This window comes from Streptomyces sp. KL116D (assembly GCF_030766975.1).
In the GTDB taxonomy this organism is placed as follows: domain Bacteria; phylum Actinomycetota; class Actinomycetes; order Streptomycetales; family Streptomycetaceae; genus Streptomyces; species Streptomyces longispororuber_A.
The window spans coordinates 1-95910 of record NZ_JASERH010000023.1; the positions used below are offsets into that span (position 1 = coordinate 1).

The 95910-nt window shown below is 70.8% G+C and carries 66 protein-coding genes, 1 tRNA gene and 3 pseudogenes; 40 read left to right on the top strand and 30 right to left on the bottom strand.

Annotated features, from left to right (window positions below):
• The 5 genes and pseudogenes from RBJ77_RS07020 to RBJ77_RS07040 all read left to right on the top strand — a co-directional run.
• A pseudogene (locus RBJ77_RS07020) lies at positions 1 to 257 on the top strand (ATP-binding protein); the annotation flags it as partial.
• A 120-nt stretch (positions 258 to 377) separates the two neighbouring features.
• Entirely contained in the window at positions 378 to 812 is a 435-nt protein-coding gene (locus RBJ77_RS07025; RefSeq protein ID WP_255967378.1) for a roadblock/LC7 domain-containing protein, read from the top strand.
• Between the two features lie 2 nt (positions 813 to 814).
• Positions 815 to 1186 (top strand): DUF742 domain-containing protein, encoded by a 372-nt coding sequence (locus tag RBJ77_RS07030; protein ID WP_372344143.1) that lies wholly within the window; start codon positions 815 to 817, stop codon positions 1184 to 1186.
• Positions 1164 to 1763, top strand: a complete 600-nt coding sequence (locus tag RBJ77_RS07035) for an ATP/GTP-binding protein (RefSeq protein ID WP_255967374.1) — start codon at positions 1164 to 1166, stop codon at positions 1761 to 1763. The genes RBJ77_RS07030 and RBJ77_RS07035 overlap by 23 nt, the downstream gene beginning before the upstream one ends.
• Positions 1760 to 2341, top strand: coding sequence for a GAF domain-containing protein (locus RBJ77_RS07040; protein WP_372344144.1), 582 nt, complete (start codon positions 1760 to 1762; stop codon positions 2339 to 2341). Before RBJ77_RS07035 ends, RBJ77_RS07040 begins: the two co-directional genes overlap by 4 nt.
• A 13-nt stretch (positions 2342 to 2354) precedes the next feature.
• Here the strand turns inward: RBJ77_RS07040 and RBJ77_RS07045 are convergent, their stop codons facing one another.
• The 5 genes from RBJ77_RS07045 to RBJ77_RS07065 form a co-directional block, all read right to left on the bottom strand.
• Positions 2355 to 4268, bottom strand: coding sequence for a DUF2264 domain-containing protein (locus RBJ77_RS07045; protein WP_372344145.1), 1914 nt, complete (start codon positions 4266 to 4268; stop codon positions 2355 to 2357).
• A 32-nt stretch (positions 4269 to 4300) separates the two neighbouring features.
• Positions 4301 to 6739 carry a polysaccharide lyase 8 family protein gene (locus tag RBJ77_RS07050; RefSeq protein WP_372344146.1) on the bottom strand — a complete coding sequence of 813 codons (2439 nt, stop codon included), beginning with the start codon at positions 6737 to 6739 and terminating at the stop codon, positions 4301 to 4303.
• A gap of 21 nt (positions 6740 to 6760) precedes the next feature.
• Complete coding sequence (locus tag RBJ77_RS07055) at positions 6761 to 8209, bottom strand: M60 family metallopeptidase (RefSeq protein WP_372344147.1); 1449 nt, start codon at positions 8207 to 8209, stop codon at positions 6761 to 6763.
• Between the two features lie 111 nt (positions 8210 to 8320).
• Positions 8321 to 9445, bottom strand: a complete 1125-nt coding sequence (locus RBJ77_RS07060) for a LacI family DNA-binding transcriptional regulator (protein WP_372344148.1) — start codon at positions 9443 to 9445, stop codon at positions 8321 to 8323.
• A gap of 95 nt (positions 9446 to 9540) precedes the next feature.
• Positions 9541 to 10611 carry a hydroxyacid dehydrogenase gene (locus RBJ77_RS07065; protein ID WP_372344149.1) on the bottom strand — a complete coding sequence of 357 codons (1071 nt, stop codon included), beginning with the start codon at positions 10609 to 10611 and terminating at the stop codon, positions 9541 to 9543.
• 326 nt (positions 10612 to 10937) lie between these two features.
• Here RBJ77_RS07065 and RBJ77_RS07070 point away from each other — a divergent pair, with 326 nt between their 5' ends.
• The 9 genes from RBJ77_RS07070 (at position 10938) to RBJ77_RS07110 (ending at position 22892) form a co-directional block, all read left to right on the top strand.
• Complete coding sequence (locus RBJ77_RS07070) at positions 10938 to 11816, top strand: ABC transporter permease (protein WP_372344203.1); 879 nt, start codon at positions 10938 to 10940, stop codon at positions 11814 to 11816.
• An 85-nt stretch (positions 11817 to 11901) separates the two neighbouring features.
• Positions 11902 to 12762, top strand: a complete 861-nt coding sequence (locus RBJ77_RS07075; protein ID WP_372344204.1) for a carbohydrate ABC transporter permease — start codon at positions 11902 to 11904, stop codon at positions 12760 to 12762.
• Positions 12763 to 12816: 54 nt separating this feature from the next.
• Positions 12817 to 14505 (top strand): hypothetical protein, encoded by a 1689-nt coding sequence (locus tag RBJ77_RS07080; protein ID WP_372344150.1) that lies wholly within the window; start codon positions 12817 to 12819, stop codon positions 14503 to 14505.
• Positions 14502 to 15953 carry a M1 family metallopeptidase gene (locus tag RBJ77_RS07085; RefSeq protein WP_372344151.1) on the top strand — a complete coding sequence of 484 codons (1452 nt, stop codon included), beginning with the start codon at positions 14502 to 14504 and terminating at the stop codon, positions 15951 to 15953. The genes RBJ77_RS07080 and RBJ77_RS07085 overlap by 4 nt, the downstream gene beginning before the upstream one ends.
• The gene (locus RBJ77_RS07090) at positions 15953 to 18178 is read left to right on the top strand and encodes a discoidin domain-containing protein (RefSeq protein ID WP_372344152.1); all 2226 of its coding nucleotides are present in this window, start codon (positions 15953 to 15955) and stop codon (positions 18176 to 18178) included. Before RBJ77_RS07085 ends, RBJ77_RS07090 begins: the two co-directional genes overlap by 1 nt.
• A 112-nt stretch (positions 18179 to 18290) precedes the next feature.
• Positions 18291 to 19538, top strand: a complete 1248-nt coding sequence (locus RBJ77_RS07095; RefSeq protein WP_372344153.1) for a Gfo/Idh/MocA family protein — start codon at positions 18291 to 18293, stop codon at positions 19536 to 19538.
• Between the two features lie 166 nt (positions 19539 to 19704).
• Positions 19705 to 20733: an L-threonine 3-dehydrogenase gene (tdh, locus tag RBJ77_RS07100; RefSeq protein WP_372344154.1), complete on the top strand. Its 1029-nt coding sequence runs from the start codon at positions 19705 to 19707 to the stop codon at positions 20731 to 20733.
• Positions 20734 to 20770: 37 nt separating this feature from the next.
• The gene (locus RBJ77_RS07105) at positions 20771 to 21967 is read left to right on the top strand and encodes a glycine C-acetyltransferase (protein WP_372344155.1); all 1197 of its coding nucleotides are present in this window, start codon (positions 20771 to 20773) and stop codon (positions 21965 to 21967) included.
• A gap of 22 nt (positions 21968 to 21989) precedes the next feature.
• Entirely contained in the window at positions 21990 to 22892 is a 903-nt protein-coding gene (locus tag RBJ77_RS07110; protein WP_372344156.1) for a LysR family transcriptional regulator, read from the top strand.
• A gap of 76 nt (positions 22893 to 22968) precedes the next feature.
• Here RBJ77_RS07110 and RBJ77_RS07115 read toward each other — a convergent pair whose 3' ends face one another.
• Complete coding sequence (locus RBJ77_RS07115) at positions 22969 to 23985, bottom strand: LacI family DNA-binding transcriptional regulator (protein WP_372344205.1); 1017 nt, start codon at positions 23983 to 23985, stop codon at positions 22969 to 22971.
• A 279-nt stretch (positions 23986 to 24264) separates the two neighbouring features.
• On the opposite strand from RBJ77_RS07115, the gene RBJ77_RS07120 reads away from it, so the two are divergent.
• The 5 genes from RBJ77_RS07120 to RBJ77_RS07140 all read left to right on the top strand — a co-directional run bounded on the left by RBJ77_RS07120 (position 24265) and on the right by RBJ77_RS07140 (position 28296).
• The gene (locus RBJ77_RS07120; RefSeq protein ID WP_372344157.1) at positions 24265 to 25128 is read left to right on the top strand and encodes an ABC transporter permease; all 864 of its coding nucleotides are present in this window, start codon (positions 24265 to 24267) and stop codon (positions 25126 to 25128) included.
• Between the two features lie 62 nt (positions 25129 to 25190).
• The gene (locus tag RBJ77_RS07125) at positions 25191 to 26219 is read left to right on the top strand and encodes an ABC transporter substrate-binding protein (RefSeq protein WP_372344158.1); all 1029 of its coding nucleotides are present in this window, start codon (positions 25191 to 25193) and stop codon (positions 26217 to 26219) included.
• A 14-nt stretch (positions 26220 to 26233) separates the two neighbouring features.
• On the top strand, positions 26234 to 27058 hold the full coding sequence (locus RBJ77_RS07130; protein WP_372344159.1) for an ABC transporter ATP-binding protein: 825 nt from the start codon (positions 26234 to 26236) through the stop codon (positions 27056 to 27058).
• An 81-nt stretch (positions 27059 to 27139) separates the two neighbouring features.
• The gene (locus RBJ77_RS07135; RefSeq protein WP_372344160.1) at positions 27140 to 27757 is read left to right on the top strand and encodes a helix-turn-helix domain-containing protein; all 618 of its coding nucleotides are present in this window, start codon (positions 27140 to 27142) and stop codon (positions 27755 to 27757) included.
• Positions 27754 to 28296, top strand: a complete 543-nt coding sequence (locus tag RBJ77_RS07140; RefSeq protein ID WP_372344161.1) for an N-acetyltransferase family protein — start codon at positions 27754 to 27756, stop codon at positions 28294 to 28296. Before RBJ77_RS07135 ends, RBJ77_RS07140 begins: the two co-directional genes overlap by 4 nt.
• Before the next feature lie 7 nt (positions 28297 to 28303).
• Here the strand turns inward: RBJ77_RS07140 and RBJ77_RS07145 are convergent, their stop codons facing one another.
• Entirely contained in the window at positions 28304 to 29158 is an 855-nt protein-coding gene (locus tag RBJ77_RS07145) for a sugar phosphate isomerase/epimerase family protein (protein WP_372344162.1), read from the bottom strand.
• A 23-nt stretch (positions 29159 to 29181) separates the two neighbouring features.
• Positions 29182 to 32634, bottom strand: a complete 3453-nt coding sequence (locus tag RBJ77_RS07150) for a ThuA domain-containing protein (protein WP_372344163.1) — start codon at positions 32632 to 32634, stop codon at positions 29182 to 29184.
• Positions 32635 to 33040: 406 nt separating this feature from the next.
• Between RBJ77_RS07150 and RBJ77_RS07155 the strand changes: the two genes are divergently transcribed.
• The 4 genes from RBJ77_RS07155 (at position 33041) to RBJ77_RS07170 (ending at position 36237) form a co-directional block, all read left to right on the top strand.
• Positions 33041 to 33991, top strand: a complete 951-nt coding sequence (locus tag RBJ77_RS07155; protein ID WP_372344164.1) for an alpha/beta fold hydrolase — start codon at positions 33041 to 33043, stop codon at positions 33989 to 33991.
• A gap of 50 nt (positions 33992 to 34041) precedes the next feature.
• Positions 34042 to 34401: an MmcQ/YjbR family DNA-binding protein gene (locus RBJ77_RS07160; RefSeq protein ID WP_372344165.1), complete on the top strand. Its 360-nt coding sequence runs from the start codon at positions 34042 to 34044 to the stop codon at positions 34399 to 34401.
• 228 nt (positions 34402 to 34629) lie between these two features.
• A complete protein-coding gene (locus RBJ77_RS07165) occupies positions 34630 to 36021 on the top strand; it encodes an MFS transporter (protein WP_372344166.1) in 1392 nt (463 codons plus the stop codon).
• A gap of 142 nt (positions 36022 to 36163) precedes the next feature.
• Positions 36164 to 36237, top strand: a tRNA-Pro gene (locus RBJ77_RS07170).
• A 598-nt stretch (positions 36238 to 36835) separates the two neighbouring features.
• Here the strand turns inward: RBJ77_RS07170 and RBJ77_RS07175 are convergent.
• Positions 36836 to 36934 (bottom strand): annotated as a pseudogene (locus RBJ77_RS07175) (dCTP deaminase); the annotation flags it as partial.
• Positions 36935 to 37089: 155 nt separating this feature from the next.
• Positions 37090 to 38760 carry a TIGR04141 family sporadically distributed protein gene (locus RBJ77_RS07180; RefSeq protein WP_372344167.1) on the bottom strand — a complete coding sequence of 557 codons (1671 nt, stop codon included), beginning with the start codon at positions 38758 to 38760 and terminating at the stop codon, positions 37090 to 37092.
• A 214-nt stretch (positions 38761 to 38974) separates the two neighbouring features.
• Here RBJ77_RS07180 and RBJ77_RS07185 point away from each other — a divergent pair, with 214 nt between their 5' ends.
• On the top strand, positions 38975 to 40636 hold the full coding sequence (locus RBJ77_RS07185) for an N-6 DNA methylase (protein WP_372344168.1): 1662 nt from the start codon (positions 38975 to 38977) through the stop codon (positions 40634 to 40636).
• 12 nt (positions 40637 to 40648) lie between these two features.
• Here RBJ77_RS07185 and RBJ77_RS07190 read toward each other — a convergent pair whose 3' ends face one another.
• From RBJ77_RS07190 to RBJ77_RS07225, 8 genes are all read right to left on the bottom strand, one after another.
• Positions 40649 to 42784 carry a UvrD-helicase domain-containing protein gene (locus RBJ77_RS07190; RefSeq protein ID WP_372344169.1) on the bottom strand — a complete coding sequence of 712 codons (2136 nt, stop codon included), beginning with the start codon at positions 42782 to 42784 and terminating at the stop codon, positions 40649 to 40651.
• A 27-nt stretch (positions 42785 to 42811) separates the two neighbouring features.
• Entirely contained in the window at positions 42812 to 44026 is a 1215-nt protein-coding gene (locus RBJ77_RS07195; protein ID WP_372344170.1) for an McrC family protein, read from the bottom strand.
• Positions 44023 to 45819, bottom strand: coding sequence for a DUF4357 domain-containing protein (locus RBJ77_RS07200; protein ID WP_372344171.1), 1797 nt, complete (start codon positions 45817 to 45819; stop codon positions 44023 to 44025). Before RBJ77_RS07200 ends, RBJ77_RS07195 begins: the two co-directional genes overlap by 4 nt.
• 125 nt (positions 45820 to 45944) lie before the next feature.
• A complete protein-coding gene (locus tag RBJ77_RS07205; protein ID WP_372344172.1) occupies positions 45945 to 48476 on the bottom strand; it encodes an Hsp70 family protein in 2532 nt (843 codons plus the stop codon).
• Between the two features lie 34 nt (positions 48477 to 48510).
• Entirely contained in the window at positions 48511 to 49116 is a 606-nt protein-coding gene (gene grpE, locus RBJ77_RS07210; RefSeq protein ID WP_372344173.1) for a nucleotide exchange factor GrpE, read from the bottom strand.
• A complete protein-coding gene (locus RBJ77_RS07215; RefSeq protein WP_372344174.1) occupies positions 49113 to 49373 on the bottom strand; it encodes a hypothetical protein in 261 nt (86 codons plus the stop codon). The genes grpE and RBJ77_RS07215 overlap by 4 nt, the downstream gene beginning before the upstream one ends.
• Positions 49370 to 51397: a hypothetical protein gene (locus RBJ77_RS07220; RefSeq protein WP_372344175.1), complete on the bottom strand. Its 2028-nt coding sequence runs from the start codon at positions 51395 to 51397 to the stop codon at positions 49370 to 49372. The genes RBJ77_RS07215 and RBJ77_RS07220 overlap by 4 nt, the downstream gene beginning before the upstream one ends.
• 87 nt (positions 51398 to 51484) lie before the next feature.
• A complete protein-coding gene (locus RBJ77_RS07225) occupies positions 51485 to 51946 on the bottom strand; it encodes an ATP-binding protein (protein ID WP_372344176.1) in 462 nt (153 codons plus the stop codon).
• A 160-nt stretch (positions 51947 to 52106) separates the two neighbouring features.
• Here RBJ77_RS07225 and RBJ77_RS07230 point away from each other — a divergent pair, with 160 nt between their 5' ends.
• Together RBJ77_RS07230 and RBJ77_RS07235 are read left to right on the top strand one after the other, a co-directional pair.
• On the top strand, positions 52107 to 52964 hold the full coding sequence (locus RBJ77_RS07230) for a Scr1 family TA system antitoxin-like transcriptional regulator (RefSeq protein ID WP_372344177.1): 858 nt from the start codon (positions 52107 to 52109) through the stop codon (positions 52962 to 52964).
• On the top strand, positions 52961 to 53143 hold the full coding sequence (locus RBJ77_RS07235) for a DUF397 domain-containing protein (protein WP_372344178.1): 183 nt from the start codon (positions 52961 to 52963) through the stop codon (positions 53141 to 53143). Before RBJ77_RS07230 ends, RBJ77_RS07235 begins: the two co-directional genes overlap by 4 nt.
• Before the next feature lie 58 nt (positions 53144 to 53201).
• Here the strand turns inward: RBJ77_RS07235 and RBJ77_RS07240 are convergent, their stop codons facing one another.
• Genes RBJ77_RS07240 through RBJ77_RS07250 form a run of 3 tightly spaced genes read right to left on the bottom strand, consistent with a single transcriptional unit; the run spans position 53202 to position 66506 of the window.
• A complete protein-coding gene (locus RBJ77_RS07240) occupies positions 53202 to 57146 on the bottom strand; it encodes an Eco57I restriction-modification methylase domain-containing protein (RefSeq protein ID WP_372344179.1) in 3945 nt (1314 codons plus the stop codon).
• Complete coding sequence (locus RBJ77_RS07245; protein ID WP_372344180.1) at positions 57146 to 60109, bottom strand: DEAD/DEAH box helicase; 2964 nt, start codon at positions 60107 to 60109, stop codon at positions 57146 to 57148. Before RBJ77_RS07245 ends, RBJ77_RS07240 begins: the two co-directional genes overlap by 1 nt.
• A gap of 49 nt (positions 60110 to 60158) precedes the next feature.
• Positions 60159 to 66506, bottom strand: coding sequence for a protein kinase (locus RBJ77_RS07250; RefSeq protein WP_372344181.1), 6348 nt, complete (start codon positions 66504 to 66506; stop codon positions 60159 to 60161).
• A gap of 213 nt (positions 66507 to 66719) precedes the next feature.
• Here RBJ77_RS07250 and RBJ77_RS07255 point away from each other — a divergent pair, with 213 nt between their 5' ends.
• Genes RBJ77_RS07255 through RBJ77_RS07270 form a run of 4 tightly spaced genes read left to right on the top strand, consistent with a single transcriptional unit; the run spans position 66720 to position 76100 of the window.
• Positions 66720 to 69995: a sigma-70 family RNA polymerase sigma factor gene (locus RBJ77_RS07255; RefSeq protein ID WP_372344182.1), complete on the top strand. Its 3276-nt coding sequence runs from the start codon at positions 66720 to 66722 to the stop codon at positions 69993 to 69995.
• Positions 69996 to 70036: 41 nt separating this feature from the next.
• Positions 70037 to 73168, top strand: coding sequence for a helicase-related protein (locus tag RBJ77_RS07260; protein WP_372344183.1), 3132 nt, complete (start codon positions 70037 to 70039; stop codon positions 73166 to 73168).
• Positions 73165 to 75018 carry a DrmB family protein gene (gene drmB, locus RBJ77_RS07265; protein ID WP_372344184.1) on the top strand — a complete coding sequence of 618 codons (1854 nt, stop codon included), beginning with the start codon at positions 73165 to 73167 and terminating at the stop codon, positions 75016 to 75018. The genes RBJ77_RS07260 and drmB overlap by 4 nt, the downstream gene beginning before the upstream one ends.
• Positions 75015 to 76100, top strand: a complete 1086-nt coding sequence (locus RBJ77_RS07270; protein WP_372344185.1) for a DNA helicase — start codon at positions 75015 to 75017, stop codon at positions 76098 to 76100. The genes drmB and RBJ77_RS07270 overlap by 4 nt, the downstream gene beginning before the upstream one ends.
• Before the next feature lie 271 nt (positions 76101 to 76371).
• Here RBJ77_RS07270 and RBJ77_RS07275 read toward each other — a convergent pair.
• Positions 76372 to 76572 (bottom strand): annotated as a pseudogene (locus RBJ77_RS07275) (contact-dependent growth inhibition system immunity protein); the annotation flags it as partial.
• 424 nt (positions 76573 to 76996) lie between these two features.
• Here RBJ77_RS07275 and RBJ77_RS07280 point away from each other — a divergent pair.
• The 5 genes from RBJ77_RS07280 (at position 76997) to RBJ77_RS07300 (ending at position 82683) form a co-directional block, all read left to right on the top strand.
• Entirely contained in the window at positions 76997 to 77221 is a 225-nt protein-coding gene (locus tag RBJ77_RS07280; protein WP_372344186.1) for a hypothetical protein, read from the top strand.
• A gap of 82 nt (positions 77222 to 77303) precedes the next feature.
• Positions 77304 to 77807 carry a DUF4365 domain-containing protein gene (locus RBJ77_RS07285; RefSeq protein WP_372344187.1) on the top strand — a complete coding sequence of 168 codons (504 nt, stop codon included), beginning with the start codon at positions 77304 to 77306 and terminating at the stop codon, positions 77805 to 77807.
• A gap of 8 nt (positions 77808 to 77815) precedes the next feature.
• On the top strand, positions 77816 to 78904 hold the full coding sequence (locus RBJ77_RS07290; protein ID WP_372344188.1) for a hypothetical protein: 1089 nt from the start codon (positions 77816 to 77818) through the stop codon (positions 78902 to 78904).
• A 30-nt stretch (positions 78905 to 78934) separates the two neighbouring features.
• Positions 78935 to 79546: a hypothetical protein gene (locus RBJ77_RS07295; RefSeq protein WP_372344189.1), complete on the top strand. Its 612-nt coding sequence runs from the start codon at positions 78935 to 78937 to the stop codon at positions 79544 to 79546.
• Entirely contained in the window at positions 79543 to 82683 is a 3141-nt protein-coding gene (locus RBJ77_RS07300; RefSeq protein WP_372344190.1) for a helicase HerA domain-containing protein, read from the top strand. The genes RBJ77_RS07295 and RBJ77_RS07300 overlap by 4 nt, the downstream gene beginning before the upstream one ends.
• A gap of 56 nt (positions 82684 to 82739) precedes the next feature.
• On the opposite strand, the gene RBJ77_RS07305 is transcribed toward RBJ77_RS07300, so the two are convergent.
• The 8 genes from RBJ77_RS07305 to RBJ77_RS07340 all read right to left on the bottom strand — a co-directional run bounded on the left by RBJ77_RS07305 (position 82740) and on the right by RBJ77_RS07340 (position 90687).
• Positions 82740 to 82988 carry a hypothetical protein gene (locus RBJ77_RS07305; protein ID WP_372344191.1) on the bottom strand — a complete coding sequence of 83 codons (249 nt, stop codon included), beginning with the start codon at positions 82986 to 82988 and terminating at the stop codon, positions 82740 to 82742.
• A 398-nt stretch (positions 82989 to 83386) separates the two neighbouring features.
• Positions 83387 to 83794 (bottom strand): FKBP-type peptidyl-prolyl cis-trans isomerase, encoded by a 408-nt coding sequence (locus tag RBJ77_RS07310; RefSeq protein ID WP_372344192.1) that lies wholly within the window; start codon positions 83792 to 83794, stop codon positions 83387 to 83389.
• 139 nt (positions 83795 to 83933) lie between these two features.
• Complete coding sequence (locus RBJ77_RS07315) at positions 83934 to 84671, bottom strand: YoaK family protein (RefSeq protein ID WP_372344193.1); 738 nt, start codon at positions 84669 to 84671, stop codon at positions 83934 to 83936.
• Positions 84652 to 85215: a DoxX family protein gene (locus tag RBJ77_RS07320; RefSeq protein WP_372344194.1), complete on the bottom strand. Its 564-nt coding sequence runs from the start codon at positions 85213 to 85215 to the stop codon at positions 84652 to 84654. The genes RBJ77_RS07315 and RBJ77_RS07320 overlap by 20 nt, the downstream gene beginning before the upstream one ends.
• Before the next feature lie 50 nt (positions 85216 to 85265).
• On the bottom strand, positions 85266 to 85928 hold the full coding sequence (locus RBJ77_RS07325) for a hydrolase (RefSeq protein WP_372344195.1): 663 nt from the start codon (positions 85926 to 85928) through the stop codon (positions 85266 to 85268).
• A gap of 68 nt (positions 85929 to 85996) precedes the next feature.
• Complete coding sequence (locus tag RBJ77_RS07330) at positions 85997 to 87877, bottom strand: amidohydrolase (RefSeq protein WP_372344206.1); 1881 nt, start codon at positions 87875 to 87877, stop codon at positions 85997 to 85999.
• 249 nt (positions 87878 to 88126) lie between these two features.
• Positions 88127 to 89269, bottom strand: a complete 1143-nt coding sequence (locus RBJ77_RS07335; protein WP_372344196.1) for a low temperature requirement protein A — start codon at positions 89267 to 89269, stop codon at positions 88127 to 88129.
• 50 nt (positions 89270 to 89319) lie between these two features.
• On the bottom strand, positions 89320 to 90687 hold the full coding sequence (locus RBJ77_RS07340) for an NAD(P)/FAD-dependent oxidoreductase (protein WP_372344197.1): 1368 nt from the start codon (positions 90685 to 90687) through the stop codon (positions 89320 to 89322).
• A 227-nt stretch (positions 90688 to 90914) separates the two neighbouring features.
• On the opposite strand from RBJ77_RS07340, the gene RBJ77_RS07345 reads away from it, so the two are divergent.
• From RBJ77_RS07345 to RBJ77_RS07365, 5 genes are all read left to right on the top strand, one after another.
• Positions 90915 to 91493 (top strand): Dps family protein, encoded by a 579-nt coding sequence (locus RBJ77_RS07345; protein ID WP_372344198.1) that lies wholly within the window; start codon positions 90915 to 90917, stop codon positions 91491 to 91493.
• A gap of 144 nt (positions 91494 to 91637) precedes the next feature.
• Positions 91638 to 92873, top strand: coding sequence for a PucR family transcriptional regulator (locus RBJ77_RS07350; protein WP_372344199.1), 1236 nt, complete (start codon positions 91638 to 91640; stop codon positions 92871 to 92873).
• Between the two features lie 229 nt (positions 92874 to 93102).
• A complete protein-coding gene (locus RBJ77_RS07355) occupies positions 93103 to 93933 on the top strand; it encodes an alpha/beta fold hydrolase (protein WP_372344200.1) in 831 nt (276 codons plus the stop codon).
• A gap of 156 nt (positions 93934 to 94089) precedes the next feature.
• A complete protein-coding gene (locus RBJ77_RS07360; protein WP_372344201.1) occupies positions 94090 to 94848 on the top strand; it encodes a helix-turn-helix domain-containing protein in 759 nt (252 codons plus the stop codon).
• A gap of 102 nt (positions 94849 to 94950) precedes the next feature.
• Positions 94951 to 95670 carry an alpha/beta fold hydrolase gene (locus RBJ77_RS07365; RefSeq protein WP_372344202.1) on the top strand — a complete coding sequence of 240 codons (720 nt, stop codon included), beginning with the start codon at positions 94951 to 94953 and terminating at the stop codon, positions 95668 to 95670.
• Positions 95671 to 95910: the final 240 nt, after the last annotated feature.

Genomic DNA, 95910 nt, shown 5'->3' on the forward strand with positions numbered 1-95910 from the left:
CCGCCACCCCGCCGACCCCGCTCAACGGCGCGGTGCGCGGCACCATGGGCCGCCCCCAACTGCCCCGGCGCAGGGCGCAGGAACACCTCGCACCGCAACTGCGCGGCGGCCCCACCCAGCGCCAGGACGACGAGCCGCCGGTCGGCCACGACCCCGGCCTGATGGCCGCCTTCCAGCGCGGCATCACGCTCGCCGAGGCGGCCGACCCGCGCGAACCCCCCACCCGGCCCCGGGACACGGGCGGGAGCGCCGAGTGACCCCCGAGGGCGCGGGCGCGGCTCCGCCGTGCGAGGAGATACCCGGCGGGCCGCGCCCCGCCTCCGTCCTTCCCCCCGACCAGCACCACACCGAGCAGTCCACCAAGGAGTCGATCCCCCATGGCGAGCGATGTGCCGACGGGTCATGTGTCCGATCTCGACTGGCTGATGAGCGGCCTCGTCCAGCGCGTTCCCCACACCAACAGCGCCGTGCTCCTCTCCTCCGACGGCCTCGTCAAGTCCGTGCACGGACTCGACGCCGACAGCGCCGACCACATGGCGGCCCTCGCCTCCGGCCTCTACTCGCTCGGCCGCAGCGCCGGGGTCCGGTTCGGTGACGGCGGTGACGTCCGGCAGGTGGTGGTGGAACTCGACTCGACCCTGCTGTTCGTGTCGACCGCGGGCTCCGGGACCTGCCTGGCGGTGCTGGCCGGGCGGGAGGCCGACGCCGCCGTCCTCGGCTACGAGATGGCCATGCTCGTCAAGAGCGTGCGGCCGTACCTGGTGACCGCGCCCCGGCAGCCCTCGGCCGAACCCACGGCGATGAGGAATTGAGGGTGGCGGCCCCGCAGGACGGGCCGTGGCTCGACGGCGCCGCAGGCCGGCTCGTGCGCCCGTACACGATCAGCAACGGACGCACCCGGCCCAGCACGTCGATGGACCTGCTGTCCCTGGTCATGGCCACCGGGGCGACCCCCCTCGGCTACCTGGGACCCGAGCACGGCCAGGCGCTCGAACTCTGTGCGCACCCCACGTCGGTCGCGGAGATCGCCGGCCACCTCAGACTCCCCGCGGCCGTCACCAAGGTCCTGCTGTCCGACCTCGTCGACTGCGGGGCGATCACCACCAAGCCCCCCACGTTCCACGACAACCCCACTGACCGGTCCCTACTGGAGGCAGTGCTCGATGGACTACGACGACAGCTCTGATCCCTTCCCCACCGCACTGAAGATCTTGGTCGCGGGTGGGTTCGGGGTCGGCAAGACGACCTTCGTCGGGGCGGTCAGCGAGATCGCTCCGCTCAGCACGGAAGAGCTGCTCACCACGGTCAGCGCCGACACGGACGACCTCGACGGCATCGAGAACAAGGTCGAGACGACCGTCGCGATGGACTTCGGGCGGATCACCCTCGACCCCGCGCACGTGCTCTACCTGTTCGGCACCCCAGGACAGGAGCGCTTCTGGTTCATGTGGGACGAACTCTCCGAGGGCGCCCTCGGAGCGGTGATCCTCGCCGACACCCGCCGTCTGGAGGACTGCTTCGCCGCCGTCGACTTCTTCGAGGAGCGCGGCATGGGCTTCATCGTCGCGGTCAACGAGTTCGACGGTGCGTACCGCTACGAACCCGAGGAGGTGCGCGCCGCCATCGACCTCGACCCCGAGGTGCCCGTGGTGCGCTGCGACGCGCGCATCTCCAGCTCCGGCATCCAGACGCTGCTCACCCTGGTCCGGCACCTGCTGGCGCACTCCGCGCCGGCGGCCACCGGCTTCGGAGCCCACACATGACGTACGACGCGGCCGGGCGTCTGCTGCTCACCCCGGTCGACAGGGAGGGCCCCGACCGGGCGCGGCGGCTGCGCCGGCTCGACCTCGGACAGCGTCCCGAACCGGTCTTCGACCTGTTCGCCGACCGGCTCGCGGACGTCACCGGAGCTCCGTACGCCATGGTCAACTTCATCGACGACAACCGGCAGTTCTTCGCCGGGCTGCACACTCCGGACGGCGACCACCGCGGCGGTGAACTGAGCGCGGTGGCCGCCGAGGCGGCCGGCGGCTCGGCGAGCCGCTACATGGCACGCGACCACGGGTACTGCCCCCATGTGATCGTGCGGCGCAAGGCGCTCGTCCTCGAAGACGTCTGCGACTACCCGCGCTTCGCGGGCAACCCCGTGGTCGACGAGATCGGCATCCGCTCCTACCTGGGCGCACCCCTGATCGACGACCGTACGGGGCTCGCGCTCGGCACCGTGTGCGTCGTGGCCACCGAACCCCGCCCGTGGGGGCGTGCCGGGCTCGCGGTCATCAAGGCGATGGCCGCGGAGCTGATGGACACGGTCCGGGGGCGGGGCGACCTGCTGGGATGAGGCCGCGGCCGGGCTACACGGTGACGGTCTCCCCGTCGGGGAACGTGATCCGCACCTGCCCGTCGTCGTCCACCGTGCAGGCGATCGACTCGCGGAGCGCCTCGGGATGCACCACGTCGCGGGTCAGCGCCACGAGCGCGACGTGGACGCTCGCACCGCCGGGGTGGTGCTGCGCACGCAGGTAGGGGGTCGCGGAGTGCGGCCCGTGGGCGTTGGCCTCGACCTCGCGGGCGACGCCCGTGTCCGCGTCCCAGCCGTACAGGGCGACCACCGCGCTCGTCAGCCCCGACTCCGTGCGGGTCAGCGCCCACCCGGGCCCCTGCGCGGCGTGCGGTCGGGTGCTGTCGGCGACGGGGTGCCCGCCCTCGCGCACGGTGACGCCCGCCGGCGCCTGCACCCGGTGCACGCGCAGCTCCCAGGGGCCGTGCAGCACGCTCGTCGACTCGATCGGGAACTCTTCGTCGCCGCCCGGCAGCCGGGCGTCGTGGCGGGACGAGGCGCGCCGTCCCTCGCAGGTGAGCGGATGGATGCGGCGGCGCCGCGACGGGGTGCCGTCGGCGGCGAGCAGGGCGATGTGGTTGTCGACGGTCCTGGCCCAGGCGTGCGGCGCGGACTCCGGTGCGGTCGCCGTGGAGTAGGCGAGCTTGGCGTAGTGCGGATCGTCGGCGGCCGGGCCCTCCAGGGCGTTGTGGTCGCTGCCGTGGTTGATCAGCCGGACGATGCCGTCGTGCGGGGTGCCGTGCAGCAGCCAGCCGGGCGCGGGCAGCGCCGTGTACTGGCCGGCCTGGTCCGACTCCTCGACGGGCAGCGGGAGTTCACGCGCGGTCCACACCGGGTGGTCGGCGGGCAGCAGCAGCCCGAGGAAGCCCTTGCTCGCCCAGTACGGTGAGGCGGGCCCCGAGTACGGCTGGGTCGCGGGCAGGAACGTGTCGTACCAGCCCAGCGGCAGCAGCCCCCGCTCGTCCGGCACGCCCCGCTCCACGAAGTGCCGGGCCGCGCCGGACGCCAGCCGCCGGGTCAGTCCGGGGTCGAGCGGCGTGCAGTCGGCCAGCGCGCCCATCCACACCGGCGCGGTCGCGGCGAACCGGTAGGTGAGCGACCGGCCCTGGTGCACGGGCGCGCCGTCGCCGCCGAAGAACCGCGGGTACGTCTCCAGGAACCGGCCCAGCCGCTCGCGGTAGACCTTCGCGCGCCCGCCGTCGCCGTCCGGACCGGTCATGCGGGCCCACAGGAGCGGGTACAGGTGCAGGGCCCAGCCGATGTAGTAGTCGAAGTTGCGGCCGTCGCCGTCGGTGTACCAGCCGTCGCCGACGTACCAGTCGTCGATCCGGTCGAGGCCGCCGTCGATGTCGCTCTGGCTGTACGGCGCGCCGACCGAGGCCAGGAACTGCTCGGAGACGACCTGGAAGAGGCGCCAGTTGTTGTCCCAGGTCCGGCCCCCGACGAAGCCGGAGAACCAGTCGACGACCCGCTCCTGGACCCGGGCGTCCAGCCGGTCCCAGATCCAGGGACGGGTCTCGTGCAGACCGATCGCGACGGAGGCCGCCTCCACCATCTGCTGGGAGCAGTCGGTGAGTTCGGGCCAGGCCTCGCCGCTGTCACGGTCCGTGCCCGTTGTCAGACCCTGCGTATACCTTTCGATCAGGTGGGAGATCGCGGACGAGCCCGGCTCGTCCCGGCCGCCCGCGCCCGCGATCCGGAAGGAGGCCAGCAGAAATGTCCGAGCGAACCCTTCGAGCCCGTCCGAGACGACCCCGGACCAGCTGGCCCGCCCCGGCAGCCGGTACTGGGCGAATCCCGGTGTCGCGTACGGCAGCAGCGCGTCCAGCTGCCGGTCGGCCAGGGCCTCCCAGTGCGCCCGGGTCCAGCCCGTCAGCGGGGAGCGGACACGGTCGGTGGGCGGCTGGGGGAAGTACGGGGCGGGCATGGTGGTTCGCTGGCTCCTCGGTCGGGGCGGGATCAGATCAGGTCGGCGGTGTGGGTGTGGCCGCGCGAGCCGCCCACGTGGACGGTGAGCACGGGGCGTCGGCCCGGGGTGACCGTGACCGTGTCGTCGGCCCTGACCACCCGCCGTACGGGGAAGGGCAGTTCGACGGTGAGGGTGGTGGCGGTGCGGCCGGGGTCCGCGACGGCGACGGAGACGCCGTCGTCGCGGCGGCGCACCAGCACGGTGCCCGGGCCGTCGCAGCCCAGGCCCTCGACCGTGCCCGCCGCCCAGAAGTGCGCGGCGAGCAGTCCGAGCCGGGGCGAGGCGACGGCCTGGACGCCGGCGTCGTTGCCGAGCACCCGTACCGGCCGGGACCGGGACCAGGCGGCGGTGGCCGCGGCCGTCGCCCCCGGCAGGAGGACGTAGGCGTAGGAGGCGTCCGCGGGGGAGGTGCCGTGGTCGAACCAGAGGGTGGCGTAGCGGCGGGTGAGCGGTGTGGTGCTGCCGCCCGTGTCCGCGCCGGTGTTGAGGTCGCGCCAGGCGCCCGTGCGTTCCTCGCGCAGCGCGCGCAGGGGACCGCCGGACGGGAAGACGTATCCGCCGGTGCCTTCCAGGTGGGCCCAGCGCGCGTCGGTGAGCCGCGCCGACCAGCCTTGGGCGCCGGGCTGCCGGTGTCCGTCGACGGTGAGCCGCTGCGTTCCGCCGGCGTGCAGGTTGCGGTTCTCCACGACCGTCTCGATCGTGCGGCCGTCGCTCGCCGTGATGCCGCTGCCCAGGGCGACGACCGCGTTGTCCACGAAGAACCACGCCTTCCTGGCGCGCAGGGTCGACCCGTCGGCGATCAGTTCCATCGCGGCGGCGCCGTACCGGCCGTCGAGGACGGCGCCGCCCGCGACCGCGTTCTTCGGCCGGAAGGTGCCGGTACCGCCGCCGGTGCCGAGGTCCGTGCGGGGGCGGGTGTCCACGGTCGTGCCCGGCAGCCGGTGGGGATCGACGGTCGGCCAGAAGCCGTCGCCGAACGCGTCGAGGTCGTCGCCGTCGTACAGATAGGTCATGCCGTCGCCGGTGTACCAGCCGTGCAGGTTCTCGCCGTTGCCCGCCTCGTAGGCGGCGATCCGCTTCGACGACAGCGACAGGGCGCACGCCCAGCCGGGCCGCCGGTGCACCACCCGGTCCATGTCGGCGAAGACGAAGTGACCGGTGAGCCGCTGCGCGGGGGGCACCGCCGGGTCGTCGAGCAGGGCCTTGGCGCGGGCCAGGGCGGGGATGCCGACCAGCGTGGCGTACGGCGTCTCCGTGTTCCGCAGGATCCAGCCCTTCGCGGCCGCCCGCCAGCGGTCCGCGTACGACTGAGGTGCGCCGTCGGCGAGTTGGAGGACGTAGGAGACGGCGACGGCGCCGTCGGTGTGGTCGCGGGCCCGCTCCCGGGAGATCGCGCGTCCGCGCACCGCGTCCATCATCAGGCCGTCGAAGAGGACCGGTGCGAAGGTCCGGTCCACCGCGTCGTGCAGGACGCCGACGGCCGGATCGGTCACGGCCCACGCGGACCCGGCGAGCAGCGCGATCAGCTGGCCCGCGCCACCGAGCAGCACGCTGCCGTACGTGCCGGTGTACGCGACGGAGTCGTGCTGGACGAAGGAGCCGTCGGGGTAGAAGCCGTCACCCGAAGTGACGTACCGGAAGAGGCTGTTCCTGCCGCTGTCGCGGACGTCCGACAGTCCGTCGCGGGCCAGTGCGAGCGCCGCCGGATCCTGGCCGAGCAGCCCGCGCAGGGCGACGATGACGGCCTTGTCGGCCCGGTTGGCGCCGGTCTCGGCGAGGGAGGGGGAGTTGGTCCGCCGGTCGGGGTTCGGCACGAACCGGGCGACGGTCTTCAGGTAGGCGTCCAGGTCGGCCGCCGGCAGCCGGTCGCGCAGCAGCACGCACGTGTCCATGAGGGCGCGCGGCGAGCCGATCTCCCAGAACCACCAGTTGCCCGTCTCGGACCGGGCCGGGGCGTAGCCGACGGCGTTCAGGTAGCGGAGCGCGTCGAGCAGTCCGGCGAGCACCTCGGCGTCGCCCGTGAGGGAGGTGCCGGGCGTGGCCCAGGCCGTGGCGACGGTCCGCAGCCGCTGATAGCTCTGGCCGAACATGCCGGGGTCGGAGGCCGGCGAGAGGTCGGCCCACAGCGCCGTGCGTCCCGCCGACGCGTCGAGCCGGCCCCACCAGTCGGCGGCCTGGGTGTCGAGGGCGTCGAGCGCGCCTGCGAAGTCGGGGTCGGCCGGGTCGAAGGCGCCGCCGGTGAGCTGCTGTTCGGCGCGCGCCAGCAGCGTCTCGTACGGATCGTCGGCCGCGGCCGTGCTCGTTGTGGTGCTCGTCGCGGCGGCCGTGGCAGCGGCGGCGCCCGGTGCGAGCGGAAGGGCGAGGGGGACGGTCAGCGCGGTGGCGGCGGCCCCGGCGAGCGTCAGGGTCCTGCGTCTGCTCAGGTCCATGATCGGTGGTCTCCCTCCGGGTCAGTCGGCGAGCGTGGCCGGGTCGACGGACGGCTGCGGCAGGTTCAGGGCGGCCAGTTCGGCGCGGCCTTGCGCGTCGATGGGGAAGGCCCACGTGGTGAGGAAGAACTCCGTCAGGTCGCGGCCCGCGGTGCGGCTCGCGTAGGTGGCGAGGGCCCGGTAGCGCTTCGCGGTCTCCGTGTAGTCGGACTGCGGGTTCTCCTCGCGTACCAGCTTGTGCAGCCGGGGCCAGAAGTCGTCGCCGAACGCGAGCTCCAGCTGCCGCAGCGGGACGAGTTTCTCGTACGCGGAGAAGGACTTCTCGTAGGCGAGTCCGGCCGTGCCGAACTTGGCGCGGGCCGACTGGAAGTAGGTCAGGCCGGTCTTCGGGTCGACGGTCAGCAGGTTCGACGGCTGGCCGAGGGCGCGCTGCACGGCCAGCGAGTAGATGTTCACGGTGACCTCGGTCAGACCGCCCGGCTTGTAGGCCATCTGCTGATGGAGGTGGCCGAGTTCGTGGTAGAGCCCCCAGCCGCGGGTGGTGAGGCCCTGCACCGTGGTGGCGCGGTCCAGATAGGCGCGCGGGAAGCCGTTGTAGCCGTGCGTGGCGTAGGCGCCGACGCCGGACGGCACCACCGACACCTCGGTGAAGTGATAGCCGCCCGCCTTGGGCCGGTGCACAGGACGGGACGAGTCGAGGCCGCTGATGTCCGACTCCGCGTCGATGATCCGCTCCAGCAGCCGGAGCAGCGCCGCGTGGTCCTCGTCCCGGTACAGCAGTGCGCCGTCGCGGGTGAGGGTCACGATGGAGCGCGGACCGTGCAGCTCGACGACCGGGACATCGGTGTAGGTGTCCAACTGCCTCTGGTAGTCGGCCTCTTCGGTGCGGCCGAGCGTGAAGACGGGCATCGGCACGGAGCCGCCCTTGAGCTTCACCGCGGCCCGCTCGCCCGCTCCTTCGAGGGAGAAGTACACGGGGCCGCCGTGCGGGTCGGTCACCGTGTTGGCGCCCGGCTTGAGGGGGTAACTGCGCGGCTCGGTGACCGTGCCGTAGTAGTCCCACCGGCCGATCCACAGGGTGGGCAGCACGTCGTCGTACGGCAGGACGTCGAGGCGGAGAGGGGTGCCCGCCGCCACGTGGTGGCCCGTCGGCTGGAACTCGGAGCCGCGCAGCGCCTGTCCGAGCCGGAGACGCTCGGACTCGCCGGACGGGCGGGCCGTCAGCTGGACGGTCCCGGTGGCCCGGGCGTCGGCGCTCCGGACGTCGGCGTCGGCGGCGCGGGCCGCGGGGGCGCCGAGGGCGGCGACGGCGCCGGCTCCCGCGAGCCCTGCGAGCAGCGAACGACGGCCGGGGCCGGGGGAGTTGGTGGTACCGGGGCGAGGCGTGTGAGCAGGGCGCATCCAGGACTCCCAGGGGACGAAGAACGTCGGAGTGAGGGGCGGGGTGAGCGTGAGGCTGCGCGCCAGCATGTAAGCGTTTGCTATCCGCCCGCAAGGGGGTCCGGCGAGTTTCTGTCCGTTACTACTCGGACAAGCCTCGAAACGAGCAGAATCGAGCACGCAGGGCCTGGGTGCGGCTGCTCAGGACCGGTCCTGGAGCCCCCGCCCGCCGCGCGGCGGCGCCACCGAGTCGCGGACGACGATGTGCGTGCCGAGCCGCAGCGTGCCCGTCGTCGGGGCCCGCCAGTCGTCCTCGTCGCCGCCGTTGAGCGCCACCCGCACCGCCTGTCGGCCCATCTCCTCCAGCGGGATGCGGACGGTCGTCAGGCGCGGCCGCAGCTCCTGCGCCACCGGGATGTCGTCGTAGCCGACCAGCGACATGTCCTGCGGGACGCGCACACCCGCCTCCTCCAGCGCCTGCGCCGCGCCCGCCGCCACGATGTCGTTGGCCGCGAAGACGGCGGTGAACTCCGGCCCGTCCCGCAGCAGTTCGGCCATCCGCCGATAGCCGAAGGCCCGGCCGAACGCGCCGGGCTGCTCCAGCGCGGGATCGCGCTCGATGCCCCGCAGCTCCAGGGCCCGCCGGTGCCCGGCCAGCCGGTCCCGCGCCGTCGACAGCGCGGGCGGCCCGCCCAGGTACAGGATCCGCCGGTGGCCCTGCGTGATCAGGTGGTCGGTGATCGCGAAGGCGCCGCCCTCGTTGTCGTACTCGACGCCGACCGTGGGCACGCCGTCGCCGAGCGAGGGGCGCCCGCACAGCACCAGCTTGGAGCCGCCCGCGGCCAACTCATGGGCACGCCGCGCCAGTTCGGCCTTGTAGGCACGGTCCTCGACGCTGCCGCCGACGAGCACCACGGCGTCCGCGCGCCGCTCGTGCATCAGCTCGATGAAGGCCAGCTCGCGCTGCGGGTCGCCCTGGGTGCAGCAGACCAGGCAGAGCCGGTCGCCGTCGGTCGCCTCGCGCTCGACGCCGCGCGCGATGTACGCGTAGAACGGGTCGATCAGCTCGCTGACGATGATGCCGACGGTGCGGCCGGAGACGCCGGCGAGGGCGCGGGCGTGGGCGTTGACCACGTACCCGAGGGCGCGCATCGCCTCCTCGACGCGTTCGCGCGTGGCGGCGGCGACCGGGTAGTTGCGGTTCATCACGCGGGACACGGTCGCCGTGGAGACTCCGGCGCGCCGGGCCACGTCCACGACGGTCGCGCGGCGCTGTCCGCCGCCCGGCGCGTTCGTGCCGGGTCCCGTGGAACTCTGCCGGGACATCCGGTCCACCCCCTGATCGTCGTCCTGATGGTCGTGTCGTGCGGCCGGTGGTCGTCCGCCGTGCCCAGAGCCTATGGCGTGCGGCGCGGGCCCGGTCACGCGATCCGCTCCAGGTCCGCCAGGAGCACCGGGTGGTTGAGCGGCACCCCGCGCGCGTACCGGGCCAGCTCGTCGACGGCGAGGGCGCCGAGCCGGCCCACCTCGTTGCCCTGGGCGCCCGCCATGTGCGGCGTGATGAACACGTTGGGCAGGTCCCACAGCGGGTGCCCGGCGGGCAGCGGCTCCGGGTCGGTCACGTCGAGCACGGCGTCGAGCCGCCCGCTGACCAGGTGCTCCGTGAGCGCGGCCGTGTCGACGAGCGGGCCGCGCGCGGTGTTCACCAGGAGCGCGCCCGGCCGCATCAGACCGAGGCGCCGCGCGTCCAGCTGGTGCCGGGTCTCGGCGGTGTCGGGGGCGTGCAGGGTCACCACGTCGCTGGTGGCGACCAGGGTGTCGAGGTCGGTGCGGACGACGCCGAGCAGTTCCCCCTCGGCGTCGCCGACGTAGGGGTCGTAGAGCAGCACCTCGGCGTCGATCGAGCGCAGCAGCTGGATCACGCGCCGCCCGGTCCGGGAGGCGCCGACGACGCCGACGGTGAGGCCGCGGGTGCCGAGCCAGTGCTGGCGGTCCAGGTCGGCGTCGGTGCGGTGGGTGCGGCGGGTGCGGAAGAGGTGGGCGAGCGGGAAGGCCCGCTTGGCGCCCAGGATGATCGCGGCGAGGGTGAACTCGGCGACCGGGACCGCGTTGGCCGCCGCGGCCGAGGAGACGCTGATGCCGCGCGCGTACGCCTCCCTGCTCAGGAACGTCTTCACGGTGCCGGCCGCATGGATCACCGCGCGCAGCCGCGGCGCCCGGTCGAGGACCGCGGTGTCCAGGGGCGGGCACCCCCAGCCGGTGAGCAGCACCTCGGCCTCGGCGAGTGCGGCGCGCGCCGCGGGGGAGCCGAACTCCCGCACCACGCCGGGCGGCCGGATGTCCGCGGTCTCCTCCAGGCGGGCCCGTACCGCCGGCGGGAAGACGTCGTCGACGACCGCGGAGTCCATCGCGAGAACCGTACGGGGCCGCCGCGGGGGCGGTGTGGCGTCGGCGGCCATGGCCTCGACCGGCGCCTCGTCAGTGGTACGCACCCTGCCTCCGGACAGTAAACGTGTTCTATGGCGTTACCGAAAACTAGGGAGCCCGATGCATGACCGTCAAGGTCACCCAGTCCATCGAGTGGGAGAACTGTCGGGAATCGCCGTGAATGACCCGCTGAATGTGCCCACGTGAGAGCGGTAGTTAACGCAGGTGTTGCCCCGATCTATTGACGACAGGGTTAAACGCTTACTAACTTGCCGCCGCAGCAGCGCAGTTATTGCGTCACCCGGCCGAACAGGACCGCTCCATGACTGCTCCCGCTCCACCCCTCGTCACCCGCAAGACCCTCCGGCAGCGCCTCCAACGCGACAAGGTGATGCTGCTGCTCTGCCTGCCAGGCTTCCTGTACTTCGTGGTCTTCCACTACGTACCGCTGCTCGGCTACATGGTCGCCTTCCAGGACTACCAGCCCTACCTGGGCTATCTGCACAGTGCCTGGAACGGCTTCACCAACTTCAGCAACGCCTTCGCCGACCCCGACTTCTGGTCGGCGACCGGCAACACGCTCACCATCGCCCTCGTCCAGCTGGTGCTGTTCTTCCCGGTCCCGATCGGGCTCGCGCTGCTGCTCAACAGCATCGTCAGCGACAAGGTGCGCCGCTTCGTGCAGAGCGTCGTCTATCTCCCGCACTTCATCGGCTGGGTCATCATCGTCTCGATCTTCCAGCAGATCCTGGGCGGCGCCGGCGTCGTCCCCGACCTGCTCGAATCGCTCGGCCTGCCGCGCTACGACATGATGACCGACCCCGACGCGTTCCCACTGCTGCTCGCGCTGCAGGTGATGTGGAAGGACGCCGGCTGGGGCACCATCATCGTCCTCGCCGCGCTGCTCTCCATCGACCGCGGCCTGTACGAGGCGGCGGCCATGGACGGCGCGGCCCGCTGGCGCCGCTTCTGGCACGTCACCCTGCCCGGCCTGTCACCGGTCCTGGTGCTGCTGCTCATCCTGAACCTCGGCAACATCCTCACCGTCGGCTTCGAGCAGATCCTGCTCCAGCGCGACGCGGTCGGCCCCGGCAGCGGCGAGGTCCTGGACACCTACGTCTACTTCCACGGCATCCGGGACAACCAGTGGGGCACCGCGGCCGCCGTCGGCCTGGTCAAGGCCGTCATCGGCACCGTCCTCGTCATCGGCGCCAACAAGTTCGCCCACCGGCTCGGTCATGAAGGGGTGTACCGCGGTGCTGACCGTTGAGACGACCGCTGTGAAGACGCGCCGCCGCACACCCGCGGCCCCCGCGGCCGGGGAACTGCGCCCGTCCGGCGCCCGGCCCCCGTGGATGGAGAAACCCACCCGGCTCGGCCTCTTCCTGAAGGGCCTCGCCCTCGTCCTGGTCGTCGGCCTGGTCGCGTACCCGCTGCTCGGCGTGATCGGCACGAGCTTCGCGTCGCAGAGCGACATCATCAGGTCCAACGGCCTCGTCCTGTGGCCCGACCACCCGAACCTCGACGCCTACCGCACCGCGTTCACCGGCGGCCGCGTCACCCGCGCCCTGTTCGTGAGCGTCGGCGTCACCGTCGCCGGCACCGCGTGCAGCCTGCTCGCCACCATCGGCATGGCGTACGGGCTGTCCCGGCGCGGCGTCGTCGGCGGCCGCTTCATCCTCATGACGGCCCTGTTCACGATGCTGTTCAACGCGGGCGTCATCCCCAACTTCCTGCTGGTGAAGGAGCTCGGGCTCTACAACACCTTCGCCGCGCTCGTCCTGCCCACCATGGTCAGCGCCTTCAACCTCGTCGTCATGCGGGCCTTCTTCATGAACCTGCCCGAGGAGCTGTACGACGCCGCGAAGGTGGACGGCGCGGGCGACTTCCGCACCCTGATCCAGGTGGTGCTGCCGCTGTCGAAGGCGGTCGTCGCCGTCGTCGGACTCTTCTACGCCGTCGCGTACTGGAACGCCTACTTCAACGCGCTGCTGTACCTCGGCGACAACGACAAGTGGCCGCTGCCGATGGTGCTGCGCACGTTCATCCTCCAGGGGCAGGCCCTCGACTCCGGCGCCGCCGGGGAGGCGGTCGCTCCGCAGCAGGCCGTGCAGATGGCGGTCCTGGTGATCGCGGTGGTCCCGATCCTGCTCGTCTACCCCTTCCTCCAGCGGTACTTCACCAAGGGCGTGCTCACCGGCGCCGTCAAGGGCTGATCCCACCCCACCCCCCAACTTCCTGTCTGTTCCACCGTGTTGAGGAGCTCCGCTATGTCCGGCACCACGTACATCAACCGCCGCACCCTGCTCCGCCGGGGTGCGGGCGCCGGCCTCGGCGTCGTCGCGGCACCCCTGCTCGCGTCGTGCGGCGACGGGGGCACCGCCGCGAAGGCCGAGGCGAAGAGCGCCAAGCTGCTGCCGACCACGACCGTGCGCAACATCGGCATCAAGGCCGATCTGCCCGGTACGGCGGCCGGTGTCCCCAGCGCGTTCCTGAAGTACCCGGCGAACCCGGTCCGCGCCACCAAGGGCACCCCGCTCAAGGGCGCGAAGAAGATCACCGCCGTCACCGAGACCTTCGCGCCGCTGCCGCCCGAGCGCGGCAGGAACGCGGCGTTGCGGGAGATCGAGAAGCTGCTCGGCACCCAGGTCGACTTCACGGCGGTGCCCGCCGACGACTACCCGGCGAAGTTCTCCACGATGGTCGCGGGCGACCAGCTGCCCGACGTCTTCATGTACCCGGAGACCGGTGGCGTCGACAACAAGGCGGGCTTCCTGCAGGCCACCTGCGTGGACCTCGGCCCGTACCTGTCCGGAAGCAAGGTCAAGGACTACCCGAACCTGGCGGCCATCCCGCAGTACGCCTGGCAGGGCGCCATCTACGGCGGGAAGCTGTACGGGATTCCGCTGGCCCGCAACGGCAGCGCGGGGGCCGGCTTCTACCGGGCCGACCTCTTCGAGCAGGCGGGCGTGTCCAGCCTCGACCAGATCGACAGCACCGACCGCCTCGTCGAGCTCGCGAAGGAACTGACGAACCCGAAGAAGAAGCAGTACTTCTTCATCAGCGGGGCCACCACGCTCCTCGCCCAGTCGGCGGGCGCACAGTCCTCCTGGAAGCACGACGCCAGGACCGGCACGTGGACCTACCAGCTGGAGGACGACAAGTACCGGCACGCGGTCGAGATCGCGGCGAAGCTCTACGAGGCGGGCTGCTACTACCCGGGCACGGTCCAGATGTCCGGCGCCCAGAAGGCCCAGTACACCGACCTGTTCAAGAACGGCAAGGGCGCCTACGTCTACGACGGCATGCCCGCCTACCTGGCCCCCGCCACCGGATACGTCGACGCGATGGCCGCCATCGACAAGTCCTTCGACGTGCGCCCCATGGTGCCGGTCGGCAAGGACGCGGTCGCCTGGACCAACAACACGGCGCTCTCCAACTGCTTCGTCAAGAAGGCGAGCGACGACCGGGTGAAGGAGATCCTGCGGCTCGCAGACTTCGCCGCGTCGCCCTTCGGATCGGTGGAGTACACCCTCATCAAGTACGGCGTCGAGGGTGTCGACCACGAGCGCGACAAGGACGGCACGCCCGTCCTCACCAAGCAGGGCACGCAGGACACCACGGTGCCGTGGTCGTTCCTGGGTTCAGCGACCCCGGCCTTCTTCAGCGCCACCAGCGCTGACGCGACGCGCTACGTGCACGAGGCCTACACCACGCTCATCCCCCTGCTGATCGACGAGCCCACGCTGACGTACTCCTCACCGACCTGGGACTCCAAGGGGGCCGGCAGCCTCAACACCATCCACAGCGACGGAATCAAGGACATCGTCACCGGCCGCAAGCCGATGTCCTCCTACGACGCCCTGGTCAAGAAGTGGCGCAACGCCGGCGGCGACAAGTGCCGGTCCGAGTTCGAGCAGGCCTCCCAGCAGCAGGCCGCCGAGAAGGGGAAGAAGTGACCACCAGCAGACGCACGATCCTGCGGGGCGCGGGAGTCGCCGCGCTCACCGTCCCGACGCTCGCCATCCCGGCGTACGCCCACGGCTTCGACCCGGAACCCGGCTCCGACGGCGTCGGCGACCCGCTCTTCCCGACCCTCGGCAACGGCGGCTACCAGGTCGTCCACTACGACCTCACCTTCGACTTCACGCCCGTCACCTACGACTTCACGGCCCGGGTCGTCCTCTCCGCCAAGGCCACCCAGGACCTGTCGTCGTTCAACCTGGACACCGACGGCCATACCATCGACACCGTCACCGTGAACGGCCGCGCCGCGGCCTTCGCGCTGTCCGTCGGCAAGTCGGGCCAGGAACTGACCGTCACCCCGGCGACGCCCCTGCACAAGGGCGCCCCGTTCCAGGTCGCCGTCGCCTACCGCGGCAACGGCAAGGCGCCCCGCGTCGGCCTGACCGGCTGGAAGTTCGGCAGCGACGGCGGTTTCGCGTCGGCCGTGCAGTCCTCGCGCGCCGACACCTTCCTGCCCTGCAACGACACCCCGTCCGACAAGGCCACCTGGACCTTCCACATCTCCGCGCCCGAGGGCTACGTCGCCGCCGCCAACGGCGAGTTGACCGGCAAGGACAAGCGCGCCGACGGCTCGGCCGTCTGGCACTTCGCGCTGCGCGAGCGGATGCCCACCGAACTGCTCGGCATCGCCGTCGTCAAGGGCACCTACCTGTACGGCACTTCGCACAAGGGCCTGCCGCTGCGGCACGTCGTCCCGCAGGGCCAGGAGGACACGTACGGGCCGATCGTCGCCCGCACCCCGGACCATCTCGCCTGGCTGGAGGCGAAGTTCGGCGCGTACCCGTTCTCCGTGTACGGCCTGCACATCTACGACGGGTACACCGACGCCCTGGAGAACTCGACACTCACCCTGATGGGCACCAACTGGTTCAAGCCCAACGCCGACGGCAACCCCACGTACGAGAACACGATGGTGCACGAGCTCACCCACCAGTGGTTCGGCGACTCCGTCACCCCGCACGACTGGCAGCAGGCGTGGCTGAACGAGGGGCCCGCCGTGTACTACGCCGCCCTCTACAGCGAGGAACGCGGCTGGTCGAAGATGGTCGACAAGATGCGGACGGCGTACGGGAAGCTGGACGCGGTCCGCGCCGCCGACGGACCGCCAGGACTCCCCAAGGCGCTCGGCGGCACCAACATCTACGACGGTGGCGCGCTCGTCCTGTACGCGCTGCGACTCCAGGTCGGGCAGCAGAAGTTCGACCATCTCATGCGGCAGTGGACCCGCCGGTTCAAGGACCGCACCGTCACCAGCGAGGACTTCATCCGGCACGCCGTGGACATGACGGGCGACCGGTCGGTCGACGCGTTCCTGCGGGACTGGCTCTTCGGGGCCACGAACCCCCCGATGCCCGGACACCCCGACTGGACGGTGGCGTGATGAAGAAGCCCCTGCGCGTCGTCACGACCGGCATCGCGGCCGTGGCCGCCGCCGCGGCGGTCGCCCTCGCCCCGCTGCCCGCCGCCCAGGCGGCGCCCGCCCCCAAGGTGCTGCGCGCGGCACCCCACGGCTCGGGAACCGACTGCACCGTGGGGCACCCGTGCTCCGTGGAGGGCGCCCGCGACGCCTCCCGCCGGGTCGCCGGTGACCGGGCCGTCCGCGTCGAACTCGCCGACGGCACCTATGAGTTGACCCGACCGCTGAAGCTCGGGCCGGACGACTCCGGCGTCACCTGGGCCGCCGCGCCCGGCGCCGAACCCGTCCTGTCAGGCGGCCGCGCCGTCACCGGCTGGACCGCGAACACCGACGGCACCTGGACGGCGAAGGCACCCGAGGGCGTCACCCCGCGCCAGCTGTTCGTCGACGGCAGGCGCGCGGTCCGGGCCCGCGGCGCGTCCTGCGCCGCCGCCGTCTGCGACGCCACCAAGACCGGCATGACCGGCGCCGAGAAGACCGGCATCGCCCGGTGGGCCCGGCCCACCGACGCCGAAGCCGTCATCAGCGTCCGCTGGCGCAACTACCACTGCCGGATCGCCTCCGTCACCGGCGACGTCATGACGTTCGCCCAGCCCTGCTGGACCAACTCCGCGTCCGGCACGGACCGCACCGGGCCCGCCTGGGACTCGACCACCGTCGACTCGGCCCGCTACGCCAAGGTCGCCTTCTTCGAGAACGCGCCCGAACTGCTCGATCAGCCGGGCGAGTTCGTCTGGAACTCCACCGCGCGCACCGTCACCTACCTGCCGCGCAAGGGCGAGGACCCGCGCCGCTTCCGCGCCGTCACGCCCGTCACCGAGAACCTCCTCGTCGTCGACGGCGCCCACGACGTCCGCGTCACCGGCCTCCGCTTCGCCTATGCCGCCTACCGCCAGCCGTCCACCGACGAGGGCTACGCCGGCATGCAGGCCGGTCTCACCCTGACCGGAGCCACCGGTCCGGTGGACCACGCGGGCCGCTACTACACCAAGCCCGCCGCCGCCCTCACCGTCCGCGGCGGCCGCCACGTGGTCGTCGACCACGTCGCGTTCACCCACCTCGGCGGCGCGGGCGCCGTGTTCGAGCAGGGCACCCAGGACTCCACCCTGACCCGTTCCCGGTTCACCGACCTGTCGTCCGGCGCCGCGTACATCGGCGACACCGAACCCCAGCCGGCCGCCGACCTCGTGGGAGCCCGCAACACGGTGTCGTACAACACCGTCCGCGCCACCGGAGTGGAGTACACGGACGCCGTCGGCATCTGGGCCGGCTACGAGGCCGGGACCGTCATCGACCACAACACGCTCCAGGACCTGCCCTACTCCGCGATCTCCGTCGGCTGGGGCTGGAACCAGCCCGAGGCCCAGAAGTCCGTGCTGCGCGACAATCGCATCACGAACAACCGGATCACCGACGTCATGCGCGTCGAGCACGAGCAGCACGACGGCGGCGCCATCTACACCCAGGGCGCCCAGCCCGGCACCGTCGTCTCCGGCAACTACATCAACCGCAGCGCGTACGGCAACACCGAGCGCGACGGCAACGGCATCTACCTCGACGAACAGTCCAGCCACATCGCCGTCACCGGGAACGTGATCACCCGCATCGGCTACAAGTGGGTCTCCAACTGGGCGGACTACGGCATCGACAACCACGCCACCGGCAACTGGGTCGACACCGACGCCCCCGCCCTCGCGGGCACCGGCTCCACCATGAGCGACAACCACACCGGGCTCGACCGGCTGCCCGCCGAGGCGATCGCGGTCGCCGAGCGGGCCGGCGCGCAGGGCCGCGGCCGGGTCGAACAGCTCCGCCCCGACCTGGCCCGCACCGGCACCGCCGCCCAGTCGTCGACCGACGGCGCCGCGACCGCGGCCCGCGTCGTCGACGGCGACACCTCCACCGACAGCCGCACCCTCGCCGAGGCCGGCGCCTGGTGGCAGGTCGACCTCGGCTCCGCGCGGCACGTCGGCCAGGTCGAGATCTGGAACGACGCCAGTATGACGACCGGCGCCTTCGACGTGCAGTTCGCCGAGGACGCCGCCTTCACCGACGCCACCACCGTCCACGTCGACGGCAAGGCGCTGCGCCCCACCGTCCTCGACACCGACACGCAGGCCCGCTACGTGCGCGTCCGGCTGACCGGCACCGGGCGCGTCGGACTCTCGCAGGTCCTCGTGCACCCGTAGCCGGATCACCGGACAACGGCGCCGCGGGCCGGTCGGCGGGCCCGCGGCGTCCCCGTGCTTCCATGCATGCGTGCGCCGCACCAACACCACGTACAGGAAAGGCGGTTACGCCATGACCGACGCCCCGTCCGGCCCCACCGGTTCCCCGGATTCCTCCGGTCCCTCGGGTGGGCCCGACCTCCGTCTCGGCGTCCTCGGCTACGGACTGCGCGGTTCGATCGCCCGCACCGCCCACCGGCCGGGCGCCGGATCCCGGGTCACCGCCCTCGCCGACCACGACGCGGCGGCCCGCACGGAGGCGGCCCTGGCGTTCCCCGGCGCGCTGATATCCAGTGACCACAAGAAGGTCGTCGGCGACCCGGACGTCGACGCGATCGTCGTCCTCACTCCCGACCACACGCACGCCGACGTCGCCTGCGAGGCGCTCAAGGCGGGCAAGCCGGTCTTCGTCGAGAAGCCCCTCGACGTGTCGATCGACCGCTGCGACGCCCTCCTGCGCACCGCCTACGAGACCGGCACCCGGCTGTACGTCGGCCACAACATGCGGCACATGCCGGTCGTCCGGCTGATGCGCGACATCATCGCGCGCGGCGAGATCGGCGAGGTCAAGACGGTCTGGGTCCGGCACTTCGTGGGCTACGGCGGCGACTGGTACTTCAAGGACTGGCACGCCGAACGGCAGTACACCACCGGCCTGTTGCTGCAGAAGGCCGCCCACGACATCGACGTCCTGCACTGGCTGGCGAACGGGTACACCCGGCAGGTGCAGGCGCTCGGCGACCTGATGGTCTACGGCGACAACCCGCACCGCCGCGCTCCCGGCGAACCCAAGACCGACGACTGGTACACCCGGGACGGCCACTGGCCGCCGCACACCCAGCGCGGACTGAACCCCGTCATCGACGTCGAGGACGTCTCGATGGTCAACATGCGGCTGGACAACGGGGTGCTGGCCGCCTACCAGCAGTGCCACTTCACCCCCGACTACTGGCGCAACTACACCGTCATCGGCGACGCGGGCCGCCTGGAGAACTTCGGCGACGGCCCCGGCGGAGTGGTCAAGGTGTGGAACTCCCGGCGGTCCACCTACCGGGGCGAGGCCGACGCCGAGTACCCGGTGCCGGACGTCGAGGACAACGCCGGGCACGGCGGGGCCGACCCGCTCCTGGTCGACGAGTTCGTCCGGTTCGCCCGCGCGGGCGGCACCACCGACACCTCGCCGGTCGCCGCGCGGATGGCCGTCGCGGCGGGCGTGCGCGCCACCGAGTCCCTGCGGGACGGCGGCACGCCGCGCGAGGTCCCCGACCTCGATCCGGAGCTGATCGCCTACTTCGAGCGCGGGCAGACCCGCCTGGCATAGGCGTGCAGAAAAGCTGCGGCGGCGCTTAAGAAATCCTCGATGGACCAGGGGCGCCGTCGTACGGAAGAGTCCGGGGTGGCGGCCTCCTGACCGCCGCCCCACCCACTCTTCCCCGTATGCGGGCCGCTGCGTGCTGCCCGCGTGCGCGACGACAGGAGCCGATCCGTTGAAGGCGCTGGTCAAGGAGAAGGCCGAACCGGGACTGTGGCTGACGGACGTCCCCGAGCCGGCCGTCGGCCCCGGTGACGTCCTGATCAAGGTGCTGCGGACCGGTATCTGCGGCACCGACCTGCACATCCGCAGCTGGGACGGCTGGGCCCAGTCCACGATCTCCGCGCCGCTCGTCGTCGGCCACGAGTTCGTCGGCGAGGTCGTCGCCACCGGCCGCGACGTGCAGGACATCGCGGTGGGCGACACCGTCAGCGGCGAGGGCCACCTGGTCTGCGGCAAGTGCCGCAACTGTCTCGCCGGACGCCGTCACCTGTGCCGGGCCACGGTCGGCCTCGGCGTCGGCCGCGACGGCGCGTTCGCCGAGTACGTGGCGCTGCCCGCGTCCAACGTGTGGGTGCACCGGGTCCCCGTCGACCTCGACGTCGCCGCGATCTTCGACCCGTTCGGCAACGCCGTGCACACCGCCCTGTCGTTCCCGCTCGTCGGCGAGGACGTGCTGATCACGGGGGCCGGGCCGATCGGCCTGATGGCCGCCGCCGTCGCCCGGCACGCCGGCGCCCGCAACGTCGTGGTCACCGACGTCAGCGAGGAGCGCCTGGAGCTCGCCCGCAAGATCGGCGTGAGCCTCGCCCTGAACGTGGCGGAGTCCACCATCGCCGACGGCCAGCGCGAGCTCGGCCTGCGCGAGGGCTTCGACATCGGCCTGGAGATGTCCGGCAACCCCGTCGCGATGCGCGACATGCTCGCCAACATGACCCACGGCGGCAAGATCGCCATGCTCGGCCTGCCGGCGCAGGAGTTCGCCGTCGACTGGGCCCGCATCGTCACCTCGATGATCACCATCAAGGGCATCTACGGCCGCGAGATGTTCGAGACCTGGTACGCGATGTCCGTCCTCCTGGAGGGCGGCCTCGACCTCGCCCCGGTGATCACCGGCCGCTACTCCCACACGGACTTCGAGGCGGCCTTCGACGACGCGGCGAGCGGCCGCGGCGGCAAGGTCATCCTGGACTGGACCTCCTGAACTCCCCCCGCGCACACAGGATTTGAGGACTCACGGCATGTTCGACAACGTACGCGAAGACCTTCAGGCCACCCTCGACGAGATCGTCGCCGCGGGCCTGCACAAGCCCGAGCGGGTCATCGGAACCCCGCAGTCCGCCACCGTCGGCGTGACCGCGGGCGGCCGCCCCGGCGAGGTGCTGAACTTCTGCGCCAACAACTACCTCGGCCTCGCCGATCACCCCGAGGTGATCGCCGCGGGCCACGCCGCCCTGGACCGCTGGGGCTACGGCATGGCCTCCGTCCGCTTCATCTGCGGCACGCAGGAGGTCCACAAGGAGCTGGAGGCGCGACTGTCCGCCTTCCTCGGCCAGGAGGACACGATCCTCTACTCCTCCTGCTTCGACGCCAACGGCGGCGTCTTCGAGACCCTCCTCGGCGCCGAGGACGCGGTGATCTCCGACGCCCTGAACCACGCCTCGATCATCGACGGCATCCGGCTCAGCAAGGCCCAGCGCTTCCGCTACGCGAACCGTGACATGGCCGACCTGGAGACCCAGCTCAAGGCCGCGGCCGAAGCGGGCGCCCGGCGCAGGCTGATCGTCACCGACGGCGTCTTCTCCATGGATGGCTACGTCGCCCCGCTCGCCGACATCTGCGACCTCGCCGAGCGCTACGACGCCATGGTCATGGTCGACGACTCGCACGCGGTCGGCTTCGTCGGCCCCGGCGGCCGCGGCACGCCCGAGCTGCACGGCGTCATGGACCGCGTCGACATCATCACCGGCACCCTCGGCAAGGCCCTCGGCGGCGCCTCCGGCGGCTACGTCGCCGCCCGCGCGGAGATCGTCGCCCTGCTGCGCCAGCGCTCCCGCCCCTACCTCTTCTCCAACAGCCTCGCCCCGGTCATCGCGGCGGCCTCCCTGAAGGTCCTCGACCTGCTGGAGTCGGCCGGTGACCTGCGCGAACAGCTCGCGGCGAACACCAAGCTGTTCCGCACCCGGATGACGGACGAGGGCTTCGACGTCCTGCCCGGCGACCACGCCATCGCGCCCGTCATGATCGGCGACGCGGCCGTCGCGGGCCGGATGGCCGAGCTGCTCCTGGAGCGCGGCGTGTACGTGATCGGCTTCTCGTACCCGGTCGTGCCGCAGGGCCAGGCCCGGATCCGCGTCCAGCTGTCCGCCGCGCACTCCACGGAGGACGTGAACCGCGCCGTGGACGCCTTCGTCGAGGCCCGCGCGCAGCTCGGCTGACCGGTTTGGGACAATCGGGGACATGATCGAAGCGCGGCGACTGCACATCCTCCGGGCGGTGGCCGACCACCGTACGGTCACGGCGGCTGCCGCCGCGCTGTATCTGACCCCCTCCGCCGTCTCCCAGCAGCTCACGGCGCTTGAGCAGGAGACCGGGCACAAGCTCGTCGAACGGGGCGCGCGCGGCGTGCGGCTCACGCCCGCCGGCGAGATCCTGCTCACGCACACGAACGCCGTCCTGGCCCAGCTGGAGAAGGCCGAGGCGGAGCTCGCCGCGTACAGCACGGGCGAGGCGGGCACCGTGACGCTCGCCTCGTTCGCCACCGGCATCGGCCTGGTCGTCGGCCCCGCCCTCGCCCGGCTCGCCGGGACCGCGCCCGGCATCCGGGTCCGGGTCAGGGACGCCGAGGGCGACGCCAGCCTGCCGATGCTGCTCGACCGGCAGATCGACGTGGCGGTCGCCGTCGAGTACCGGGGCGCGATCGGGGCCGACGACGACCGGATCACCCTGGTGCCGCTGTACGCGGAGCCGTTCGACGCGGTGCTGCCCGGCGCGCACCGGCTCGCGGACGCCGAGCGGGTGCCGCTCGCCGAGCTGGCGAAGGACACCTGGATCGGGCCCTACCCCGGCAACCCCTGCCACGACGTCGTCGTCCTGGCCTGCGAGCACGCCGGGTTCTCCCCGCAGTTCGAGCACTCCTCGGACGACTTCCGCGCGGTCGTCGCGCTCGCCTCGGCGGGCGCGGGCGTGGCCCTCGTGCCGCGTTCGGCGCTGCACGGCATGGACCTCACCGACGCGGTCGTCCGCCCCATCGACGGCGTGGCCCCCACCCGCAAGGTCTTCGCGGCGGTCCGCCACGGCGCGGAGTCCCACCCCCTGATCCGCCCGGTCCTCGCGGCACTGGGCGAGGCGGCCAGGGACTGAGCCGGCCCCCGGCGCCGCGCCCGGCCCCGGCGCTGCACCCGGCCCCGGTGCCGTGCCCGTACGTCGGCCCCGGCCCCTACGGCACCACCCGCGTGCTGCCCCGCACCACCACCTCCCCGGCGAACCGCTCCACCCGCACCCGCTCGCCCCGCGGCTCCCGCAGCGCCAGGTCCAGGGCGGCGCGGCCCATCTCCGGGAGGGGGAGCGCCACCGTCGTCAGGGCCGGGGTCAGTTCGCGCACGAGGGGCACGTCGTCGAAGCCCGCGAGGGACACGTCCTCCGGTACCCGCAGGCCCCGCTCCCGCAGCGCGGCGAGTGCGCCCACCGCCATCACGTCCGTCACCGCGAACACGCACGTCGGCAACGGGCCGCCGCCGTCGAGGAGTTCGGACGCCGCCGTGTGCCCGCCGTCCCGGGTGAACGCGCCGCGCACCACCCGCGAGGCGGGCAGCTCCACGCCCGCCTCGGCGAGCCCCGCGCGAAACCCCGCCACCCGGTCGGCCACGGTCGTCAGCGCCGAGGGGCCGGCCAGTACCGCGAACTCCCGGTGGCCGAGGCCGACCAGGGCCCGGGCGAGCGCCGCCGCGCCCGTCCGGTTGCCGGGCAGCACCGCGTCGACGCGCAGAGTGCGGTGCCGACTGACCACGGCCACCCGGCCGCCTTCGCGCAGATAGGGCGCGAGCTCCGTGTCCAGGGCCCGCTCCCACGCCCGGTCCTGGATGCCGGAGCCGATCAGCAGGATCGCCCGCGCCCGCTGCGCCCGCAGCATCGACAGATAGGCGATCTCCCGGCCCGGCTCGCGGAAGGTGCTGGAGAGCAGCACCAGCAGGTTCCGCTCGGCCGCCGCCGCCATCACCCCGCTGGCGATCGCCGCGAAGTACGGGTCCCCGACGTCGTGGCAGATGACCCCGACCGTGCTGCTCGCGGTCCCCGCGAGGGCCTGGGCATGGGCGTTCGGGATGTAGCCGAGCGCCTCGGCGGCGGCCCGCACCCGGGCCCGCAACTCCTCGCGGACCCGTGCCGTGCCGTTGAGCGCGCGGGACGCGGTGGCCGGGGAGACCCCGGCCAGGCGGGCCACCGCGTCGAGGGTCACCGGCTGCCGTTCCGGGGGGCGCCCGTCGCGCCGCCCGGCCTGATGCCCGTTCCTTGGTGCGTCCCGTTCGTCCACCGCGCCCCCTCGGTCCCGGTTCGATACCGGTCACAGGAAACTTCCGCACGATCTCTTGACCGTGCAGACATCGGGTCATTAGCGTGGCGGACACCGTATCAGAAAGCGCTTTCTGAAAGCGATTTCGCGGATCACGGTTCCGGCGCGCTCCACCGCACACTCATCGCTCCACCCGAAGTCGACCTGATATCAGGGGAGTTGCCAGTGAGCCAGAGTGCCCTCAAGTCATCACCGGTGCCGGTGAAGGGGGTTCAGGAACGGGAGCGTCCGTCGACGGGCCGGCGGATGGCCGAGGCGGCCGAGAAGAGCTGGCGGCCGCTCGCGCTGCTCCTCGTCTGTTTCGGCGCGTGGTGGGTGATCGCCGCCGCCGAACTCGTCGAGCCCTATCTCGTCCCCTCGCCGGGCCGCACCCTGGACGTCGTCCTCGACAAGCCGGACTACCTGTGGCACCACAGCTGGGTCACCACGTACGAGACGCTGATCGGTTTCGTCATCGCCGTGGGGGTCGGGATCCTGTCGGCCGTCGTCATGGTCTACTCGTCCACCGTCGAGAAGACCCTCTATCCGGTCCTGCTCTTCGCGCAGGTCGTCCCGAAGATCGCCATCGCCCCGCTGTTCGTGGTGTGGCTCGGCTTCGGGATCGCGCCGAAGATCCTCATCGCCGTCCTCATCGCGTTCTTCCCCGTCGTCATCTCCATGGTCACCGGCCTCAAGGCGGTCGACCCGGAGATGCTGGAGCTGTCCGCGACGATGGGCGCGAGCCCCTGGCAGACGTTCCGCAAGATCCGCTTCCCGGCGTCACTGCCGCACCTCTTCTCCGGTCTGAAGGTCGCCGTGACGCTCGCCGTCACGGGCGCCGTCGTCGGTGAATTCGTGGGCGCCAACGAGGGGTTGGGCTACGTCATCCTCCAGGCCAACGGAAATCTGGACACCCCGATGCTGTTCGCCGGGCTGCTCGTCATGTCGCTGATCGGCGTCGTCCTGTTCGTGGCGGTCGAGGTGGCCGAGAAGCTGCTGCTGCCCTGGCACGCGAGCCGCCGCGACGGCACCGCGGTGACGACGTACTGACCGCGCGGAGAGCACTGCTCCGCCCCGACGCATCCCGGACCCCCTTGCAGAAAGGCATCGCCATGTCCCCGCGCAGACTGCTGACCGCCACCGTGCCGTTCGCCCTGCTCGCGCTCGCCGCGACGGCCTGCGGCGGCGACTCCGACACGACGTCGACGTCCGACTCCGGCAAGAAGCTCGACAAGGTCACGCTGACCCTCAACTGGTACCCGTACGGCGAGCACGCCCCCTTCTACTACGGCCAGAAGCAGAAGATCTTCGAGAAGCACGGCATCGACCTGGAGATCAGGGCGGGCCAGGGCTCGCAGAAGACCGTCCAGGCCACCGGCGCGGGCCAGACCGACTTCGGCTGGGCCGACACCCCCGCCGTCCTCGCGGGCGTCGACCAGGGCGTGAACGTCAAGAGCCTCGGCGTCTTCCTCCAGACGACCCCCGCCTCCGTGCAGTCCTTCGCCGCCCAGGACATCAAGTCCCCGGCCGATCTGAAGGGCAAGACCATCGCGGGCACGGCCGGCGACGCCCTGTCCAAGACGTTCCCGATCTTCCTGAAGAAGAACGACCTGGCCGAGTCCGACGTCAAGATCCAGAACACCGACCCGGCGGGCAAGATCGCCGCGGTCATCTCCGGCAAGACCGACGCCCTGCTCGGCTACGCCAGCGACCAGGGCCCGACCATGGCGGACAAGGCGAAGAAGGACGTCTCGTACCTGCGCTTCTCCGAGAACGGCCTCAACTTCTACTCCAACGGCCTGATCGCCGGACAGAAGACCCTCACCGGCCGCGGCGACCTCGCGCAGCGCATGGTCAAGGCCGTCAGCGAGGCCTGGGCAGCGGCGGAGAAGAACCCCGAGCCCGCCGTCGCCGCGATGGACGGCGCGTCCGAGCAACTGCCGTCCGACGGCGTGCTGTCGGAGCAGTTCAAGACGACCCTGACGCTGCTGCACACCGACGCGACCCAGGGCAAGGCGCCCGGCGTGAACACCGAGGCCGACTGGCAGCAGACCATCGACGTCTTCGCGCAGGCGGGCATGGTCAAGAGCGGCAAGCCGGTGGCGGACTACTGGGACGCGAAGAACGGCCTGAAGGGATAAGGGGGACAAGGGAGATGAGGATGGCCAAGGACGCCCCGGCGGACGTGGGGCACGCGCCGGACGGGGCCGTTCCCGCCGTGCGCATCGACGACGTCGCCGTCCGGTTCCGCACGAAGAAGAAGGACGTCACCGCGCTGCACGACGTCCGGGTCGACGTCCGCGACGGCGAGTTCGTGGCGATCGTCGGCCCGTCGGGCTGCGGCAAGTCCACGCTCCTCAAGCTCGTCGCGGGCCTGCTCGCGCCGTCGTCGGGCGAGGTCCTGCTGCACGGCGAGCGGGTCGGCGGACCGCGTCACGACATCGGTTACGTGTTCCAGCGCGCGGCCCTCCTGGAGTGGCGCTCGGCCCGGCGCAACATCCTGCTCCAGGCGGAGATGCGGGGCATGCCGACGGCTCAAGCCCGTTCGCGCACCGACGAGTTGATGGAGATGGCCGGTCTCGCCGGATTCGAGGACGCCTATCCGCACGAGCTGTCCGGCGGGATGCAGCAGCGGGTCGCCCTGTGCCGGGCGCTGCTGCACGAGCCGCCGGTCCTCCTCATGGACGAGCCCTTCGGCGCGCTGGACGCGCTCACCCGCGAGCAGCTGAACATCGAGCTGAACCGGATCTGGCGGCGCACCTCCACCACCGTCCTGCTGGTCACCCACTCGATCGCCGAGGCGGTCTACCTCGCCGACCGCGTGCTGGTGATGAGCCCGCGCCCCGGCACGGTCACGGAGGTCATCGAGATCGGGCTGCCGCCGGAGCGGGACTACGCGCAGACGCTGGCGACCCCGCAGTTCCGCGCGGCGACCGGCCGGATCAGGGAGCTCCTCGGGGCGGTGGCCGCCCACGACTGACCCGCGGGGCGCGCGGGAAGATCTGCGGGAGGGAGGGGCCGCACTACCTGCTCGTTTCATATGTGGGATATCGTGCCGAATATGAGACGAGAGAGTGAAGCGGCCACGAGAACCGGAGCCAGAGCCGGCGGCGACGTCGAAGCGGACCCCGTCGACGCCCGGCTCGGCGCCCGGCTCGCCGAGCTGCGGGCCGAGCACGGCTGGTCCCTGGGCGAGCTGGCCGAGCGCAGCGGCGTCAGCCGGTCCACCCTGTCGCGGGCCGAGCGCGCCGAGATCAGCCCGACCGCCGCCCTCCTGAACCGGCTGTGCGTGGTCTACGGGCGCACCATGTCCCAGCTCCTGAGCGAGGTCGAATCGGCCCCCGCCCAGGTGGTCCCGGCCGCCGACCAGCCCGTGTGGCGCGACGACTCCAGCGGCTTCGTGCGCCGCTCCGTGTCGCCGCCGCTCGCCGGGCTGCGTGCCGAGGTGGTCGAGGGGCGCCTGGAGCCGTACGCCGACATCGCCTACGACCGGCCGCCCGTGCCCGGCCTGGAGCAGCACATCTGGGTCCTCGACGGTCTGCTCGACCTCACCGTGCAGGGCGTCGTGCACCGCCTCGCGGCCGGCGACTGCCTGCGCTTCCGACTCTGGGGCCCGACGCACTTCCACTGCCCGGGACCCGAACCCGTCCGGTACGCGCTGGTGGTGGTGCTGCCGTGACCGCACTCGTGCGACTGACGCCCGATCAATTCCCGGCCCACACCGATGGGTTGGGGGAGCTGCTCGCCCATGTGGTCGAGGGCGGCGGTTCGATCGGCTTCCTGAGCGGGCTGACCGCGGCCGACGCCGCCGCCTGGTGGCGGACGCGCACCCCGGCCGTCGAGAGCGGCGACCTCGTCGTCTGGGTGGCCCTCGACGAGGGGGGACGCTGCGTCGGCACGGTCTCGCTCGGCTTCAACCACTGGCCGAACGGCAGCCACCGCGCCGAGGTCCTCAAGCTGATGGTGCACGAGTCGGCGCGCGGCCAGGGCGTCGCACGCGCGCTCCTGGCGACCCTGGAGCGCGCCGCCGCCGAAGCGGGCATCTCCCTGCTCGTCCTCGACACGGAGACCGGCTGCCCCGCCGAGACCCTGTACCGCAAGACGGGCTGGGAGGAGGCCGGTGTCATCCCGGACTACGCGGGCGACCCGGCGGGCGTCCTGCGCCCCACGACGCTCTTCTACAAGCGTCCCGGGGCGCAGGCGCCCTCACCTCACTGACACCTGGTCAGTACCGCAGTGCGGCCAGGTAGTCGTAACTGTTCCTGGCCGTTGCGAACGGATCGGCCGGGGAGTCGTGCTCGACCAGCCACTGCCGGACGCCGCCCTCGCGCGCATGGTCGAACATCGCTGCGAAGTCGAGCGTCCCCGAGCCCACGTCGGCGAAGTCGCCGTTCGGCGCCATGTCCTTGACGTGCAGCGCGGGGAACCGGTGCGGATGCCGCACGAAGTACGTCGCCGGCCCCGCGGCGCCGCCCTTCGCCGCCCAGTACACGTCCAGCTCGAAGGCGACCAGATGCGGATCGGTCTCCGCGAGCAGGATGTCGTACAGGTTCTCGCCGTCCACCACCACGTGGTCCGAACCGTGGTTGTGGAACAGCACGGGACCGAGGCCGGCCGCCCGCGACGCCGCGCCGATCCGGTTGAACTCCCGTGCCGCTTCCCGGAATCCGGCCACCGAGTGCATCGAGCCCGGCAGGCTCGGCACCACCGGCCACTTCGCGCCGAGCGTGTGCAGATCCTCCAGGGCCTGGCCGAGGCCGCTGCCGGTGAGCGTCGGATAGGCGATGTGCTCCAGGACCGAGCGCAGGCCGACCGCGTCGAGCATGCCGCGGATCGCGGCCGCCGAGTACCCGTGCCGGCCGCTCACCCCGACCGTCGCGTAGCCGATCTCCGCCAGCTGTCCGACCGTGCCCGCGAAGTCCTGCGCCAGCACGTTCCGCATCGTGTAGAGGTGCATGCCGATGCCGCCGCGCGGGATCCGGCGCCGGTTCGCCGCACCCGCGGGCGCGGCCAGCGGAACGGCCGCCGCCGCGGCAAGTGCCGTACCGAGAAAGGCTCTTCGACTGGTGACGCCGCTCATGGTGTCGTCCTCCCTCACTCTTCTCACTTCACCGTGACGCGGACCGCGCCGGTCGTCGTGTCGCCCTTGTCGTCCGTGACGGTCAGATGCGCGGTGTACGCACCGGCACGCGCGTACGTGTGCTCGGCCGTCGCGCCCTCGGTGCCGCTCGGCTTTCCGTTGTCACCGAAGTCCCAGTGGTACGAGGCCGCGGTACGGCCCTCCGGGAGCTTGACCGTGCCCTTGAGCGCCACCGCGAGCGGCGCCGTGCCGTCCACCGGCGTCGCGCCCACCGCCACCTTCGCGCCGGACCGCTTCTCCACGCCCGGGCCGTTGAAGTGCAGCCAGTCGAGGGCGAGCAGATCGGGCCCCTCGGCCGTCCAGTCCGCGTTCCTGAAGACGGCGTACAGCTTGAACGTGCCCTTGTGGTCAGCGAGTTGGGTGGTCGGCGAGACCACGTTCCCGTAGCCGCCCGTGTTCGGCACGGACACCTTTCCGAGCAGCGGGCCCGTCGGGGAACCGGCCCGGAACTCCACGTCGCCGCCGATCCCGCCGGACGCCGCGCCCACGGTCACCGACTCCACGCCCTTCAGGTGCACGGGGTCGAACGACACCCAGTCGCCGTCCTCGATCTCACCGAGCCGCTTGCCGCCCGAGGAGTCGTCCCGGCTCACGGCCTCGGCACCGCCGTGCGCGCCCCCGGTCGCCGTGAAGTGCTCGGCCTCCCGGAACGACGTGCGCAGCGTCAGCGAGTCCGACCCGGTGAGCGCCGGCACGCCTGCCGCGCCGCCCTTGTCCTCGTACTGCGCGCTGATGCCGTAGTAGAGGTTCTGTCCCGGCCCGTGGCTGTCCCCGGCGTCCGTGACGATCTCGCCCGTGCAGCCGGTGTAGTTGTCGAGCGGGTGGAGGTGGGTGTCATGGCCGAGCTGCGACTGCACGACGACCCGGGAGCAGTCGATCCGCGGACCCGCCCCGTCCTCCGCGTCCTTCACCTTCACCGTGAACGGGATGGTGTCGCCGAAGCTGAACGTCCCGCCGCCGGGCGGCTGTTGGACCGTCACCACCGGCCGGGTGTTGCCCACCGTGACGTCCGTGACCGCGCGGCTGCTTAGCCCGCCGGGCCCGGTCACCGTGAGGCGTGCCGTGTACTGGCCGTTCTTCGTGTAGGTGTACGTGGGCTTCGGCTCCGTCGAGTCCGTGCTGCCGTCACCGTCGAAGTCCCACGCGTACGAGACGTCCTGAACACCCGTCACGCCGGATCCGGCGCTGTCGAAGGTGACCTTCAGCGGCGCCTGTCCGCTGTCCGGCGCCGCGGCGGCCCGGGCCTCGGGCAGCCGGCCGTCGGCGACGTAGTCGATGCGGTAGATCCCCGCCCCCTCGTTGCTGCCGCCGCGGCCGGTGCCGCTGCCCAGCCCGAAGTCGATGACGTACAGCGCGCCGTCCGGACCGAAGTCGGCGTCGAAGGCCTGGTTCCACTTCATGTCGCCGAACACGGAGTTGATGGAGTTCAGATCACCGGCCCTGGCGGGCGCGAACCGCGGATCGGTGAACGTCTGGTCCTTCTCCTGCATCGAGAAGACCTTGAACCACTGCCGCGTCAGCTCGTAGGTGAACCACTTCCCGTCGAAGTACTCGGGGAACTTGGTGCGGTACTCGTTGTCCGGGTCGTAGGCGTAGACGGGGCCGCTCATCGGACCGCCGCCCCCGGTGCCCAGCTCCGGGAACTGGCTGGACGCCGAGTACGCGTACCAGACCGTCGCCGGCTGCGCGGGCGGCAGGTCCCGGAGCCCGGTGTTGTTCGGCGAGTCGTTCACGAGCTTGCCGCAGTCGAACTTCGCACCCGACGTCTTCGTCGCGAAGTCGTAGTCGTTGAACGGGGTGTTGTTGCCGATGCAGTACGGCCAGCCGTAGTTGCCGGCCTTCGTGATGCGGTCGAACTCGACGGTCCCCTCGGGCCCGCGGTCGGCGACGGCCTGCCGGGCGTCCGGCCCGTAGTCCGCGATCAGCAGCGCGCCGCTGCGCGGATCGGTGGTGATCCGGAACGGATTGCGCAGCCCCATCGCGTACACCTCGGGCCGCGTCTTCTCCGTCCCCGGGGCGAACAGGTTCCCCTCCGGGATCCCGTACGTCCCGTCGTCCTTCGGCGAGATCCGCAGCACCTTGCCGCGCAGGTCGTTCGTGTTGCCCGCGGTGCCCTGGGCGTCCCAGGCACGACGCCCCTCGCGCTCGTCGATCGGCGCGAACCCGTCGGAGGCGAAGGGATCGGTGTTGTCACCGGTGGCGACGTACAGATCGCCCTTCTTGTCGAAGGCGATCGAGCCGGCCATGTGCGAGTTGGCGCGGCCCTCGCCCCGCCACGTCGGAATGGCCAGCAGCCGCTTCTCGCTCGCCGGATCGATCGTCCCGCCGGACTCCGTGAACCGCGACAGATTGATCCGCTTCTCGGTCTTGTCGGAGTTGAGGAGGTACACCCAGTGGTTGTCGGCGAACTCCGGGTCGAGCGCCAGCCCGAGCAGCCCGTCCGACTGGCTCGTCATCTCCGGCGTGTACGCGAGGTCGAGCGCCGTCGTCACCTTCATCGACTCCTGGTCGATGATCTTCAGCTTGCCGGTGCGCTGGATGAAGAACACCCGCCGGTCCGGCGCCACGGCCAGCTCGAACGGGTCGGCCAGATCGGCGGTCGCCAGCGGCGTCCGCTGGAAGGCGCCGGTCTTCGTCGCCGAGCAGTCGCCCTCCTTGTTCCCGGCGGCCCACTGGATCCCGCCCAGCAAGTGCTGGAGGAACCCGGCCTCCTGGAAGGCCGACTTGGCGTGCCCGCCCGCCGTGTACCAGGAGCGGCCGCCGTCGTAGTTCTGGCACCAGGACCACGGATGGTCCACGCCCTCGTCGAGCCCGGTCACGCCGTCCCGCACCTTGATCTGCGCGAGCGTGTGCACCTTGCCGGTCGGATTGACGCGCCAGTTGTACCACTCCTCCGAGCGCTCCCAGAGCTCCGGAAGGCCCTTCGTGGAGGGGTGGGCGTGGTCGAGGACCTTCACCCGGCCCGTCTGCACGGCGGGGTGCTGGTCGAAGATGGCCCCCACGAGCCCCTCGTACCAGTCCCAGTCGCGCTCGCTCGCCGACGCGGCGTGCAGCCCGACCCAGCCACCGCCGCCGCGCACGAACTTCTGCAGCGCGGCCCGCTGGCCGGCGTCGAGCAGATCGCCCTTCTCGGGCGTCGAGTTGGTGTTGTTGAAGACGATCGCTTGGAAGCGGGCGAGGTTGGCGTCCGTGAACGCGGCGGCGTCGTCGGTCGCCTCGACCTCGAAGCCGTTCTCGGCGCCCAGCTTCTCGACGGCCTCGATCCCGGCCGGGATCGAGTCGTGCGCGAAATTGGTGACCTTGGAGAAGACGAGCACCCGGAAGGCCGGTGCGGCCTCGGCCGGCTGCTGGACGGCCCGGGCCTGCGTACTCAGCCCGAGGCTCGCGACCAGGATCGCCAAGAGCGCCAGGAGCATCGGCAGTCGGCGGTCCGGTCTGCCTCTTCGGCGGTGCTGCACGGGCGGTGGTGCGGCTGTACTCGACGTACTCATGGCGCTCCCTCGGCTGTCGGCCCCGGACGGGTGCCGGGGCTGCGTGATGCTGCGGGTGTGCGGTGAGTGCTGGTGGAGTGCAGCCGGGAACGCCGGAGTGCGCCTCGCCGGTCCTCGCGGGTCCCTGCGGGCCCTCGCGGGAACTAGAAAGCGCTTTCCCGAATGCGTCGTTCAGCGTAGGTACGACGGGCCTGAGGGGTCAATGGGTCGGAAGCGACGTATGCCCCGCACCGGTCCGGCGCCGGTCCCGCGCCTGCCCCGCCACGCATGACGGCCGACAGGAAGGGGAGGTGGAAGAAGTCGCCCGCCCACACGGAACCGGAGCCGCCCGATGACCGAACCCGCCCACACCACCACCGCCCTCAGCACCGGCGACGGCGCCGCCGTGGCCACCTACACCTGGCAGCCCGCCGGCGGCAGGCCCCGCGCCTTCGTCCAGATCGCCCACGGCGCCGCCGAACACGGCCTGCGCTACGACCGGTTCGCCCGCCACCTCACCGCCCACGGCTACGCCGTCATCGCCTCCGACCACCGCGGCCACGGCGCCACCGCCCAGTCCACCGGCGGCTACGGAATCACCGACGACGCCGACCCCGGCACCGTCGACGCCTGGGTGTCGATCGTCGAGGACCTCAAGGCCATCGGCGACCAGGCCCGGGCCCTCAACCCGGACGTCCCCTTCGTCCTCCTAGGCCACAGCCTCGGCTCACTCCTGGCGCGCGACTACGCGCAGCGGTACGCGGACGACCTGGTCGGCCTGATCCTCTCCGGCACCTTCCGCTCCCTGCCCGGAGCCGACAACGAAGGCTCGATCGCACAGCTGGAGGCGGCCTGCGCCAGGGACGGCCGCGCGGCACTCTCCACCTACGTCCCCGACCTCTTCACCTCCTTCAACGACCCCTACGAACACCGCACCGGCTTCGAATGGCTCTCCCGCGACGAAGCGGAGGTCGACGCGTACGTCGCCGACGAACGCTGCGGCTTCCCCTTCTCCGCCGGCCTCTCCCTCGACTGGGTCCGCGCGGTGCGCCGCATCAACGACCCGGCGAACCTCGCCCGCATCCCCGCGGACCTGCCGATCCACGTCGCCGTCGGCACCGAGGACCCCTGCAACCAGCGCATGACCCTCGTCCACGAGCTCCTGGAGGACTTCCGCTACGCGGGCGTGGAGGACCTGACCTGGAAGGGCTACGAGGGCGCCCGCCACGAGATCCTCAACGAGACCAACCGGGACGAGGTCCAGGCCGACCTCACGGCGTGGCTGGACAAGCGCGTGCCGTGATCGGCCGTGATCGGCCGTGATTGTCAGTGGCCTTGGCTACGGTTCCTCCCATGCCGGACGCCGAGGATGTACGCACCGCCGCCCTGTCCCTGCCGGACACGACGGAGAAGATCGCCTGGAGCATGCCCACGTTCCGGGTCGCGGGAAAGATGTTCGCCACGCTGCCCGAGGAGGAGACGTCGATCGCCGTGCGCTGCCCCAAGGAGGAGCGTGACGAACTGGTCCTCGCCGAGCCCGAGAAGTTCTGGATCGCCGACCACGAGGCTTCCTTCGCCTGGGTCCGCGTCCGCCTGGCCGCCCTGGACGACGTGACCGAACTGCGCGACATCCTCGCCGACTCCTGGCGCCAGGCGGCACCCTCCCGACTCCTGGACGCGCACCCGGAGTTGGGGGTGACGGGGGAGGCGTGAGCCACCCTTTTTGGAGCCGGGCTGGAGCCGGGCCGGGAGCGGGTCCCGGCCGGGCGAAAATGTGTGGGGCCGCTTCCGGGAGGCGTGGCATGATCCGCCCTGTGGGGGCGGGCGGGGCGGCGGGGGAGCGGCCCCCGAAACCGCCCGGCGGGGCGGACCGGACGGGTCAGGCCCGGGCCGGCGCGGCCTCCGCGGGAGCCGGGCGGATCGTGGGAGGGGCGGGACGGCATGGGGAGCGGGCCATCATCGGAGGGGCGGGACGGCACACCGGAGAGACCTGGGGGCGGGGCTTCGGAGCGAGCCGGCGCGAGCGATCGGCCCGAGCGAGTCGGCAGTAGGAAGGCCGACCCGGACAGCGGCCCCGGCCCGAAACTCTGGTCCCGGGACTTCGGCCTCTTCTTCACGGCCAGGTCCCTCGCCAAGCTCGGCGAGACGATGCTGCCCGTGGCCCTCGCCGCCGGCCTGCTGCAGTACGGGTACGGAGCGGGCGCGGTGGGCCTGGCCATGGCCGCGTCCGTGGCCTGTTTCGCGGGACTGGTGATCTTCGGCGGGGTCTTCGCCGACCGGTTCAGCACGCGCCTGCTGATGATCGGCGCCGACGTGGTGCGACTGGTGTCACAGTCGGTCGCGGCGGTCATGTTCTTCACCGGACACGTGGTGCTGTGGGAGATCTGCGTCATCGGCGCGGTCAACGGCGCGGCCTCCGCGATCTTCCAGCCCGGCGTCGCGGGCACCGTGCCCCGCCTGGCGGCGGACGTCCAGGCGGCCAACGGCGCGATCCGCGTCGCCGAGTCCGGTTCCCAGCTCGCGGGCCCCGCCGTGGCCGGCCTCCTCGTCGCGTTCGCGTCACCGGGCCTGGTCTTCGCGGCGCACGCGGGCACCTTCGCCCTCAGCGCGCTCTGCCTGCTCCTGCTGAAACTGCCCCCGCTCCCCGCCGCCGACAGGTCCGTGCGCGGCGGCTTCCGCAAGGACCTCGTCGAGGGCTGGCGCGAGTTCCGCTCCCGCACCTGGCTCTGGGGCGTCATCGCCGTCTGGTGCGTCCTCCAGATCGGCGCCTCGGGCCCGGCGATCCCGCTCATCGCCACCCAGGTCACCCAGGAACACGGACCGCGCGTCTACGGCCTGATCAACTCGGCGCTGGGCGCCGGCACCGTCATCGGCGGCCTCATCGCCCTGCGCCTGCGCCCGCGCCGCATGCTCCGGGCCGGCTCGCTGGCACTGTTCGCGTTCGCGCTGTTCCCCGCGGTGGTCGGCGCGGGCCTGGACGTGCCGTGGATGATGGCGGGCTGCGCGGTGGCCGGGGCGGGGATGTCGTTCTGGGGTGTGATGTGGGCGACCAGCGTCCAGACCCAGGTCCCGCGCGAGGTCCTCAACCGCATCCACGCCTACGACGTCGCCGGCTCCCTCGCCATGGCCCCGGTCGGCCAGGCACTCGCGGGCCCGGCGGCGGACACGTTCGGCACGCACCACGTCCTGCTGGCGGGCGGCGTGGTCACCCTCCTGTGCGCGGCAGCCATGCTCGCGGTCCCCGGCATCCGCGGCCTGGTCCGGGCGGACGCCCAGCCACTGCGCCCGCTGCCCGCACCGGAGCCGGTCAGGGCGCAGGGCCCCACGAAGTAGCCCGCGCCTCCAGGGACGCGGCACCGCACCCGGCCGCCCGGCCCGCCGGGCCCCACGGGGAAAGGGATGCACGACCACGGCCCCGAGTGCGGTATGGTTTCCGTGCACGTTCGGCCCGGGGAAAGCCCAGGTCAGCGAGCACCGGGACGTGGCGCAGCTTGGTAGCGCACTTGACTGGGGGTCAAGGGGTCGCAGGTTCAAATCCTGTCGTCCCGACAGTTCGATTCATCGAATGTCGCAGGTGAAGGGCCGTTTTCGAACGGCCCTTTTTCTGTTGCTCCCATCGCTCCCACTGGGAGCGTGGGAGCGGGAGCGCGCTCCCGGTGTCCCCATGTCTGTTTGCTCCCACTCGGCGTGATGCGCACATATTTGTTTTCTTGTGCGTACGTTCACATTCGTGTCCGGTTTGTGATCGGCGGCTCCCCATCGATCGGGTGGCTTTTCGGGTATGGGCTTCCGCTCTTTGTGCTGGGTGTGGGTGCTCCCAGTGGGAGTGGGGTCGGGAGCGGCGAGCCCATGGCTGGAGGTCGGGGTGTGGGGGCGTGCGAAATCTTGACCGCATTTCCGATTCCGGGTGGGTGTATGCGGGCCTGTGGGGTTCGGATGGTGGGGGGGATGCATCGGGATGTTGAACGCGGGTGGGAGCCGTACGCGGGCGTTCGGCGCTGGGGTGGCGGTCGAGGGGGCGATTGAGTACCGACGTGTGAGGTTGACGGACCTCCCGTCACGTTGAGGGAAAGCGGCGGGCTGCGGTGAGGGGCGTGGAGGTTCCCTGGGCTGTGTCGATCCGGTGAAGCTTCCCCTTGATCGCGAACGGGCGGTGCGCGTCGATGACGCCGGCCGCGTAGGTGAGCAGGGTGGGCCCCAGTCGAACGTTATGGCTGTTCGGGTTGGTCTGGGCCGGGTCGAAGGGGTCTGGCTCTCGCCGACGACATCATCGGTGGCCCAGGTATGCGCTGCACAGACCCCCTCGCGGATCGGCGCGCATGCGGTGCGTTGCGGACACCGGGGCGCCAAGGTCACCACGGCTTTGCGCCGGCCCTGGGTCCGTAACGCGCCCGGCCGATGTCACGCTGCGGCGTCCAAGCCGCCGATGCCCGCAGTCGGAACGGGAATGACCTCGACGCTCACCCCGCGGGCCGCCAGTTCACGTGCTGTCTGGTGGAGCGTGATCCGGGAGAAGGCGAAGAGCGAGTCAGGGGTGAGCAGAGCCCCGGACTTGTGGCGGACGACGAGGACCAGGCGCCGGGGGGTGAAGTCGGCGGGCAGTCGGATCCTCCCCTCGCTGTCCCCGGCGACCCGGCGGACGAACTGGGCACGTGCTTCAGCCGAGTGGAGCAGCAGGTCGACGGCGACCTGGGCCTGTCCGAGCAGGTGACTGAAGGCGCTGGAGGAGGCGGCCTGTTTGACGAGGACAAGAGTGCCGTCCGGAGTCAGCACATCGCAGATCTCGACCCGGTCGGTGTGCCGGAGCGGGTTGTTGATGAACTCGCCGTCGAGGAAGAGCCATTCGGGCTGGGCTGCCGCGATCGCATGGTTGTAGTTGCGCTCGTCCGCGGACCGCGGCCACTGCGGCAGTCCATACGCAGAGGCATCGGTGAACAGCCGCTCAAGACCGGCGCGTACGGAGTCGAGGTAGCGGGCGCCGAGCTCGTACCAGTCGCCGTCCAGCAGGCAGAACTTCCGTGCGCCGAGGGAGATGTCGGCCTGGAGCCAGTCCAGCGCGCGGGTGGTGGCCAGAGGTTCGGAGGATCTGGGCGAGGAGTCCCGGTGGAGGGTCACGGTGCCGTTGCGCAGTGCGGTCAGGCGCTCGCCGGAGCGCTGGACCCGGGTGCGGGTGAGGATGTAGTCCAGGTCGAAGCGGTGGGACCGGAAGGCTTCCGCGCTGCCGATGCGGGTGCGGTAGGCGGTGGCCTCGGCGTACTCGTTGTGCAGACCGAGGGGGACGGAGTACGAGATGCGGCCGTCGGCGGGACCGGCGAGGTGACGGTCGAGTGCGGTTTCGAGTGCGGTGAGTATGGTGGCGTCGGTGATCGGGACGATGTGGTCGACGAACTCCAGCTCGCCGTGGGGGATGTCGTCCTGGCAGACACGCGTGATGGTCCGCAGGTCCGCGACCAGGTCGGCCGGTTCGATACCGAGCGACAGCCGCAGGCCGACACCGCCCTGGGCGCTGCACGCCCGGCCGGCTGCGTGGCGGGTGCGGGTGAGCGGGACGTCGTCCAGGTGGCCGCCGAGATGCCGGACGACCCGCGCCTGGTCACGGAGGCCGAGCTCGGGGACCGGCGCGCCCGCCGGCACGAGCGAAATGTCAGTACGGGGGCGGCCCAGTGCCTGGCTGACAGCACCGCTGATGTGCCGGGGGTCGATCATGCGGATCGCGAAGGAGAGACCGAACCGCTTGTCCTTGAGCGCCTCGGGCACTAAGCGGTAGCCGTTTCCGCAGGTGACGGCGTACACCTGGCCGTCCACGGCAAGGAGCAGCAGGGCGCCCGTCCGGCGTACGGGTTCGGTGACGGAGATGCCGGTGGTGCGGGCGTTGGGTGCACACCACGTGTCGGCGTCCTCCTCCTTCCCGTAGGTGAAGTACACCGCGGGCACGCCGAGCACTTCCGGGTGATGAAGTGTGGCTCCCAGCCGGTCGAGCTGGTCGTGGTCGAGGGCGTCGAACATGGCTTCACGGGTCGGGGTGACCGTCGGGAGCCGGTAAACGGTGCGAACTGCGGTGTGCGTGGCCATGGCGTGTCTCCGCGGGGAGGGCGTGAGGAAAGTGATTGATGTGGTGGAGAAGGGGGTGCGCAAGGTCGTTCGGGCAAGCGGGAGGGCGGGACCCGGCGGAAAGCGAACCGGCAGAACCATCCGCGCACACATCGCATCGTGACAGATGCGTGTGTACAACGTCAACAGATATTTCCTCTTCGGGAATGTCCGAAGCTGCGTGTACGGTGGCCCCATGACGGACCAAGCCGCACCAGCCACCGGCCCTCTGGTCACTGGCTCCGAGATCGCCAGGATCGCCGGGGTCACCCGCGCCGCCGTCTCCAACTGGCGGCGGCGCTATGACGACTTCCCGCCGCCCGCCGGCGGTGCCACGAGCAGCCCCGTGTTCGTGCTCGCCGACGTGCAGGCGTGGCTGGAGCGGCAGCGGAAGGGCCAGGACGTCTCCGACGAGGTGCGGCTGTGGCAGGACCTGCGAGCCGCCTACGGGGAAGACATGGTCACGGGCCTGGCGGACGTCGCTGACCTGTTGTCCGGGGTGAGTCGGTCGGACGGTGGTCCGCGCCTGCCAAAGGAGACGGCCGCTCGCGCCCGCGACCTCGCTCGCGCCGAACGGCCCGTTGACGTTGTGAACGCGATGACCGAACGGTTCGCCGACGCCGTTCGCCGCGCAGGGTCGGACCAGGTGACCTCGACTCGCCTCGTGCGCGCAGTGCGTCACTTCGCTCCGCAGCCGGCCCCCGGCGAGACCGTCTTCGATCCGGCCTGCGGGATCGGACTGCTGCTCCTCGCCGTCGCTGGACAGCCCGGCGTGCTGTGCCACGGCCAAGAGTCCGACGCGGAGCGTGCCCGGCTCGCCCGGGCGCGAGCCGCCCTGGCGGAACTGCCGGACGCGCGGATCGAGACGGGCGATTCGCTCCGGGACGACCGATGGCCCGGCCTCAGGGCCGAGCTGGTCGTCTGCGATCCACCCGTGGGCGTCACCGAATGGGGGCGTGACGAACTGCTCCTCGACCCGCGCTGGGAGCTCGGCACCCCTTCAAAGGCGGAAGGCGAGCTCGCATGGCTGCAGCACGCCTACGCGCACACCGCGCCCGGCGGCCACGTGGTGATCGTGCTGCCCGCCTCGGTGGCCTACCGCAAAGCCGGACGCCGCATCCGGGCCGAACTGGTGCGCCGGGGAATTCTCACCCAGATCGTCGCGCTGCCCCCGGGCACGGCCTCCTCGCATGCCCTGCCCGTTCATCTGTGGACCCTGCGCCGCCCCGAACCGGCCGACGCCGCACCGGCGACGGTGTGCATGGTGGACCTCACTGGCAACGACCCCGACGGCAGCCTCGATCCGCGCCCCGAGCAGATGGCCGACGTCCCCCTGATCAACTTCCTCGACGACACTGTCGACCTCACCCCTGCCCGGCATCTGCAGGCCCACCATCGCGACTACCCAGGAGAGTTCACCGGCCTCCGCGGCGACTTGGAGGAACACCTGCGTCGGCTGACCGCGCTGCTGCCGGCGTTGCGGCCCGGCGCCGGGCCGGGCTCGCTCGATGGCGCCACCGCCGGGGTCGCCGAACTCGTGCGCGCCGGCCTCGTGACCTACGAGGGCCCCGAACCGGTCTCCGCCAGCGATCAGCTCGACACCGACTACCTCCAGGGCTTCCTGCGCAGCTCCGCCAACACCCGCCGTGCCACCAGCTCCAGCGGCAGCTACCGGCTGGAGACCAAGGGAGCCCGGATCCCGCAGCTGGCCATCGAGGAACAACGACGGTACGGGGCGGCCTTCCGTGACCTCGCGGCCTTCGAGGAGACGATGCGAGCTGTTTCCGACCTCAGCCGCAGGCTCGCCGACCTCGCCCGCGACGGGCTGTCCTGCGGAGCCCTGGCCCCAAAGGACTGACCCGCCGCAGGCTCAACCAGTGGCCGGCAGGAACTCGCTGGGCGTACCGCTCCAGGTCACGCTCAGCGCCTCGCGCGCCCGGGTGCAGGCGACGAAGAGCAGACAGCGTTCACGCAGCAGATCGGCTTCGTGCTGCGGCGCGTCCGCCTCCAGCGGGGTGATCTCCCGGGCGAAGGGCACCGTTCCCGCGGTGACGCCGAGCACGGACACCGCCCGGAACTCCAGCCCCTTCATCGCGTGCATGGTCGCCAGCCGGACCCCGTGCGCTGCCGCCGGTACCTGCCCCTTGATCCGCGCCACCGGAATCCCGGCGTCCTTGAGCGTGGTTTCCGCCGCGTCCAGGGCGAGGTTGAACCGGGCGCAGACGCCGATCTCGTGCGGTGCGAGTCCTTCCCCGAGCCAGGTCCGTACCCGCTGCACCAGCGCCTCGCACTCCTCCTTCTGCGTGGTGTACCCGCCGGTCTCGGGGCGGCGGCCACGGAGCAGCGAGCGGTAGCCGACCAAGGAGTCGGTGCCCTCGCCTTCGAGCGCGTCCACGGTCACCGGCGCGAGCAGCCGCGCCGACCACACGAGGATCTCCTCGGTGGAGCGGTAGTTGAGCCTCAGCCGGAAGCTTCGGCCTGCGGTGGCGATGCCCAGTGAGCCCAGCGTCACCCGGGAGTCGTAGATCCGCTGATGCGGATCGCCGGTGAGGAACAGGTCGTCGGGGCCGGGGGCGACGGCGGCCCGCAGCACACGCCACTGCGCCGGGTGCAGGTCCTGCGCCTCGTCCACCACGACATGGGCGTACGGCGCCGGTCCTGCGGCCAGCAGGTCGGCGGCGCGGGCGCAGACGCCGAGATGCGTGGTGGCGCCGCGCTCTTGCAGCAGCTTCTCGAACCGTTCGACACCGCTCCACACCAGACCGCGCCGGGCCGCCCCCAGACCGGTGCCGCGACCCCGCCGACTTGCCGCGAGATAGCCGTCCAGGTCTCTGATGTCCTGGCCGATCACCACATGGCGGTACTCCTGCGCCAGGAAGCGCGCCGGGAACGGCAGACCCAGTTGCTTGACCGCCTTCTCCCACACCTGCCGCTGGTCACGGTCGCCCACCGGTCTCGGCGTACTGCCGGTCCGCTCCCGCACCACGCCGTTGGCATACGCGTCGACGGTCGTCACGTCGACCCGCGCAAGAAGCCGTTCGTCGCCGTCCAGGAGCAGCCCGAGCATCTCGCGCAGTCCCGTGGCGAGCGCGTTGGTGTACGTGGTCAGCAGGATCCTGCGGTCCTCGGACCGGCCAAGCAGATGCTTCACCCGGTGCAGCGCGGCCACCGTTTTGCCGGTGCCGGGACCGCCGGTGATCTGCACCGGACCGCCGTACGAGGTGCGGTGTGCCACGCGTCGCTGCGAGGGGTGCAGGAACACCCGCCAGGCCGCGAACGGCTTGGCGAGGATCTCCTCCAGCTCCTGCGGGCCCGTCACCAGGCGGATGCGTGCCGTGGTGTTGCTGATGACCGTGGCGAGGTCCTCGACCGGCTCGGCCGGAGCGTCCGCCGGACGGCGCACCGCGACCACGTCCCGGTACACCTCTTCCGGCGAGAAACCCTCCGCGAGGTACTGCAGCACCTCCAGCTGATCCTCGGGCAGCAGCGTCGCGAACGCCTCCAGCTGCGCCTTGTCGGCCAGCGAGCGCGCGGCGCGCAACACCTGGTCGTCAATGCCGAGTTCCCGCAGCACACCGTCGGAGACGCGAGCGAACAGCAGCTTCGGCGCCGTCCGGGACGCCGTCTCGTACAGCGGTGTCAGCTCCTCCAATGCCACCGCGTCGCGCACCTCCAGGCCGCGGGTGGCGGAGTTCGCGCTGTACAGGCGCTTCGCCGCCCAGCTGTACGCGTCGTCGTGGGGCAGCACATGAACGAGGAGGAACAGATCGCTGCCGTCGTCCGGGGCGAGCACCACTCCGCGCCAGAAGTCGGTGATCCGAATGGTGCGCATCCGCCGGTCGCGGGCGTTCTCGACCGACTCCAGATGGAGCCCTTTGTCCGCGTTGAGTTCGGCCACGGTGAGCGCCTGGAACTTCGTCATGGCCTTGCGGACGCCGGCTCTGACCGGCTTCTCCAGCGTGTCGTATCCGTCCCAGAAGCTCTGGGCGAAGGCGAGTCGGGGCATGGGCCCTGGGCCTCCCTTTCCGTACGTTCAGTTGTCGGACGGCCGCCCGGCCAGCCGGGCGGCCAGCTCCCGGAACGTGTGCAGCAGCGCCGCGGGTTCCCGGGAGAGATCGAGACTGTGCTGGTACAGCCGCATCCCGCCGGTCCCGCGCACCTCGGACGACCGCTGCGGCAGCCGCCCGGCCGCGTACACCAGGTGTGCCTGCCGCAGGCCGAGCACGGTCGCGTAGGCGAGCGCCTGGTACAGATCGGCGTTCGGGTAGCCGTCCGCCTTCTCCGTCTTGTACTTGGCGTCGACCACGGCGACCGGTGTCCGGCCGTCCCCGGCGTACACCACCAGGTCGGGCTTCATCCGGACCTGCCCGCTGGTGTCGAGAGCGTGGACGTCCTGCAGGCGTGCCGTCAGCCCGTGTTCCCGGACGGCTTCGCGCAGGGCGCCCGTCACGAAGTCCTCGAAGAGCTTGTTCATGTCGAACAAGAAGCCGTTCAGAGCGAGTTCACCGGACCGGTGCTCCGGCGAGGTGCCGCGCAGGACGGCCTCGGCGAGGTGCAGCGCAGGCTGGTAGCGGGCGTTGAGCCGCGACGGCTGCCAGCGCGGCAGCTCCTGCCCGCGCACCAGCGGGCCGACGTCCGCCAGGCGGGCCCGTTGGTGCGCGAGGCGCCGTCGTACAGAGCCCGGAACGGACGGCATCCGCAGCAGCCGCTCCACGGCGGCGCGCAGGATGCGGTTCTCGGCCGTGTCGGCGGTGTACGCGTCATAGACGACCTCGACCGGCGGGGTGCGGCCGAAGTGCCGCCGGATCTGCTCGGCCTCCCGCAGCCGTCCCCGTACGACGAGCGCCGACTCCGCGACCTCCCGGTACCCCTGGAGCACCCCCTGCCGCAGTGCCGTGTCGATCTGCCGCTCCACCGCGTACGCGAGGGCCGGTACGACGTCGTCGTGCGCCCCGATGTCGACCGTGCCCTCCCTGCTGTCCCGCCAGGCACCGGCCGGGTCGAGGCTGAACCCCAGCAGGAAGAACAGCCGCCGCACCGGCGTCTTCGGCGCGATCCGCAGCACCGTGCCCTCGGGCAGACGCACCGCCCCGACCCGGCTGCCTGCCCGCAACCGCCAGTACCCCGGCCGCTCCGGATCCGGTGCGGCACTCTCCAGCATCCGCGATGCGGCGAGGGCACTCCCGGCCGTGGCATCGAGAGGTACGGAGACGGTGTCCCCGTACTCCCGCAGCGTCACCTCGCTCATGCCTCGCGGATCCGCTCGCGCAGCGCGGCGAGGCCGTACCGGGCGGCGATGTCGTTGCCCTCGCCGTAGTGGTGTTCCTCCAGGAGCGGCAGGATCTTCGTACGCCAGGTGCGGTCCAGGCCACCTTCGCGGTAGACGCCGGGCTTCATCAGATAGGAGGGGCCGATGGCGAAGTCCGGGTCGCCGATGCGGGAGTTGAGGGCGTCGAGGAGGTGGGCCGGCTCCGGGTCCTTGCCCTCGCGTTCCAGCCAGCGGGTGAGCAGGCCGGCCGTGGGCTCCACCCGGGGGGAGAGCTCCACGAAGGCGAAGCGGCGCCGCATCGCCGCGTCGACCAGGGCGATCGAACGGTCGGCGGTGTTCATGGTGCCGATGACGTACAGGTTCGGCGGCAGCCCGAAGTCGTCCCCCGAGTAGGTCAGGCGCACCGAGCGCTCGCGGTACTCCAGGAGGAAGTACAGCTCGCCGAACACCTTCGCCAGATTGGCCCGGTTGATCTCGTCGATGATCAGGAAGTGCGGTACGTGCCGGTTGCCCTGGCGTGCGGCGGTGTCGGCGAGCTCCCGCAGCGGTCCCGCCGTCAGCCGGAACGCGACCTCCCGCGTCTCGGGGTCCTCGACCGGCCTGAAGCCCTCGAAGAAGTCCTCGTACGCGTACGACGGATGGAACTGGACGATCTTGACCTGCTCCGGGCCGCCGCCGAAGTACTCGGCGAGTTGCAGCGCCAGATACGTCTTGCCGGTGCCGGGCGGCCCGTACAGCACCATCTGCCGTTCGTCGAGCAGGAGTTCACGCAGTTCGTCCAGCCAGGCACGGTCGTGGACGAGCAGCTTGCGGGCGAAGTCGTCGGTGGCCTCGGGGAGGTTCAGCATCCGCTGCTCGGACGACGCCGACACCTGATCCGCCGCACCCGCCGCGGAGTCGGCACCGCCGCTCAGCGCGGTGAGCTGCTCCAGGACCGACGTCAGATCGACCACGTCGTGCTGCGCGGAGAGCTTCTGCTGCACCTCCTCGGGCAGCTCCTCGTACGGGTACGCAGTCTCCTGCCAGTTCACCGTGCGCCGCAGGTTGGAGAGCCCGTCAGGGGAGCCGGACTGCACCAGGTCACTGGTGATCCGGCCCAGGTGGAGCAGCCCGTCGCTGAGGGTGGCGACGGTGTCGCCGGGCCGCATCTGCGTGAAGAAGGCGTGCAGCTCGTCGACGAGCCCGCGCTTCTGGTGGTACGTCGCCGAGCCCTCGTAGCCCTCCTCGACGAAACGGCGCAGCACGCTCTTGGTCGGGTCCGGCTCGTCCACCTGCGGCAGGTGCGCCCCGTCCAGCGAGACGAGGCCCTCCTTCAGCCAGAGTTGGCGCACCAGGTTGTGCCCGGACACGTTGTTCCCGCGCACCAGCCATGCTTTCTGCGGAGCCCGCCAGCTCTGCGGCAGGTAGTCGCCGAGCCGGTGGCCGTCGGCGGTGCGCCAGGTACCGGGTCCGGTGGCGGAGTAGCCGAGGACGAGCGTGGCTGCGGCGGACGGCGAGTTGCAGAGGATGTCACGGGCCGCGACCCAGGTGTCGGAACGGTCCCCGTCCACCAGCGCTCCGTTCTCCCGCAGCTCGGAGCGGAGCCGACGTGCGTAGTCGCTCAGACCGGGCCACGCTTCCGCCGACACGGCGGACCCGGCAGCCACCACGAACCTGTGCGAGCCGCTGTCGCCGATGGCGGAGAGCAGATGTCCGTGGGCCTCCCCGGCGCCATTCGGCAGAGCGATGCGGAAGTCCGGAAAGCCGGGGAGCCGGTCGGGGAGTTGCGACATGGGGGACCTTCCGGGGCGCGGGTGGAACGGGCTGCGAGAAGTGCGGCCAGCCTACGTGTTGACGCTGTCAATCGGTATCTGGTGGCAGCGGAGTGCTCACTGCCACCATGCCCGCACGACAGGGCCTACCGGCGCTCGGGGAACACCTGAGCACTGTCCCGGGGCTCCCGCGCGCCTGGGACGGGTGCCTGGGAACGGTTGCCGAGGTCGTTCAGCGTCACGTGCAGAGCGTCCTGGGCGGCGTAGTCCTTGCGCTGCGTCGCGGCACGCAGGTCGTCCCAGGCGGTCAGGACGGAGCGGCGTACGGACTCGGGGAAGCGACCGTGCTCGGCATCATGTGCGGCCAGCATGGACCGCCAGGTGGTGGTGTCGATCTGGCGCCACAGACCGCGCGCGGTCTCGGTCGCGGTCCGCATCGCGGGCAGGTCCATGCGCTCGCGGGCGGCGTTCACCGCGCTCTGCGCGTCACGCAGCTCCTGAGCCAGCCGGTCGAGCCCCAGCTCCTGGCCTCGGCGGGCGCCGATGGACGCGGTGGCCGCCAAGCCTCGGGCGTCCCGGCATGTCTCCACCGTGTCGCGGACTTCGTCCAGGAATCCGTCGAGGGAGCGGCCGAGAGGCTCGCCGCGCACAGTGGCGGAGAGCTGTTCGGTCAGTTCGGCGAAGGTGTCGCGCTCCGCTGCCGTCAGCTCACTGCCGAAGAACGCGACGTGGGTCCGGATCTCGTCGAGCAGAAGCGCGGCTTCGCGGCCGACCCGGTCGGCGACGGCGCTGCGGCGCAGCCACGCCCCCACTTCCTCGCCGCCGCCCATGCGGTACGCGAGGTGCACGGTGCGGTTCTCGTCGATCCTGACCCGGAGGGAGAGTCGTTCCGTGCTGCCGGAGCCGGTGTCGAGGACGTGCGTGTGCTGTCCGCAGAACTCGTTGCGGGCATGGGACTTCTCGTGCGGGCCTTCGACGAACCGGAAGGTCAGCGCGGTGGCGTCGTCCGCCGGGACCTGCAGGTTCTCGATGTGCTGCCAGTCGGTCGGGTACTTCGTCCCCGCGGGGAAGACGACCGCGACAGCGCCGTCGTTGAGGGCCAGGCCCAGGTTCTGGGCGGTGACCTGCTCCGGCTGGTCGGTGTGGAACAGCGAGCCGCAGGCCGAACACGCGGTCAAACCGGTGGCGTTGACCATCTGGCAGGTGGGGCACTTCAGCCCGCCCGCGTCCAGGTCCTGGTCGCAGTCCTGGCACACGGTGGCGGTGGTGGAGTTCTCCCGGCATCCGCAGTGCGGGCACTCGGTGCGGGCCGCGACGGGGGCGGCGGCGCGCAGCGCGGACAGATCGTGGGAGCAGACCTGGCACTGCCCGGTCCCTTCGGGCGCGGGGACATGGCAGTCGGGACACGCCACCGTGGCCGCTCCGAGCAGCGACGTCGCGCAGTCGGGGCAGACGGATGCGGTGAACGGAATGCCGGTCGTCAGGCAGCGCTCGGCCGGGCAGTCGAGCGTGGCGATCAGCCCGGTCTCGACGGCGGCACCCAGCGCGACCGCCTCCATGGGGTCGACGGCGAACGCCACCTTCTCCTCGGTGTTCTCCTGAGCGGGGAACAGTTCGGTGAGCAGTCGGCGCACCAGCGGGATGCGGGTCGAGCCGCCGACGAGGAGGACCCTGTCGATGTCGTCGGTCAGCATGGAGGCCTCGCGCACCACGGCGCGGGTGAGCTCCAGGGTGTGCTCGATGTGCGGCCGGATCAGCTCCTCGAAGTCGTCGCGTGTGACCTTCCCCGTCCACGCTCCGCCGTTTCGCCCCAACGGCGCGAGGATGACCTCGGACGCGTCGGCGTCGGACAGTTCGATCTTGGTGCGCTCGGCGGCGGCCCGGATCCGGCCGGTGTCGCCGGGAGCCGCATGGTCACGGTCGCCGAGCCGTTCGGTGAGCAGCCGGTCGAGCGCGGAGTCGAAGTCGGAGCCGCCGAGGGCCTTGTCCCCGCCGAGCCGCTGGACGTCGAAGTAGCCGGCCCCGGTGATCAGCACGGACACGTCGAAGGTGCCGCCGCCGAGGTCGTAGACGAGCGTCGTGCACATGTCCTGCGCGTCGGACACGGGGCGCTGCACGCCGAAAGCGTGCGCCGCCGCGGTCGGTTCGGGCAGGATCCGCGCCACGGTGAGGCCCGCGAGACGTCCGGCGTCCCGCACCGCCGCGTACTGCGGTTCCGAGAAATAGGCGGGGACGGTGATGACGGCCCGCCGGAAGGACTCCCCTGCGGTGTTCTCGGCGTCCGTGCGCAGCCGCCGCAGGAGGATCGCCGAGATCTGTACCGGGGTCAGGTAGTGCGCGCCGAGCCGGATCTCGACACCGCCGTCCGCGGATTCACGGACGGGCGGCGCGTCCGCGGGCCGCGCCGCGATCAGCCGCTGCACTTCCTCGTCGGCGTACCGGCGTCCGATCAGCCGCTTCACCTCGGTGATCACCGAGTCGGGAAGCAGGTCACGGGAGTTGAGTGCTTCGCTGCCCACCAGGAGTGACCCGTCGGCGTCGACACCGACCGCGGACGGGGTGGCCGGCTCGCCATGACGATTGCCGAGGACGACGGGGACACCGCCGTCCATCCATGCGGTGACGGAGTTGGTGGTCCCGAGGTCGATTCCGAGCGTGCGAAGCGTGCGATACGTCATGGCAGGGCTTTCGGATAGAGGGAACGGGTGGTGGTCAGCGGCGGCGCTTCGAGGGTTTGCGGGGCAGAGCCGACCGGCGCCGGGCGCGGGTGGTGCGGCGCGGCTGGTTCCGAGGTGCCCGTGCCGTCTCGCTGTCCGCCTCGACAGAGTTGTCGGGCTCGGGCTCGGGTTCGGGCCCGGGGACGGCCAGGACGACGTCGGCGCGGCGCAGGCACTCGGTCCCGCGGCGGAAGCCGGTGACGGTCTCGCGCAGGACGGTGCCCTCGGGAGCGGTCGGGTGCGGTTCGACACCCAGGACCCGTGCCTCCATCGGGTCGGCGGCCTTCCCGGCGAGGTCCATGGAGTGGACGTCGTAGCGGGCGAGCTCGGCCCGCAGCATCTGATGCGCGGCATGCGCCTGTTGCTGGACGGCGGCCGCGACCGCCCCCGTGCGGTCCTCGCCGGAACGCCCGAGATGCCCGGACCGGATCGCCGTGTCGACGAGGAGGTCGTCGAGCGGAAGAAGCGCGGCGAGGAGGGCGTCGAGCCGGGCTTCGGCCGCCTTGCGTTTGCGCCCCAGTGCCTCGACACGTAGGCGCAGTTTCTGCAGTTCGCCGGGGTCGACAGTGCCGGGCGGCGGCGGTGTGGTCACGTTCGTCACGGGCCCTTCGGAGCGTCGGTCGGCGGCAGGGAAGGGGTGAGGAGTTCGCTGACGAGTACGTCGACTGTGCTTCGGGCCGCGTCGCGTGCCGCTTCGAGGGCGCGCAGCCGCTCCGTCGCGCCGTCGCGCCGGGCGTGGGCGATCGCCGGGGCCACCGCCTTGGCGAGCAGGGGCGGCCGGGTGCCCGGCCTGGCGTCCGGCAGGAGTTCGAACAGGGTGGGGCCGAAGTACGGCATCGGTGTGTGGGCCGTGGTCACAGGATCTCCTGGGTGTACGTCCGACCGTCCTGGTCCGGCGGTGTCATGGGCAGATCGAAGAGCCCCGGGAACAGGTCCTCGCCGAGACCGAGGCCGAGGGCGATCTGTTGTGCGGGCTGGTCCTCGGCCTCGGTGCCGGTGTTCCCGTCGAACGTGGCGGCGGCGGCCAGCAGACGCGGTACCTGCGCGGTGTACCCGTCGGGCCGGTCCACGAGAAGCCGCCGAGCCCGGTCGCGGAGGAGGTGGACGAAACCGCCGACGGCTTCTGCGATCGGGCGCGGATCCGCCGCCCCTGAACACCCTGAACACACCTCGTCCAGGCGCCGTAGGTCCCGGAGTGCCCCGCTCCGGTCTCCGGCGGCGGCCTTCTCCACGATCCGGTCCGTGATGCGGTCCTGGTACCAGTCGAGTACCTCGCCCATGCCGGGGACGGAGCCCTCGCCGTTCGAACCGCTGAGCAGGCGGCGCAGCAGTTCACCGAGCCGCTTCAGGCCGGGCCGGCGACCCCGCTTGTCCCCCTTGATGACGGCGGCGGCTTCGTCGAAGTCCAGCAGGTCCAGGGCGTGTTGTGCCTCCGGATCGCCGGGCCGTACGACGAGTGCCTGCCGGAACCGGGCGCGGGCCGCGTCCTCGTCCTTCATGGCCAGCGCCTGGGTACCCCGGCGCACCAGGGTCGCCGCGAGTTCCCTGCCGAGCGCGGTGTCGTCCGGTGCGAGGGCGAGGGCGGCCTCCAGCCAGTGAACGCGCTGGGCGAGTGAGGCCCGCTGGTAGCCGTTGCCGTTCCGGCCCGCACGCAGTCCGGCCTCGCGGGCCATCGCCCGGTGGCCCGCGTTCGTCGTGAGGCCCAGGCGGACCGCCGCGGTGAGGTCGTCGAGCACGGCGGCCCCATCGTCGTGCGCGTGCTGCTCCCGCGCCCTCGTGGCCAGGGCCGGGGCGAGGTGCGGTGCGCAGGGCAGGTGGGACGCGCCGTGCCAGGAGCCGGGCTCGCCGTGTCGGCGGGTGTAGGCGTCGAGCAGTACGCGGTGGTCGCCGCGCTCCTCCAGGAGACGGGCGGCCGAGTCCACGGTGACCGGTGAAGCACTGACGGGCCGGCCGCCGTACAGCGTGCCGAGGCACGGCGGGGCGGTGTCGGGCGCGGGCGGTTGCCAGGTGTCGACGTCGCACACACAGTCACCGACGTCCGCGAACACCTCGATGTCCGGATCGAATCCGGCACATTGGCCGAAGCAGTCCTCCATACGCAGATACGCGCGCCGCCCGCGGACGAGTTCGCCGCTGTTCTCGGATTCCTCGACGTCCCAGGCGGTTTCCCAGGCGCCGAGCACGTCATGGCCATCGCGTTCGTCGACCGAACGCAGCGCTGTACGGATCCGCTGCGCGAGCCTGTCGCACGCGTCCTGCCAGGTGGTGTCCTCGACCGGTGTGCCGCGACGGGCCTGGATCAGAGTGCGGTGCCCGAGCGGGTCCTCCTCGTCCAGGAGTAGACGCCACACGGCGACGGCGAACACCGCGTGCCGCGGGTCGGTCGTGTCACGTTCCGCGAGGGCGCGGAGCGTGCCGACGGCCAGGGCGTGCAGGACGGCGGTGCGCCGCAGCCCGGAGCGGTCGGGCACGGCGTCGAGCACCTCGCCGAGCGCGCCACGGCAGGCCGCCTGCCAGGTCAGTCGCCACAGGGCGTGCGCCCGGCAGCACAGACAGGGCGGCTCGCCGGACGCGGCGCCCGGGGCATCGAGCACGGTGCGGACGTCGCAGTCGCAGCCGAGGTCGCAGGGCCGATCCTCGCTGGCGTCCGTGGGCTGTTCTGCCTGCCCGGCGTGCGTGTCCTGCTCGTCAAAGGCGGCGAGCCAGCGGTGGACGGCCTCGGGCCAGTTGCCCGCGCGTTCCGCGAGCAGGCCGCTCAGGGCTTCGAAGGAGAATCGGTCCTCGGACGAGAGATGGTGTCGTACCGCCGACAGCAGGTGCAGCAGTTTGACCGCGTGCGCGAATCTGCCGTCGCCGTAGGCCTGTTCGGCCTGTCGCAGCATGTGCGTGGCGTCGGTACCGTCCAAGCGAATCCATCCCCCCGGTGCATGTGGTGCACAGTTGACCTTATGGGGCGCTTGGTGACGTGGTCAACGGACCCTCAAAGTCCCTACGCAGACGGAGAGTTCAGCGACAACGGTCTTGCCGCCCGGCAGTCGCGGCACGGTCTCCCAGTGGTCGGCGAGAAGCGTGACGAGGGTCAGCCCGCGTCCGCCGGTGGTGATCGTCCCGAGGTCCTCGTCGGTGGGGCGGGGGAGGCGGTCACCGCGCGCGTCGGAGACCTCGATGCGCAGCCGGCCGGGGCGGGGTGATGGGGCGTAGGACAGGGCGAGTTCGAAGTCGCGGCCGGGGACGTGGCCGTGCAGGACGGCGTTGGCAGCGAGCTCGCCGACGACAAGATCGGCACGTTCCGTGACATCCGGAGGCAGATCCCAGGCGCGCAACTCGGTGACGGCGAGCAACCGGGCGAGGCGGGCGCCCCGCCGGGTGGACGACAGGAGCTGCCTGAACGTCAACGTGGGGGAGGGGAGTTGGGGTGCGGTGCGGTTCATGGGCCAAGCCTGGCCGCCGCGGGCGCGCGGAGGGGAGTGGCGCGGCCCGTACGGGCGGTCAGTGTACGGGCACGCAGGGTGGACAGTACGGGGCGTACGCCGTCACTCTGAGTGCGTGTGATCGTGGGGCACGGCCTCGCACGGCGGAAAGGGGCGGCGGATGACCATCACCGGAGAAGAGGCCGAGGTGTTCCCGGACGGGGAACGGGAACCTCAACCATCCGACACTCTGCGGACGTTCGGCGCGGTCGTCCAGGCCCTGCGGGAGCACGCGGGGATCAGCCGGGTGGAGTTCGGGGAACTGGTGCGGTTCTCCAAACACGCGGTGGAGTCCGTGGAGTTGGGGCGCCGAATGCCGGACGACTCCTTCGTCGAGCTGGCGGAGGAGGCGACCGGGAACACGGGGGCGCTACGGAAGGCGGCGCGGCATCTGTCACGGGGCGAGGTGGGGCTGGCGGCGTGGTTCCGGGAGTGGGCTCGCCTTGAGCGGACGGCGGTGAGTCTCTGTACGTACGAGTGCAGGCTGGTGCCGGGGCTGTTGCAGTCGGAGGCGTATGCGCGGGCGGTGTTCGAGGGCACGATTCCGGTGGTGACGGACGAGCGGCTTGAGGCGCTGTCGGCGGCGCGGGCGGAACGGCAGCGGATGCTGGTGGAGCGGCCGACGGTGTTGTTCAGCTTCATCGTGGAGGAGCATGTGTTTCGGCGGAGGTTCGGGGATGCGGAGGCCGTGCGCGAGTTGCTCGACCATGTGCTGGAGGTGACGCCCCGGCGGAACGTGACGTTGCAGGTGGTACCGGTGGATTCGGCGCTGCACGCTTGCCTGGACGGCCCGGTGCGGCTGCTGGAGAAACCGGATCGGCGGAGGTTCGGATACGCCGAAGGGCAGCAGAGTGGACGCCTCATCTCGGACGCAAATGAGGTGAGCCTCCTCCATCAGCGCTATGACACACTGCGCTCGCAGGCCCTCAACCCTCAGGACCCCAGGGCCCTTTTGGAGAGACTGCGAGGAGAGCGATGACGAGCGGAACGGCGGAACTGTTCTGGTTCAAGTCCAGCTACAGCGGTAGTCAAGGGGACGACTGCGTGGAGGTCGCGATCGAGCAACGGGCCGTCCACGTACGGGACTCCAAGGATGTGGCGCGTCCGGCCTTCGCGGTCGGCCGTGAAGGGTGGGGTCGGTTCGCGTCGGAACGCTGACGAACGCAAGGGCGTCGTCTGCTGAGCTGCGGACGGCGCCCTTCGTCGTGTCCGGGCGTCAGCCCTCCTGGAGGGCCAGGTGGCGCGGCCCCTGCCCCGGCGGCGGAGTGAGCGTGGAGCGGTACGTGCCGGACTCGCTCTCGTCGAGCGGGGTCTCCAGGGTGAGGCCGGCGGCGGCCATGCGGTCGTACTCGGCGAGGATCAGGTCTTTGCTGCGGTACGTGCCGTGGGACCGTTCGTCGGTTTCACGAACGACTCTAAATGAGTTCATGATGTATTCGACGTCATTCCTTTCCCTTCCGTGTAGATGGAATAGAAAGGCATCCAGTTCTGCGCGAATCCTTTCTCGTCGTGAAGCGACCCATTGAAAATGTGTGCCGGTATCTCCGAGGTCGCGCGCGAAACCTGACAGGTCCGGCGAGGTGAATGCGAGTTCCAGGACTCGGCGCGTGACGAAGGGTTCGTGCCGTTTATCCCAAACGATTGGGATTTGTCGCATGATTGTTACATTGAAATGCTGCCCTGGAGTCTTCTGCTTTGCCATAAAATCGTACGCGAATGAATTCACGACCGCGAGTGCCCATGCGTGCTCCTGCGGGCCGCCATTGATTGAGAATCCGTTCAGCGGCTGGATCAGTCCTGCCTCCGGAACTGCGGAAGCGATCGCGGTTCGAGAGTCGACGGCTCGCACGTAATCGCGCACTGCTAGTGTCCAGGTGTTGTGCACCCCTTTCCGTCGTAGAAATTCGCGTACCGTTTCGCCGTTCATCCAGTAGCGGGGGACGCTGGGGTGCCCCTTTCTCTCTGCGGAGACGTCTGCAACTTCCCCGGAGAAGTAATCGGCAAAATGTGAATCAAATTGATGGATCATTTTCCCCTCGATGAGAGGGAGGTGATCAGGTTCATGTCTGCTGGCGTAGTGCTCTGAATGACCTTCAGAGGTGAAGCCTACCCAGGGAGTGACTGCAAGCCCAGGTTTGGCGCTTCGAGTGAGTGACAGCAGTAGGTCGAAGTCTCTCCGCGATCTGCAGATTGGGAGCTGTCGAGTCAACGGGTTGATCTCGGTCAGTGCGCTAAATGGCATTGAGTATCGGCGATCGGGGTCCTGGAGCTCTTCTTGCGATGTAAGATAGACGCCCATGGATAGATGGTCAGAGCCTTCTCGTGTGCCGCATGAGGACAGTGTCAGTAGTGAGAATTTCGTGGAAGGGTGAACGGCCGGAAAAAGGCCTTTCGAGTTTTCGCAATCAAGTACGAGTTTGATTGTTCCGGAGTCGCGAAGCCATTCCCAGAATTCCTTCAGCGGGACATCTGTCAGTACGCTGGTGGTTACAATCAATCCAGAGTTCCCGTGTGGGTGGGCGAGTTGTAGTGACCGTGATGTGAAAAGCGCTTGTGTCTTTAGGCGCCCTTTTGCGGTGAGGGGGAACTGTTGGCAGCGGGTGAAGTATGCGCCAAGTTCAGCCTTCTCGCGAACTTCTGAAGTGTATTGCTTTGACCAAGAGGCCCCGGTGGAAATGCCCTCGCGGATGCGTTCCTTGCGAGCTGCAGTGGTTCCCCCCATGATTGAGGGATCGATGACGGAAAAGAACTCTTGGTCATCGAAATCGATTCGCTCCCACGGCGGATTCCCCACCACCGCGTCGAACCCCCCGGCCCACCCCGTCCCCGCCTGCACCCCGGCCCCGCCCTCCGGGACCGCGAACACCTCCGGGAACTCCAAGTGCCAGTGGAAGAACCGGTATTGCTCCTTGAGGCGCAGGATCTCCGCGTGCGTCGCGTCCGGCACCCCCGCCTGGTCGCGTCCCCGCAGCGCGCGGAACACCTGGTCCGTCGGCGCCTCCGGGGCGCCCACCTGCTTGGGCCAGACGAACGCCGCGCACCACGCGTCCGCCGCGTGCAGGTCCTGGACGTACGCGGACGTCTCGACGTACGCGCGGTAGGCCCGCTCCTGCTCGTGCACGTCCTCCAGCGACTCGGCGCGCGCCGAGACGATCCGCCGCAGCGCGACCGCGTACGCGTCATTGCCCGGCAGCGGCTCGGTGTCGAAGAGCAGCTCGTCCTGCCCGCCCCGCTGGGCCTTGTTGCGCTTGACCAGCCCGGCCGCGTACTTCTTGTCGTCGCCCTCGATCGGCTTGAACGCCTCGTCCGGTACTCCGTCCGCGAGGAGTTTGGGTGTGGCGCCGATCAGCCCGTTGCCGTGCCGGACATGCGCGTCCAGGAACCCCAGCGCCTTCCCCGGTTCCATCGCCTCCAGCCACAGCGACACCTTCGCCAGCTCCACCGCCATCGGGTTGAGGTCGACCCCGTAGATGCAGCGCGCCACGACCTCGCGCAGGGCGTGCCGCACCGCGTCGAGCGTCGGCTCCGGGTTGTGTTCCCGTACGGCCGCGACCCGCTTGGCGATGCGCCGGGCCGACGCCACCAGGAAGTGCCCGGAACCGCACGCCGGGTCGCACACCGTCAGGGACAGCAGCTCGTCGACGATGTCGTCCGCCGGGTCAGGCCTCCCGTCCGCCGAGGCCCGCTGCTCGCCGCGCTTGACCGCGTCGTCGATGACCGGGTCGAGTGTCGTGTCGAGGAGGCATTCGATCAGGGAGGACGGGGTGTAGTAACTGCCCGTCGTTTTACGGCTGTTGCCCGCCACCTCGACCAGTTCGAACGACCGGTCCGTCGCCGAGTGCTTCGGCTCCAGTTCGAGGAGCGACTCGTAGACCGAGCCGAGTTCCTCCGCGTCCAGGTGCCGGTAGTCCACGGGCCGCCAGCGCCGCGCCCCCGGGTCGCGGACCTGCGCCAGATGCCGTACGGCCGTGAGCAGAGCTTCGTTGGACAGCTTCAGGCCGTCCAGCGGTGCGTCCGCCTCCGTGTGCGAGAACAGGCCGCCGAGGCCCGGCAGCCCCAACTCCGGGCGGCCGCCCTCCGTTCCGAGTGCGTCGAGTACGAGGCGCAGGGCCTCGTACTGGTCGCCGTGGGCCGTGCCCTGCCGGCGGCGGGCCCGCCGCCGCAGCCGGTCCGAGGAGAAGTACCGGGCGTACGCGTCCCGGGCGCGCTCGTCGGCGGCCGGGTCCAGGAGTGCGTCGCGGTCCTCGGCGACGAAGACGAACAGCAGGCGGTATACGAGTCGCAGCAGCGCCGCCTGCAATGCCTTCGGGTCGGTGTCCTCGCGCAGCCGACCGTTGTCCGGGTGGCGCAGGAAACCGGTGCCGAGCACGGTCAGCGCCTGCTGTACGCCGAGCCGCAGTTGGTCCAGGGCGCGTGCTCCCGAGGTGACGGCCTCGCCGCGCCACTTCTCCAGCCAGCACCCGGCCGCCGCCGTACCCTCCGCAACCTCGAACCGCGACGCGTGCAGCACGCAGTACAACAGGACGAACTCGCTGAACAGCTCACCGTCGAAGATCGACTCCAGGTCGAACTCGACGTACGCCGATGTCGCGAACGACGACGAGTCGCGCAGCAGGCGCAGCGTCCGGCCGTTGGTGAGGACCGCCCACAGGTGCGCCTCGGTGCGGTTGAGGCAGTCCTGGACGAGGGACTGCGGCGGTACCTGGCCCGCCGTCGGGCGTTTGTCGGGCTCCTGGTTCCAGGGGATCAGATGGACCAGCGCGGGACCGTGCCGGTGCGAGATGCGGAATCGCGTCTGGGTGTCGGAGTCGGCGGGGATGCCGTCCGGGCCGACCTCGTTCAGGGTGCCGAAGTCGAGCTTGCGGAACAGCTGGGTGAGCCAGTCCGAGGAGGCCCGCCCCGTGGGGTCGGCGGCCGGGGCGCCGGTCGTCGGGTCGGCGGGCAGCGCGGAGCGCAGGTCGCGCCAGAGCGGCTTGAGGTACTCCCAGGCGCGCTCGGCCTCGTCGCGGACGGCGACCGACTTCGGAAGGCCGTAGTCGGCCGGCTTGGTACCCGGCAGGTTCCGCGCCTCGGCGATGCGGACCAGCATGTCGCCGGGGAGGAGACCGCCGACGGTGGAGACGGCGGTGAAGACCGGTGCGGTGCGGGTGGCGGCGGACATCAGGCTTCGGCTCCGGTCACGGTAGAGGCGGAAGGAACTACAGGCTGCCGCGGCAGGTACACGTACACACCGAGCACGTCGGCGGGCTCCTGCGGTACGACCTTCAGGCCTCGGACGATCTCGGCCCGGTCGCTGGTGTCGGCCTTGCGGACCCGGCGGTGTGAGGCGTCCAGGTCGGCGGCGAGCGTGACACCGTACTTGGTGATGTGCTCGGCAAGGCCCGGCAGCCCGTCCAGAGTGCGGGTGATCTGGTTGCGGGCCAGCTGCTCGTGGGTGTTCGCGGCCGCCCGCGCGCCGAGGAGTGCCGACGCCGCGTCGTCGTCCAGCCAGCGGGCACGGGCGGGCATGCCCTCGAAGGCGAGCAGCCGCGCGTCCTCGGCGACGATCTGACGCTCCCCGGTGCGCGAGGGCAGCGTCAGATGGAAGCGGTAGCGGACCAGCAGCAGCGTGGTGCGGGTGGCGACCGCGTCCGTGGTGACCACACCGCAGCGGCGGGCCGGACGGGGGCCCGGCGTGTTCGCGTCGAGCGCCGAGTCGAGGACGTACGAGGCGAGCGCGCCGACCGCCGGATCGGTGCGGACCAGGGCCGCCTCACCGCGCCCGATCGCCGGACTCGTACGGAACGGGATCTCCCGGTCCTCCTCCACGATCCGCCCGCCGAGCACCGCCGCCAGCCCGTCCCGCACACCCGCCGGGGTGCCGCCGACCTGCGCGGTGAAGTCGCCCGTGCCGTCGCGTGGGTCGCGGACCTGGGCCTCCAGGTCGCGCAACGCCTCCAGGACGAAGCCGCGTACCTCCTCGGAACCACCAAGCGCGGCCCGTACGGCGGCGACCTCACGGGCCACCTCCTCCGGGTGGATGGCCCGCTGGGCGTACTTCGACCGGGACGTCTTCTCGCGTTCGGCGGCCGAGTTCCACTCCCGCTCGATGCGGTCGAAGGACTCCTGCGCCCCGTCCAGCTCGAACAGGCCCTCCTGCGTGCCCTGCCTGCCGTGCAGCAGCAGCCATTCGACGACGGCGTCGGTGACACCGGACGCCGTCTCGTCGGGCACCGAGACGGAGATGCCGAGGTCCTTCTTGATCTGCCGGTGCTTGGCGAAGAGGACTTCGAGGACCTTGCCGTCGATGCCGTTGTCCTCGCCGAACATGGTGATGACGCGCACCTGGTCCCGCTTTTGCCCGTACCGGTCGACGCGGCCCTCCCGCTGGTCGTGCCGGGTCGGGTTCCACGCCAGGTCGTAGTGGATGACCGCGTCGAAGGAGTGCTGGAGGTTGACGCCTTCGGAGAGGCAGTCGGTGGCGATCAGGACGCGGCGCACGGCCGGGTCGCCGGCGTCCTCGGCGGCCAGCTTCTCGATGCGTTCCAGCCGCTGCTGCGGGGAGAGCGTGCCGGTGACGGACGCGATGCGGGTCTTCGGCCCCAGCTTCTTCTCCAGCTGCGACTCCAGGTACTCGGCGGTGGGGATGTAGCGGCAGAAGACGATCGGGCTGTAGCCGTCCGCGATCAGCGACTTCAGATGCTGGGTCAGCGCCTTCAGCTTGGCGTCGGACGCCGGACCGTACAACTCGGCTGCCCGGGCGGCGAGTTCGCGCAGCCGGGGGTCGCCCTGCTCGTCCTCGGCGGCACCCGGTGCGACGTCCATGCCCTCCATGCGGTCGCTGTCCGAGGAGTCGCGGGTCAGCGGCGCGCCGAGTGCGTCCGCCTCACCGGCGGTGCGCGCGGCGGCGGATTCCGAGCGGGTCTGGAGTGTGCGGGCCGCGGCGGCCGGCGAGGACACCATCGAGCGGAGCAGCGCGATCACCGACCACCAGGCGATCCGCGCCTCCCGTTTGCCCTGGAGCCCGGCGCTCTCCACCCGGTCCCGGGCGTAGGCGATGGCGTCGTCGAGCAGCGCCCGGTAGGCCGGGGTCAGCTTGTACGGCTCGTCCTTGGTCCACCGGTCGGCGGGGAACGCGGTCCGCTCGGCGAGGGAGTCGTCGGCGAGACCGTCCTCCTTGGTGAGGTACTCGCGGACATCGGCGCGCTTGCGGGCCACGAAGTGTTCGGCAAGGCGCGCCCGCCCCGCCGGGCTGTCCAGGTCGACGCCGGCCAGCTCCGGGCGGACCAGGCCCAGCAGATTGCGGAACGCGGACTCCTTGCCGGAGTGCGGGGTCGCGGTGAGCAGCAGCAGATGCCGGGCCTCGTCCTCGGCGACGCGGCGCAGCAGCTCGTAGCGGAGCTGACTGGTGGCCGAGGACGTGGCCGGGCCCTGCGCGTCGTCGGCCGCCACACAGGTGTGCGCCTCGTCGACGACGACCAGGTCCGGGCAGTGGCGTACGAAGTCCTCGCGGTGGCGCGTCGACTTGATGAAGTCCGTCGAGATGATCGTGAACGGATGCCGGTCGAAGAGCGACTGGCCCAGTTCCAGGCCGCGTTCCAGGCGCGACACGGTGGAGGCGAGCACCAGCTCGGCGTCGATGCCGAACTTCTCCCGCAGCTCGCCCTGCCACTGCTCGGCCAGCGCCGGGGAACAGAGCACCGCGAGCCTGCTCGCCTCGCCCTGAGCGAGCAGCTCCTTGACGATCAGACCGGCCTCGACGGTCTTGCCGATACCGACGTCGTCCGAGATCAGCAGCCGTACCGTGCGCTGGCGCAGCGCCATGAGCAGCGGCACCAGCTGGTAGGCGCGCGGCTCCACGGCGATCGACGCCAGGGCGCGAAACGGCCCGGCCCCGGAGCGGAAACCGATCCGCAGTGCCGTACGGAGGAGTCCGGCCGCCCGCTGGTCGCCCAGGTCGGCCGGGCTCGGCGCCGCGAACTGCGCCGACTCCACCATCTCGAAGGCGGGGAAGACGGCCGCGATGTCGTCCTCGCCGCCGCCAAGGGGGCGCAGCACCAGCATGCCGGAGGCGCTCTCAGGGAGCACCACCCATTCCCGGCCGCGGGCGGTCACCAGCGAACCGGCCGTGTACGTGGGGCTCATGGGTCTCTCGGTTCCTTCGGGATCGTCGTGACGGTGAACGTGCGGAGGTTCAACGAGCCTGGAAATACATCGCGTTGTCGTCCGCGACAGCGTCCCAGTTGGAGCCTGCCGGGAAGCGCAGAACGTCCCAACCGGCCTCCTCCAGCCGGTACCCGGCCTCGCGGTCCCGGGTGGAGTCGGCATCGTGGCCGGGAAGGTCGACGAACACCGCGAGATGAGCGCCGTCCATACGGAACACCAGATCAGGCTTGGCGGCGGCCTCCGGCACCAGGACATCGACCTCGTCCGGCAGCCGGTAACCCTTGGCCTTCAGCCACCCGAGCAGGTCCCCCGACGCGATCAGCGCATCGAGGTCGGCCTCCAGCGGAGTGGTGACGGCAGGGGCCTCGGTCCCGGTCCGGGCCGGCGGCGTCAATCGGCGGAACTGCTCGCTCCGCGACTCGCCCCGGTCCTCGCGTTCGGTGTGCGAGCCCGCGAGGCGCAGCAGCAGTGGGCGGGCCGCGTGACGGCTCAGCTGGCGGTGATGGGTCTGGTTGCCATACGTCAGGAGGCAGGCGTAGCAGCCGCGGGCGCAGTCCTCGCCGCCCTCGGGGCCGCCCAGGTCCTCGCCGGTGTCCGGGTCGAAGTGGCAGATCTCCAGGGCTTTGCGGGCGGCCTTCTTCAGCGCCTTGCGCTCCTGCCGCAGTCGGCGCAGCACACCGGCTCCGCCCTCCGCGGCCTCGGTGAAGAGCAGCCGGCGGCGCGGTCCCTCGGGCGGCGGCAGGAGTTCGGCCGTCAGCTCGGAGTCCTCCAGCTCGAAGGCCGCCTCGATGCCCCGCTCCAGGGCGTAGAGGACGGAGAATGCGACCGGCTCCGGCAGCGGCTCGTCCAGCGTCGCCACCAGAATGTTCCGCCGGTCCTCCACGTACGGCAGGACCCGCTTCTTGCGGCGCTTCTCATTGCCGTCCTCGTCGACCACCGGCATCCCCGTGCCCTCCACGGCGTCCGCCGCGGCCCGGTCGTTGAGCCAGCGGCCGTCGCCCAGGTCCAGCCAGTAGCCGTCCTGCACGTCCTCCTTGTCGCGGACCCGTCCCAGGTTGGTGATCCTGACCGTGGCCGAGTCGCCGTAGTCCAGAGCGAGGACGGCGGCGCCCTCGTCATCCGTCACCTGCGACGTGAGGCGGCCCTTGCGGACCCCGTGGTCCTGGAAGGCGTACGAGGTCTCCAGGCGGAAACCGGCCCGGCGCCGCTCCTCCTCGTCGGAGGAGATCCGCTCGCGCGGCGTGGTGTACACCGTGTGCAGATGGATCAGACCGGTGCGCTTCCCCGTCAGCTCCGTCCCGCACATCGCGCAGCGGTCGAGGCCGGGGCGCACAGGATGGTGGTAGCCGCAGGAGTCGCAGCGACGCGCCTCCGCCGTCGCCAGGTCGCCCGAGGCGTCCGGCGGCAGCTGGATCCGGGTCACCTGGTAGCGGGCGCCCTCGTGGTAGATCAGCGCACCTGGACCGAACTCGCGGATCGCCAGGAACCGCGGCCGCTGCAGATAGTCGCCGTCGGCGTTGCGCCGGTTGCCCGAACGCGGGATGTATGCGGCCAGCGGCAGGCGCGGGAAGCTGTAGCCGGGCAGGAAGCCCTCGGAGGCCAGATAGCGGTAGGGGTTGAAGTCGCTCATCACCGACTTGCTGTCGGTGGAGCGGTTGAGCAGCAGATTGGTCTGCGTCTCCGCCTCCCGGCGGCGCGTGCGGGCGCGGCCCTGCTCGCCCTGGCTGAGGGTGTGGTCCACCACGCGCTTGTTCTGCTCGTACTGATCGAGGACGGCGGCCCTGAACAGGTCGCGCCAACGGTCGAAGGAAGCGTCGAATCTGGCCGGGGCCTGCTCGATACAGTCCTCGATCCACTCGTCGTACCACCAGGTCGTGTCCTGGAAGTCCGAGATCAGCGGCGCGAGCACGGCATGCGCGGCGGCGACCGCGCGACGCCGGGCCTCCTCGTCGAGCGATTTGTCACGGATGTGCGTCGAGTGCAGCGGCAGCGGCATGTACGGATCGGGCCGGTCCTGGCTCTCCGGGTCGTACGCCACATCGACGACGTCCGGGACGGCCGTACCGAGCTTCATCCCGGTCTCCGCCAGCCAAATGCCCTGGATGTGTGAGCGGACCAGATCCTCGTTGGCGAGGTCGAGGCGGGGCGGCGCGACCTGGCCGGAGACCATCGCCTCCGAGCGGCGGAAGTAGTACTGGTCGTGGCTGTTCCCCGTCGCGCAGTACGTGGTCACCAGCGCGGGCTGTCCCGAACGGCCCGCACGGCCGGAACGCTGCGCGTAGTTCGCCGGCGTCGGCGGCACATTGCGCATCATTACTGCGTTGAGCGAGGAGATGTCGACGCCCAACTCCATCGTCGGCGAGCAGTACAGCAGCGGCAGGTCGGCCGTGCGGAACTCCTCCTCGCGCAGCAGCCGGTCCTCCGGCGGCACCTGTGCGGTGTGCTCGCGGGCGAAGAGCCCCGACAGCTCGGCCGCGGCGTCGCGGTACAGGTCGCGGAAGAAGGGGTTGACGCGCGGCCCCTCGCCGTGACTGTAGGTGCGGGTCAGAGGATCGATCGCGCCCGTCTCACCGGTACCCGCCCGCCACACCACCGCGGCGGCCGACACCCGGTACCCCATGCGCTTCTCCGTCGCACGCCGGCGGAACGCCGGTCCCGACCGCTCTGGGGTCGCCTCCACCTCACGCACCAGATCGTTGTCGCGGAGCACGATGAGCAGGCCCTCGATCACTCCCTGCACGTCGTCCGGTGTCGCGTCGCGCAGCGCGGGCACGTTCCGCCGCAGGTACTTGCCGAACTTGCCGCGCGGCGAGAGGAACAGCGCGGTGCGTTCCATTCCGGGCTTGGAACCGTACGGGTAGGCCGTGCCGACGTTCGGTTTGTCACTGTCGCCGAGCACCCAGGGTCCGGTCAGCCGCTCCTCGCTGGCACCCTTCAGCGCGTCGAAGTCGTCCCGGAAGTACTGCACATCGATGGCGAGACCCCGGCGCAAATAATCGAGGAGGGTGCGGGCGATCTCAGCGCGCAGCTCCGCGTCGATCTCGCGAAGTACTGGGGGAGCCTTCTCCCAGCGCTCGACACGTGCTGCCACCCAGTCCAGGTCCTCGTAGTCGATCCGCAGCAGACCCGTCTGCTCCAGGTTGGGCATCGTGATGCGCCAGCCGCGCTCCAGATCGCGGTACAGGCGGTAGCCGACGACGTCCCGGAACGTCTTCGTCGCCCGGCGCTCCATGGACGGCGGCTGGTCGGCGACACCGGTGTACTCGCGTGGCGACAGACCCATCACCTCCGTCACCGCCAGCGTCAGGTCGTCGTGGCGCAGCCCCTCCTCACCGGCGCGCACCACCGCCGCGTACAACGCGCCGCGCAACTGGGTGACCTGCGCGAAGTCGTTGAAGTGGCCGGCCTGCAGCGAGGCGTCCTGCCGGTTGTCGACGAAGGTGAGGAGCTTTCGGGCCTCCTTGTCCAGGCTCTTCTCCGGCACCGCGCGCAGCGACTTGAGGATGGAGGCCGAGATCAGCGACGTGGCCGAGGAGCGGCCCTCCTGGTCGAGCGTCGCCAGCTTGGCGAAGTCACGGCCGCGGGTCTGCTCGTAGGACACCTGGCAGTGCACACAGAACAGGAAGGGCGCCGGGACGAACGCCGCCTCAAGACCCTCGCCGCTCTCCACACCGAGCGCGTCCACGACGACGTGCTTGGGTACCCGCTCCCGGTAGGTCTTCTTCACCACCGTCAGCCCGTTCGCGTCCGGCTCCAGCCAGGACTCCGGAAGCCGCCGGTCGTCCACGGCCCGCTGCGGATCGGCAGGCCAGACGTAGTCCTCGCCCGGCACCCCGACGTACAGGTAGCCCTCGCCCTCGCGGCCGCCGGAGGCCGAGGTGTCACGCCTCGGTTCGTAGCGGAAGACGCCGTCACGGCCCTCTGCGCGCCACACGGTGAGGTACTCCTGGCCGCACTCCCGGCAGAACGCCAACGGGTACAGCGGCATGCCGCCGCTGCCCGGCCTTTCCAGCTGGAAGGTGCGGGTCAGTGGGCGGGTGAGCGGGTTCTCCAGGGTCGTGTACACGGTGTCGCCCTTGGAGAGGAACTGGTGCAGCCGGAACGCGAAAAGGGGCCGCTCGGTCACCGGGTGCTTCGCCTGCGAACCGGCTTCCAGGGTGGCGCGGATCGCCGCCCGGACCTGGTCGGCGGGGACCCCGGACTCCGTGGACAGCTCCTTGGCCGCCGACTCGATGGTCCGCGGTGCACAGCGGCGCAGCCGCCCGGTGACCGGCTCCTCCTCAAGCCCGAACCGGGACTCCACCCAGCGCGCGAGGGGGTCCTGGGAGAGTGCCTCGTACGCGCGGGGCGCCGCAGGCATCCGCAGCCGCTCCGCGGGAACTGCCTCAGGGGACTGGCCGGTGGCCCGCACCAGCGTCTCGCCGATCACCCGGGTGGGCAGCACCGTGGTGCCGAAGAGCCGGCCCGCGACCCGGGCGACCTCTCGTCGTTGGTCCTCCCAGGTGCCCTCGGTGGACATGGTGGCCGAGGTGCCGATGCACTGCAGAGTCTCTGCGGCCCGGCAAGCCTCGCGGACCCGGCGGATCAACAGGGCGACATCCGCGCCCTGTCGGCCCCGGTAGGTGTGCAGCTCGTCGAAGACGAGGAACTGCAGACCCTCGGCGTTGCGGATCAGACCGTCCCGGTCGTCCGGCCGGGTGAGCATCAGCTCCAGCATCACGTAGTTGGTGAGCAGAATGTCCGGCGGATTCTTGCGCAGTTCCTTGCGCCGCTCCTCGTCCTCCTGGCCCGTATAGCGGGCGAAGGTGACCGGCTCGCGCCCCTCCCCGAAGCCGTGCCGCAGATACTTCTCCAACTCCTTGAGCTGCGAATTGGCCAGCGCGTTCATCGGGTAGACGACGATCGCCCGTACCCGGCGCGGGGCCCCCGGACCGGCCGCGTCCCGCTCCTTCAGCACCCGGTCCACGATCGGCACGATGTAGGAGAGTGACTTGCCGGAACCCGTGCCGGTGGTGAGTACGTACGAGTCTCCCGCCTGGGCGGCTTCGACTGCCTCGCGCTGATGGCGGTGGAAGGTGAGCGGCCGGCCGTCAGGGCGGCGGGCGTCCTCCTTCTTGCCGGCCTGGAAGATCTCGGCACAGCGGGGATGCAGTATCCCGTCCCTAACCAGATCGGTGACCTGGCCGCCGTCGGCGAAGAACGGATTCAGGGAGAGCCAGGGGTCGGGCCACTGCGACTTCGAGGCCAGATCGTCCTCGACGAAGTTCTCGATCCGGGCGTCACGGATGACGGTGGCGCTGCGGGTGAAGTTCTCGTACTCGTCGATCAGATTCGCGTGGATGCCGAAGACGTCCATGGTTTCCGGCAGTCGGGGCGCACGGCGCGGCACCGTGGCCGGCTTTACGGCGGCGGGCTGCGGCAGTTCGGCGCGGAGCCGGGCCACCGGGTCCATCGCCGTCCACTCCGGGGCCAGCAGGTCGACCGTCTCGTCCGGGGCGAGCGCGTGCGGGATCAGCGCCTCGCGGACCAGCGTGGCGTTCTCCGGCCGGTTCTCCGCCTCCTTCTCCAGGAGCCGGGAGACCAGCCGGACCAGGGCCGGCGGCAGATCGGGCCGGACGATGGTCAGCCGGGGCGGCGGGTCGTACTGGTGCTGTACGGACAACTCGTAGGCGGTCCGCGCGGAGAACGGGGGACGGCCGATCAGCATCTCGTAGAGGACACAGCCGAGTGCGTAGAGATCGGCCGCGGCGGAGATCGGCTCAGCGCGGAACTGCTCCGGCGCCATGTACCGGGCCGTGCCGACGCTCACCCCGGTGCTGGTCAGTCGCGTCTGGTCGGGGTCGTCCACGATCGAACCCATGCCGAAGTCGAGGATCTTCACGGTGCCGTCGCGCAGCAGCATCGCATTGGCCGGCTTTAGATCGCGGTGGACGACGCCCGCCGTGTGCGCGGCGGCCAGTCCGGACGCGATCTGCGCGCCGATCGCCGCGACCCAGGAGACCGGGAGCTGTGGCTCGTCGTCCATCAGCAGACTCAGGGTGTGGCCGTCGAGCAGCTCCATCGCCAGATAGGGGAGGCCGCTGCCGCCCGGTCCGTCATCGACGCCGCCGGCGATCAAGTGGGTGAGGTTCGGGTGCCCCTGCGAGAGCATGCGCATGATCTTCACCTCGCGGTGGAAGCGCTGCGTCTCCTTGTTGCCCTCCGCCGTGTCGACCATCAGGCCGGTGCGGTTGCGCAGCACGGTCTTGACCGCCACCTCATGGTGCGCTGAACCGGGTGTGGCCTGTTCGTCCACGGCCCGGTGGACCTCGCCCATGTTGCCCCGGCCGAGGTCTCCGGTGATCCGGAATCGTCCACCGACCTGCTCCAGGCTCACTGCTGCTCCCCGTGTAGTGCGTTTTGGTCGAAGGTGAGTATCCCGCACGGAGTGTACACCGATACGGTCCAGATTACTTGTGAAGTGTCGTTGACGATGTCAACGCAATCCTCGTACGCTGGCGGCGTCACTGTGGAAGAGGGGGTAGTCGTGGCGCTTGAGCCAACGCGAGGAGAGGGGTGGTCGCCAGTTGCGCCGGGGGGTCTGCGGGCGATGGCGGAGCTTCTGGCCGGACTGCGGCGCTCGGCGGTCGGCGGGGCGGTGCCGGAGACGGTCTTCCGGGCGCAGGTGTGCGCCCTGGGGCTCGGTGAGCGGGAGCAGGCCCGGCTCCGTTTGGAGCTGGGGAACATGGGGCTGCCGGTCCGTCAGATGGTGGCGCATACCGAAGACGACCCTCCGGTTGGGCGCAAGGTTGCACAGAGAAGTGAAGAAAATGTGTGCGCGGGGGAAACGGCGCCCTTTAGGGACGCCATGGTCGGGAATCTGCTCGCGCGCTACCGGGACGCAGAGGGGTATGTGACGGCGCGTGCGCTGGACGGGGTGGCCCGGCTGTGCGGCCTGACCCCGCGAGAGGCTGCGGAGCTGCGGCGTTCTGTTGGGGTACGGGATGGAGGAGCTCCGGGCGCCCAAGTGCAGAGGGCGCGGCCCGAGCGGGCGGCGGACACGCGGGTGAACGAGTCCAGTGTTGCCCCTGCTGCGAACAGCGGGGCCGCTGTTCCTGCCGTCGGCGCCGCCGTGCGGGAGGTGAAGCCTGCTGGCGTCCCCGTTCCCGCAGGTGCGGTCCCGGGCCTTGTCGCGCCTGCCCCGGTGAAGCCAGTGCGACCCGGTGACACGCTCGGTGCCGCGGTGGCGGCCGCGTACGCCGTCCTGGACGAGGACCGCTTCAGGAAGGACCTCGGCGGAATCCTGCTGAAGGCCGAGGAAGAGGTCGGCCTCGCCGTGCTGGTGCGCGGCGGTCCGCATCTTATCGGGCAGGAGCCGGACGCCAAGGAACTGGCGGGTTTGGAGCGCGACCACATCAGGGTCCGTGCCCAGCACTGTCTGGTCCTCCACAATCAACGGCTGGTGCACAAGGTGGCTCAGCCGTACCAGGGGCAGGGACTCGACTACGAGGATCTGATCCAGCACGGGATGCTGGGGCTGATGCGGGCCGTCGTGAAATTCGACGCCTCCAAGGGGTTCAAGTTCTCGACATATGCGACGTGGTGGATCCGGCAGGCGATCACCCGGTCGATTGCCGACGAGGGCGCGCTCATCCGGGTCCCGGTGCACATGCACGAGCAGATGCGGAAGGTGGCGAACGCCGAGCGCACCCTGATCGGCCAGGGGAAGCGGGCCGGAGTCGTCGAGGTGGCCGTGTTCTGCGACATGCCGGTGCAGAGGGTGGAGGAGATCCGCCGCCTCAGCCGACGCACGGACTCTCTTGACCGGGTCATCGGTGACGGGGTGACGCTCGGCGACTTCCTCGGGCAGGAGCGGCCCGTAGCGGCGCCGGACGCGCTGGTGATGAACGCGCTGGTCATGGGGCAGGTCCTGGACATCATCGACGGCAACTTCTCGCAGCGCGACGCACGCGTACTGGTGCGACGGATGGGGCTGGACGACGACGAGCCGTCGACTCTGGACGAGTTGGGGAAGGAGTTCGGGGTCACGCGGGAGCGCATCCGGCAGGTCGAGTCCAAGGCGACGAGTCAACTGCTGGGCCGCTTGTGCGATGCCGGTGTGCTGCCAGGGCGGTATCGGTTGGAGCCCGGCGCGTCCAGGAGAGCTGGAGCGTCAAGCGCGGTAGACGTACGGACGGCGCGGCCCGGCGGCAAGGAGCAGGATGATGCAGCGTCAGTTGCCGCGGTGGGGGCGGCGGATCTGAAAGGCGCAGCTGTGCCTGTGGACGTGACGGACGCGGTGGACCGGACCGAATCAGTGTCGTTGGGCGACGCAGTCCCAGGGCTCGTGCTCGATCAGGAGGAACCGGTCGCTCGGGTGGAGTCGGAGGTTTCGGCGCCTGCGCCCGTAATCGCCTCACCGGCGACGGTGACATCGGCGGAGAACGGCCGGGTCGCTGAAGCCGGGCACGCTGCGCTTTCCGGCGGGACGCCGGAGCCAGGTCTGCCGATGGGACCGGTTGAGAGCGAGGAACAGACGGTGGCGCTGGCGACCCGGCCGACAGGAACTGCGGAGGTCTCAGGACCTGCGCCCGACTGGGACAAGGCGCAACAGCTGGCCGTCGCCCTCAGGGGCACGGTTCAAGGCCTTGCCGAGTACGCATTGCTCGCGCTCGGTGCGACGGAACTGACCGCTGTGCTCGGGGCGGACGCGGCTGGGGCCGTACGACGTGCAGCATACGAGCGGGGCACGCTGGACCGGCGGGTGGTCAAGGCGTTGGAGGTCCTCCGGTACGCCTTCGACATCGTACGGAAGGCGGGCCTACGCCCCGAGGATTTCCTCGATCGACCGGCCGTATCGCTGGCAGGCAGGACACCGCGGCAGTGCTTGGCGGGGCGTCCCCTCACGTTGGACGACATGAATCTCGCCGTACGCAAGGCAGTGTGGGAATTCCCGGTCGCCGCCGCCCGTGCGGCGGATGGCACGGACGGTACACGGAAGCAGGCGGATCGCGCACCGGGACAGGACGACAGGTCCACAGGTCCGACCGGGGCCGGCTCAGTGGGGCGTGCGAGACCGGCGACGTGCGAGACGGAACGTCCTGCGGCGTCGACGGTTGAGTCATCCGCGGCCACGGGAATGTCGCCCTTGCCTACGCAGCCGGAACTTTCCGAGGCGGCAGGGGAAACCGGTGCTAGGGAGACGATGCCGGTCGAGCGGAGCACGTGCCGCGAGGCCGGACCGAGGCCCGTCCTCGCACGCGACCTGCACGCAGCGCAACTGGCAGCTCTCCGGGACCGCCACATCCGCCAGGTGCTCGCGGAACGGGATGCCTCACAGGCACGCCTGGCAGCAGTCCGCGACGCGGCCGACGACGAACTCGACGCGCTGGAGGACGTGTTGCTCCAGCGCATGGACCGGGCACTGCTCCGGCAGCGGCAGCAACTGAACGCGACGGCCCAGGAAGACACCGTCCGCAACCGGGCGGCGCTCGCCCGACTCACCTCCCGCGCCGAACAGGCCGAACGCGCGGAGCTCGCCGCCCGCGACCATGCGAGGGACGCAGCGTCGCGTGCCTCCTCGGGAGCAGAACGCGAGGCACTGGCCGAGCAGCAACGCCACGCGGCCGAAGTCCGCCTCGCGGACCTGGAAGGGCGGCTCCAGCAGGTCGAAGCCTTGCTCGCCGAACGCGACGCCTACTACCGAGCAGTCTTGCAGGAGGCGACGGCACGCGTGAACGCCGCCGAACAGCAGGCCGCGGACCGGGTCGCCCAGGCTGAGCGGGATGCCTGGGCCCGGATCTCCGAGCTGGAGTCCCAGCTCGCCGCGGAACGCGAGGCACCGCCCGGACGCACCTCGATGCGCGACCGCTGGCGTCGGCCTTGACCGCACCGCGTCCTCTTCCTCACGATCCCAGGAGCACCACGATGGACCCCCGACAGGAACTCATCGCGTCACTGCGGCGCCGGCTGGTCGGACCCGCGGCGGGAGAACACGAAACCCTGCACGCGCCGCCCGACCGCGAATACCTCATGGGCACCCTGTACCCCCAGGAGGCGGATCTTCAGAGGCAGTTGGACATCGCCGCCGAGGAGATTGAGGGGCCCGCCGCCGAGCCCAGCACCGAGGAGAGCGCGCCCGCCACCGACCCCGTGCCCGAGTCGAACTCCTGGCTGCCCTCCTCGCTCGGCATCAGCTTCTATACGGACGCCACCATCGTCTCGGTCCGCTGCGCCGGCGCCCACTACCGGACCATGACCACCCCTGGGGCACGGGGCCGCCACTGGCAGCGCCATCCGCTCCCGGAGGAGACGCACACCGTGGCCCCCGACCGCGAACGGGTGGCCGTACTCGACGGCCGGGCCGAGATCCGTGTCCGGCGCCGTTCCTTCAGCAGCGGCCACCTCGTCACCGTGGCCCTGGTCAACAGCGCACACCATGATCAGAGCCAGGGCAAGGCCGCCCTCTGGGATCGCATGCTCTTCCAGACCGAGCTGTCCGTGCGGCCCGAGGACGGCGATGTTCTGCCGTACCCGAGCATCGAGCTGGCCAGCCGAGACCCGGAGGAGCAGGAACTCCGGCTGCAGTACAGCCATGTCCTGACGCACGCGGTCGGACACGGCTGTGCGGTGGGGGAGCACCGCGAGGAGTCGGGCGACGGCCGGGCGGTTCTGGGGCTCAGCGCCGCCGTGATGCCCGAGGCCGAGGTCAGCGGTGTACGAGCCGCCGGCTTCACCGGATCCCCCGTGCTGAACGTGTGCCACCTCGCGGACCCCTCCGTCTCCCTGGAGCAACTACGTGAGGAACTCTGGGAGTTCGCCGCCGACTACCGTGCCTGGTACGTGGGACAGCTCTCCACGGACGTACCCGCATGGGGCGCGGACGCCGCCGACCGGATCCTCGCCCGTATCCGTGCCGCCGTCACCCGGATCGAGTCCGGTATCCGCACCCTCTGCGACCCCACCTGCCCCGAACTGCTGCACGCCTTCCGTACCGCGAACCGTGCCATGGCCCTGCAGATGCGGCACTCCGCGCGTGACCAGGCCGGAGAGCGCCGCGCCCGCCGCGAACCCATGTTCCTCGATCCCGAGCCCGATCAGTCCGCCTGCTGGCGGCCTTTCCAGCTGGCCTTCTTCCTGCTCTCCCTGGACGGCGTCGTCGACCCCGGTCACCCCGACCGCGCCACGACCGACCTGATCTGGTTCCCCACCGGTGGCGGCAAGACCGAGGCGTACCTCCTGCTCGCCGCATTCGTCATGGTGCTGCGCAGGCGAGCTGAGGACGGCGGCGGCACCGCCGTCCTCAGCCGTTACACCCTCAGCCTGCTCACCACCCAGCAGTTCCAGCGCGCCGCCACCACCATCTGCGCTCTGGAGACCCTGCGCCGCGCGGACCCGGCCCGGTACGGCGAGGAGCCGTTCTCCATCGGACTGTGGGTGGGCGAGGCCACCTCACCGAACTCCTTCGCCGCGGCGCACACTGCCTTCGAGGACGTACGTGGAGCGGCGCGCCCCGAGGACGTGTTCATCCTCGACCGCTGCCCGTGGTGCGGCACCCGCATCCTGCCCACCCACAAGTCGGCGGACATCGCGGACTACGGCGTGCGCACCACCCCCAGCTCCTTCGCGTTCTTCTGCCCCCGTGAGGAGTGCGCCTTCCACGGCGAACTGCCGGTCGCCGTGGTCGATCAGCACCTCTATGACCGGCCGCCCACCTTCCTCCTCGGCACGGTGGACAAGTTCGCCCGGCTCGCCTGGGAGCCCCGGGCCGGGCGGCTCTTCGGAGCGGACAGAGCCAACCGGCCCCCGGAACTCGTCATCCAGGACGAGCTCCACCTGCTCACCGGTCCCCTCGGTACGACCGTCGGCCTCTACGAGACCGCCGTCCTCGGACTCTGCACCGCGGCCGACGGCACCGGGCCGAAGGTCGTCGCCTCCACCGCCACCATCCGCCGCTCCGGTGAACAGATCCGCGCTCTCTACGGCGGCGGCGCCCAGCTCTTCCCGCCAGCCGGACTCGACGCCCGCCACTCGTACTTCGCCGAACCCGACACCACCCGGCCGGGCCGCCGCTACCTCGGTGTCATGGCCCAGGGACACACCGCGGGCCGCGCCTCCGTCGCCACCGCAGCCGCCTTGCTCCAGGGCGCGTACGAACTTCCTTTGGAGCACCGTGACGCCTACTGGACCCTGGTCGCCTACCACCACAGCCTCCGCGAACTCGGCCGCACCGTCACCGCCGCGGCCGACGACATTCCGGCGCAGCTCACCGGCCTGGACACCGGCGACGGTGTGCGGGACCTGCCTGACCATCAGGTCCAGGAACTCACCAGCAACCTGGCACGTGCTGAACAGCCGGTCCTGCTCGACCGGCTCGAGCAGCCCTGGGACGACCCCCGGGCGATCTCCTTCCTGCCGTGCACCAACATGCTCTCCGTCGGCGTCGACGTGAAGCGGCTCGCACTGATGCTGATGCAGGGCCAGCCCAAGACCACCGCCGAGTACATCCAGGCCACCAGCCGCGTCGGCCGGCACACCGTGCCCGGACTCGTCGTCACCTTCTTCAACTCAACCCGTCCACGCGACCGTTCGCACTACGAAACGTTCGACGTCTACCACCGCTCGCTGTACCGGCACGTCGAGCCGACCAGCGTCACTCCCTGGTCGGTGCCCGCGCGCCGCCGCGCCCTGCACGCTGCGCTTGTCATCCTGGTGCGCCACCGGATCGGACTCGCTGCGGAGGACCAGGCCGGGCAGATCCTCGACCGGATGTCCGAAGTGGAAGCCCTCGCTGACGAGATCGTGGCGCGGGCCGAGGCCGCGGACCGGACCGCCGCCGAGCCGGTCCGTAGGGAACTCGCCGGCCTCCTGGCCGAGTGGGAGGAAGTGGCCCACGAGGCACGCAAGGACGGCCGCGCCCTGTACTACCGCAGTCAGGGCAAGGGCCAGTCCAACCTGATCATGAGCTTCGAGCAGCGATACGGGCTGTGGGAGACACCGAACTCGATGCGCAACGTCGACCGTGAATGCCAGGTCACGGTGAAGGGAACAGACCTGTGAGCCGCAAACTCCGTGTCCGCCAGTCGCAGACCGTGCTGCCCTTCGGAGTGGGGGCAGTGCTCGACGTCCAGGGCGAGTCCTTCGTCGCCACCGGCATCGGCGACTGGCCCCGCACCAAGCAGCGGATCGAATCCGCCCGGCTCGCCGACCGCCTCGGCGTCACCGGCCTGTACGCGGCCCCGGCCACCGCCAATGACCGCTACGACACCCCGGACGCCCCCGGCGCGCCCTATATCCGGTTCCCTGCCTGGCTCTTCTGCGGCGCCTGCCGACGCATGAAGCGCCAGCGGATCGCCGACGAGCAGCCGGGACAGGCCCCGCGATGCACCTTCTGCTCGCCCGGGCGTCCACTGACCCCGATGCGGTTCGTGCAGATCTGTGCCGGCGGACACCTCGGCGACGTCGACTGGTGGTTCTGGGCCCATTCTCAGCGGGAGACGGAACAACGCCGACAGTGCGGTGAACGCGAACAGCTCCGCTTCCTCGTCGCCGAGCGGGCCTCCGGCCTCGAAGCCCTCTCCGTCGCCTGCGCCGCCAAGGACTGCGGCGCGTCCCGCGACCTCCTCGACGTCCTCGGCACGCACGGCATGCGCTGCTCGGGCCGGAACCCCTGGCAGCGGGTGCACGAGACCACCAGCTGTGAGAAGCCCGTACAGATCGTGCAGCGCACCGCCGGCAATCTCTACTACCCCGTGGTGCACTCGGCGCTCGACATCCCGGAGACCGACTCCCCGTCCCCGCACGCCGACTCCGCGCTCGCGGAACTCGTCCGCGGCCACGACCTGTGGATCTCCCTGTGCCGCTTCGCGGGAACCCCGCGTGCCGCCGTCTTCCGCGGCATGATCCAGGACGAGACCGGTGCCGACGACGCACTCCTCGACGCCCTGCTCGCCGAGGAGACCGGGGGGTCCGTGCCCGACGGTCCCATCGACTCCACCGCCGTCGCCCGCCCCGACCTCAGCCGGGAGGAGTGGGCCGCGTTCACCGCCCCGATACCGCCCGCCACCCGTGACTTCGCCCTGCGGACGACCACCCTGGGACTCGGCCAGGAGACCGCCGAACCCTGGGCGAGCCTGCATCGGAGCCTGGGCCGGATCGTCCTCGCCGACCGGCTGCGCGAAGTGCGGGCACTGTCCGGCTTCACACGTGTCACCCCGGACGCCACGTTCGTGCCGGCCGACACCACCCGCCGGCTCAAGTGGCTCCCGGCCGTGGAGGTGTTCGGCGAAGGCATTCTGATCACCCTCGACGAACAGAGACTGGCCGCCTGGGAACAGGACGACCAGGTGCGCCGACGTGTGGACGGCATGCGTGAGGATCTCGGCCGGTCCTTCCAGCGCGACCGCCTGGCCGTACTCACCGGCGTATCGCTCTCCCCACGCTTCGTCCTCCTGCACACTCTCGCCCACCTGCTCATCCGCCAGCTCGCCTTCGAGTCCGGCTACACCACCGCCAGCCTTCGCGAACGTGTCTACGCCCGTCCCGAACACGGCCAGTACGGCATCCTCGTCTACACCGCGGCCGGAGACGCCGAAGGAACCCTCGGCGGGCTCGTCCGGCAGGGCGAGGCCCCGCACCTGGCCGAAACCCTCCTGCGCACCACCGAGGTCGCCGCCTGGTGCTCCGCCGACCCGCTCTGCGCCGAACACACCGGCCAGGGCTTCGGCAACCTCAACCGGGCCGCCTGCCACGCCTGCGCCCTGCTCCCCGAGACCAGCTGCGAGACCGGCAACACCCTTCTCGACCGGGCCCTCGTCATCGGCAGTGACCACGTGCCCGGCTACTTCGAACCGATCGTCGCCGCGGCACGAGCCGCGGCCGCGCAGGCGCTGGGAGAGATCCGCCGATGACCTTGACCTACCGAGATCTCACGTCCGCCCAGCGGCGCTCCCTCGACTGTCTGCCCTTCGACGGGAATCATCTCGTCAGCGGTCCACCGGGCAGTGGAAAGAGCCTCCTTGCCGCTCAGCGTGCCGTGCTGCTCGCCCTGACCGGGACTCCAGTGGTACTGCTCACTCGTTCCAACCTGCTCCGCCAGTCCCTGACCCCCATGGTCCGCGCGCTTGGCCCCGACGACGACAGCATCCGAGTGGCGACCGCCCACTCTTGGCTCGCCGAATGGTACGGAAGCGGCGTCCCGAAAAGCCCTGACGGCTGGTACGACTGGCCTGCCTTCTACGCGCGCGCTGCCGAGACAGGTCCCCTCGCCGGTCTCACCCTGGTGATCGACGAAGGCCAGGACCTGCCCCCTGAGTTCTACCGTCTGTGCTTGATGCTCGGCGCCCGCACCACCGTCTACGCGGATGAATGCCAGCGCCTCACCGAAACCCATTCCAGCCTTGAAGAGATCAGTCGGCGCCTGGGCGGTCCCGTCAGAACGCGGCTCGACGGCAACCACCGAAACAGCCGGCAGATTGCGTTCTTCGCTGCACACTTCCACACCAGCTGTGAACCTCCTTCCCTCCCTGAAGCAGACGGGCCGCCCCCTACCCTGCACCGACTCACACCGGGCAACACCACCGAGCTCATCATTGGGCTCGCCGAGCGCAGGCCACAGCACACCATCGGAGTGATCGTGAACTCCGCTCAGACCCAGTTCGACCTGCTGGTCAGGCTGGAACGCAGGGCACCCCACCTCAAGCCCCAGCTCTACACCTCTCAGGCCACACAAGGGCGTTACCGCACTATCGACCTTGCCCGCCCCGGAATCGTGATCCTCCATCGGGCGAGTGCCAAAGGACTCGGTTTCGACACCGTCGTCGTTCCCGACACCCATACGGACGCTGCGCTCGACCCCACGGCTGCCACTCTGCGGATGACGTACTACGTTCTCGCCACCCGAGCCAGGAAGGAGCTCCACCTCGGCTACGAAGGCGACGTGGAGCCGCCGCTGCTCGCCGGAGTCGACACAGCGTTGTTGGTCCGCGACTGAGTGCTGGCTGAGGTCCCGCGGTGGACCCGTCCGAGGGGGTTGAGGCCGACCCCGCCAGGATGACGTCTGCCCGGGTCGGGGAGTCGGCAGTGGCGCGCGTGGTTCGGCTGCAGACCTTGTGCGGGTGGCGCCGGGAGCGACGGATGCCGACGGGTGATGGGTCCGTCTGGTCAGCCGTGGCTTGAGCAGATCACCCGGGCTCGGGGTGGTGATCCGTAGGGGGGCCGAGGACCGGGACGCCAGGATTCTGTACGGTCCCGCGGGGGCGGGATCAGACGGCGGTGCGGTGAACGAGGGTGCCCCGGATGTTGATGAGCCACTGGCGCGGCAGAAGTCCCTTCGGAGGCGCGATCCGCAGGCCGAGTACGCGTGCGGCTTCCGTCAGGTCGTCGTCGTTCGGGTTGGCCGCGATGAACGCGTCGATGTCCGTGGCCGCGGCTTGGTGGTCCTCCGGGGATTCCAGGGCGAGGTAGTCGTCGACGGCCTAGGCGTGTGACTGGTACACAGCGGAGAAGTCCTGGTGGAAATAGGACCCTAGAAGGTGGGCAAGGTCTTACGGGGTGGCTCGGGGTAGGACGTCAGGACGCGGTAGCCCAAGGGATCGGCGGTCGGGTCCTTCCGGAGGACGGCTTTCGCCCCCGTCACCCATTCAGCGGGCATCCCGTCCTGAGGTCGCAAAGTCGCACCGCCGTGCGAGAACGCTGGCTCCGTATCTGGCTCGAAGGTTTCGCCTCCGACGCGCTGGTTCATCTCCTTGGCGCGCTACCCGATGTGCCCTCGCGATCTGGACGGACCTCGACCCGCCGGGCATCGCCAAGGTTGCCGACCTCGCCCGGCGCATTGAATGTCCACTGCACCCCGTCGCTATGGACCCGGCAACGTACGCCCGAGGATTCATGCTCGACGAGCCCCAGCAGAAGCGGCACGCTTGGGTGCGACAGGCCCTGGAGCAGTCCATGACCGGCCCGCAGATACTGCGCCCGCTGGCGGCGGCGCTGCCCTGGCCAGGGCGCACAAGATCACTCCGTAGTGAGCGCCAGTTCGTGATCCTTGGAGCACATTGCATCAGGGATGAACAGCTGTCCGTCGACGATCGTTTCGCAGGCCTGACGGAAGGCTGATACGTGGCCCTGACAGTCGTTGGCATGTCCCGTACGATTCCCCCTGCTGTGTGCCGCAGTAGGGGGACATGGGGGGATTTTTGTGCTCGAGGCGAAGCAGCATCAGGGCAAGTTCGGCGAAGACTACGTCCGTGTGCTGGCCTCCGCGGCAGGGCTGATCGTCGTGCAAGGCGATCTCGACGTGGACGGGGTCGACCTAGGGTTCCGTGCCACCGGCCGCTACGGACGGACGATGTCGCCCACGGTCGAGGCTCAGATCAAGACATGGTCGAAGCCGTCCGTGTCGAACGGCCACCTGAACTTCCGCGGGCTCAACGAGCGGCAGTTCAACAAGCTCGCCGGCCCCGACTTCACCGTGCCCCGGTTTCTGTTCGTCATCTGCGTCCCCGCCGACAACCAGGCGTACGCGGCCATGAGCACCGACGGTGTACTGCTCCGCCACCTCGGCTACTTCGTGTCGCTTCGCACCGAGGAGCCGATCAAGGACCCCGACCATTGCCGAAAGCGTCCGGTCAGAGTTCCGACAGCGAACGTGCTCACCGCCGCCTCACTGCGCCGGCTCACCGAGACGCAATCCGACTGGTAGGGGAACCGATGACGATTCCGCTGAAGGTCGACGACATCGCCAGCTATCTGGCGGACACGGGTTGGGAGCGGGACCCACAAGGCTGGCGCGGAGCGAGTGTCTGGCAACACCCAGGCGAATACGAGGTGTTGGTACCCGCGCGCGACGGCATGGGCGACAGCGACAGCCGAGTACGGGAGATCCTGCGCTGTCTATGCGTGCTGGAGGACCGGCCGGTGGGCGACATCGCCCTGGAGATCGCCCGACCGCAGCTGGACAAGCAGTCCTTCCGCACGTTTCCCACCGGCCACGACCCCGGCTACACCTCGCTGCATTTGGGTACGCAAACGGTTCTGGGGGTTCGCAATGTCCTGACGGCGGCGGCGCGCGCCGCCGTGCAGGGCCCGCACTTCGTCTTCGCCGGCCGGCAACCGGCCGTGGTGGGCGGCCTCTTGCGCGAAGCCGAACTCGGCCCCTCCCGCGCCGGGAGCTACGTCGTCGAGATCCGGGTGGCGGCGGACGCGACGGCCCGAGCCGCGACCGGGGAGCAGGTCACCGGTCGGGCCGTGCTGGTCCAGATGCTCGAGGCGGTGAGCGCGGCACAGGCTGCCGTGGCGGCGGACGCGCCCGCAGCCTTCGACGAGACCGTCACGGCCGGCGTCTCCGCGGATCTGTGCAAGGCGCTCAGCATGCTCTCCGGTTCCGATCGGAGCGAGCCCTTCGAGATCGGCTTCCGGTGGGCGCGCTCGCAGCCACGCGATGTGGCGTCACGCGTCGTCGCGTTCCCGGAGACCTCGGGATCGCTTCTGCACGCCGCGTCCATGCGGCTTCGCAGCCTCAACGTCACCGGTGCCGCGACGGTCACCGGTGTGGTCGAGGGGCTGCATGACGACTCCTCCGGCAACGACCGGTGGCGGATCAAGGTCCGCGGTGAGTTGAGCACCGAGCACGCCGAACTGGCCCGGCGGGCCGTCTGGGTGCGGCTCCCGGACCAGGCCTCGTACGACCGTGCGATCACCGCGCATCGGGAACGGCAGGTGATCACCGTCATGGGCGAGTTGTCCAAGAGCATGACCGGCCGGGTGGAACTGGTGCCCAGGCGGGGGTTCGACATCTGACCGGATTTCGGCTCATCGAGGAGGGGCCCTGTGCCGACTGAGTTGACTGTACGGGATCATGCGTCGCTGTTCGCCCTGATGGTGGTCGCACGGCCGGTGACCAACCGTGAACTGCGCGAACTCGCCGGCCTGGAGATCACCGCGGCGGTGCGACGGCGAGTGAACCAGGATGCCGAGCTGATCGTGACCAGGAAGCCCGGTGCGGTCAACACGCACCAGCTCACGACCGCGGGCCGGACCTGGTGCGAGTCCGCTCTGGTGGCCGGACGCCCCGACGGAGCGAAGTTTCCGGCCGGGGTGCTCTATGCGGTCCTCGACAACGTCGGGCAGTACCTGGCCCGCTCCGGCACCAAGTTCGGCGAGTTTTTCCAGCCCGACGCCGAGGCCTGGATCCGCGCGGTCTACACGGAACTCACCGTCCGCCGGAAACCGGGCAGTTGGGTCAGACTGTCGGTGCTGCGCCCCTGGCTCGAGGACCTGCCGCGAGGGGCCGTCGACGCCGAACTCGACCGGATGATCGAGCAGCCCGACGTCCAGCTGATGGGCGAGCTGAACCGGCGCACGCTCAGTGACGAGGACCGCAGGGCCGCCGTCGACATCGGCGGCGAACCCCGCCACCTGCTGCGGATCGGACCGGCGTGAACGGGGAACTCGCCGCCCTGGAGGCGCTGTACATCAACACCGCGCTGACCCATGAAGAGATCTGGACGCCGGTGACCTCCTACCACGTCGACGGCCTTCATCCCGAGGTGTTCCGGCGGCTGGGGAGGTCGATGAGCGCTGTCGAGCGCGCCCACTCGCCGGTTGCGACCGTGGTGCGTGGCGAGAGCGGCTCGGGCAAGACGCATCTGCTCGGCTGGACCCGTCACGAGATCCAGGAGCGCGGCGGCTCCTTCTTCTACATCAAGCTCGTCACCGGCCGGAACTTCTGGGAGAGCGCCGCCGACAGTCTCGTCGACAGTCTCTACCGGGAGGACGAGGGCGGCCAGGAACAACTGACGCGCCTGCTCGACAGGCTTTCGCGCCAGGCTCGCCTCGACCCGGACACCCACAACGCCGTCACTGGACGGAGCGAGTTGACGCGCGCCCATGTCGACGCGTTCGTCCGGGGGATCCGGACCATCGACCGACAGGTGGGCAACGCGGCCGCGGACACGGCCCGCGCGCTGGCGCTCATCGCCTCCAGCGGCGATCCCGTGGAGATCGGCAGGACCTACTTCGCACTCAACGACGACGACGGGGACAAGCGCGCCGCCTGGGGGATGTCGCCGGGCGGGCCATCGGCTCAACACGTCCTCCGCGATCTGACGCGCCTGTTCGCCCTGGCCGGACCGCTGGTGTTCGCCTTCGACCAGCTCGACACCCTGGTGTCCGCCGCGGAGACGTCGTCGCTGACGTCGCCCGCTTCCGGCGAGGGCCGGGCCGCGAAGCGGCTGAGCAGTGAGATCGCCAACGGTCTGATGGAACTGCGGGAGGAAGCCCGCCGGACCCTGATGGTCGTGGCGTGCCACGAGGACACCTGGGAGCAGATTTCCAGGGTGGCAGTCCGTTCCGCCCTGGACCGGTTCGAGGTGCTGCCGACGCTCGGCGCGATTCCCGACGAGGCCACCGCCGCCGCCATCGTCAGCAGCCGCTTTCGCCCCTACTACGAGTCGTTGGGGTTCACCCCGCGGTATCCCACCTGGCCGGTCACCTCGGCGGCGCTGGCCGAAGCGTCTCACCGTTACACCGCGCGGCGGCTGCTCATCCGGGTCCAGAAGCACATCGAGGCGTGTCTGCAGGCCGGCACGGTGGCCGAACTGATCTCCCTGGCAGGCGCAGAGCCCACGGCAGCCGTACCGCCCGCACCGTCGAGGGCCGTCGACCTGAGCACCCTCACGGAGGCCTTCGACAAGCTCCGTGCCGAGGCGGACGACCTCGGGCCGATCGACCCCACGACCGAGGACGGGTTGATGCCCGCTCTGCTGGGCGCGGGGCTGCGGAGTCTGCTCAGGGAACTGGGTGCCGACGAGACGCGGTTCTCCATCGAGACCGACTTCGGCCGCAAGGCGGCGTTGCACGCCCGGTTGCGCTATGTCGTGGAGGAGGCCAGCGAGAACGAATTCCACTGGTCCTTCCGGGCGATCGCCGCGAACAACGCCATCGCCGCCCAGAACCGGATCCGTAACGCGGCCGTGGAGGCAGGCCTGACGGCCGGCCTGGCGAGCCGCCGGCTGATCCTGCTGCGGAACATGCCGTACCCGAGCGGCCCCAGGACCAAGGACATCAAGGACGACTTCGAGGCGCGGGGCGGGGTGTCGCTACCGATCGGCGCCGCCGACCTGCGGACCCTGGCCGCCCTGCAGGCCATGCTCGACGACCGTACGTCAGGCATGGACGAGTGGCTGCGACAAAAGCACCCCGCCTCCCGCATCGAGGTGTTCGCGCCGGTGCTGGCGGACTTACGGCACCATCTCGGCATCGCGACCACGGAAGTCGGCTCCAAGGTGGCGGTGGAGGCGGCGGGCACACCGGAGGACGCCGAGCCCGTTCGTACCGAACCCGCTCGTACCGAGGTCGTCGTCGGAACCACGGTCCGGGGCAGCCGTTCGTTCGCGGTACCCATGGAGCAGCTCCGGATGCACAGCGCGGTGGTGGGCGCGGCGGGATCGGGCAAGACGGTCCTGATCAAGCGACTTGTGGAGCAGTGCGCCCTGCGCGGCGTCTCGGTGATCGTGCTGGATCCGAACGACGACCTCGCACGGCTCGGCGACCCCTGGCCGCGCCCGCCGAAGCCTTGGACGGACGACCATGAGCGCGACGCCCGACGCTATTTCACGGATGTCGAAGTGGTGGTGTGGACACCGGGTCTGAACCGGGGACGTCCGATCTCCTTTTACCCGCTTCCCGACTTCGGTCCCGTCCTTGACGACGAGGACGACTTCCCCCGGCTGGTCAGGTCGACCGTGACCTCACTCGCGCCATATGCCGGTGTACGCGGCAGCAGTGCTCGCGCGATCCAGCAACAGGGGGTCCTCAAACGTGCCCTCGAACGGTACGCGCGCGACGGCGGTAAGACCCTGGCCGGCTTCGTCGAGCTGCTCGCCGAGCCCCCGAGCGACATCGTGAACAGCAGGACCAGTCGCTTCGCGGTGCAGATGGCGGACACGCTGGAAGCCGCGATGGAGACCGACCCGCTGTTCGGGGAGTCCGGCGCACCCGCCGATCCAGGCATGCTCCTGATCCCGTCGCCGGGAAAGGCCGCCCGTATCTCGGTGATCAGCTTCGTCGGCCTGTCCGGCGACGGACCGGCCCAGTTCGTCAGCCGCCTCCAGGCGACCTTGTTCTCCTGGTTCAGGGCGCACCCGGTCGGTGACCGCCCCCTGGGCGGGCTGCTGGTGATGGACGAGGCGCAGAACTTCGTGCCCTCCGGTGCATCGAATCCGAGTACGGAGAGCACGGTCGAACTCATCCGCCAGATACGCAAGTACGGACTCGGGATGGTCCTCGCCTCACAGGGCCCCAGAGGGATCCACAACCAGGCGCTGGGCAACACCGCGAACCAGTTCATCGGCCGACTCACCGTATCCGCCCAGATCGAGGCGGCCACGACCATGGCTCAGGCGCGGAACGCGGTCCTCGACAACCTCGCCGGTCTCGATGCCGGCACGTTCAACGCCGCAAGCGAGGGGACCGGATTCAGCAAGATCGAGGTGCCGATCTGCCTCAGCCACCACGATGTGCCGCTCAAGGAGGAAGAGATCGTCGAGCGAGCCCGCAGGCTACCTGAGCGGTCGTGAGGTTGCTAGCGCGTCCTGGCCCGTGCTGAAGACCCCGACCTGCGCGGTCGGGGTCTTCAGCACGGGCCAGGACGCGCCGGACCGAGGCCCGCATGGCTGTATTCACATGGCTCGCTCGGTTCAGCAATCGGCGCCGTCATTCCGCGCTCGGTCACATCAGCCCGGTCCGTATCGACGTCGTTGGTCACCGCGCGGGCGATCCGCACAGGGGCAGCGGTCCGTACGGTGGCCCGCGCCGCCCAGTCGGCGACCTCATCGGCGTTGGCGACGGGTGTCATCACATGACGGCCGATGACAACGGCCACCTGTGCCAGGGGGGCGCTGCTGCAGGTGTGAGTGGACAGAGACGGGCACGAAGCTCGCGTGGCCTCCGGAGCGAGACGAGAAATGACGGATCCCTAAAGGCGCGTACCGTAGGAAGTAGCCAGCAGCTTCCGTCGAGATCGTCAAACTATGGATGCTGGGCACTTAGTTCTGTGAACTCCGCTCAGTCGCCACGAGCATCTCGCAGCGGCGCATGAGGGCGTTCACGAACTCGCCTGGGAGCGGCGGCACTTCTGGGGGTCAAGGGGTCGCAGGTTCAAATCCTGTCGTCCCGACAGCTCGATTCATCGAATGTCGCAGGTGAAGGGCCGTTTTCGAACGGCCCTTTTTCTGTTGCCCCGGCCCCTCTTCCGTACGTCGCGGGGAGGAGCATCCACGGTCACCCGGCCCTGCTCCACCCAGCCGTGCTGGAGTACGAGTCGAGCAGGTCCACCACGAAGACCAGGGTCGAGCCCGCGGGGATCGACGGTGTGGGCGACTGGTTGCCGTAGCCGAGGCGTGGGGGAACGATGATCTCGCGGCGGCCGCCGACCTTCATGCCCCGTACGCCCCGGTCCCAGCCCTTGATGACCTTGCCGCCGCCCAGGGCGAACTTGTACGGCTCGCCCCGGTCCCAGGAGGCGTCGAACTCCTTCCCGGACTTGAAGGTCACCCCGACGTAGTGGACTCTGACCACCATGCCGGGTTTCACCTCGGGTCCGTCCCCGACGATCAGGTCCCGGATGGTCAGCTCGGTGGGGGCGTCGCCCTCCGGAACGGTCACCTCGGGCTTCGTCAGTTCGGTCATCGCCGCCTCGTCGCTCTCTGTCGCTGCCTCGTGCACGGGGCACCAGCCGGGCACCCCGCGCAGTGGTGGTCACGCTACCGAGGATGCCCCGCCCCGCTGAGGCGGGACGGGGCATCGGCCGTCGAAGAGTCACACAGGCTCACGCGGGTGGCCTGGTCCAGGCCGGTGTCGAGGCCGACAGCCGCAGGGCCGTCGCCGATGTCGCCACGAGCAGCGCCAGTGCCAGCAGCAGGATGTGCAGGAGCTCGGCGTGGGCCAGGAGCAGGGCCCCTGCGAGAGCGCCCAGGAACATGGCGACGACGGAGAGAACGCGCCGTCCGGGGCGGGGCGTTGCGCCGCCCGCCGGGCCCGAGTCCGCCGCCAGTCCCGTCAGCGTGAGCGTCAGGACGGTCGTCGTCAGGTCGGGGACCCCGAGCCGGCGCGCGACCGCGTTCTGCATGCCCATCGCGAGGCCGAGCAGGACGATCAGGGTGTAGCGAACCGGGCTGGACACCTCGCCGTGCGCGACCGCGACCGCGATCACCGTTCCGGCGACGAGCAGCGCCTGGACGGCGGTCGTCGTGCCCAGCAGCCGGCCCCGGTGCACCGCGAACCGGGTGCCGAAGCGCCCGCCCGCCAACGCACCGACGAGGAACGACACCATCGAGACGATCGACGCGGTGACCGACAGGCCGGGCGCGCCGGCCAGGGCGAACCCCAGGAAGACCACGTTGCCCGTCATGTTGGCGACGAAGACCCGGCCGAGCGCCAGATAGCTCACCGCGTCGATGAGACCCGTCACCACGGTCAGCACCAGCATCAGCGGCGGCAGGGGCCCGTGCCGGTCGTCCTTGGGTGGGACGAGTGTGCGGGCGGCGTCAGCCAGCAGTTTTCGCATGCCGCGTCCTTTCGCTCTGCGTCTCGTCGTGCTGCGTCTCGTTCCGCGTCGTGTCGCCGGCCGCCGGGTGCCGCAGCACCGCCCTGGTGGCCAGCCCGCTCACCGGTCCGATGACGACCGCTGTGAGGGAGACCCACAGCGGCCAGGCCACCGGCCCGAGGGCGTGGTCGAGCGACCACCGCCCCGGGCCGGTGAGGGCGAGGGCCGCGGCGACGGTCACCAGGACCAACGGATATTCGTAGCCGTCGTTCTGGACCCACAGGCCCTTGTGCCACTTGACGGTTCCGGCCACCGTCATCACTCCCGCGGCGGCCATCGCCGCCAGAGGAGTCAGGAGGCCGGCCGCCAGGAACAGGCCGGCCCCGATCTGGCTGCCGCCCGCGGCGAGGGCGGTCAGCCGTCCGCCGCGGAAGCCGTCGCGGCGGAACTCCTCGGTTCCTCCGGCCAGCCCGTTGCCGCCCAGCCGGAAACTGACCTTCTGCACTCCGTGCCCGGCGATGAGGAGCCCCACCACCAGCCGGAGCACCAACAATCCGCTGTCCATCGCGTCTGTCCGCCTGTTCCTGACGTCCGTCGTCAACCGTGGAGGGGGAGTCAGCCGGCGGCGTGCTCGCCGATGACGGCCTGCGCGTAGACCACCCCGAGGCCGTAGGTGCCGCCGTTCTCCTTCACGACGTCCATGACCGGCAGGTACGTCTCCGTCCGGGCCCAGTCGCGCTGGAGCTCCAGCAGCACCTGCACCCACGTCACCGGCACCACACCGGCCTGGACCATCCGCTGGACGGCGTGGTCGTGGGCCTGGGGGCTGACGCCGCCCGACGCGTCGGTGACGACGTACACCTCGTAGCCCTGCGCGAGCGCCGACAGCGCGGGCAGCACGACGCAGACCTCCGTCCACAGACCGGCGATGACGAGCTTCTTGCGCCCGGTCGCCTTGACCGCCTCGACGAAGGCCTCGTCCTCCCAGGCGTTCATCGTGCTGCGGTCGATGATCTCCTGGCCGGGGAAGACGGCCGCGAGCTGCGGCATGAGGGGGCCCGAGAACGATTCGGCGGCCACGGTGCTCAGCACGGTGGGGACGCCGAAGACCTTGGCGGCCTTCGCCAGGCCCACCGTCGAGTTGATGATCGCGGTGCGGTCACCGCTGCCCGTGCCGAAGAACATCTGCGGCTGGTGGTCCACGAACAGGACCGCGCAGTTGTCGGGGGTGAGCAGGGCATTGCTGGGAGTGGCGGTGACCTCGGCGATGTTGACCATGAGAGTGCCTTTCAGGATGAGTAATGACGATCACGGACGGTCGTCCGTGATCCGGGAAGGGAGTTCGGTCAGAGGGAGAAGCAGGGGTCGAAGACCGGGGTGTCGGTCTCCGGAACCAGGCCCTGGCGGGCGCGCCACTGGCGGTGCAGCCGCGACTCCGCAGCGGCCTCGCCGAGCAGTTCGGCCTGGCGGACTCCCGCTCCGCCCGGTACGGGAGTTGCCTGGTAGCCGCCGAAGTGGGCCACGGGGCTCCACTCCGGGGTCACCGGAGGCATCAGCTCGTCGATGCCTTCGTACTCGCGGGCGGCGTAGACGATCCGGCCGCCGACGACCGTCAGGAGGGCTTCGATGTGCGGGATCTCGGGGTCGGGGACGACGAAGTAGTCGTCCGAGAGCACGGTGAGGTCGCCGAGGAAGCCCGGGCGCAGGATGCCCTTGCGGTCCTGCTCGCCGGTCAGCGTGGCGCCGGCGGTGGTGAACATCTCCAGCGCCGTCTCCCGGTCGACCCGGTTGTGCGGCGGGTGGATGGTCAGATCGCCGACGGTGCGTCCGGTGACCAGCCAGTGCAGGGCGATCCAGGGGTTGTAGGAGGAGACCCGGGTGGCGTCCGTACCGGCGCCCACCGTCATCCCCCGGCCCAGCATCGCCCGGATCGGCGGTGCGTCCGCCGCCGCGCCGATGCCGTAACGGCGCACGAACGCCTCGCCCTGGAAGGAGAGCCGGTTCTGCACGGACATGGCGCCGCCGAGGGCGACGATGCGGTCGAGGCTGTCGGCGGACACGGTCTCCGCGTGGTCGAACAGCCACCTGTTCTCCCCGGGGAACAGGCCCTCCGCGGCGAGCTTCTCGAAGACGGCCAGGTCACGGCGGATGGTCTCGTCGTACGTGGCGTGCAGGCGGAACCCCCAGCCGTTCTCCATCAGGAGGCGTACGGCCTTCTCGAACTCCACCTCGTAGTCGGGGGCGTGTTCGGGGCGTGGTTCGGCGAAGTTCTCGAAGTCCGCCGCCGCCCACGTGAGGTTCTCGCCCGCGCCGTTGAGACGCAGCCACTCGTCGCCGTCCTCGGGGCGGACCATCTCGATCCAGCGCGTGAGGTCGTCGATCTCCTGGCCCGCCGTCTGCGGGAAGAGGTGGTAGGCGATGCGCAGGGACAGTTCGCCGTCCCTGGCCAGCTCCGTGACCGTCGCGTAGTTGTCGGGGAAGTTCTGGAAGCCGCCGGCCGCGTCGATCGCGGACGTGAGGCCGAACCGGTTGAGTTCGCGCAGGAAGTGCCGGGTGGACGTCTTCCGGTGCTCCTCGTCCAGCACCGGCGCCTTGGCCAGGGTCGAGTAGAGGATCAGCGCGCTCGGCGCGGCGAGCAGCATCCCGGTGGGTTCACCGTCGCGGCCCCGCATGATCTGCCCGCCCCGCGGGTCGGGGGTGTCCTTGTCGTAGCCGGCGGCTTTGACGGCCGCCCGGTTGAGGATCGCGGACTGGTACAGGTGCAGGACGAACACCGGAGTGTCCGGCGCGGCGGCGTTCAGCTCCGCGACCGTGGGCAGCCGCCGCTCGGCGAACTGCTCGGAGGACCAGCCGCCGACCACGCGCACCCACTGGCCCTTGGGCGTCCGCGCCGCCTGCTCGCGCAGCATGGCCAGGCCCTGGCGCAGACTGCGCACGCCGTCCCAGCGCAGCTCCAGCACGTAGTTGAGTCCGCCCCGGATGACGTGCAGGTGCGCGTCGTTGAGACCGGGGATCATCCTGCGGCCGAGGGCGTCGACCACTCGGGTGGCGGGACCGACCTGGTCCGCCACGTCGCGGTCCGCGCCGACCGTCGTGATGACGCCGTCGCGGATGGCGATCGCCTCGGCCTGGGGGCGGCGGGGATCACCGGTGTGGATCTTTGCGTTGCGGACGACGAGGTCCGCCGCGTCGTCGGTGGCGCGGGGAGTGAGCCCGCCGACCGGCATCGTGGACACGTTGGGACAACCTCCTACTGGGCGTACGGGGGGTGGGATTCAGGGGGAGGATCGCGCGCTCGAGCCGGGCGAGAGGCCGGCGAGGTGCGCGAAAGGCCGTGCGGCGCTTCCTTCGTTCCTCACGCTATGCCGGGAGACCGGGGCCCGATCTCCGGTCAGCGCACTGCGAGTTGTCCTGGAGCGCACTGGATGCGCGCGACGCCGGCGGTGGCCGCGCCGAGTGCCGCGCACACGGCCGGCTCAGGTGCGCCGCTGCACGGTGACCGCGACGACGACGCCCGCCAGGAGCAGACCGGCGACCAGCGCGGGCGCCGGGGACCACGTGGCGAGCAGGATGCCGACGACACCGACGGCGAAGGGCACTTGCTCGACCCTGCGGCGCTGATGGGGCCGGAGGTGCACCGCCCAGACGCTGCACACGAAGACGGCGGCGGGGAGGGTGACCGCCAGGGCGGCCCACGCCGTCCCGGCTGACCCGGGTGACCCGGCCGGGCGGGTGAGGTGGTCGGCGAAGGCAGCCAGTCCCGCACCCTCGGCAGCGGCCGACGCGAAGATGAAGTAGTGCCCGTACGCCCAGGTGAAGCGCTTCGCGTGGGCCCGGTGCGTCGTGGCGAGCAAGGTGTGGGCGGGCCTCGTGAAGTACAGCCACCACATCGCGAAGGCCGTCAGCAGCCCGCCGCCGGCCAGGGCGCACAGGGCGGCGATGCCGTGGTGCCGGTCGAAGGCTCCCCGGACGGCGTTCGTGGCGGCCGCGACGGACTCGCCGAGCACGATGAGGGTGAACAGCTCGTAGCGCTCGGCGATATGACGTGGATGCCAGGGAGTCATACCGGCGGACTGCGCCCACACGGGGACCGCGACCTCCGCGAGGATCATCGCGACGATGCCGGGCAGTTGCCACGCCGTCGGCAGCAACAGCAGTCCCAGCCAACCGACCTGACAAGCCGTCACGCCGATGGCGAACCGCAGCGTGCTCGTGCGCCGGGCCGGATCGGCGAGCCCCGCCCGCAGCCACAGGGAGGCCAGAGCCGTGCGCAGCACCACGTACCCGAGGGTGATGACGATCAGGTCCCCGTGCACGAAGGCCCGTCCGACGCCGGCGGCCAGGACGAGGGAGCCCGTGATCTGCACCAGGACGGTCAGCCGGTAGGGGGTGTCGTCCGGGTCGTAGGCGGACGCGAACCAGGTGAAGTTCATCCACGCCCACCAGACGGTGAAGAAGACCAGGGCGAAGCGCAGGGCGCCCGAGGCGACGTGACCGTGGGTCAGGGCCTCGTGCAGGTGCTCCGACGCCTGCGCCACGGCGACGACGAAGCACAGGTCGACGAAGAGCTCCAGCGGCGTGGCGGTTCGGTGGGCCTCGCCCGGGTCGCGCCCCGTCATGGCGTGCCGCCGGGGCCGGGCGAGGACCGCCCGGCCGGTCGTCGCGCGGCTCAGCGGAGGTCTCCCAGCGCGGCCCCGACCGTCCGGTGGAAGGTGGGATAGGTGTAGATCATGCCCTTGAGCCGCTCCACGGGCACCTCGGCGTGGATCGCGACGCTCAGCCCGTACAGCACCTCGCCGCCCGCGGAGCCCGCCGACGTCGCACCGACGAGCACACCGCGGTCGGCGTCCTCGACGAGCTTGACGAAGCCGTCGTTGCCGGGCCCGTGGATCCAGCCGCGGGTCGAGGAGGCGAGCGGCAGGAGACTGGTGCGCACGCGCAGCCCCTCGTCCCGCGCCGCGCGTTCCGTCAGCCCGACGGCCCCGATCTCGGGGTCGGTGAACGTGACCCGGGGCAGGGCCCGGTAGTCGGCCGTCGGCCCGTCCTGCCCCAGGAGGTCGCGGACGGCGATCTCCGCCTGGTACATCGACACGTGGGTGAAGGCGCCCCGCCCGGTGATGTCGCCCACCGCCCACAGTCCTTCGCCGGCCCGCAGCCGGCCGTCCGTCGGCACGGCGGACGCGGCGGGATCGAGGCCCACCGTGGTCACGTCCAGCGCGGCGAGGTCGGCGTGGCGTCCGGTCGCGACGAGCAACCGCTCGGCCCGCAGCGGTGCGTCGCCGCCCTCGACGAGGACGCTGAACTCCGTGCCGTCGTACGAGACCTGCCGCGCCCGGACGCCGGTGAGCACGCGCACGCCGTCCGCGCGCAGGGTCCGCGCCGCCAGGTCTCCGGCCTCCGGCTCCTCGTGGGCCAGCAGCCGCTCCCGGCCCTCGATCACCGTGACGTCGCAGCGGAAGCGGGCGAAGACCTGAGCCAGTTCCACCCCGACGGCCCCGCCCCCGAGCACGATCATCGACGCCGGCAGTTCCCCGGCCGCCGTGGCCTCCCGGTTGGTCCAGTAGGGCGTGTCCGCCAGCCCCGGCACCGGTGGGATCACCGGGCGCGTCCCACAGGCCAGCACGACACCGCGCCGCGCCTCGAGGACCCGCTCGCCCACGGCCACGCGGCGCGGCCCGCTCAGCCGCCCCGTGCCGCGGACGATCCGGCAGCCCTTGGCCGTCAGCCGGTCCACCGCCGCCCGGTCGTCCCAGTTGTCCGTGGCCTCGTCCCGGATGCGCCCGGAGACCTTGCTCCAGTCGGCGGTCACGACCGCTTCGCCGGCCAGGTCCGGTACGCGGCCCGCCTCGGCGAGGAGGTTGCCGGCCCGGACCATCATCTTGGTGGGCACGCACGCCCAGTACGGGCATTCGCCACCGACCAGGCCGGCCTCCACGCCGACGACGTCCCAGCCGGCCTCGGCCAGCGTTCCGGCGACGTACTCGCCGCCCGGCCCCAGGCCGAGTACCACCACATCCACTTGCTCGTTCGTGCTCACTGCCGCTCCTCGTCACAGGCGTCCTTGCCCGCCGACGCTAGGAGCGGCCGGGGCGCGACGGGATTCCGCCGGTGCACGGGCTCTTGTCCGACAGTGAACGGCCCGCGGCGGCCGGCGCGGGCCATGCACGGACAGGCATTCAGGCATGCGCTCACGGGCACGTCGGACGGTGTGGCGCCGCCTAGCGTCGCGGACGTACGCACAGCACGGACCGCAGGAGGCGGATCATGACCACAAACTCTCGTCCCGTGACCGGAAGCCAGCCCTGGCTGCACCAGAAGGGCCAGGTCATCCAGGAGTTCGGATCGGTCAAGCAGTTCCCGCTCGGCCTCTCGTACGAGGCCCGGATGTACTCGTGCCAGCGCCTGAACAAGGCCCTGGCGGACACCCAGATCCTGTACGGCCTCTACAAGAAGCACCACTGGCTCATGCGCGGCGCGACCTTCTACCAACTGCACCTGGTGCTGGACAAGCACGCGGGGGAGCAGCTGGAGCTCATCGACACCCTCGCCGAACGCGTCCAGTCACTCGGTGGTGTCGCCGTGGGCGACCCCCGGCACGTCGCCGAGATCACGTCCGTCCCCCGGCCCCCGGACGGCGTGGAAGAGGTCCCCGCGATGCTGTCGCGCCTCCTGGAGGCTCACGAGACGATTCTCATCGACGCCCACGACGCCGCCAAGCGCACCGCCGACCTGGGCGACGACGGCACGAACGACCTCTTCGTCTCGCAGGTGATCAGGACCGGCGAGCTGCAGTCCTGGTTCCTGGCGGAACACCTGGTGGACACGCCCCTCGTCCGTTCCTGACCCCCCGACCGAGGCGCCCCATCGCGACATCGCGATGGGGCGCCTCTCGCGTGTGAGTGATCATGGCCAACCTCACACTGTCGAAAATTTGGATGCCTGGTTTCACGACTTGTAGAAAGAGGGCGTACAAGGGGAGGAATCACCATGGCCGATCGGCTGGAGCGGGCCCGCATGGGCAGTGACGCGCTGCGGGAACTGGTGGAGGAGCTGGCCGACCGGCTGCAGCGGTCCGTGGTCCTCGACGACCCCCTGATCAGGCTCATCCTCTCCAGCCGGCACTTCGAGGACGCCGACCCGGTCCGCATCCGCAGTCTGTTGCAGGGCAGGGCGGACAACGAGGTCATCAGGTACGTGCTCGACCAGGGCGTCGCCCAGTGGACGAAGCCGGGGTACATCGAGGGCCGCGACGACCTGGGACTGCTGCCGCGCTACTGCGTGCCGCTGCGGGAACGCGGGCACCTCCTCGGCGTCCTCATGGTCGTGTCGGTCGACCAGAACCTGACGGCCGAGGAGACGGCCGCCATCGGCAAGTCCGCGCAGCTCATCGCGGCGCAGATGTGGGCGGAGCGGGCCGCAGCCCAGGCCGAGGAGTCGCTGCGCGCCCTGCTCGACACGAGCTCCACCGCGAGGGGCGCCGCCCAGCAGCAGATCCTGGGCGCCGGCCTGCTCCCGGACGCCCCGCACGCCGTGGTCAGCGTCGTGCAGGTGTCCCGGTCCCACGAGCCGCCCGGGCAGGTCGAGACCGCGCTGCGTGCCGCGCTGGAGAGGTACCACAGCACGCGGTCGGCGCACGGCGCCGTCGCCGTCACCACCGAGCGCGCGGTCCTGCTCCAGATGAGCGAACAGCCGCTGGAATCAAGGGAGTTGACCGACCAGGCCCGCCAGATCATGGGCAGTCTCGACACCTTCCTGGATGCCGCCGCCGCTCCCGTGCTCGGCATCGGTGGCCGCCAGAGCGGCATGGCCGACGCATGGGTCTCCTACAAGCAGGCGCTCGTGGCCGCCCGCGCGGCCCGCCGGACGCCCCGTTTCGAGCGGGTGGGCGACTGGGAGGAGCTCCGGGAGTTCGCCGTCCTCCTGCAACTCCCGGACGAGGCCCTGAACGCCTCCCTGCTGCCGAAACCGCTGCGCACCCTGCTCGCGGCCGGTGGGGCGCACCGCCTGGAGGAGACGCTGCGCACCTTCCTGGAACACGCCGGCTCGATTCCGCGCACCGCGGAGGCCCTGCAGATCCACCGCACCTCCCTCTACTACCGGCTGCGACAGATCCAGGAGATCACCGGACTCGACCTGGACAGCGGCGCGGACCGGCTCGCCCTGCACCTGGGCCTGCGCATCCGGGACCTGCTGGCACCGGACCGGGACGACACCACGCGCTGACCGGACCCCGGGCGCCCGCCGCTGCCCGCTCCGCCGGCCCCACTGCTACAGAGTGACGTGGTTTTCGCGGACCAATCCCTACGGAGCGCGGTGGTCCCGACATACCGGGCCGATCGATAATGAGTGCAGGCTGGAGCCGACGACGTCGTCGCCCGGCCATCGCGTTGGACACCGACACGACGCGGAGAGACATGTCGTGAAGGCTGGACAGAAGATTCGGGGCGGGACCATGAACGAACTGACGACGAACGACGGCGTGCGGCTGACCTACCGGGACAGCGGCGGCGACGGTGTCCCGCTGATCATGCTGCACGGCTGGGGACAGACCCAGGAGATGTTCCGGCACCAGCGCGAGGGTCTCGCGACCACCCGCCGCGTCATCACCCTGGACCAGCGGGGCCACGGCCTGTCGGAGAAGCCGCGGCACGGATACCGCATCGCCCGGCTCGCCCACGACGTCCTCGAACTCGTCGATCACCTGGATCTCGACCGGTTCGACGCCCTCGGCTGGTCGATGGGCGTCTCGGTGTGGTGGAGCTTCATCGACCAGTACGGCACGGGGCGCATCCGCCGGTTCGTGGCCGTGGACCAGCCCGCGTCCGTGGCGGCCGTTCCCTGGCTGACCTCCCAGGAGCAGCAGGACACCGGCGCCATCTTCGACGTGGCCGATCTGCTGCGGCTCGGCGCCGACCTGGCCGGTCCGGACGGCGAGAAGGTGCGCGAGGCCTTCGTACGGGGCATGTTCTCCGGCGACCCGGACCCCGACGTCTTCGGCTTCGTCGCGGAGCAGATCAGGGCGACCCCCGCGTACGCCGGAGTGCCCCTGCTCTACGACCACTGCGCGCAGGACTGGCGCGACGTCCTGCCCCGGGTGGACGTGCCGACCCTGGTGATCGGCTGCGAGGGCAGCCATGTGAATCCCGCGTCGCAGCAGTTCATCGCGGACCGCATTCCCGACGCGCGGCTCCACGTCTTCCCGTCCGACGTGGCCAATTCCCACTTCCCCTTCCTCGAGAACCCCCCTGCTTTCAACGCGGTGGTCGACGCCTTTCTGCCCTGAGCGGCGGACACGGCAGGTCCCATCGCCGATCCGGCGGATCCCGCGCACAGCGCGACACTTCACATACTGAGACGAACAACGGCGCGACTGGAGCTCCTGATGACCAGGTCGGTCATTTCACGCATGCCGAAATACAGCGAAAACACTGATCACAGCTTGAAGGACGCGGGTTCGGGTCATTGCCGAACCCTGCCCTGGGCAGCACGTGAAGGCGACGACGCCTGCCTGTACCTGGGAATCACCCGACCCTCGCCGGAGAAATCAGGCGACCTCGTTCTCCTCGACGAACTCCGCCCCGAGCACCAGCTGCACGGAAACGAATTCGTCTTCTTCCGCATCCCCTACTCCTATTTGGGGATAGCGCAGGACGAGGCGAGGCACCTGGCGGGCCGCCGAGTGAGCGCGGCCGGTGGCGTCGCCGCTCTCGTGTCGAAGTTCATGTCCGCACTGATCGGCGCGGAGGGCCTGTGGGATTCCGCCCACGGCAACCGACTCGCCCTCAACGCCGTGGACCTCGTCGCCCTGCTCGTCGCGGAACTCCTCGCACCCCGCCGGGCCGAGACCTCCGAGAACGGCAGCGCCATGCTGGCCCGCATCCGGTCGTACATCGACGAGAACCTCATGGACCCGGACCTCTCCCCGGAGTCCGTCGCGCGCGCCCACCACATATCCGTCCGCTACCTGCACAAGCTGTTCCAGGCCGATGGCACGACGGTGAGCACGCACATACGCCAGAGCAGGCTCGCCGCCTGCCGGACCGACCTGGGACGGCCGTCCAACAGCAGACGGTCCGTCGCCGCGGTGGCGCAGATCTGGGGCTTCACCAGCCCGTCCCACTTCAGCCGTCTCTTCCGCCAGACCTACGGCCTGACGCCCACTGAATGGCAGGTCTCGGCCTCCCGGCAGAGCTCCTGACGCCCGGCATCCGCCACCCGGTCACGCCCAAGCCGCCATCAGCCCCCCGCCATCACCACCCTGCGCACCGCGCTCGGCACGGCGTAGAGAAAGAGTCCGGACATGCCTCCTGCCCCTCCCACGGTCGTCCTCGTCCACGGTGGCTTCACCGACGCGGCCGTCTGGCTCGGCGTCATCGACGAACTGCAACGGCACGACATCCCGGTGCTCGCGGTGGCGAACCCGCTGCGCGGCCTGGCCCGTGATGCCGCCTGCGTGGCGTCCGTCGTCTCGCAGATCGACGGCCCGGTCGTTCTGGTCGGCCACTCGTACGGTGGCGCGGTGATCACGGTGGCGGGCACGGCGGACCAGGTCGTCGGACTCGTCTACGTCGCCGCGTACGTGCCGGAGGAGGGCGAGAGCCTTCGAGAGCTGGCGGACCGCTTCACCGGGTCCCCGCTCGTCGGCAGTCTGAAGCCGTGGACCTACCGGACCGTTGGAGGGGCGGACGCCACCGAGTTCAGCATCACCCCGGAGGCGTACGCCGCCGTCTTCGCCGCCGACGTCTCCCCGTCGGTGGCCAAGGTGCTGGCGGTCACCCAACGCCCGCTGGCCGCGACGGCGTTCACCGAGCAGGCCTCGGCGGCGGCCTGGCGGACGACACCCTCGTGGGCCCTCGTGGCCGGCGCGGACCGGGCCGTCAGCCCCGACGTGGAGCGTTTCGGCGCCCAGCGGGCCGGGGCGACGACCGTCGAACTCGACGGTGCTTCCCACGCGGTGACGGTCTCGCGGCCCACGAGCGTGGCCGACCTCATCCGTGAGGCAGTTCGGGCGACCGGCTGACACGGGCGACCGAGCCACGGAGCGCGGAAGACCCGACAGGGTCTCCCGCGCTGTTCGTCTGTGGGGGAGCGACCACGACGGAGACCCGGGTGCGTGTCCGCACTCCGGGTCTCCGTCTTCTCACAGGCCGACACTGTGCTCGGGTGGAGAGCTGCCACCGCGTTCGGCTACGGGCACGTGCAGCGGGGGCCTCGGCCCGGACAACTGGCCCAGGGCGGCGAGTCGTTGCTCGAAGGGGAT

What these genes read in the sequence shown, in the direction of transcription:
- RBJ77_RS07290 (WP_372344188.1), top strand. Translation starts at nt 77,816, where the DNA reads ATGACGATTCCGCTGAAGGTCGACGACATCGCCAGCTATCTGGCGGAC.
- RBJ77_RS07150 (WP_372344163.1), bottom strand. Translation starts at nt 32,634, where the DNA reads ATGCTCCTGGCGCTCTTGGCGATCCTGGTCGCGAGCCTCGGGCTGAGT.
- RBJ77_RS07260 (WP_372344183.1), top strand. Translation starts at nt 70,037, where the DNA reads ATGGACCCCCGACAGGAACTCATCGCGTCACTGCGGCGCCGGCTGGTC.
- RBJ77_RS07160 (WP_372344165.1), top strand. Translation starts at nt 34,042, where the DNA reads ATGCCGGACGCCGAGGATGTACGCACCGCCGCCCTGTCCCTGCCGGAC.
- RBJ77_RS07040 (WP_372344144.1), top strand. Translation starts at nt 1,760, where the DNA reads ATGACGTACGACGCGGCCGGGCGTCTGCTGCTCACCCCGGTCGACAGG.
- RBJ77_RS07045 (WP_372344145.1), bottom strand. Translation starts at nt 4,268, where the DNA reads ATGCCCGCCCCGTACTTCCCCCAGCCGCCCACCGACCGTGTCCGCTCC.
- RBJ77_RS07200 (WP_372344171.1), bottom strand. Translation starts at nt 45,819, where the DNA reads ATGTCGCAACTCCCCGACCGGCTCCCCGGCTTTCCGGACTTCCGCATC.
- RBJ77_RS07325 (WP_372344195.1), bottom strand. Translation starts at nt 85,928, where the DNA reads ATGGTCAACATCGCCGAGGTCACCGCCACTCCCAGCAATGCCCTGCTC.
- RBJ77_RS07095 (WP_372344153.1), top strand. Translation starts at nt 18,291, where the DNA reads ATGACCGACGCCCCGTCCGGCCCCACCGGTTCCCCGGATTCCTCCGGT.
- RBJ77_RS07330 (WP_372344206.1), bottom strand. Translation starts at nt 87,877, where the DNA reads ATGCCGGTCGGCGGGCTCACTCCCCGCGCCACCGACGACGCGGCGGAC.
- RBJ77_RS07320 (WP_372344194.1), bottom strand. Translation starts at nt 85,215, where the DNA reads ATGGACAGCGGATTGTTGGTGCTCCGGCTGGTGGTGGGGCTCCTCATC.
- RBJ77_RS07355 (WP_372344200.1), top strand. Translation starts at nt 93,103, where the DNA reads ATGAACGAACTGACGACGAACGACGGCGTGCGGCTGACCTACCGGGAC.
- RBJ77_RS07090 (WP_372344152.1), top strand. Translation starts at nt 15,953, where the DNA reads ATGAAGAAGCCCCTGCGCGTCGTCACGACCGGCATCGCGGCCGTGGCC.
- RBJ77_RS07135 (WP_372344160.1), top strand. Translation starts at nt 27,140, where the DNA reads ATGAGACGAGAGAGTGAAGCGGCCACGAGAACCGGAGCCAGAGCCGGC.
- RBJ77_RS07195 (WP_372344170.1), bottom strand. Translation starts at nt 44,026, where the DNA reads ATGAGCGAGGTGACGCTGCGGGAGTACGGGGACACCGTCTCCGTACCT.
- RBJ77_RS07310 (WP_372344192.1), bottom strand. Translation starts at nt 83,794, where the DNA reads ATGACCGAACTGACGAAGCCCGAGGTGACCGTTCCGGAGGGCGACGCC.
- RBJ77_RS07050 (WP_372344146.1), bottom strand. Translation starts at nt 6,739, where the DNA reads ATGGACCTGAGCAGACGCAGGACCCTGACGCTCGCCGGGGCCGCCGCC.
- RBJ77_RS07145 (WP_372344162.1), bottom strand. Translation starts at nt 29,158, where the DNA reads ATGAGCGGCGTCACCAGTCGAAGAGCCTTTCTCGGTACGGCACTTGCC.
- RBJ77_RS07205 (WP_372344172.1), bottom strand. Translation starts at nt 48,476, where the DNA reads ATGACGTATCGCACGCTTCGCACGCTCGGAATCGACCTCGGGACCACC.
- RBJ77_RS07220 (WP_372344175.1), bottom strand. Translation starts at nt 51,397, where the DNA reads ATGCTGCGACAGGCCGAACAGGCCTACGGCGACGGCAGATTCGCGCAC.
- RBJ77_RS07025 (WP_255967378.1), top strand. Translation starts at nt 378, where the DNA reads ATGGCGAGCGATGTGCCGACGGGTCATGTGTCCGATCTCGACTGGCTG.
- RBJ77_RS07280 (WP_372344186.1), top strand. Translation starts at nt 76,997, where the DNA reads ATGCTCGACGAGCCCCAGCAGAAGCGGCACGCTTGGGTGCGACAGGCC.
- RBJ77_RS07130 (WP_372344159.1), top strand. Translation starts at nt 26,234, where the DNA reads ATGAGGATGGCCAAGGACGCCCCGGCGGACGTGGGGCACGCGCCGGAC.
- RBJ77_RS07270 (WP_372344185.1), top strand. Translation starts at nt 75,015, where the DNA reads ATGACCTTGACCTACCGAGATCTCACGTCCGCCCAGCGGCGCTCCCTC.
- RBJ77_RS07240 (WP_372344179.1), bottom strand. Translation starts at nt 57,146, where the DNA reads ATGTCCGCCGCCACCCGCACCGCACCGGTCTTCACCGCCGTCTCCACC.
- RBJ77_RS07350 (WP_372344199.1), top strand. Translation starts at nt 91,638, where the DNA reads ATGGCCGATCGGCTGGAGCGGGCCCGCATGGGCAGTGACGCGCTGCGG.
- RBJ77_RS07035 (WP_255967374.1), top strand. Translation starts at nt 1,164, where the DNA reads ATGGACTACGACGACAGCTCTGATCCCTTCCCCACCGCACTGAAGATC.
- RBJ77_RS07070 (WP_372344203.1), top strand. Translation starts at nt 10,938, where the DNA reads ATGCTGCTGCTCTGCCTGCCAGGCTTCCTGTACTTCGTGGTCTTCCAC.
- RBJ77_RS07080 (WP_372344150.1), top strand. Translation starts at nt 12,817, where the DNA reads ATGTCCGGCACCACGTACATCAACCGCCGCACCCTGCTCCGCCGGGGT.
- RBJ77_RS07155 (WP_372344164.1), top strand. Translation starts at nt 33,041, where the DNA reads ATGACCGAACCCGCCCACACCACCACCGCCCTCAGCACCGGCGACGGC.
- RBJ77_RS07245 (WP_372344180.1), bottom strand. Translation starts at nt 60,109, where the DNA reads ATGAGCCCCACGTACACGGCCGGTTCGCTGGTGACCGCCCGCGGCCGG.
- RBJ77_RS07345 (WP_372344198.1), top strand. Translation starts at nt 90,915, where the DNA reads ATGACCACAAACTCTCGTCCCGTGACCGGAAGCCAGCCCTGGCTGCAC.
- RBJ77_RS07105 (WP_372344155.1), top strand. Translation starts at nt 20,771, where the DNA reads ATGTTCGACAACGTACGCGAAGACCTTCAGGCCACCCTCGACGAGATC.
- RBJ77_RS07230 (WP_372344177.1), top strand. Translation starts at nt 52,107, where the DNA reads ATGACCATCACCGGAGAAGAGGCCGAGGTGTTCCCGGACGGGGAACGG.
- RBJ77_RS07225 (WP_372344176.1), bottom strand. Translation starts at nt 51,946, where the DNA reads ATGAACCGCACCGCACCCCAACTCCCCTCCCCCACGTTGACGTTCAGG.
- RBJ77_RS07055 (WP_372344147.1), bottom strand. Translation starts at nt 8,209, where the DNA reads ATGCTGGCGCGCAGCCTCACGCTCACCCCGCCCCTCACTCCGACGTTC.
- RBJ77_RS07315 (WP_372344193.1), bottom strand. Translation starts at nt 84,671, where the DNA reads ATGCGAAAACTGCTGGCTGACGCCGCCCGCACACTCGTCCCACCCAAG.
- RBJ77_RS07125 (WP_372344158.1), top strand. Translation starts at nt 25,191, where the DNA reads ATGTCCCCGCGCAGACTGCTGACCGCCACCGTGCCGTTCGCCCTGCTC.
- RBJ77_RS07110 (WP_372344156.1), top strand. Translation starts at nt 21,990, where the DNA reads ATGATCGAAGCGCGGCGACTGCACATCCTCCGGGCGGTGGCCGACCAC.
- RBJ77_RS07185 (WP_372344168.1), top strand. Translation starts at nt 38,975, where the DNA reads ATGACGGACCAAGCCGCACCAGCCACCGGCCCTCTGGTCACTGGCTCC.
- RBJ77_RS07180 (WP_372344167.1), bottom strand. Translation starts at nt 38,760, where the DNA reads ATGGCCACGCACACCGCAGTTCGCACCGTTTACCGGCTCCCGACGGTC.
- RBJ77_RS07190 (WP_372344169.1), bottom strand. Translation starts at nt 42,784, where the DNA reads ATGCCCCGACTCGCCTTCGCCCAGAGCTTCTGGGACGGATACGACACG.
- RBJ77_RS07075 (WP_372344204.1), top strand. Translation starts at nt 11,902, where the DNA reads ATGGAGAAACCCACCCGGCTCGGCCTCTTCCTGAAGGGCCTCGCCCTC.
- RBJ77_RS07165 (WP_372344166.1), top strand. Translation starts at nt 34,630, where the DNA reads ATGGGGAGCGGGCCATCATCGGAGGGGCGGGACGGCACACCGGAGAGA.
- RBJ77_RS07255 (WP_372344182.1), top strand. Translation starts at nt 66,720, where the DNA reads ATGGCGGAGCTTCTGGCCGGACTGCGGCGCTCGGCGGTCGGCGGGGCG.
- RBJ77_RS07060 (WP_372344148.1), bottom strand. Translation starts at nt 9,445, where the DNA reads ATGTCCCGGCAGAGTTCCACGGGACCCGGCACGAACGCGCCGGGCGGC.
- RBJ77_RS07235 (WP_372344178.1), top strand. Translation starts at nt 52,961, where the DNA reads ATGACGAGCGGAACGGCGGAACTGTTCTGGTTCAAGTCCAGCTACAGC.
- RBJ77_RS07365 (WP_372344202.1), top strand. Translation starts at nt 94,951, where the DNA reads ATGCCTCCTGCCCCTCCCACGGTCGTCCTCGTCCACGGTGGCTTCACC.
- RBJ77_RS07335 (WP_372344196.1), bottom strand. Translation starts at nt 89,269, where the DNA reads ATGACGGGGCGCGACCCGGGCGAGGCCCACCGAACCGCCACGCCGCTG.